A 93,358-nucleotide genomic window follows, 5' to 3' on the forward strand; every position below is an offset into this window, starting at 1 on the left:
AATGCGTATCTTCCGTGAACTGCGTTGTTCCGGCTTCCGGCTTCTCCGGGTTCCAGCTCTCGCTTGCCTGGTTGTATCCGTTGGCTGCCGTTGCCTTTGCTATCTGGGCTTCCGTCAGCGTTCCCACGCCTCCCTCTGCCTTCGTCGCATAATGGTCATCCTTATACAGCGTCACATACTGTGCTTCTGTCAGGTCCACTCTTCCGTTCACCGCACTGTAGGTTACTTTAATCTGGTACTCATCCGGGATCTGGTCTCCGTTGTCGTCCACTCCGAAGTTCGCTACGTATTCGGATGCTACATACACGCCTCCTACCTTCTCAATATCCTCCGGCTTCAGCTCTGCATTCCAGCTTACCACCTCTCCGTCCTTCGTCCAGTTCTTGAACGCATATCCGGCCTTTGCTGTCGCTACGGAGCCTTTCGGCGTTCCTGTTGCAGGATTCACACTATCAGGATTGTTAGTCGTTGTTCCGTGCTCTGCGTCATCCGGCACATATCTTATTTCCACTGCCGCATTTTCGACAAACCGTCCTTTTAATGTAACATCATGAGTAGGCATCATAAATTTACCATTAGATAATGATGCTACATCGTCAGTCTCCCATCCAATAAAGGTATATCCTGGAACGCTAAGTGTAGGTTCAAGTGTTACTGTTTCCTTATATTTATAACTTCCACCAGTAGGAACAATAACTCCTTCAGGCTGCGGCCCATCAATTACATATTTTACATCATAGCTGCTTCTCACATAGAACAACTTCATAGTCAGTATATTTTGGATATTCGTTGTTCCACTTGCTATTGTTCCTGCAATACTTGTATCCAGTGTAAAACCTTCTGGCACAGGTTCTAATGCTTGAGCCGAAACTGGTATACCAGATTCAACACCTGTGGTCGTTGTGATATCATGTAAGCCAAATCGCTCGTTTTCATCAACATAGCTCACTCTTTCAAACCAATGTTGTGTATGGTATATAGCTTTCTTCTCTCGGTAAAAGAATACCGCCTCAGGCCTCTCTTTTGTTACACTGACCACTGGAGCAGATACTAAGGTGTATCCTTCAAAAGATTTAAAGTTAACCGCTAATTCATGATCACTTGTTTCATTCTCAAAAGGACTGCTTCCCGGCACTGCATCTTGTGTTCCCTCCAACAAGTATTTTACAGTGTAAGTCCATTTTTCGACTGGGGTGTATTCAAATACAATTTCTTGATCACGCTCTGTTATTTTAACAGTCAATACTGTAGCCTTAGGATAATAATTATCAATTGACTTTGCTGCTTCACTGACAGTAGAACCTAATTCAGCATTTCGTGTTTCTTCAGGTGCTATAACGCTTCCATCTGCTGATGAGACATACTTCACTGTATAATTTACAGTATCAGAGCTTTCCCATCTTGCATATAAAATTGTATCTTTCACAATCTTAGATTCAGCAATATATTTTTTCGTCATTTGAGGGTCTGTATACCATCCAAGGAAAACATCACCTGTTTTTTTTGGTACTGGAAGGTCAGATAAGACATCTCCCTTTTTTACTGTAATCTTGTCAATGGAATCTCCACCATTTGTTTCAAACATAACATCATATTTAGGAATTTCCCACTTGGCATAGATTGTAACGCCTTCCGCAGGCATCCTTGAATCCCAATCCACCGCTGTAGTAAATCCCGGGTCAAGGTACCAGCCTGCAAATTTATAATCATTATCTATATTGGCCGGCCGTCCGGGCTCTCCATCAGGTTTACCAGTTGATAAAGGTGCTTCAAACTTGATTTTTTCAGGGTTCATTGTTGCGCAATTTTCGAAAAATAACTCATAAGAATTACGCGTATAATATAACCACAAGTCAGATGACCCATCGGATGAATATTGCTTCCAAGAATCAAAAGCAAATCCGGTTATCGGCATCTTATCTTCCTCGGTCAGATGAACATTACTCGATGCATTAAACGCAGCATATGTTAACTTTTCACCTTGCGTTAACCCCTCAACATAATAATAGATTTTTTTACCACTACCAGCGTTTTTTCTATACATATTCAAATTTTCCGCCGGCATATTTGCTATTAATGTGTATTGAACACTATCATTTTTATTTGGTCCCCAGCAGTCTTTAGCACAAGCCTTTTCCCATTCCTTTGATACATCTGCGCCATAACGTGCGGTTATTCTTAAAGATGCATCTTCCTGCCACCATATTAAATCCTTTCTATAAAACTTAATCGTATACTGCTCTCTATCATAATATACATTCTTTACCGCCAGGCCATCCGCAGTAATCTCTACACTACCTGCGGATTTTTGATTGTTTAGAGCAAACCCCTCATAGTTCTTTATCTGAGTAGGAATATTATCCCCCACTGTTCCGTTCCGGCCATAAGTAATTTCCGCTACAGCGTATTCTCCAACAGTAAGTGTCTCTTTCCAATATACCACTTTATAATCCGCCTCAGCAACACTCTGCCACTTTGCCGTAACCACAGTATCCTGAGCGGGCATTGTTGCAGGTACCGTTTCCCAACCCAGGAATTCATACCCCAACCTTGTAGGTTTTTCTACGGGTTCGTCGACTGCTGCGCCATATACAACTTCCGTGGGAGCGATATAACTTCCGCCATCTCCGGTATCCCAAGTCAAAGTATATAGATTACGCTCATAATGTACTTCGACAACAGTTCTGCCATCAGACCCAATCGCAACCTGGGCAATGGGCTTTGGCGTAAAGCCTTCATACTCTTTCGCAGCAGCCTGGGTATTCAACCCAACCTCTCCTGTCAGAGTTTCAGTAATTACCGGTTCAGACGGCTGGCTTCCATCCGGGTTCAGCAGATAGTGTTTAACCTGATATTGGGTCTCTCCGCCTTTATAAGTAACGGTAACTGTTTGATCACCACTATATACACCATTAAAGCCAACCACAGTTTGATCCGCTACAAATCCGGCTATTTCCGGCGATGCAATAGTATAATTACAGTTAACACCTGCCTGAACTTCCGCTACCCATGGTTGGGCTGCCACAGTTCCATCGGAATATATATAGTTTACTGTAAGCCTAATTAAATCAGCCGTCTTAGAATACCGGGCATATATATCGGAATCCCCCGAAATGTTCTGAGGGCTGGGATCCCATCCGACAAAAACATACCCATCAAATTCAGGCGCAGCGGGCAATATTGCGTCATGCCCTTCTTCCACATATTGTGGTCCTGAAATCAGTTTGTTCTGACCATCCTCCGCATACCAGAAATTAACTTCATAATAATATCTTTCCTCAGTCTCAATCTCCGCATATATGGAAAAATGATTTGTAACAAATGCAGCCTCATCACTGCCAGCATCTACGTTTGTAACTGTTTCCGCCGTATATGGATTAGGCTCAGCCGCATCCAGACTCAAAGTACTTATTCCACTGTTCTCGTCGTCCATATGATATACAACAGACTCGCTGCTGTTTATCTCAGTTCCCTCAAAAGCAACCCTAACGCTGCCCTTAGGCTGTATCTCATTTCCATCAGCATCAAAGAGTTTAACGTCCGCTGCGAATATATCTACGGCTGCCAGATTCTGTCTGTTCAGCTTCTCATTAGCAGCTTCCTTCATCAATTCAAGCTCGCTGTCATCAATAATCGCTGTCGCCTCGATATAACTTCCCTGTGGTACCACACCAGGATTTGCTGTCAATGTAACATTGACATTCTCAGCACCATCTACTGTAGCTGAAAGCTCAAGCTGTCCCTTCAAAACCTTAAGGTCTTTTAATTTGGTCACATAAGCCTTCGCTGTGCTGCAATACCCCATGCCAACTATATCATTCTTCTCAGCCTTATTAACATTTTCTTCCGGTTTCATTTCCTCCGGCTTAGTTACTTCAGATGGAGTACCAGCCTGAACCGGCTCTGTCACCTCAGGTGTCTCAACTGCTGTTGCGGTCTCCTCATCCTCTGTCGGAGCTGTTGTGGTCTCCTCAGCAGATGTGCTTTCACTTGGATTTACATCCTCGCCTCCTGCTTCTGTTGTCGCATCCGGAACTGTAGTAGACGTTTCTTTTGTAGCTTCAGTTGAATCCGTAGAATCTGTGACTTCTGTAGGTTCTGTAGCCTTCTCAGTTGTTTCGGGTTCTTTTTCTTCTGTTTCTACTTCTGCCTTAGTTGTTTCCTTTGGTTCCTCTACATGTTCTTCAGCTGCATCCGCCTTAGGCTGTTCTGGCACTCCGCCTTCCTCGTTATCAGCAACAATTGGTGCATAATGACGAGTAATAGAAGCAACGGGTTCGCCGGTTGAGTTCTCCGGCTCAGCTACCTCAGCTTCAGAGGTTTCCGGTTCCTGAGTTTTTTCCTCAGTGGTTTCCGGAGCTTCTGTAGTTTCCGGTTCAGTCTGTTCGGCTTCTGTTGTCGAATCTGTCTCGCTTTCTGAAGGAGCCTCTGAACTGCTCTCCTCTGCTGCGGTCGTAGTTTCTTCCGGCGCTACAGTTGTTCCCTCATCCGGTGCTGCTGTAGTTCCTTCCTCTGGTGCAGCAGTACTTCCTTCTTCCGGTGCAGCAGTACTTCCTTCTTCCGGTGCCGCTGTCTCAGATTCTGTCGGAGCCGTAGACTCCTCCTTTGCCGGTCCATTGTCTTCCGCTGGAGCGGTGGTTTCCGTTGGCTTGGAGATATAATTGATTTCTTCTTCACCAAAAGCAGCCTCAAAACTTTTTACCCTGATAGCTTTTGTTGACTTCAGTTTCCCACCTTCATCATCATAAATCGTGGTAGAGAAACTAACCGTATCTTCCCCATTATTCACATATAAGAAGATAATCTCCTCATCGCCGGTTACCATATACATGTCATCGGCATCTTCCGGCAGACGTACGAATACTCTCAGTTCCGCATCCATACTGCCGCCGTCCGGATCCGGGAATACTTCTAATACTTTCCCCTCTCCGTAGAACAAACTCTCGAATTTAGCAATGTCTCCATTGGTAAAGTCAAGATCGCCCGGTGATATTACATTGCCGTTTTCGATAGCTTCTTCGATAGCTGTCACCAATTGGGAACCAGTCATTTCGAATGTGACAGACTCTGACGACGATGTAGCCGCATAAGCTGCGTTCAGGTCCGCACCCACATTGGTGCAAACCATGGCTGCCGCTAACGCTAAGGCCACCAGACGTTTCCGCATGTTATAGACTGATTTCTTTAACATGCAAGACCTTTTTCGTCCTTCCATACTTACACTCCTCTCATAATTTTTTCTTTCTACATGATTCCTGATAATCCAGCTGTCCGAAACTAGTATAGCAAACCACAGTTACAATCTGGTTACAATTTAATAAAGTTTAAAATTTTTATTAAATTAATTATGTAATTATAGCTTCCCTCGCTATAATCATAGCAAAGAGGGCGTTATGCAAAGCGTTATTTTCCCCTGATTTCTCGTTACTTTTTATTTATATCATTAAAATTTCGCCTGCTTTTTATAACCTTTTCATGTATTTATATCCATATATTTCCATTTATAAAGCTTTAAGAACTCCTCTTGTCAATGAGAAAAAAACTCATTTTAATTGTATTATTGTCAATATTATGGTAAAATGGTTACAGATACAAATGACACATATTTTTGAGTTTTTCTCTCACGTTTTGAGGTGTTATTATGCTAATCCAGTTCAGTTTCAAAAATTTCAAAGCATTCAAAGAGGAAGTTTTGTTGGATTTCCTACCTGCCTCCATCAACGAACATAAAAATACCCTGTTGAAGGACCCGGCTGACGGCGAACGCATCCTTCCCCTTATCGGAATCTATGGCCCTAACGGCTGCGGGAAGTCCACGGTCCTCAACGCCTTATCCTGTCTCTCCTCCCTGGTTACAGCATCTGTAACAGTGCCAACCAGAATCAGGGATGTGCATTGCATGTTTTCATCTGAGTGCAGGGACACCCCCACCCAGTTTGACGTGTTATTCCGCAGCCAGGGATTCCTGTTCCGCTATCAGCTCCAGTTCTCAAAGGGAACCATTGCTGAGGAGAATCTGTTCTACGGTAGTCTGGGCGGGAGTGATACGGGTATTCTTTTTAATAGGAAGGAATCCGTCATTCATCCCGGGCGTGAACTCATCTCCTTCCCCCTCAAGGCCGTGCCCCCATCGGTGACTTTGCTGTCTTGGCTCAATGCCTATACGGATTCCATACATGCCAGGGCCGCCTATTCCTGGTTCAGCAGAATACAGGGAAACAGTCCCAAAGAACTGCCTTCCGATACGGACGCCGGAGACTGTGCGGTATCCTTAAGGATTTGGGACTTGATATAACGGATTACAGTATCATACCGGACTCTGACCAAAAATCCCCTGCTGCATTCCTTGTTCACAGTCCTTATGAAGGCTGTACCTTCGAACTGTCATGGGAAGAGGAATCCATGGGCATTAAAAAACTGCTCTCACTGCTGCCCTCAGTCCTGGCCAGTCTGGATGACGGCAGCCTGATGATGGCAGATGACCTTGACTGTATTCTTCACCCTCACGCACTCCGTTATATGATTGCACTCTATGCCAACCATGAGAAAAATCCTCATAATGCACAATTGCTATTCACTGCCCATAATACTGCCATTCTGCAGCCAACGCAGATGCGCCGGGATGAAATCTGGCTTTGCTGCCGTCAGGATGGGCAGGATACGGAATTATATCCTCTGTCCAGTTACAAAAAAGAAAACGGCCTCATACCGCGTAATGATGAGGCCTATGGAAAGCAGTATCTGGAAGGCCGTTATGGGGCCATGCCTAATATGCATGCCTAGAACGCGTTTAATTATTACATTCCAAAATCCGGATACCATATGCTTTCTATATAATAAACAAAGCCGCCGCAGATTCACTCTTCTGCGACGGCTTATCTAATACCAACCAGTCTATTCTATTACAAATTTTTCTGTCAGCTTCCCCTCATTCTCCCTATATCAGACTCTCCGGCATCACCTGGTAATTGAGTTTCACCTTCCTGGCTCCATCCCAGAGATGCAGGTTACTGTCAATCCGCTCATAAATCAGCAGACAATACTCATTGGACGTGCCGTTGAGCATGACCAGATATTGGCTGGGATTATAGCAGGTAAATAAATCGCCTTTCCTGAGGGACTTGGCGATGGCATCGTGAAGCTTTTCTGACGCGGTCTTTAAAAGCTCCCCGCCTGTATCCAGAGGCTTTCCCTTGGAATCCAGCAAGGTACAGCACAGAAGCACGCCGGAAAAATCCCCCCTCTCCGCCATGCGGGCCAAAAGCCGGTAACAGTCGATAAATGCCGGGTATGCACAGTAATAAGGTCCGTTAATCCGGTCCCTCTCATGAAGGCTGTCCCTTATATCCTTAAGCGTATCGGATGTATAACGAATCTGTCCGCTCATAATGCGGAACCGTTCCAGCATCTTCTCGGATGGAGGAAGTCCCTGTTCCTCAAAATACTGGGAAACTGCGGCGTCATACACCTGCATGGCCTCCTTGAACCGCTTCATGGCAATGAGGCAGTCAATTTTCATAATCTGGCATTCCTCATACGGATACAGCTCGCAGGCATAATTACATATCTCCAGAAGTCCATTATATTCCCGGTTTTTTCGCATTAGACTGCTGGCAGCCCGCAGGCAGCTGAAATACAGCTCCTGATATCGCACTCCCACCGCTGATACCCATTTCTCACCGGCGAGCTGGTCCAGAAATTCTCCCTGATACAGACTGCAGGCACGTTTTAAGAGTGCCTCATCATGGGTGCGCAGGGCCTCCTTTGCCGTATTCTCGAAATCTCTGGCATCGATATACACAGGCAGTTCCCCGCTGTCCCATCTGTAGATTCCTCCGTCTGTGCGGATATACTCGCGGGGCGGCAGTTCACTGCCCTCCAAAAGCTTGCGGAGCCGGAATACCGTGGCCCGTAAACTCCCCGAAGGATTGGAGCATTCACCATTTCCGTAAAGTATGTCCAGAAGCTCCTCCCTGTGTACGCCCTCCTCGCCGGAATACAGCAATATAAGTACCAGCTGCAGTACCTTTCCCGAAGGTCCTCCGGGAATCTGCAGGGGCTTCCTGTTATATTCCAGCATGATACTTCCCATCATAAACACGGTCAGACCCTCCCCATCTCTGGCCGGATAATATGTACCTTCCTCCATTTGTATCCCCCTTGTAGTAAAGCGTTATTTTATATATAACACATTTTACTACAGATTCCTTAGTTTCTCCATTATTTATCTTTCATAAACCAAAAATAGTAAGGAACCTCAGCCAAAAGCATGACACTCCAGCCTATGGCACAGGCATATGCAACCCCCGGAAGTCCGATTCCGGGGGTTAACAGGTACACAAACACTACCCTGAGGCTGGTCTGGACAAAGGTTCCTAACAGAGTAACGCTCATATTTCCCATTCCTCTGAAAAATCCCTGTATCCCATTGGTAAATGCCGGAAACACATAAAATAACGCCATCATTCCCAGATAACTGCTGCCCAATGCCACAATCCCTTCATTTCCTGCCGTAACGAACAGCCCCATAAGCGGCCTTCTGAACAATGTAATGGTTATGCAGATGAACACCCAGTAACATGCTTCCAGCATGAGCCCTCTTCTCAATCCCTTTCGGATGCTTTCCTTCCTGCCCGCCCCTCTGTTCTGCGCCACAAACGTGGTAATTCCATGTGAAATGCTCTGCTCAGGGGTAAACGCATAGTCATCAATTCGATTGACCGCGTTGAATGCCGCAATCATATCCACGCCCAGCGGATTGACGGCGCCCTGAATCAACAGCTTTCCGATGGGCTGGCAGGACTGCTGCAACGCCGTTATGCTGCCGTAACGCAGTGTCTGCCTGAGAAGCTGCCTGTCCATGGTGAACTCCCCCCGCCTTAACTGCAGCATGGGGATTTTTCTGTATACATACGTTATGCAGAGAAAGGCTGAGGCCGCCTCCGCCACTACCGTGGTAACAGCAGAACATACAATGCCAAACCCCAGCCCCCCAATAAAAATCAAATCCAAAACCGCATTTAGTATAGAAGAAAATGCTAAAAACTTGAGTGGCGTTTTGGAATCTCCCACACTCTTAAGGGCAGCCGATACCGCATTATAAAAATAAGTAAACGGCGCACCCAGAAAAATGATGGACAGGTAAGAAGCCGCTTTGCCCAGTATCTCATCCGGCACTCCCAGTGCTCCGAGCAGAGGTTTTGAGAAAAATCCTCCTAATGTGGCTATCATCACCGAAAAACAGCAGCCGAATATGACTGTGGTGGACATTTCCCGTTTTAACTTTTCTTTCTTACCCGCTCCATAGAACTCGCTCATCAGTACAGACGCCCCCATACAGATGCCCGATATTCCGAGTATGACAATATTCATCACCGGGCTTGCCGTACCTTCCGCTGCCAGCGCCTCCTTTCCTATGAATCTGCCGGCTATGATGGAGTCCGCTGCATTGTAGGTGAGCTGGAACATATTGCCCAGAATCAGGGGAATGGAATAGTCCGCCAGATGTTTTGTAATGCCGCCTTCTGTCATGTTAACTGCCGCCATATGGTTCTCCTTCTGTCCCTCATTTTATATGTGAACACTCTTATCGCCGGAAAAGGCCCGGCAAGACCTTCTGAATCTTTTCAACCTTCTGCCGGGCCTGAATCCATATAGAATGGAACGTGAATGGTATTCTGTTAATAACTGCGCAGCTTATCTTCATCATCTTCCGTGGTCTTATCAATGGAGCGAATCTCCACATCATATCCAAAACAATCGTCCACCTTCACATAGACCTTATCCCCTGCCTTGCGGCCCCTTATGGCCTTGCCCAGAGGCGAATCAATACTGATTAATCCCTGAAGGGAATTACCTCTGACAGTAGTTACAAGCTTATAACGTTCCGTCTCATCATCATCGGGAATATAGACCTCCACTGTATCTCCCAGGCCCACTTCGCCTTCCCTGGAGATATCGGATATGATTCTGGCGGTTTTTATCATTTTTTCCAGATAACGAATCCTGCTCTCATTCCTGTTCTTATCCTGCTTGGCCGCCTTATATTCAAAATTCTCACTTAAATCCCCATGGGCCCTGGCTTCCTTCACTGCCTCCAGGGCTTCCTTGCGGACCACTAATTTGCGGTATTCTATTTCTTCCTGCATTTTCTTTATATCATTGGCTGTCAGATTATCATACATTCTATTATTCTCAGTCCTTTCTTTTCCGGAATCTCCGGAATCACTTTTCAGAATTCTTCCGCCGCCATGTTCCACGGCCTAAGCCTCCGCTCTACGGATATTTCCGAAGCTGTCTGCCGTTGCTTAAATCATACACCTGTCCGGGAGCCAGATTTCCATAATCCACATGGGCAATGTATGGATTGGCCTTATTATAATAAGCGGCAAAAATGCGCTCCACTTCCTGGTTTGCCGTGGTCTTAAAACACCGGTCCACCATGGTCTGGGGCATCAGTCCTGTCACGGACAAATCCACCTTATACCAGCTGCCTCCTGCTTCCACGTAAACAAACATGTGGTCCTTATCATTATCGTCCGGCGCGCAGAAGCAGTTAAGGCCCATGGACCTGGCCAGCATCTGATATGCCACGGAAATGCCTTCGCAGACAGCCTTATGATTTACCAGGCAGCCATAGGCTGTGAAGGACGGGTCTCCGGAGGTGTCCTCCCCGTTTACAAACCGGTTATACAATCCTGTATCATACGTGCAGCCCGAGGCAATGTAAAGGGCCGCATGCTTTGCCCGCTCCAGTTCACTGACATCTCTCCACCGGTAGCTGTTCAGATAATCCCGGAGCACCAGGGCCAGGGCATTTCGCCTCTGTTTGTAGGTATCGCTTCCCACATTTTCCTGATACAGGGCCACCTGGCCCAGCATCAGAAGACTGTCGCCGTCCACAGCCATTTCCCCTGTCCCTATCTGGTCGCTTTCCCCGTACAATGCCTTGCACAAATCGTCGGAAAGCCCAAAATAATTATACAGCCCATAATTATTATCCTGGCGCAGGCGCCTCTCCATCACAGGTTCTCCCTTTGCATTCCACCCCATGATAACATCCACATATTGAAGCCCGGCCTGGTCCAGGTAGTCCTTCAGGGGGTAATTGGCATCATAGGCTGCTTCCCATCCTCCAACCGTCCACGCACCATCCGGTCCCACCTGGGACCAGGCTCCTGCATAGACAGTGGTGGATAATAAAAGGGCTGCTGCAGACGCCGCTGCCAGCAGCCTTATCATTGACCGGCCTATGTTTAATTGTTTCATGCCTGATTGTTTGCTGTCTGGCTGTTTCAAATTCCATTGTTTCGTCTGTTTCATATTTGATTGCTTTATATTCGATTGCTTCATGCTCGATTCCTTCATACCCGATTGCTTCATGTCTGCCTCCCCACTGCCGAATCGTCTTACCATAATCTGTCTCCTGCTTTTATAAATTGTTTATTTTCCCTTTAGTTTCTTTATTGATTCTTTAGCGTGTGCTCAAACTTTGGCCACATTTTCCCTGTATAGTAATACCTGTAAGGCGAAAGACCTTTTACTATACAGGAAAACACTTTTTCATACCTATGACCGGCAGCTCCCCTTCTGCCGGTCCCCTCCAAATAAAAGATAAGTTTACCGATTCAGGTAAACTTATTTTTTTATGCGCATATGCTATAAAGAAATCATCTTTACAGGAGACCATTATGGCCAACCAATCCGTCACTCCTGCTGACATCTTTGCTGATTTGCTGCGCTTTCGGGCCCCTGCCGCCATTGCCTGGGTCAGAGGCGGAAGTGCTGCTCCCAACTTAAGCGGCCTGGTAAAATTCTACCAGACTCCTTACGGGGGCGTGCTGGTGGAAGCCGAAATCTTCAATCTGCCGAACAAACAGGTGCCCGGCTCTACAAACTATTATGCCATGCACATCCACCAGAACGGCGATTGCTCTGACGACTTCGCAAAAACAGGAGACCACTACAATCCGTCCGGCGAACCTCATCCGGAACATGCAGGCGACCTGCTTCCTCTTCTTGGAAACGAAGGTTATGCCTGGCTTTCCTTCTATGACAAGCGCTTCTCCACAGATGACATTATCGGCAGAGCCGTAGTCATTCACAGTCATGCCGACGACTTTACATCCCAGCCCTCCGGAAACTCCGGAACCAAAATCGGATGCGGTGTCATTGAAAAAGCGGATTACCTAAAAGTATAGCACAATAGCAGGAAAATATCATCCCTGCAGTTTTCACAAAAATACCCAGGAAATGCGGCAGAACAAATTACAAGCAGAAAGTACCGGATACCGCCATTAATACGTGCGGAATCCGGCACCTTCCATGATATCCAGGTCCCGGAATACAGCAGCTGCCGCTGCCTCATATTCTTCCAGTCTCTGTGATTTCTTTATTCTCTTAATGTATTTCCCATTGTCGGAAAAAATCTGAATCATGCAGGCCCACAGTTCCTTCATCTTAAACAGGACATTTCTGTCCCCGGACATGATTTCGCGATAGCCCTCGTATACCATCTGGTGGAATTGTTTTAATGTTTCCTTGCCGGTTCCCACACCACTGGAATTTGCCCCTGCCGCAATCCTGTCCAGCAGTCCGGGATTGGATATGATTCCACGGCCCAGCATTACTCTATCCAATTCCGGATAATCTCCGCACAGTGTCTCATAGTCAGATATAGTAAATATATCCCCATTATAGCACACCGGGGCCCGGCTGCCGTCAAACCCGCCGCGAAATGCCGGCATATTCGGGGTATTCTTATAGTAATCCGTACGGACCCTGGGATGCAGGATCAATTCCTTCAGCGGATAGCGGTTGTAGATTTCTAAAAGTTCCGTGAATTCATCCGGCGATATCAGCCCCAGTCTCGTCTTCACAGACAATTCCATGCCCATCTCTTCCATCTTCCCGCACACCTCGTCCAGAAACCGGTCCAGACTGTCCGGCAGCCCCAGGAAACCAGCCCCTTTGTGCTTGGACACCACGGTGCCCGATGGACAGCCTAGATTCAGGTTTATCTCAGAATATCCGTACTCCTGTAATTCCTTTGCTGTCCGAATAAAATCCCCTGCCTGGTTTGTGAGTATCTGCGGGACCACGTACATGCCCTGATTATGTTCCGGCAGGATGTCGTTCAACTCCCGGGAGCTTAGGTAGCTGTTGGCCTTTGGGGACAGGAAGGGAGTAAAGTATTTGTCCATGGGATGATAGCAGGCATGGTATGCATTGCGGTATATATAGCCGGTGAGGCCTTCCATGGGCGCCATGTAATGTTTAATTTTCATATCAGATATCACTCTATTCTCAAAAAATCACTGCTTTTTAAATCAATATCATTGGGCACCCTCACCTTACACCTTGATATTGCATCGTGTAAAAGGATGGCTGGCATTGATTATATTCCGGCCTATGCTGTTTTCTTCCGTCAAAATGCGGCTGTCTGCTTCATCTGATTCTGCAAATAACAGGGGAGGAAATACAAGTTCACTTTCCGTGAATCCATTTTCCCTCAACCCTATGGCATACAAGGACATACTGGGTCCGTTACTGCTCCTTTCACACTTCAATCTGCAATTCTTTTGGACCAATGCCCGAACTATATTTTCATCCGGCCTGTCTCCAATTCCAAAACACCGTTACCTCGGAACAATTCCTCAGCTCTAAAACTATATACAACAGTCAGCCTAAGTTATTCCTCTTTAAAAGGAAAAAGAAACCCCAAGGAGTTGCCCCTCCTTGGGGTTTCGCTTTGCGTCCAATGGACACAACCGCTTTTCTCTGCTAATATTATATTTCGACAAGGAAGCGCTCTCCTCGATGGTGGCAGTAACCTTTGATTTTATGGCATTTAAAAGCCGTTTGGGTACTATACAGGTACTACCAGCTGCATTCTATTTTTAAAACAATTCACTTAAAACTTGCCTGCTTTGCTGGCCTCCTCGATGCTAACCGCAATCGCCACCGTCATACCAACCATTGGGTTATTACCAGCGCCGATGAGACCCATCATCTCAACGTGTGCAGGTACGGAAGAAGAACCAGCGAACTGAGCATCTGAATGCATACGTCCCATGGTATCGGTCATACCGTAGGAAGCAGGACCAGCTGCCATGTTGTCCGGATGCAGGGTACGGCCTGTACCGCCGCCGGATGCTACGGAAAAGTACTTCTTGCCCTTCTCTACGCATTCCTTCTTATAGGTTCCTGCAACTGGATGCTGGAATCTGGTTGGGTTGGTGGAGTTACCGGTAATGGAAACATCAACACCTTCCTTCCACATGATGGCAACGCCTTCTGTTACGTCGTTAGCGCCGTAGCAGTTAACCTTTGCGCGAAGTCCCTCGGAGTAAGACTTTCTCCACAGCTCCTTAACCTCGCCTGTATAGTAATCCATCTCTGTCTCTACATAAGTAAATCCATTGATTCTGGAGATAATCTGTGCAGCGTCCTTTCCTAAGCCGTTCAGGATAACGCGCAGTGGTTTCTGACGAACCTTATTTGCCTTCTCAGCGATACCGATAGCGCCCTCAGCTGCGGCAAAGGACTCGTGGCCTGCCAGGAAGCAGAAGCAGTCAGTATCTTCTTCCAGAAGCATCTTGCCCAGGTTGCCATGTCCTAAGCCAACCTTACGCTGGTCAGCAACAGAACCTGGAATACAGAATGACTGAAGGCCCTCGCCGATAGCAGCAGCTGCGTCAGCTGCCCTTCTGCAGTTCTTCTTAATAGCAATAGCAGCACCTACTATGTATGCCCAACAAGCGTTTTCAAAGCAGATTGGCTGGATTTTCTTAACCTGATCATAAACGTCCAGGCCTGCATCTTTCGTAATCTTCTCAGCTTCTTCAATGGAAGCAATGCCATAGCTGTTTAATACAGAATTGATTTTGTCAATTCTTCTCTCATATGATTCAAATAATGCCATCTTCTTATTCCTCCTATTCGGTCTTCATCATTCTTTACGTGGATCGATAATCTTAACAGCGTCAGCAACACGGCCGTACTGGCCCTGTGCCTTCTCCCATGCTGTGTTAGGATCGTCGCCCTTCTTGATGAAATCAGTCATCTTGCCAAGGCTTACGAACTGATAACCAATGATCTGATCGTCTGCATCCAGTGCAATACCAGTCACATAACCTTCAGCCATCTCCAAATAGCGGGGACCTTTCTTCAGGGTTCCGTACATGGTTCCAACCTGGGAACGGAGGCCCTTTCCTAAATCTTCCAGACCAGCTCCTACAGGAAGTCCATCCTCAGAGAATGCACTCTGTGTTCTTCCGTAAACAATCTGAAGGAACAGTTCTCTCATAGCTGTATTGATAGCGTCACATACCAAGTCTGTATTTAAAGCCTCTAACACAGTACGGCCCGGCAGAATCTCTGCTGCCATAGCGGCGGAGTGTGTCATACCTGAGCATCCGATGGTCTCAACCAGAGCTTCCTGGATAATTCCTTCCTTTACATTCAGTGTCAGCTTGCAGGCACCCTGCTGAGGAGCACACCAGCCTACGCCGTGGGTCAGGCCGGAAATGTCTTTGACTTCTTTTGATTTTACCCATTTTGCTTCTTCCGGAATTGGAGCAGCGCCATGATGAACGCCCTGTGCAACTGTGCACATCTCTTCTACTTCATGTGAATAAATCATGTGTTAAAACTCCTTTCAAAAATGAATTTGATCAAGTACAGTGCCCATTCGTTAAATTTATCACATCATACTTGGTTCTATTTTCTCACAAAATCCCAGATTTTACAAGCATATTTTTTTGAATTTTACCCCCCTTAAACTTTGCCTGAATTTTAGATGGATTTTAACTCCGGGCCTTCTTTGCGGTTCGCCCGGTACAGCCAAGCTGCAAAGCTGCAGCATGTCAGCCGCAATACCTATGCCTTCATCCTCTTCATGATATGAAGATAATACACAAAGAAAATGTTTCCTTTTACAATGCTTGAAATAGTCAGGGCCCACCAAATACCGTTCAGGCCCAGGGCCGTTCCCCCCAATATCACGGCAAGCGGAATGCGCGCCGCCGTGAGAATAATGGTTATGACAGATGCCTCCATTGTCTTTCCCATACCGGACAGGGCTCCCACAGTCATCAGTTCCACACACATGAACATTTCTGAAAATCCAATAATCCGAAGATAATCAGCTCCGGCCGGTATGACCTCCGGCTCATGGATGAACAGGCTGAATATGGGCGCTGCCCCAAATATAAGGAGGCATGTGGTAAAGATGCCCCATATAAACATAATGACAGATGCCGTCATGTACCCCTTCTTTACCCGCTTCAGGTTTCCCGCACCATAGTTCTGCCCTACAAATGCATTGATGGCTGTCCCGAAACCATCTGCTGTCATCCACGAAATGGATTCAATCTGCCCTCCTACTCTCTGGACCGCCACCGCCGTATCCCCCCATGCAGTGACGAACCTGGTAAGGACCATGGATATCCCGCAGTAGAGCATACTCTGAATTGCTGCCGGAAATCCAATGCGCACCATGGTTTTAATATTGGATAAAGGTGTAGGAATCCAAATCCGCATCTGAGCTGCCAGCACAGGTTCCTTTCTCATAGAAATCACCAGGACCAGAGACACGATAAACTGGGCTGTCACCGTAGCAACGGCTGCACCGGCTACTCCCATGCCGGGAATAGGCCCCAGGCCAAAGATTAGCAGAGGATCTAACACAATATTGGCTCCCATACCGATGCAGTTGGCCACAAAAGGAGTCCTGCTGTTGCCGGAAGCCGTATACAAGCCCGTCAGTGTCTGTCCAATAAACGCAAAGAGAATAAGGCCGCATGCGATTCTCAGATACACAATTGCATCTTCGACCACCAGAAATGAGTTGAGATGGAAAAAACCTATCAGAGGTCCCGCAAAAAGATTTGTTATGATTCCATACACAGCGGCCAGCACTAGAGCCAGCTGCAGGGCTCCCTTTCCGTACTGTACCGCCTCCCTTCTGTTTCCTTCCCCATAGGCATGGGCAGATTTCACCTGTCCTCCCATCCTGGCCAGGGTGGCAACGCCGGAAGACAGCCAGGTATACATGGCTGCCGCCCCAACCGCTGCCACTGCATCGCTTCCCACCATGCCAATCCAGGCCATATCCGTCAGATTATAAGCAGTCTGTACCAGTGACGTGGCCATGATTGGCAGTGCCAGCTCAGTCAGGGATGCGAGTATATTTCCATTTAGTAAGTCTATATTCTTTTTCACTAATGTCACCTATTGTCATCGTATTTGCATAAAGCTTCTATTACTATACTATTTTTCTGCTTTATATGCAATATGCATGGCAGTCAGGGTTAGCGTTAACTTTTTTACACCCTCAAAAACCAACGCACACATTCTTAACAAAATCTCACCTTCTCTCACCTCCACCCACGAAAAAAATCCGAATAAAAATCCCTGCCATCATCCTCAGAAAATACCAATATGCGGGTATTACATACCGTGCAACAGCGCCTGCACAATCAGATATTGGTCTTTGCCGTAGCAAGTTGAAAGCGTTATAAGTTTCTCATCCCCTCCTGGAATGATTCCCGTTTCATAGAGGGACGCTGCCCTCATCTTCTCAAGATAGGGCAGCCACTCCTCCTCCATAAAGTTAGTGCCGTAGGCCCCGGCGTCGCTCTGATGGCGGAGCTGACAGGAAAAGATGGGACATTCCAGCCACTTTCCCCTGTAAAATATCTGTATGACAGGATTTTCCCGGAAAAAAGCTTCCTCACCATATTTTTTCAAACCGGCAAACATGCTTCCGTCCTTCATGTTATGCCCATACAGCACTGTATTGTCCACAGCCAGGGGAACAGCCGAGGAATCCGCAAAAACACAGCCTGATATATGCTGTTCCTGGTAAAAGTTATGATTCAGATAATATTCATTATCTTCATGCCGCACCACCGGATAATCAATTTCGGTTCCAGGTACAGACAGCCAGAACTGGTATTCCGGATTGATGGAAACCAGGGCCGCTTCATTTAGGTTGGACTCTGCACAGGAAGGTCCATCACTGGAATTTTCCTTCCCACCAGGGTATCCCTCCCCACCAGAATATTCCTCTTCATCAGCATACCGCTCCCCATCAGCATACCGCTCCCCATCAGCATACCGCTCCCCATCAGCATACCGATCCCCATCAGCATATCCTTCCTGCCTCTCATTCACTCCCCATCCATATGCCTCATGCTGTACCGTACCATACATTCGGCGCCCATCAGCATAGTCCATCCCTGTTTTCACCAGAAAATGCAGGCTGAACACAACTCCCATGAAAAACATGAGCATAAGCACCGCCATACCATGCGGTCTGGTCCGCTTTATCATGGTCAGAACCATGGCTGCAATCAATACCACAAAACAAATCCCAACTGCAAACACGGTTATTCCCATGGAAAATAACGGCTGCACGCTGTTTTTGATAACATGCCTCTCATCAATCCCTGAATCTCCAATCTGTCCGCTCTCTTCATCCCATTCGCTGTCATCCAGAAATACGTTCCTGCTGACCTCTCCTCCATAAACCGCAGTGCAGTCCGCAACCATTTTACGTCCAACCGCTGTCAAATTTCGGCACAGTACCCCATCATTTTCATAAATTTCACCATTCCACTGGAATTGGTCAATCCTGTACGCTTCCGAATCCAGGCCTGCCTGGCTTAAAATTTCCGCCTCATGGCCCATCAGGCTCTCCCTAATCTCCTCCTTCTGCGCTTCAATTCTTACCCCGCCGACTTCATAAAAACCTGCATCATAATCCGTCACCGTCAAATCCAGCCGAAACCCGTCCTCCCAATGCTTATCAGAAAAATGATAACTTACAAGGGGCAGCAGGACATTCCGTTCCTTACCTGATATATCGTCCCTGGCTGATACCCAGGCGGTTTGAGGGACAGGCTCTATGTCTTCCATGGAGGGATATACCCTCTTCCCTGAGACAGATACTGTATCCGTTTCCTCTGCCATCACATCAAAAGCCAGATAAATTGTTATGGGTATCAAAATCAGAATAAATACTACCCATTTCCTGCGTTGACTCCATTCCCTCTTTCGTTTCATACATAGACACATAATGAAGCCCGCCATACATAAAACTGCAATTGCTGCCGCCGCTGCCACGGGCAGGTCGTCTCCGGTCCTTACCGTATCCCTGTGACCGGCTCCAAAATGATATGTCCCTTTTCCAAACCGGTTGCCCACTTGATACACAGCTGTAATGCTTCCGATTTTCCTTACCGGCGGCTTTTCCTTCCAATTATATATAATTACGCCGCCCTGTATGGTTGTACCGGCCTGCACCATTGCACCGTCCCGCATTATTTCGCCGCCCTGCGTCATTGCTCCACCCTGTATTCTCCCCTCTGCATCCAGTGTAAACTCATATACCTCATCAGACAGCTCATACCCCTGAGGTGCCTCTGTCTCACGAATAACATACAGGCCGGGTGTTGCTAAATGGTAAGTATATGTACCGTCCGCTCCGGTTAACGCATCGGTTACAGCTCCGGTTACCGCTTCGGATACAGCTTCGGATACACCCTTGCCCGCAGTCTCCGGCCCCTTGCCCCAAACACCGCTTTCTCCCTTTTCGATCCTGAACCTGGCTCCCATAAGAGGCAGACCGCTGTCTCCATCCAGCTTTGTAACAGTAAATTCCAATTCCTTATCCACAACCTCATATGTACCCCTTATAACATCGCTGCCATTGACTGTAAAACTGAATATGCCAGGATTTAATACATATCCGTCCGGCGCCTTTGTTTCCCGGAAGGTATATGTACCATTTTCAGGCCTTCTTATGCGGAATGCTCCTGTACTGTCGCTGACAGAGGTACCGATTACATGGCCCGTCTGGTCATAAAATGTGAATTCTGCCCCCTGGAGTACCTTTCCGGAAACATCTGTTTTCTTAAATGTAATGTACTCCACCTTTGGTCTTGGCCTGTTGCCTCCGCCTCCGCCGGATGAGGATGCTGTCCGGTTCTCAAACCGGAATACCTGAAGCATATTATGCAATACATTCCCATCCTCCTGGTCCATTTCCGGCCCAACTGTCCCTGACCATTCTTTTACCACAATTTCCCTGTCCTCTGTCCTCTCATATCCGGATGGGGCCTGAAGTTCATGGATGATATATGTGCCCGGCTTCAACCCGTAAAACCGCTGTCCGCTTCCTGCCTCGGATGTCCATTCCCGAATCACCTTTCCGTCAGACTTATCAATGAGCTGCAATCTGGCGCCTCCCAGCAGGTTTCCTGTTTCCGCCGACGTCTTTTCCACGTCTACGATGGTTGTATAATTGCGCATGACCAGATGGGGAACTTCGGTCATGCCATCACTGATAGTAAATTCTATGGGAGTTTCATGCAGTTTATATCCCTCCGGCGCCTTCACCTCAACCAGACGGTATTCTCCTGCACTCAGGTTCTTTGTATAATGCCCCTGTCTGCCGGTCAGCCATTCCTCTGCTGTCTCCCAGCCGGATTCTGTCCAGCGCTCGATTCGTAGTACTGCGCCTTCCAGCATTTCTTCTGTATCACCTGACAGCTTGTCCGTGACTACCCGGTTGGAGTCGTTGGTGGGGTTATATTCCCAGACAATGATGTCTGTCAGCTCATTCCTATAATGAAATTGAAACTCATATGGTTCAAGGGTCAGCATGTGCCCCGCGGCTGCCTTTGTCTCACTGCACACATAGGTATAAGGTTTAAAATTCCCATCCCGGTCCATGTATCCGATGGGTTGTGGATCAAACTGCGCCTGCCCCTGCTGGTCCGTGGTTACGGTGCCGCATATGGCGCCGGTTGTCTGGTTCACCAGGGAAAACTCAGCTCCCTGCAATTTATCATCCGGCTGGTCTGAGTCACTTTTTATGATACGGAGAATTCCATCCGGGATTTCATCTGTCATTTCTGTTTTTTGCAGGACCCTGCTGTCCGTAATGGTAAAGGGAATATCTACAGACTGCAGGAATCCGTACGGGGTTGTTATCTCCCTGAGGATATAGTCACCTTCCGGGATATACTCCAGTATATGCGGTTTTAAATCTCCTGGTTGAAAGCCTGGTGGGATAAGCCCCTGGTCTGCATCCTCCTCTGTGTACCTTCCGTCAAATCCCGAAATCCATACCGCCTCAATCTCCTGATATTGTCCATCTTCTGAGGGTTGGTGGAGCATAAGAGGTGTTTCCGATACATTTCCCCTTTCATCCACCGGATAAATGACAAGTTTTGCACCGTTTACCTCCTTACCGCCGGTGATATCCACCTTGGAGACCTCCAGTCCAAGCGGCTTATCCCCCATCTTAAAATATTGTATCTCTTTTAAGTGTCCTGTTTCTTCTATATTAATAAGTATGGGTTCCGCCGTGGCATAGCCCTCAGGATTTTCTGTCTCTGCCAGCACATAATTTCCTACAGGCAGATACTCCAGGCGCACGGTCCCTTGCTCCGTATAATAATACCGTCCCTGATATGTGCCGGGAATCTCCCGGAAGTCATAATCATACTTCATGATCGGATGATTTCCGCCTGCGTCCGGGACCACGCGGCCTGTGGCCGCCACATCCTGACCATCCTTATAAGTAGCGGCCCGGAATGTGAATATCCTTCCTGTTTCATCGTACCTGGGAATTCCATTTTCCAGCACCGGAAATCCCTTTTCATCCAGTATTGGACGGTATAAGGTCAGGTACGCTTCGCTGTCCCCGTAGATTACATCACCATTTCTTGTGTCGTATTTCATAATATCAATGGACGTAAAATCATCCTCCATCTCAAAGCTCTGAACATCCCCTGTTTCCAGTACGTCAATATTCACTGCCTCAGACTGAACATATCCCTGCTCATAGGGACAAATGGTTTCCTCCAGTACATAATATCCAACTGGGATGTGGTCAATCCAGTGGGGTTCTGTTGTCGTTACAGGTTCCCCGTGTTCATCCATTTTCATGTTTCCGCTATCATCGTACTGGTATCCGCTAATCCATGAAGCATAGACCTGGCCTTTTCTGTATATGCCATCCTGTTCCTTATGGGGGCTGCCGTCACTGTCCAGACCGGCCCGGTACAGGGTCATGACCGCTCCCCTTACTTCCTTCTGCGTCCGCACATCCAGCTTCGCAAATGCAGTCTTGGTAAATTCATTCTGCATGAAATATTTCTGTACCTCGTCTGTATCCCTAAGTACAAGCCCCATATACCTGGCCTGGATATATCCCTGGTCATAGGGGACTCCCTGCTCTTCAAGTATATAGGAACCAAAGGGCAGGCGGGCAATCGAATGTCTGGCGCCGGTAGTTTCCGGAGTTCCATAAGAATCCATGCTGCTGTCTGTTGTCCAGGATTCATCCTTTGTCACTACATTTCCGCCTGTATAATAGATGGGCAGTCCATTTTCATCATCCACTGCTGTTTTATTCTCATAGATAGTCTGTCCATTTTCATCTTTCAGTACCTGTATGGATTTGACCAGTATCTTATTTCCCTCATCATCCACCGTGTATGCCAGCATACGGCCATAATCATCATAGACATATGCCATTCCGGTGACGGAATCAGCGAAACACAGCTGGTTTCCTTTTTTATCCAGTACCAGCAGTTCTCCCGTATCCGGGTCTTCCCTGGTATCCACCTGGTTCAAATCATAGAAATACAGATTTACAGGATCATTATCCACAATGACGGTATCCCACACATCCCACGATGCCGGATGTGTTTTCATGGCATTGCCCTGACTGTTTTCCTTACCAACCACACGTATTTCCTTATGGGTACCGGTATTTGTATCCGTAATCCCCGTTACCCTGCCGTCCTTAACAGCAACGCTTACGCCCTTATAGACGTGTTCCCCTGTTTTTTCAATTTCCATGGCTTGGTACAGGGACAATACGGCGCCGGATACAGAAATGTCAAACCGGATTCCCATGCCAGAAAAGGTACCATCCAAACGGTACAGCGGTTTTACGCCGGCCATGGCCTTAAGCTCCTTCTCCGTCCCCTCCACCATATGTTCTGAGTATTCGTCAAATGACTTAGTCACGTATCCATCCCACTGCATGGTTTCCGGATTGTAAGCAATATCCCTCACATCCCCCCGTTCCTCCAGCTTCTCTTTACGGCCGCTTACCTTATAAACCAACCGGTCCCCGGCGTCATTTACCGTGACATCTTTCTCAAAACCTCCGCTTGATTCCACCCTGCCCTGTGCATCGGTCCTCTGAAGGATGTTCTGGTTTCCCACCAGGGAATCCCCGTCCTCCACTTTATGAATTTCCATCCTGGAAGGATAGTCCTCCACCTTTATCCGGCTGGCAGTCTGGGTCCGGACTTTATTGGAACCTCCTTCCACCGGAATGGCATACTGGTATCTCACAGCCGTGTCCTCCTCCCATCCCTCCGTGGTTCCGTCCGCGTTTCTTCTTTCCCTGTAAAACGATACGCTGTCCGCATACACTTCAAATGCCACCGGGCGGCTCTTGACATAACCTTCCGGGGCCTGAATCTCCACCAGCACATAGACGCCTGCCCCCAATGGCTTATAAGTCTCAATATATCCCACCGTTACCTTTTTAACCTGACCGTCTATGACTAATTCCCTGATTGTGGAGTTTGCCCTGAAAATTCCTGTCTCATTTCCCTCCTGGTCTTCCTGCCTAATCAGCTGGCTTTCATCATACTGCGGGATCCCATCCTTATCCAGACGCACAGGCAGGTCGTCCGTGCTCCCATTGTTCTTACCCACTCTCGGATACAGGATCCTTCTTCCGTCTGCATCCGTCACAGGATTTCCCTGCCAGTCCACAGCCTCGCCGTACAGCACATTTCCGGACCCTGTGACCGTGCTCATTCCCTCTTTCTCTACATCCCTCTTAGCCGCATATATCTTAAACAATGCGCCGTCATGGATAATGGAATCGCCTGTCTCGGAATCCAGTTTCTCAATACGAAGTCTGGAATTATAATACTCGTCCTCAAAATCCTCCTGGGCAAATGCCACGAAGTTAAAATCCCGGCCATTTCCGGAGGGAATCAGCGTCTCCACATTTCCCGTGTCCGGGTTGATTCTGTCCACCGCAGGGGGAAGCACGGTCCACGGAACCAGCATGGAGGCAAATTTACCGTCAATGGCAGTCTGCATCCCTTTCATCGCTGCCACCTGGTCCCTGACCTCCAACTGTCCGTCTGCTGTTTCATATCCGTCATAGACCACCCCGTCCAATATCCCTGCGTCCTCGCTCTGGGAGGTATATCCGGCATAATATCCCTTTACGGCATCATTTCTGCCATCCATATATTCTTCTTCATAGGGTGCTTGGGATGTCAGGCTGCGGCCCGGCCGCATATCCTTATCCAGACCGTATTTATATATCTCAAATCTTCCATCCTGTCCATTGGCCTGTATGGTGTGGGTCTCCTCATTAAAACGTATCATATATTTGCGAATCAGGTCTTCCGGCGTATCCGTGCTGTCATACCGGAAATAGGGACTGCCTGTCTGATAGTTGACATCCGTTTCCCCTGTGCCTCCATCCTGGCCGATATCCGGCACAAACGGAAGGGTGACTTCCCTGGGACAGTCTCTGGTAAAATGCCGGTTTGCCAGCTCCCTGTCCACGTCCGCGGGAACCTGTTCCACAATAACGTATGTGCCATACGCAAGCATGATGGAGTTATTGTAATAATCATCCTTCCCATTCCTGGTATTGCATTGCAGTGTGGTCACATCACCATCTGCCCCTCCTCCTGCATCGCTGTCCCAGGCAATGGCCAGCCTGTCATCCAGTCCAGTAAAAATAGACAGATAGCTCCCAGCCGCATCCACGGCCCGAATGAGCGCCTTTTCGTAGGCCGTATCGCTGTTAAGTCCAGGTTCTGCTGCAAGAATTTCCACTTTATAGGCATCTATATCATAGTAATCCACAGCAAACTGCCGTATTATCTCCTGTGGCTTTTTCCCTTTTTCCACCTGCACTGCCGCGTACATGGCGTCAAAGAATTTCGTGTAATCATAGCTTCCATCCTCTTTTGTTTCCAACAGCCGCTGTCCGCTTCCATCCCTGGGAGGAAGAAAGATTTTCTGGACATCTCCTTTGAAATCCGCTGTTCCTATATCTTCTGAAATGATATTGCCTGCGCTGTCCACAAAGATATTTTCCAGATTACTTTTCAGATATGCCTTGAATTTAAACTGATTCAGCAGCTTTGCGCCCTGGGAACTGCTGCCTCTGTTAAACAACCCCAGCATTACGGTCAGCGGGTCGTTGTGGACAGCTCCGTATGTATTTACTCCGTCATAGGATGACTGGGAAATATCTTTTGTGACCTTTACGGACTGCTTTATGACTCTCTGCAATACCTGCAGCGGACTGGAACCAGTCCCGGCTTCCTGTACCGGCTGATTCTGCCCCGGATAATTCAATGCCTGGAATACAACATAGCTTCCTTCATCCAACGGGGGAATCGTAGCAAAGGCGCTTACCCCGGCTCCTGCTATATCTGTCAGATACTGGCTGTAAGGCAATTCCTCCCCTTCCCAATCAATGGATTTCTCTTTTGTCACCACCCGGAATTCCGTATATACCGGCTCTGTCCTGTCATTCCAGTCCACAGAATTCTCCACATGAATCACATAGTTCCCTGTAGCCCAATCATAGACAGCAGAAACCGGCTCAAACCTATCTGTGTCATATGTCTCTGTCCTGTCTTCATACTCATAGACCCGCTCCAGGAGAGGAATGGGATTTCCCTCCCTGTCAAGGACAATATCCCCTTCTTTGTAAGTCTCATACAGCGGCTGATACACGGTTTCGGCCGCAGCTTCTATATCACTTCCAAAAGGAATGACCGTGTTTATTTCCCGTTTTTCCCCTATTGATACAACGGCGCTTTTCAGGCTGTATTCACCCTTTTGATACTCAATCCAGCAGCCAACCTTCCCGGCCGGACCCCCTGACACCTCTGCCGTCTTGCGGACATACAGCTTCCGGTTTACGGAATCATAGACTGCGGGGAAGGCGGCATCGGCCAATGAATAATCATGGCGCAGCAAGGCAAAGAAGCTTCCCTCCTTCTCATATATATCTTCCACAGACCCGCAGTCAAAGAAGTTATGGACCGTGTACCAATCCATGATTTCCTCTGCCGCCTGTGCATTGGTCTGGCCCGAAAGCCGGATTTTTGTCCACTGCGAAGTGGCTGAAACCGGTCTGTATCCAATCTGTCCCAACATGCCGTTAACCTGTTCTGACAGATAATGGGGTTCAATTGCCTGTCCCCATTTACTCATGTCAGCCGGTACAGCCGTACCGCTGGGATATGGGGCTGTCCTGAAACGGTAGGGCAGGGTCTCCCCATAGGGAATCCGCTCTCCCGTGTCACTGTCCGTAGCAGTATCCGTCCGGATAATGGGATTACCGTCAGGCCCAATCTTATACTCCCCTCCTTTTGCCGTCTGATAGACAGGACTGCCCTGCTGATCTACCTTTGGTTTAAGAGAACTTCCCAAAACCACCTTGTATGTCTTTGTCTCTGTTCCGGTCCCTATTTCATAAAATTCCGCTCCCTGGGGATATCCGGTCAGGGTGATATCATATCCATTTTCAGTTTTGTAGCTCTCTACTATAAAATCATTCCAGGAACCGTCTGCATCCATGGAATTATAATCGGACAAACCGCCTGATATGCGGGCCTGCCCGGCCTCATGTATCCTGCTGACTGTATCCTGAGTACGGTTGCTTTCCTTTAAGGAAATGCCGTTGACAGACAATTCATATCCCTCTGACCTGCTAAGCTCCATGACATAATAACTGCCCATAATAAGGGGCCGTCCAATCCACTGGTCTCCATTGGAATACACATAATCGGGATAAACATCTGTGCCGAATCCTTGGTCGGATGAGGTGATGGACGAACCATTATAGAGATTCTCAGGTCCGGTGGCGTTCTCCGGTGAGATTATGTTTCCATCATCATTCAGTCTGGTGCCTGGTTTTTCCGTGTATGCCAGGAAAGAGGCGTTTCCCTGTTTATCCGTGGCAGCTACGGCCGTCAAATCGTTCTGATTATAAACAGTACCTGATTTACCATCCGGGTGAATGATATCCTGAGCCGCAAACAGGCCATAGACAGCGCCCTCCAGTGTGGCATCCCCCTGGGTCAGTCCGTAACTTTTGTCCCCGTCCGCGCGGTACAGCTCTAAATCCCTTTTATTGATGTGCAGCCTTCCCTCTGTCCGATGGTCCCATACCTTAAAGGTGTAGAGGATAGTATCCGGTTCCCCATAGCCCGATACATCCATGGACCCCAGGTCATCGTCCATAAATGACGGCAGGGATACTGTTATGGTGTCGTCGTCATCCTCTTCTCCGGAAAACAGGGATCTGATAAACCGCACTGCACGGTTTCCTTCCCCATCAGGTTCTCCGGTATCTTTCTCAGTGTCTTCCGAAAAATATTCAACCGTGCCGAAGGATGGTGAGATAGGATTTCTGGCATATTCATATTCTTCATAAATATCACCTTGACTGTCATCCTCATCATCCCCATCACTTTGGCCGATACCGCTGTCCTTGTCTGTCCCGCTTTCTGTGTCCTCATCTATGCGTTCCCTTACAATCCCGCTTTTTTGAATTTCCGTATCTTCTGGTTTCTTTTGGGATTGATGTTTAGAATTATCAGTGTGTGCTTCTGATGAAATGCTGGAAAATAGAATGGTTCTTCCATGTCCTGATTTAAATATATTAGGTGGTGTGGACATCGCAGACGATTTGGCCTGAAGTTTCCCGCTTTTCTGTTCTTCCTTGTTTTTGCCCTCGCTGCCTTGGCCTACCGTATATGAAGTTTCTCTTTTCTGATGATTGTCCCCTGATTTTTCTCTTCCTGGACTGTCGTCTTTCCGGCCTCCGCTCCCGGAATCCACATTTCCTGAGTTTTCATTTCCCGAGCCTCTGCTTTCTGAATTCCCATTTTCTGAACCTCCACTATCCGGATTTCCACTCTCTGAGCCTTCACTCCCTGAGTTTCCTGCCCCTGTGCCTTCACTTCCTGAGTTCTCTGCCCCTGAGCCTTCACTCCCTGAGTTCTCTGCCCCTGTGCCTTCACTTCCTGAGTTCTCATCTCCTGCCCCTCCACTTCCTGGTTTCTCAACCCCTTCATTCCCGCCTTCCGGACTTCCATCCGTCAGCTCCCCATTTTTATCCTCCTCACTTTCCTGACTTCCATTGCCAGCCTCACCTTGACCCCCGTTTCCAGGTGCAACGTCATCCTCCCCTTGTGTTCCATCTCCATCCTTCTGTTCTCCCGCACTGCCAGAGGCATTTTCCTGTTCCTGAGAAATACCGCCATCAACTGCTCCGTTCACCGGAGCCTCTGCCTCCTTCTTTTCCTTCTTATCTCCCAATAGGCTGAATATGCTGCGCTGTTCCTCAAGCTCCATCTCCTGACCATCTGGAACCGGATATTTGTAAGACCTTCTTTCCCTTATTGCCACCACGTAAGTGTACACAGGCTCAACCGCCTTCCCCACAAAAGAGCTGGGCCTATATACAGCTGACCGCGCACTTCCTCCCGCCTGGGCGGATGACAGTATAACATTTTCTATCTCCTTGTCATCGTTGTGCAGTCCATGGAGAATGTATCCTGTCCGGGCTGTCTTTTCCTGTAAATGGTAACTGTATTCCAATTCTATGAACCGTTCATATGTCTCATCCCGATCCTCCAGCATGGCTTCCATAGCCGAGGTGTCCTGTTCACGGTTGTCCTCATCATGGTTCGGGGCATGGAAATCGCATGTGGCTGCGCACAATTCCTGTTCTGACCTCCACTGCCCGCGAAGCCGGTCATTTTCCTCATCACAGCTGCAATCCTCATCCTCCTCATGGTCGCACTCAATCCATTCCGGGGCAGGATGGCCCATGCAGTATGTTTTGCTGTAATTATAATATCTGGTATCGCTATGCCTTGCATATCCGTCTGTATCCGTGGTCAGGATATCACAGATATAATCAGTTTCCGGTTCCGGCGACATGCAGTTTAAATAGACCTGTCCGCTGGTCCCATCCGGTTCACCTTCCTCATACCCCTGTTCATTTACCTGGGAAAAATCAAAATCCTCCCACACGTTGAATACAGTTCCCTCTAGCGGCTGATTAGTCTCAGCACAATATTTCTCCAAATCAATGTTATAGTTGCTCTCAAATGTTTCAGAATGGCGGTATAATTCCAAATCACCGCTGCCTGACAGAACCGCATCTGTTCCAACCGAAAAGGAGACAGATGCCATGGGCCGGTTAAAATCCAGCCACCCCAACTGCTTTTGAAGGTTTTCAGATGCGGCCGGGGTAAATATATAAGCGTAAAAACGGTTTTCGATTCCCTGAATTTTTGCAGACACAATTGTTCCCTGGGGTTCCTGGTTTCCATTGTACTGAAATGTCACACTTCTGCCATCCGGTGCCAGTTTATATGACCACTGATTATCCGGAAAGGACCAGGAAGTGCTCTGAAGCTGCGGACAGCTGCTGATATCCAATGTAAGCTCATAATGTCCTTCTTTCAAGACCATTTTTTGGACAGAACCAGCCCACGCAGGCAGGGAAGAGCTGCCCGTCCCGTTATACTCGGCTTCCCCCTCCAGAATGTGGGCCTTCATTTCCTCAAAATAGACCATGACCATGGGATCCCCATTCATTACTGCCTGGAATTTTTCCATGGCCTGCTTCTGCAATGCCCAGTTATGTTCATATCCATTCATGCATCCCCAGTAATAGACCTGGACTACCCCGTAGCGCGCCGGAACATAGTAATTGTCCGAAACCAGCCACTCATAGGCAAGCACCATGGGCAGATAACGCTCAAATGGACCAATGACAGGAACCGGCTTTCCCGGCTCCACATAATATTGCTCGTATTTCGCCGGACTTCCGTCCGGCAGTTTGTGTCCTTCCTGTATGCATAATGCCGGCAGGGCGCCTGCCCCTTCCCCCACCTGGTAGATGTTCATATCCCGGTGTGTCCTTCCAAATGCATTCAGATTTTTCCCCCGGAACACCTGGCGGTATGGGTTCAAATTAATCAAATCCCCGGCTCCGCTGGTGGTCCGTATTGCTGTACATACCAATACTGTTACAAGAAACAATGCCATTACGCGTTTCAGTGTCTTCATTATCCTCATTATTCCTCCTCGGTAAAAAACTTTGCACTACATGCCTTTACACCTGCTCCTGTCTTAGTCCATCTCCTTGGAATCACCCCATCCATTATCCAGGCTCCTTCTTCACTAACCTGCTGTCCATCCGGCGCCGCGGTATCTGAAATCATATATCCGTCCGGGCCAAAATAATAATGTTCCGCCATACTGTCCTGATTGCCGTCCAGCCACTGCCAGCAATTTTCAGGATAACTTCCATTGCCGGATTATCTGGCATTTTCACGGGATACAGCACAAAACTTTTTTCCTGTCCCAAATTAACATTTCATCCCCCTTTTTAATCATCCCGTCTGCAATCCATACCAATATCTCAATAGCAGCAAACTGCTCCGGACAATAAATAAATCCGGCTCCATTCCCCATATTTCGTCAGCAAATAAACGCCATTAAAATAAATTTTCTAGGCGCACAAAATAATATGATTCAATTTTAAGGTACAAACAATCCCTCTGATTTTTCAAGAATATTGATTTACGAACGTGACTGACTGCTGATAAACAGTACTAATCTCAAGAAACTTACAGATATTATCCAAACACACCGCTGCATCCTGAATAACGCAATATAGCACACATCACCACCTTTTTTCAATCATTCCTACGTGAAAAACGGCTGAACCAGCCAAACGACCATGAAACTGCAAATAAGAATCCAGCACAGAGACTTCCGTGCGATTTTATATAGAATACCATATATACCCTTAAAGCGTCAATACCCAACTCATTTTTCTTTCTCTCCTGTTTACGGAAGTTAACTTTTCAATTCCCCCCGCAAAACTCCCCGCCCGCTGCCGCAAAAATCCCCACCCACCGCTTCAAAAAAGCCGGCATCAAGGGTCGTTCTGTCCACTACAGACAGTCCCCGGATACCGGCTCTCTACATCTCAGATTACATATTTATTTATTCCCATTAAGGTACTCATCGATTCCTCTTGCACCTGCACGGCCTGCCTCCATGGCAAGGATTACGGTTGCAGCGCCTGTTACGGCATCGCCGCCTGCGTATACGCCTTCCTTGGTGGTCTTTCCGTTGCTCTCGTCAGCAATGATGCATTTCCACTTGTTGGTCTCCAGGCCTTCTGTGGTGGAAGAAATGAGTGGGTTTGGTGAGGTTCCAAGGGACATGATGACAGCGTCCACGTCGATGGTGTAATCAGAGCCGGCAACCTCTACCGGTCTGCGGCGGCCTGATGCATCCGGCTCGCCTAATTCCATCTTGCGCACTACCATTCCCTTAACCCAGCCGTTGTCGTCGGTCAGAATCTCTACCGGATTGGTCAGCAGGTCGAAGATGATTCCCTCTTCCTTGGCATGATGTACTTCCTCCGCACGGGCAGGCAGCTCGGCTTCGCTTCTTCTGTACACTACATGCACCTCTGCCCCCAGACGGAGAGCTGTCCTGGCAGCATCCATGGCAACGTTTCCGCCGCCTACAACCGCTACCTTCTTGCCCAGGTAGATTGGCGTATCGTAATCATCACGGAAGGCCTTCATCAGGTTGCTTCTGGTCAGATACTCGTTGGCGGAAAATACGCCGTTGGCGTTCTCGCCTGGAATTCCCATGAACTTGGGAAGTCCTGCACCGGAACCGATGAATACGGCCTTAAAGCCTTCCTCATCCATAAGCTCGTCTATGGTCACGGATTTTCCGATGATAACATTGGTCTCAATCTTAACGCCCAGTTTCCTTACGTTGTTGATTTCAGGCTGTACCACGCCGGACTTGGGAAGACGGAATTCAGGAATTCCATATGTAAGCACGCCGCCTGGCTCATGAAGGGCTTCGAAAATGGTAACTTCGTATCCCATCTTTGCAAGGTCGCCTGCGCAGGTAAGTCCTGCAGGGCCGGAACCGATTACAGCCACCTTGATGCCGTTAGTCTTCTCTGGCTTAGCTGGTACGAATCCATTTTCCCTTGACCAGTCTGCCACGAAACGCTCCAGCTTTCCGATGGAGATAGGCTCGCCTTTGATGCCGCGGATACATTTACCTTCGCACTGGCTCTCCTGTGGGCATACACGTCCGCATACTGCAGGCAGGGCGCTGGATTCTGCTATGGTATTTGCTGCATCCTCAAATTTTCCTTCTTTTACTTCTGCAATGAACTTTGGTATGTTGATGGCAACCGGGCATCCCTGAATACATTTGGCATTCTTACAGTTAATGCAGCGGGAAGCTTCTTCCTGAGCCTCTTCCTGGTTATATCCCAGACATACTTCCTTGAAATTCGTTGCCCTTTCCTTTGGGTCCTGTTCCCTTACGGGTATTTTCTTTAATACGTCCATTATTCCTCACCTCCGCAGTTTCCGCATCCCCCGTGATGGGTAGCTCCCTCACGCAGTCTTAAGATGGCCCTGCCCTCTTCTGTCTTGTACATCTGCTGGCGCTTCATGGCCTGGTCGAAATCTACCAGATGGCCGTCAAACTCAGGTCCGTCCACACATGCGAACTTCACTTCCCCGCCAACGCTTACACGGCAGGCACCGCACATTCCTGTGCCGTCCACCATGATTGGGTTCATGCTGACAATGGTTGGGATTCCCAGCTCCTTAGTGAGCTTGCAGACAAATTTCATCATAATCATAGGTCCGATGGCAACGCAGACATCGTACTTCTTGCCCTGGTTCTCCACCAAATCCTTAACAACGTCGGTTACCATGCCCTTGCGCACATAGGAACCGTCATCTGTGGTAATATAGAGGTTTCCTGCAACTGATCTCATTTCCTCTTCCAGAATCAGCATGTCCTTGGTCTTGGCGCCTTCAACCACATCCACGTCAATGCCGCGCTCTTTCAGCCATTTTACCTGTGGGTAAACAGGCGCGCTGCCCACGCCGCCGGCTACAAAGAGATAACGTCTCTTCTTCACTTCCTCCAGGTCATCCTTCACGAATTCGGAAGGCTGTCCCAGCGGACCTACGAAATCTGCAAAGCTGTCCCCGGCCTTCAGTCCGGCCATGCGCTCTGTGGATGCTCCCACAATCTGGAACACTATGGTTACCAGGCCCTTCTCACGGTCGTAGTCACAGATGGTTAACGGGATTCTCTCTCCTACTTCATCCATCTTGACAATTACAAATTCGCCTGGTTGACAGGCCCTGGCTATACGCGGTGCTTCCACGTCCATCAGATATATCTTATCTGCCAGGCATTCTGATTTTACAATCTTATACATGGTTCTCCTCCTAGTAATATATACTCCCGTCCTCAGCTGATTTTCCGCCTCGCATCCGGACATGACATTCATTGTTATTCCACCCGGATCTGGTAGCTCTTCTGCCAGTTTTCCCATCCGGGCAACGATATGATTCCCCTTCTGTCCTTCAATTCCCCCTTATATCCATCTGATGCGCAGATACCGTACCATGGTTCCAGACATACAAAGGGATGGGTGGCCTCCATTGTCCATATTCCCAAATATGGGAAATCGCTGCATTCCAACGTCACATAGGGGCTTCCATCCACAATCAGGCTTACGCTGCTGACCTGTGCTTCATCAAACATATATGTAAGAGCTGTATCGAAAAATCCTTTTGTCAGGGGCACCCGGCCCTCTGACAGCTTTAAATCTCCCTGAAGTTCTTCCTTCTCATAGCCATTTGCATTAGGCGCAAGATAATGGAGACAATCCGTAAACTGTCCCTCCCTGCACCCTCTCCGGTTAAATTCAAAGGTGAAATCGTATATGTTCTTCCCTTCCGGCACCTGAAAAGCAGGATGTCCGCCCATCATGAACAGCATCTCTCCTGAATCCGTATTGGTGACCTTCCACATGACCTCGATGGTCCTGTCTTCCAGCCTGTGTCCAATCTCCACCTCGAAATGGAACGGATACTTCTCATATGTCTCCGGCGTGTCCTTCAAACGGAACCAGCATTCGTCCATATCGCAGAGAAGGGGTTCAAAATCCATATCCCTCGCAAAGCCGTGGGGCGTCATGCTGTATTCTTTCCCATCATGGACATACGTTCCCTCATAACATTTTCCCACAAACGGAAAAAGCACAGGGGCATGTCTGTCCCACACAGACGGTTCAGCGCGCCAAAGCACTTCGCGGTCTGCCTTCTTGTCATAAATCCTGGTAAGTTCCGCACCGTGGCAGGCAACAGTAACTAGAAGCTCATCATTTTCAAGTGTAAATAATGTTCCATCCTGTTTCACTATATATTCCCCCGTTCTCCTGTTTTTTTAGAAGCTTGTGAGAATTTACCCTCGCACAAGCTTTATATTAACATTTTCTGCTTCATGTTACAACCGGTTTTTAAATTTTCCCAAAAATTATTTTCTTTTTTTCAGCGTGTTGAACATTTTTTTTATTACCTCTTCCTCTGGAACCTCCGGAATGTATAACAGAGGTCAAAATAGGTCTGTTCATCTCCCTCTTCCGCCAGATACCAGTCCTCTTCCTCTTCCAAATCAGGAAAATATGCATCCCCGTCATAGGAATAATCGATACTGGTCACATGGGCTGTTGTACAATAGGGAAGGAACTGCCGGTAAATGCTCTCCCCTCCTATGAAATAAATATCACTTTCATTATAATCCTCCAGCGCCTTAAGCGTCTCCTCCAGGCTGTGGCAGACCACTGCGCCCTTTACCTTATACTGCATATCATGGGTCAGGACAATATTTACCCGGTTTCCAAAGGGCTGCCCTCCCGGCAGTCCCTCCAGGGTCCTGCGACCCATGACCACCACCTTGCCGGCCGTCTCCTTAAGGAACATCTGCCGGTCCGCAGGAATGGTCACCAGAGGCCTTCCGTCCTTACCAATGGCCCAATGCCTGTCCGCTGTCACGCAAAGATTCAATGTCGTCACCTTACCCTTCTGTATATTCTGAATTCAAAGGCAATGCCCTCATACTCCTTTACATCGCTGACCGACTCCAGATTCCAGTTTTCATCCTGATCCAGATTTTCAAAATCCGTGTCCACATCAAAGGTGCGGTGGATATAGGTCACATATGCCTTACTGCAATATGGAAGAAATTCCCTGTATATCATGCCTCCGCCGACGATGAACACATCATCCTCATTACAGTCCTTTAATGCCTCCAGCACATCCTCCACCCTATGGTACACCTGGACGCCCTCAGGGGCATACTCCTCATTTCTTGACAAAACCATGTTCACACGGTTCTTGAGGGGCTTTCCCCCCGGAAAACTCTCCAGCGTCCTGCGTCCCATGACCACGGTCCTGCCCCTGGTGGTCTCCCTGAAATACTTCATATCTTCCGGAAGATGCGCAAGGAGCCCGCCGTCCTTGCCAATTCCCCATTTCTCATCCACTGCTACAATCAGATTCATGTGTGAGTACCTCCCATTTTTTTCTAATATCTGTTCATCCCTGCCGCCTGCTTATACGCAAACAGACACAGGGCGTATTATATCATGAAACCCTTTGAAAGAAAAGGTGATAGACAGCCGTAACCCAAACTTACACCATAAACATCTTCCTAAACAGCCACTCCTCTGTTATAATGATTCCATATTAAAAATGGAGGACAATAAACATGAGCTACGCAGACCAGATATTCATACAGAACTGCAACGATATATTAGAACACGGCGTCTGGGATACAGACTATGACGTGCGTCCCGTATGGGAGGACGGCACCCCGGCCCACACCATCAAGCGCTTCGGCATCGTGAACCGCTACGACCTTACCAGGGAATTTCCCGTCATCACACTGAGACGCACTGCCTTTAAGTCGGCGGTGGACGAGCTTCTGTGGATATGGCAGAAAAAGTCCAACAACATCCACGACCTGAACAGCCACATCTGGGATTCATGGGCAGATGAGGACGGCAGCATAGGCAAGGCCTACGGCTACCAGCTGGGTGTAAAGCACCATTATAAGGAAGGGGATTTTGATCAGGTAGACCGCATCCTGTATGACCTGAAGCACAATCCCTTAAGCCGCCGAATCATGTCCAACATCTATAACCACCATGATTTATGCGAGATGAACCTCTATCCCTGCGCCTACAGCATGACCTTCAATGTCTCCGGAAATACCCTGAACGGCATCTTAAACCAGCGCTCCCAGGACATGCTGACAGCCAACAGCTGGAATGTATGCCAGTACGCGGTCCTGCTCCACATGCTGGCACAGGTAAGCGGCCTGAAACCCGGCGAACTGGTCCATGTCATTGCAGACGCCCATATCTATGACCGGCATATACCGATGGTAAAGGAGCTGCTGAAACGGGAGCCTTACCCAGGTCCAACCCTGGCCATGGATACTTCCATCCAGGATTTCTATCAGTTCACCACTGACAGCTTCCGGCTGGAAAATTATCAGTATCACACCTTTAGTGAGAAGATTCCTGTGGCTATATAAGCAATAACATAAGACGGATGGCCATTCCCACGGTCCATCCGTCCTTCCTTATTTATTTCCATCTGCCTCTCCCCAACGCAGCTGACACCGCATTTCTCTTAAAACAGCCCCTCATTCTTCTGCTCCAGCACCTTGATTCCATGGTAGAACATTTCATTATAAGGCGTAGGCACTCCCAGCTCACGGCCCATGCGGATGATGGTGCCTCCCAACATCTCCACCTCCGTCCTGCGGCCTGCCTCAATGTCCTGGAGGGTGGACGGCTTATTTTTAGGAGGCACATCCTTAAGCACGCTGGCCTGTTTTTCCATATCCTTTTCCGAAAGGCCGATTCCTTTCTTTCGGGCAATGGCTATAACCTCCCGCATCAGTTCCTCACGGATGAAATTGGCATCGCCGCTTACACTCCAGGCCCCGAAGGGAATGCCCAGGACAGCGGCGCTCTGGTTCTCACTGACATTGCACATGTATTTATACCAGATGGCCCGCTCCATGTCCTCCGGAACAACGGTACGTATGCCCGCCCGCTCAAACAGCTCCTTCACGGCCTGTACCCTGGGGGACACTGTCTCATTATGCTTTTCCCCCATTTCAATCCGAGCAGCCTTTGGATTAAAGGAGGCGCACCCGTCCTTCATGACCACGCTTACCTTTGCCAGGGAATACAGCAGATTACCCCAGCCAAATACCTCTGCCACCTTATCCTCTGCCTCCACCCCGTTTAGCGGAGCCATAATAAGGGTATCCGGGCCAATCTGGTTTCTCATGTCCTCCAGAGCCTGGGGCAGGTCCGGAAATTTGGTTATGATAACAGATAAATCCGGATAATTCTGACCGCAGGTTTCCTCCGGAGATACGATATTGAAATAGTGGCGGACCCCATTGACCATGACTCCTTCCTGTTCCAGGCGCTCACGGCGGCTGCCTCCTGCAATCACACGCAAATCATCTCCCAGCAGAGGACCCAGATGGCTGGCCAGGAAACAGCCGATGGCTCCCAGTCCAATAAGGGATACAGTCCTTATTTCTCTTTTCTGATTCATCCTGATACCTTCCTTCATACGTTTATACTCATCTGAAGCGCAAGGGAATAGATAATGCGCTCTTTTACATGTTTCTCAGTCAGCTGTGTCAATGCGCGCTCATAATAGTCCAGCTGGACCCTGTAGCGCTCTGCCAGCATCTTTGCTCCCTGTTGCAAATTTCCTTCCGGTATATGGTCTGTCTTGTAATCAATGAGGACCAGTCCGTCCTCTTCCTCCAGATAGGCGTCGATGATTCCCTGTATGAGTACCAGCTCATCGGAATCACCAAGTCCCATTTCCCTGGCAGGCATGCCTATGATGAACTGCTGTTCCTTATGGAGACGTCCCTCTGACTGTGCTTTCGCCATACGCTTTCCAAGGGGACTGGACAGGAAATTCCATATGACATTCGGATTAATGAAGTCATGGGCCTCCTGGTCCAGGAATCCGTCCTCCAGAAGCTTATCCACCACCGGCTTTACCTCCGCCAGGCCGTGTATCTCATGAAAATGGATATGCTCCAGAACCGCGTGGTATGCGGTTCCGCGCAGGGCTCCGCGGTTTGGAGCGGCTGAGGATGTTTTTTTCTGTTCTCCGGCTTCCTGAAGTGCCGGGACGACAAGGGCTATTCCCTCCATATTATCACTGTCCGTGCCAATGGCATCCTCTGTTCGTCCTATCTGGCTCTGTTTTTTGAGTTCGGATACAGACACCATGGCGTACAGTCCGGTATCTGATTCATAAGGGTACTCATATTCCAGGGCTTCCCTGAGACGTGTTCCAAATGCCGCATCGTACACCCTCTCCTCATCCAGGTTCAGAAGGTCTTCCTTTTTCATCTTCCGTATGATTTGCCGGGTGATTTCCCCGCCAATCAGGTCCTTTACCTGAATCTGGCGCATTTCCATATGGGTAGCCGGAATAGCGGGCTGCGCCATAAGGAGCCAGTCCAGGCAGGAATTTGCCGAAGCCAGTATGGTATAGGGCAGCCGGCCCTGGGAAAGCGGGATATCCTTCCACTTTCCCAGCTTATTCTCCAGTGACTTATCCGCGGCTGTCATAATCAGCTTTTCCTTTGCCCTGGTCATGGCCACATAGAGGACCCTGAGCTCCTCTCCCATTGTTTCCAGCTCCATCCGGCGCTTCAATGCCTGCTTTTTAAGAGTTGGCGCCTTGACCCGCAGCTCCAGGTCCAGGAAATCCGCCGCTGCCCCTAAATCCGCATCCAGAAGAATCTGGCCGTATGCATCCTGCTTGTTAAACCGCTTGCCCAGACCTGCCAGAAATACCACAGGGAATTCCAGGCCCTTGCTCTTATGAATACTCATGATACGCACCGTGTTGTCCTGCTCACCGGCCACGCCGGCCTCGCCGAAGTCCGTATCAATCTTTTTCAGTTTTTCAATGTACCTTACAAAATGAAACAGACCCTTGTAGCTGGTGGATTCATAGGCAGCTGCCTTTTCCACCAGCATGTCCAGGTTGGCCCGTCTCGTCTCCCCGGCCGGCATAGCGGATACGTAATCGTAATATCCGCTCTCCTTGTATACCCGGTACAGCAGCTCATGGATGGGCAGATGCCTTGCCTCTCCCCGCAGCCGTTCCATAAGCAGCGACAGCTTAAGGGATTTAAGTGAAATGGAATAGGCTGCCTTTACCGGTATGCTGGATAAGCCCACTGTAATCCAGCCATTTTCCATATCAGAATTTTCTTCCGAACCTGGTCCATTTTTTGGCCCTGGTCCTTCCTCCAGCCAGAGCCTCCACGCCCCGTATACGCCCCGGTCCTGGCCCTTTTTGGAATTCCGCTTGTAGGCAGCCATCATCCAGGCCATCTCCTCATCGTCCATTTCCACAATGGGTGAACGCATGACTGCGGCCAGCGGAATATCCTGCATGGGATTGTCAACGACAGACAGAAGACTAAGAATCGTCTCCACTTCAACCGTGTTGAAATATCCGGTCCTGGTCTGGGCAAAAGCCGGGATTCCTTCATTCATCAGCACATTTACAAACACCTCTGACCATCCGGTCATGCTTCTGAGCAGGATGACCATGTCGCCGTAACGGGCCTTGCGGTAAGCTCCCTTGGATTTGTCCCACACCAAAATCCCCTGGCCTTCGCTTACCAGCTGGCGTATTCTTCCGGCAATCAGCCGGGCTTCCAGCTCCTTTGCCGTATAGTCAAGGGAATCCTCGTCCAGCTGTCTCAATGTATCGGCACCCGTATCCACCAGGAGAAGTTCTGTAGGCGTTCCGGCTTTGAAGCAAATTTGGCCGGCTTCCTGCCTTTCAGACTCCCCCTCATCCAATTCCAGGCCCCAAACCGTTTTCCTGTTCACTTCCTCAAATTTCGCGCCGGGATAAAGGGCTGTCTCAGGCGTATACGTGATTCCTCCCAGATTCTTTGTCATGATTTGATAAAACACATCATTGACACTGGTCAGCACAGACTCCCTGCTCCGGAAGTTCTGCTGCAATTCAATCATCTGGTACGGTCCGCTTTCCCTGGAATATTTTTCGTATTTATCCATGAAAAGCTCCGGCCTGGCCAGACGGAACCTGTATATGCTCTGCTTCACATCCCCCACCATGAACACGTTGGGATGGCCGGACCGCTCCCTGGAAATGCTGGTAATCAATGCTTCCTGGACATAGTTGCTGTCCTGATATTCATCCACCAATACCTCTTCGTACTGCCGGCTCAGCTCGTCTGCTACCTGAGACGGACGGGAAACCTTTTCTTCCCCATTCCCCGTTTCCTCCCGCTCATACAGAACCTCCAGCGCCAGATGCTCCAAATCATTAAAATCCAGCACGTTCCGCTCCCTCTTGGCATCCCTGTATGCCTGGCCGAACATGCCTGTAAGCCTTAAGAGTTCCCGGATGACCATTCTGGTCCCTCTCATGCTTTCCACCACTTCCTCCGGACTCTGCTGGCCGTAGAACTCCCTGCATTTTGCCACGGCCTTCTTGACCCGGTCCCTGCATGCGCTTACAAATGCCTTCTTATCACCGTCAATATCCTTGCTCCGGATGGATGCCAGCCGGTCGAAGCTCATGTTCTGCAGGCTGTTATACAGGGCTTCAAAGCTTCCTGTGGCCGCGGCCCTTCCTATGGCCTCTATTTTACTCCTGTCGCTTATGAGCATTGGCTCGTATGCCAGGGGGCCATTTTCCTCCAGGCACACCTTAAGGGCTTCCCCAAGCTGCCCGGAAAGCTCCTCCATCTGTCTGGCCACATCCTCCATCAGGAAAACCATCCAGGGGCTTCCCTCCATTTCCCGGATGCTTTCCTCCTCCAGCTCCTTCTGACAGGATGCAAGCCATTCCTTTGGCCATGGATGGCTCTGGGAGAACTGCCACGCCTGGAGAATCACATCCTCAATTCCCCGGTCTGATTTTCCGCGCCCGAAATGCTCCACGAACCTGGCAAATTCCGCACCCGCCTCATCGTAACAGTTTTCCAGCATTTCCCTCATACAGTCCCCCCTCAAAAGGGACAGTTCTCCCTCATCCCCGATACGGAAGGCCGGATCTATGTCCAGGCTGTTATAATGGCTGCGGATAATATTCAGGCAGAAGCTGTCAATGGTGGTAATCTGGGCCTGGGGAATCAGGGCTGCCTGGAGCCACAGATGCTCGTCCTCAGGACGTTCCTTCAGCTTCTGCTCCACCGCAGCGCCTATCCGCTCCCGCATCTCTGCCGCGGCCGCATTGGTAAACGTCATTACCAGCAGCTGGTCAATATCCAGAGGATGGTCTCCTTCGCTTATCATCTGGATGATACGTTCCACCAGCACGGCCGTCTTACCGCTGCCCGCAGCCGCGGACACCAGAAGGTTCCTGTTCCTGCTGTCTATTACCTCTTGCTGTTTACTGGTCCAATTCACTGCCATCTGTTTCCTCGTCTCCTTCAGCTTCCAATTCCGCCCAGATTTCCTCAGGCTTAAGTCCCTTGAGCCTGCGGTATCCATAGCCTGCTGTCTTGGTGTCAAATCCGCACACAGCATGGTAGGGACAATAGTCGCAGGCTGTCCTGCTTCCCTGTTTGTAAGGCTTTAAGTCCACATTTCCCATCAGGATATCCTGCCCGGCCTCCCTGAGCTTCCGGTTCACGAACCGGCGCAGGTCCCGGAAGCGTCTGGTGCTGGCCACGGACGAGCGGCTTTCCTGGACATAACCGTCCTTTATTGCTACTGGTATCACATCGGATTCCTTATCTATCTCCCTGTCCAGATGATGGATAATATCCAGATCACTGTTTACCAGCCCGTTCATCCTGAGCTGCTTTAATATCTGTTTCTCGATATCCTTTTCATCCATTCCTTCCTGCTTATCCGCTATCGGGTCACCTATGTGGTAGTAGAAGATACCGGCAGGCACCACCTCCTTGTCCGGGTGCTTCCTCTCCTCCATCTCCACCGCCGCATCCATATAAACCACCAGCTGAAGCTGCAGTCCATAAAACAGGGCAGCCAGGTCAAAGGATGTGGTTCCTGACTTATAGTCAATGATTTTTACATAAACATGGTCCTCATCCCTGCACAGGTCCATGCGGTCAATGCGTCCCCGAAGCTGCAGCTCCTCATCCTCTGACAGGCCGATGCGCATGGCCTTTAGGTTATCAATGGCTGAAAAGGACACCTCGAACCCCACCGGCTCAAAGTCGCCCTTTTTCACCTGCTCTGCCAGGGCCCATATGGTGCGGTCCGTAATCCGCTCCACCCTGCCTGCCAGGTATGCGTTGCGGGCTGAGCTGGACATAATTGTGTTGCCGTATTCCTCCGTCACCCGGGTCACACATTCCTTTACAAGGCTCTTTCTCCCCTCTTCGGTCAGCTCCCTCCAATCCTGCCCTCTGTCCTTCATACAGGCAAAGCACCTGTCGATGGACTGGTGGAACAGGTTGCCCATGTCCACAGCTTCCAGCTCATACTCCTGCCGCTCCATCAGTTCCAGTCCATACCGCAGGAAATGGGCGTAGGCGCAGGAGGCGAACTGTTCCAGCCGGGTCACGCTGCCCTGTAATTCCCTGCCGTAAAGGGCCCTGGCAGCCGCACGGCCGATTCCCCTTTCCTCATAGGAATAGAAAGCAGCGTCCACCAGCTGCCTAACCTTATCCCGGTGCCCCGCCGATGTGTAAAAATGCTGAAAGAGCTGCATAAAGGCTGCTTCCTCCCGCTCCCTGTCATCCTCACTCTGTTCCTGCATTCCACGGAGCCCCTGTATAAGAAGCTCCCTGGCATCCCTCTCGGTCTGCACCGGCCATTCCACGGAATGCTCGTCCAGGGTTTCCATTCCCGGAAACAGCTTTCCCACTTCTCCCATAAGATTGGAGGGTCTCTGGCTCTTGCCGTCCGACGTAAGTCCGGCATAGGTGAGCACCAGCTGTCTGGAGGGCTTTGACATCATAAGATACAGGTAAAATTTCTGAATACAGCCATCCTCTTTCACCGTGGGAGCCAGCTCTATATCCATTTTTCTGAGAGCCGCCCTGTCACGGTCCGTTAAAAGGCTTCCTCCGCTCTTTCTCTGAGGCACCGTACCCTCGTTCACTCCCACAAAGAACAGTACCTTCACTGCCTCCAGACGGCTTCGGGTGATATCCCCCACCATGACCTGGTCAACCGTGGCTGGAATCACTCCCACCTGGATTTCCTGGAAACCAGCGTCCAGAATCTGGATATAATTCTTCATGTCCGCCTTTTCCGCACCCAGCAGCCCTTCCAGCCTCTCAAACAGTTCCAGTACACGGTCATAGACCTGGCCGTATTCCCTGGCCAGGTTCTCGTCCCCGGGCTCTCTTCGCTCCAGAAAGAAATCCCTGTATTTCTCCAGCTTTTCCCTCAGCTTCATATGCTCTAAAAATTGGCGCAGGGCTGCCGTGACAGAGGCAATGGTGGCTCCCTCTGCTTTAAAGGCCTCCCGCAGAGACCGCAGAGGCTCCAGTATCCACATGCGGTATTCGTTCAGCTCCTTCAGGTTCAGCTTTTCACCGCCTCTGTACTGCCGTTCCCAACAGGAATCCCAGCGCTTCCACCCGCGTATGCCCAGGGCCCGCACATAATTTTCCAGCCGGTCCGTCATCTGCTCCACATGCTCCCTGGAACCGTCAAACCCGGTTTCACTATCATGCTTTGGGGAAATCCTGTCTATAGCCCTGTCTGCATCTGCATCCGCCTCCAAATCCATGCCGGACTTCTCATACACCAGCCCTGTCTTCAGATACCGGAACACGCTCTCATAGGAGAAATCCTTCACCATCTCCAGCGCTGCCCGTATCAGCTCCACCATGGGATTTTCCAGAATACTCTTCTTATCATCCAGGAAATAGGGAATCCCGGCCTCATCGAACTGGTGGGCCAGCTCCCGTCCATAGGATTGAAGGTCCCCGGTAATGACGGCGGCATCCCGGTAACGCATCCCTTCCTCCTTTATCATCTGCTCAATCCTGCTGCACACATAGGCTGCCTCCCCTGCCGGGTTGCGTCCCTTGTACACCTGAATGCGCTCCGCATTTCCCTCCCAGGTCCTGCCAGAATACCGGTACAGGTTCTGTTCCAGGAAATCCAGCTCCGGGCTCTCATCATACCGCCAGGCCGGACGCCGGTTACAGATGATGTCCTCCTTCTTCGGTATCCCATGCTGCTTTGCCATGGCGGCCACGCGGCATACCGTATGGCGGCTCATGTAAAACAGATGCTGGATGCTGCTCTCCTTGTAGGCTTCTTCCCTGGAATCAATGGTGACCGTGCACACCACATCCCTGGCGTGCATCAGGAACAGCTCCACCAGCCTGTACTGGACCGGCGTGAAGCCGGTGTAGCCGTCCAGAAGGATAATGCTGTCCTTAAGGGGCTCCCACTTTGGAAGCTCCCTGCACAGAATGTCCAGAATCTCCTCAGCCGTGATGTAGTGGCTCTCTATATACTCCCTGAAACCGCTGTAAATCACCTCCAGATCCTCCAGCTTCTGGACCAGAAGAGGAGCATCCGTCTCCTCCCGCACTTCCCTCAGCATGTCCGGCGTAATACCGTACTGGTACAGCTCCGAAATCTGGGACTTAAGCTGGCTGATGAAACCGGTCTGCTCCAGATGCCCCTTATAGAGGGACAGCTTTCCTCTCTTTAACCCGGCCACCTTGCGCAGCACCATGGATTTTCCCATGTCATCCAGCACAACCGGGATTCTGACTCCCAGGTCCTCGAATACCCGGTAAGCCAGACGCTTAAAGCTGAGGATGTCTATGTTCATAATCCCGTGTCTGGGGTGGAGCCGAATGATTTCCTTCTGTGTCTGCATGGTAAACTGCTCCGGCACCACCACCAGGTACTTTTGTTCCGGATGCTTCATGGACTCCTTTATGACCCGGTCATAGAGCATCCTGGTCTTTCCTGAGCCTGCCCCTCCCAATATGAACTGTAACGCCACGTTTTCTCTCTCCTTCCGGCAGGCGGGACAACGAAAACTTCTCATATTTACCCGCCCTGCAACATAAGCTTTAACAAACTATCTTAGAGGTCCTGACTATGAGCTCTAAAACCAAAATTGTGGTACTAAGGATGAAGGAAATCATCTACACCGCAATCTTCGTAGGCCTTGCCATCCTTTTAATTACCCTCTGTTTCATCATGTTCCGGCCTGGGAAGGACAACGTTTCCGTATCCGCTGAACCTGCCGGCTACCTGCCGGGCGTATACAGCGCGGCACTGACCCTTGGCAGCGAAGATGTGAATGTAAAGGTAACTGTGGATGCCAACCGCATTACCTCCGTTGACCTGGTTCCATTAAGTGAGGCTGTCACCACCATGTACCCGCTTATGCAGCCCACCCTGGATGACCTGGCCAGCCAGATTATAAGCAATCAGTCCACGGAGAACCTTACATATCCCAGCACCTCCCGCTATACCTCCACTGCCCTGCTTAATGCCATCAACACGGCGCTGGACAAAGCAAAAGTGGATTGATAAAAGCGGGTGTATGTATCCCAAAGCACTCCTGCACGTCTTGAAGCTCCTGCCCCATGTCATGAAGGCGGGGGCTTTTCCGACGCACCAAATGTAAAAAACGGCAGATTGCTCTACCGTCTTATCCTACAAAAGAATATATTTTATCGTACCATGTTTCCCGACCCGTGTCAAGTTGGCAAACACACGTTTTGTCCCTACGGCAAACACACGTTTTGTCCCTTTCCCAGCCGTGCAGGGACGTTTAAGCCCCTGGACCCAGATAGATATAGGGGTACATGGTTCCGTCCTTTATACGCACGCCCATAAGCCTGGGAGGTTCTTTGGCAAAAACAGCTTCCTCTTCCTGCCCTATGCCAGGCAGACAGGCTTCCATACATAACCGTCAGTTAAGAAAATCCTCCCGCTGTTTAACGGCGCCTCCATTGCGCAGCGCCTTTCTATGGTCTATACTAACTATATCCGGCCGGACAATTATGTTATACAGAGGAGATTATTATATGGAAATTAAACTAGGCCCGCGCATTGCATCACTGCGCAAATCCAAATCTATGACGCAGGAACAGTTAGCCCTTGCCCTGGGCGTGTCGCCTCCTGCTGTCAGCAAATGGGAGACAGGTGCCTCCTGTCCGGACATTGCTCTTTTATGCCCTCTGGCCCGCGCCCTGGGAACCAATGTGGATACCCTGCTGCAGTTCGAGGAAACCCTTACAGAAGAACAGATTGATGCCCGGCTGAATGAAATCGTTGAGACAGCCCGGAATCATGGGTATGAAGCCGCGGACGGCATGGTACAATCGCTTCTGCATACCTATCCCTCAAGCATCCCCTTAAAATCCAGGGCAGTTACCTTGTTTGACCTGTTCGCGATGCTGTTTCCCGCCCAGCCCCAGCAGATTAAGGATGGCTGGATTAAGCAGAAGAAACAGCTTCTGGAGGACGTGCGTGCAAGCGGTGCCGCGGCCTTCTGGCAGGCAGCGGTATCCCACCTGGCTTCCATCGCCATAGTGGAAGGCGAGCTGGAGAAGGCAGAGAGCCTTTTAAAGGAACTGCCCCAGCACAGCACTGACTCCACCTCTATCTGGGCAATGCTGTACCTGAAAAAAGGAGAAGCTCCCCAGGCCTTGGAGGTCATACAGAAACGCCTGTATGTGCTGACACTCCAGGTACAGAGCTTCCTGACTCAGATGATGAACCCGGAAATGACCCCTGACACCGCAAGGACACTGGAACTGTGCGTCATTTACCGCCAGCTGGAAGAACTGCTGGGCGTGGGAAATGGCATGAGCCCGGGCTTCTTTGCCCAGGCTTACCAGCGGGCCGGAAAAGACCAACAGGCATTGGACAGCATGATTCAGTTTGTGGACGCCATCACCGGCACGGTCCAGAAGCCTAATCCCATCCTGTTCTCTCCTGCGGTAAAGATAGATGGGGAACATCCTGCCGCCACAAAGGAAATGCGTGAACTGCTCCTTAAGGGCCTGCTGGAGGATGAGTATTATAAACAGTTTCTGAATGATGAACGGTTCCAGGCTGCAGTGGATAAGCTCAGGGGTAGCATCCAAGAAGAGACGGCCTGAGCATCCGATATAGCAAAAGGACAGCCGCACGGTAAAAATACCTGGCGGGCCGTCCTTTTTTACATCTTTTACCTATTTGCATTAAAATGAGAAACTTTCTTACTGTGTCAATTCCATCCTGGTGCCCCTCCTGCTGCGTCACAATCCCTCTGAGCAGGATTGTCTTCCAAAGACTCACCATGGATTTAATGAAACAAATCAGCAGCGGATTCCCGTTTGCCTCGGCTATGCAGATAAGGGAGCGGCGGTCCGCGTCATTCCCGACAACTCCCCATCCTCTCACCAAAGATGTCTTATCAGGAATTCCTATTATCTTTCCTTTCGGAATTTCTTACTCTTAAACACATACACATGGGCAGCCATTGAGGCTCCGAACACAACCAGCAGAATGGATTCCACCACATCCGGAAACCGGTTAAATCCCACTCCGAAGCTGCAGGCAGCGTCCACAAGGAATATCCATTTCTCCACCTGGAACACCTTTTTCAGGTCATAGTCCTCCTTTTTGGTGGAGCAATACATCCATCTTCCAGCCCTTATGCCTTTACTGTACTTGTATGATTCTGCTCCACAAACCTGCGGATGTTGGAAGCATTGGCAAACTTCTGTACGATGCCGTCGCTTACAATTACCAGGGTAGGTGCCTGCATGATGCCGAATTTTTCTGCCAGGTCAGGACGCTCCTCCGCATTGATAATCTGGTAATCCTGTCCCTTTAAGAACTCCTTTGCCGATACACAGTTGGGACAGGTCTTGGTGGTAAAGAGATACAGGCGGGCTGAGGCGGCTCCCTTTTCCTTCCCCTGATGGGAAGCCTCTGTCCTGGCACTGTTCGCCCGCTCCCTGGTATCTGCCACGATTCTGGACACGCCATGCTTTAACTGGGATTTGCCTATGTTGTAGTTGGTACGGTTCTTGTACTCCTGGGTCTTGCCCTCGTTCCAGTTCTGGACCGGACGGTAGTAACCGGTAATACGGCTGTAGACCTCTGCCTTCTCCCCGCAGATTGGACAGGTGAAATGCTCCCCAATCAGGTATCCGTGGCACTTGCAGATGGAATATGTAGGCGACAGGGTATAGTAAGGCAGCTTGTAGTTCTCAGCAATCGTGCGCACCAGGTTGGCTGCGGCCTTCCAGTCAGGCATCTTCTCACCCAGGAACGCGTGGAACACGGTTCCTGATGTGTACAGTGTCTGAAGCTCATCCTGGATGTCCAGGGCATCAAATACATCCTCCGTATAATCCACAGGAAGATGGGAGCTATTGGTGTAATACGGCGTATCCCCCTCTGCCCCGGCAGTGATAATGTCGGGATAGCGCTCCTTGTCATGCTTGGCCAGACGGTAGGTGGTGGACTCAGCCGGCGTAGCCTCCAGGTTGTAAAGGTCGCCGTACAGCTCCTGATAATCCGACAGGCGTTCCCTCATATGGTTCAGCACGTTCTTGGTGAACGCCTGGCATTCCCTGTGGGTCAGGTCCTTTCCGACCCATCTGGCATTGAGGCCTGCCTCGTTCATGCCTATGAGGCCGATTGTGGAAAAATGATTCTCAAAGGTGCCCAGATATCTCTTTGTGTAGGGATACAGGCCCTGGTTCAAAAGCTTTGTTATGACCTGGCGCTTGGTCTTTAAGGAGCGGGCAGACACATCCATCATGTGGTCCAGCTTTGCATAGAAGTCAGCCTCGTCCTTGGCCTGGTAAGCGATTCTTGGCATGTTGATGGTCACGACGCCCACGGAACCGGTGCTCTCGCCGGAGCCGAAGAACCCGCCTGTCTTCTTGCGCAGCTCCCTGAGATCCAGACGGAGACGGCAGCACATGCTGCGGACATCGCTGGGCTGCATATCGCTGTTGATATAGTTGGAGAAGTAGGGCGTTCCGTACTTGGATGTCATCTCAAACAGAAGCCGGTTGTTCTCTGTATCTGACCAGTCAAACTCATTGGTAATGGAGTAAGTGGGGATGGGGTACTGGAATCCGCGTCCATTGGCATCACCTTCAATCATGGTCTCGATGAACGCCTTGTTAATCAGGTCCATCTCCCTCTTGCAGTCTTTATACTTGAAGTCCATCTCCCTGCCGCCTACAATAGCATTCATCTCTGCCATATCATCCGGAACAGTCCAGTCCAGGGTGATGTTGGAGAAGGGTGCCTGGGTGCCCCAGCGGCTGGGGGTATTCACTCCGTAGACAAAGGACTCAATGCACTTTTTTACCTCCGGATAACTTAAATTATCTGCTTTCACAAAGGGAGCAAGGTATGTATCAAAGGAAGAAAATGCCTGGGCTCCGGCCCATTCGTTCTGCATGATTCCCAGGAAGTTGACCATCTGGTTACAGAGCACGGACAGGTGCTTTGCCGGCGAGGAGGTAATCTTTCCCGTGATGCCTCCCAGGCCTTCCATAAGGAGCTGCTTTAAGGACCAGCCCGCACAGTATCCTGTGAGCATGGACAAATCGTGGATGTGGATGTCCGCATTGCGGTGTGCCTCTGCTATCTCCTGGTCGTAAATCTCGCTGAGCCAGTAGTTGGCTGTCACGGCACCGGAGTTGCTGAGAATCAGCCCTCCCACGGAATAGGTAACCGTGGAATTCTCCTTCACACGCCAGTCCTCCACCTTCACATAGCTGTTCACCACGTCCTTATAATCCAGAATCGTGCTGTTCATGTTCCGTATCTTTTCCCGCTGCTTTCTATATAAAATGTAAGCCTTTGCCACATCTGTATATCCGGTCTGTTCAAGGACGTGCTCCACGCTGTCCTGGATTTCTTCCACAGAAATCTTTCCATCCTTCATCTTATTCTGAAAATCTGCAGTCACCCTTAAGGATAACAACTCCAGAATCTCATTGTTGTAATCTTTGGATGTTGCCCTGAATGCCTTTTTGATAGCCTCTGTTATCTTATTCAGACTAAACTCGGCAACTTCCCCATCCCTTTTAACTACCTGAATCATACCACTTGCTCCTTTCAACCCACGTACACTTTATTCAACCCTTTTTCCGCGTCTGTTAAACCCGGAATGACACAGCTGTTTCACGGCTGTTAAAACGCAGGGCCCGCTCCGTATGGAGCGAGCTACGCACCCATTATAGCAGATGGAAATACAAAACACAATATCTATGAATAACATTTTATATTATCCCAGATATTGTGTCCTATTAACTGTACTTATAACTCTTTTTCCCAGATCCCCGCAAAGCCGCATACCTGCGTGGTTTTTCGGACAGGGGGCATTTTATTTCATATTCACTTAAATTCAGTCGGAATAAAGCTTTCCAAAAAGCTCTGCCGGCACATATGCCTTTACCGCGATTCCGTCCTCCTGGTATTCCTCCTCCAGAAGCTGACCATACTTGCGGATGGTCTGAATGCGTCCTGCCTGGCTGTATGGAAATACTTTTTCCAGCAGAATCCGCCTGCTGCGTATAATGGCCTGAAGCACCTTCTGAAGTTCTTCCAGCCCCTCTCCGGTCCTGGCCGAAATCCGCACCTGGTAGTCGGATGAGAAATCCCTGGGAATCTGCATGACACTGCTGTCCTCCCTGGCCTCCAGCTCACGGAACCGGTCCACCTTGTTGAACACGGTGACTATGGTCTTATCCACGATCTCCAGTTCCTTCAGGGTTTCCTTCACCACGTGCATCTGCATGTCTATCTGCGGATTGGAACAATCCACCACATGCAGGAGTATATCGCTGTAGCGTGCCTCCTCCAATGTACTCTTGAACGCCTCAATCAGATGATGGGGAAGCTTGCGGATAAATCCTACAGTATCTGTAAGCAGTATCTGCTGGCCATCCTCCAGGGTATAGCTTCTGGTAGTGGGGTCCAGAGTGGCGAAAAGCTTATCCTCCGCCAGGATTCCCGCCCCGGTCAGACGGTTGAGCAGGGTGGACTTTCCCGCATTGGTGTAGCCCACAATAGCTGCGGAAAGGGCAAAATTCTTCTCTCTCTGCTGCCTGGTCACCTCCCGGTGGCGCTTCACATCCGCCAGCTCCTCCTTAAGCTGGCCGATTCGCTGGTGGATAAGCCTGCGGTCTGTTTCCAGCTTTTTCTCGCCGGGCCCTCTGGTGCCTATGCCGCCTCCCAGACGCGACAGGGAATTACGCATGCCTACCAGGCGCACGGCCCTGTATTTTAACTGGGCCAGCTCCACCTGAATCTTGCCCTCCCTTGTGCTGGCACGGGAGGCAAAGATATCCAGTATGACCATGGTCCTGTCCATGACCTTGGTGTCCAGGGCATCCTCCAGGTTCCTGAGCTGGGCCGGTGACAACTCATCGTCGCAGATAACGCCTGTGGCCCGGGTATCCCATAACAGCTCTCTCACCTCGTCTATCTTACCCTTCCCCAGGTAAGTGCCCGGATGGACCTTTTCCCGGTTCTGGATGATTCTGGCCACAGTCACAGCCCCGGCTGTGGAGGCCAGCTCCTCCAGCTCATCCAGGGAATCAGGCGTGTCCTCCTCCTCAGCAGTGCTCACCGCCACCAGTATTACCTTTTCCTGCAGTTCACTCAAATCAATTAATTCCGCCATTCCTACCTCGTCTTCAAAAATGCAATCTCATGCTCCGCGTCTTCATCGGAGCCAAACTCCTTTACAAAGTCCTCAAACAATGCCAGGGCTTTATCGTACTGCTGTAAGTGTTCGCAGGCAACGGCCCGGTTATACGAAAGCTCCTTCAAAAGCTCTCCGGAACCGTCCCCATCCTTCGTTTCTTTTTTGTCCGTCTCTTTGCCTGTTTTCCGGTCTTTCTCCTGTAGAGCCGCAGCCTGGGCAGCCGCGGCTACCTGGTACCCTTTGTCAAATGAATCATAAGCACTCTGATAATCCTCCGCAGCCATCTGGCATAGACCCATTTGATTATAGATTTCACCATGTTCCATCCCATCCTTAAGTGCATCTTCATAAAGCGCCATAGCCTTATCGTATTCCTTCGCATCCACGCAGGCGCTTCCAGCGGCCAGCAGGGCCTCCTGCCTGCCGGGCACCGGCTTGTCCTTCTTATCCAGTGCTTCCGCCTCCTGGTAGCGCTTAATGGCATTATCCGTATCTCCCAGTCGGGCATAGCAGCTGCTCTGCCTGTACATATACTCCGGTGTGTCCGGCTTCATCTCCAGGAGAAGGTCATAGGTGTGAATAGCCGCATTATAATCCTTTAACATAAACTCTGCGTCCGCCCTGTATAAGAGCACATCCCGTTTGAAATCCTCTGCTCCCCTGCCGGACTTTTCAAGGGCCGTATCAAAGGATCCGATGGCCCCTGCATAGTCCCCTGCCTCCAGCTTCTCTATACCCTCTGCACGGAACTGGCGTTTCTTGGAGGTGGTCATGTGCGCCACCAGCCGGAATGTTCCCACTGCAATCAGCCCCACGAGAAAGATGCAGATTGCCCATGCAATGACTGCTCTGATAATCCGGTTCCTCCTGCGGCGCCTGCGCGCTGCATTAGAGACCGGCCTTTTGCCTCCGTATCCAGGGTGCTGCCCCTTTGACTGGGGCCTTCGCCCGCTGCTGTATGACCTCTGTCCACGACTTCCCATATATTCCTACCTACCTTGCATCCGTACTTCCAAAACCGCCGTTGCGCACATCACTGCATTCGTCGTCCACGGTGATGCCGTAGGGAATGAAAATTCCCTGTGCGAATCCCGCGCCCTGTCCCAGTTCCACGGTCTTTCCCTCCCTGGAATCATTGGTTATCTTAATGAACATATGGCCTTCATTGTCTGAATAAAAATAGTCGCTGTCAATGATTCCCACTGTGTTGTTCAGCTGGAGCCTGAATTTAAATCCCAGGCTGCTGCGCGGAAAAATCTGGAGCACCCAGCCTGCGTCAATCTCCGCCCTGACGCCTGTGGGGACCTTCATGCTCTCACCAGGATCCAGGGTAAGGGGAACCGGGGTAAAGAAATCATATCCAGCGGAGCCGGACGTGGCCCTGGCCGGAAGCCGGATTCCTTCATAAATATGTATTATCTTTTCCTCCGGAGTATCCGGGAAGGTATCGGCCCAATCGGCCTTAAACTGTTCAAAACTAACTTTATGAAATTTCGCGATTCTCTGCATAATTTTCTCCTGTCTCTTTCATACTTTTACAAGTCTATCATAATCCCACAGAATTTTCTACTTTATTTTTTATTCCTTCTTTATTAGAAACTTTGATATATTCATATTCATTACAATCATAAAAGAACTTCACTTTTAGAAGTATTACACCGAACAGAGGGACATCTATGAAAATTTCCTACAATTCCCAGCCACAGAAAAATCTGATTGGCAATCAGATTTTCAAGCTGCGCAAGAGCAGAAAACTATCCCAGAAGGAAATGGCTGCCCAGCTCCAGGTGCAGGGCTATTATTTCAGCGAACTGACCATCCTCAGAATTGAGAAAGGCAAACGCCTTGTGACGGACATTGAGCTTAAGATACTTTGCGACTATTTCCATATCACCCCCAATGACCTGCTGGGATACGGGGATGACGGCCGTCTGGTATAGCAATGCATTGTACGTGTATTTATGCATTATATAGTGAATTCCCCCACTACTACATTTCAGCCTAATGTTTTTTTCACCTCTGGGATACAATAATACAAAAGATTTTGTAGATAATAGACAATGGTGGTGAAAAACATGATGAGTTATGAGCTGGAGCGCATAGAAGAACTTTGCAGAGAGAGGGGATGGAGTCATTACCGCCTGGCACTGGAGATGGATACTTCCCCTAACAATATAGGGAACCTGTTCAGACGTACCACGGTTCCCAGTATACCGACCATACGGCGTATCTGCGAAGTCATGGGGATAACCATGGCCCAGTTCTACAGCACCGATGGCATACAGGTTACCCTGAACGAACAGCAGAGGCGGATTATGGACCTGTATGATAAATTGGACCCTCTGGATAAATCAAAGGCAGAAGCTTACATGGAAGGCCTGTCAGCCAAGGCAAAGGATATATAGCGGTAAAACGGCAGTCAAAAGCAGCCCCGGACCGGCGTATGGGAATTCCCGTACGCCGGCTGGGCTGCTTTTTTCGTGTTTTTATGTTCTTTCCGTATAAACTGGCAAAAAATCAGGATGCAGGACACCATGAGGCACGGTCCAAAACCATCCTCAGCCATCCCCCGCGTTCAGCCATCCCCCGCGTCAATGAAGGACCTTCATCAGAGCCAGGACCATCAGCAGGACGCCGCTAATCCAGGACAGGTCGCACCGGAAGCGTGAAGCCACCTTGCGCCCCAGCCACAGGCCGCCGTACATCATACAAACTCCCACGGCAAAGGACAGTGCCAGGGTTGCTGCCACGGGAATATCCAACAGGGCTGCCATGGTTCCGGCCACCAGGCTGTCAATGGACATGGCCATGGCCAGGAATACGGTCTCCTTCCATCCAAGGGACTGGGAGCCGTCCACGTCCGCTGCCATGGGATCCCCGTAAATATTGACTATGACCTTCATTCCTGACAGGGAAAAGCTCAGATTACGGCGGATACAGCAATGGCGGTTGATATAGGCCTTGATGCTGTAATCCAGGAATTTGATGAATCCCAGCAGAAACAGGCTTACAAAGCAGATGAGCCTGGTCACATCCCCCGGAAGGACAGAGCTTATAACGCTGCCCAGCCCCAGGGCCAGGCCCAGACATCCGCTGCATATACCATTTAACAAAGCTACCTTTCCCCAGCCCACGTGGACCCGGTTGGCTCCATATGCAAGGCTGGCCACAAAGGTATCTGTACAGAGGGCAAATACTAAAATCAGACTTCCAAGCATGATATCAACTTTTTCTTTTTATTTTAGTATATTCCTCATGTACTGCTTTGGGAATCTCCTCTGTGTACAAACACGGGGCATCAGGCATCAGGCTTCCGGTTCCCGGACCTCGCCGGCTTCCACAGATTCCTCGGCCGTCACAGCAGCTTCCTCCGCCGCTTCCTCGGCTTCCTCTGCCGCTTCCTCGGCTTCCTCAGACGATCCCTTCAATCCTTCCGCAGCCTCAAGAGTCAGTTCCTCCAGCTTAAGCTGCAGCTCCTCTTCCACCTCTGCCTTGATTTCCGCTTCCTGCTCAGGACCCAGGTCCGGCAGATCCTGGACCGATCCTACGCCGAACCTGCGCAGAAATTCCTCTGTGGTGCCAAAAAGGACCGGACGGCCGGGAGCGTCCAGGCGGCCCACCTCGTAGACCAGGTTATATTCCACCAGACGGTTTACCGCATGGTCGGACTTGACGCCGCGTATCTTCTCAATCTCCATCTTGGTAACAGGCTGCTTATAGGCAATGATGGACAGGGTCTCTAACACTACTTCCGTCAGCACCTGCTTCTTGGGGGCAGACGCCACCCGTATCAGGTTTTCGTAGTAGACTGCCTTGGTGCACATCTGGTAGCTGTCCTCCAGCTGGGTTATCTCCATGCCGCTTCTGGCTGACCTGTACCGCTTCATCAGGCGTTCCACGGCCTTCCTGGCCACTTCTTCCGGCTGGCCGATGGCTGCTGCCAGCTGGCGAAGCTCCACCGACCTTCCCATGGTAAAGAGCACTGCCTCTATGACCGCCTCCTGCTCTTTTTCATCCTCTGTGGGAGGATAGGCAAGCTCCGTCTGCCCTTCCTGCTCCTTTGATTCTCTTTTCTCACTTCCGGCCAGCTTTCCGGTGCGGGTTTCAACCACGCCAGCCCCGGCCTCCAGGGCTTCTATTCTGTCTTGATTGCTCATATGATTCCATCCATCATCCTTCAAAATCACCCAGCTGGGCCAAATCCAGCTCCTCTTCCTCGCCTTCCTGCTCCAGCGTCTCTATGTCCATGTCCCCAAAGGTCTCTTCCTGGCTCAGATGAATCTTTCCTATCTTCATCAGCTCCAGCACTGCCAGGAAGGTGACCACCACCTCCAGCTTGTCCGGCTGTCCCTCCAGGAGTTCCCTGAAGCTGAATCTGCGCTTCCTCCTGGCGTAGAGCAGCACGTTGCCTATCTTCTGTTCCAGGCTTACGGGTTCCCTGTGTATGGTTCCGAAATTGCTTCGGATAGGGTCTATCTTGTCCTCCTTGCGCTTCATTACCTGCTCAAAGATTCTCTGAAGCTTAGCCAGTGTAAACCCGTCCAAAAGCTTGTCCAGGTCCACCGGAGGCTCGTATTTTGCCACCTCCGGCGGCAGGGTGGAGGGCTTGTAGAGATGCTTCAGAGCCCCATCCTCCCGGTCAGCCAGTTCATCGGCCATCAGCCTGTACTTTTTATATTCCAGCAGGCGCATAACCAGCTCTGCTCTGGGATCTATTTCCTCCCCTTCCTCATCCACTTCCTTGGGAAGGAGCATCCTGGCCTTAATGTCAAGCAGCGTGGCCGCCATCACCAGGAACTCGCTGACAATATTTAAGTCCTCCCGCTCCATATGGCGCACATAATCCAGGTACTGGGCCGTGATTTCCACAATGGGAATATCATATATGTTTATCTTGTTTTTCTCAATGAGATGTAGCAGCAGGTCCAGGGGACCTTCAAAATGCTCCAGCTTATAGGATATGGTTTCCATTCTTTCACCTGTCAATGGTATTCATTTTATGGTATTATGTCTGACACGCCCTTCTCAAACGGATTAACACCAGCTGCGGCCTGTTGTTCAGGCGGATGTTGATGGAGTGGGTTCCCAGTCCCCGGCTGACAATCATCCGCTTCCCGTTCCGCTCAAAATCCCCGGCGCACCAGGGCAGGAAGAACTGGTACTGGGGCGTCATGACTCCCCCCAGCCCCGGTATGCGGATGGTGCCTCCGTGAAAATGCCCGGCCAGGGTCAAATCCGCTCCCCAGCGGGCATAGGAATCAAAATACAGGGGGGAATGGGCCAGAAGTATGGTGAACGGCTCCTCCTTACAGGAAGAAGGTCCTTTGCCCAGTTTCCGTTCCATATAGCCTGCGGGCATCAGCGGCACCTTATGGTACAGGGCCTTCCGGTAGAAACAGGGCGATAGATCCAGACCGGCAATCCTCAGGTCCCTTCCCAGGAAGGCACAGCTGTCCTCCAGGTAATGAACGCCCATGGCAGTCATGGCATCCCTGTACTCCTCGTAAAGGTCCCCGTATAAGCTGCGCTCCCACACCATGCGGTTCTCATGGTTTCCGTTGCCGCAGTAAACCGGATAGCTGGCCGCCAGCTGGCGAAACAGCTTTAGCGGGACCTTTATGTCCCGCTTTCCCTTGCAGACCATCATGTCTCCGCCGGATAATACCGCGTCCGGATTCAGACGGTGAATCGCCGCCACCAGTTCCCCGTTGTCCCGGCCGAACTCGTTGTTGTGAAGGTCGGACAGGAATATCAGGTTCCTGTCCTTTTCCAGCTTAGGGGAAATGATTTCTGTCACTTCCACTGAAAAATGCTTTTTTTCGTACTCAGACCGCAGCACACAGGCAGCGCCTGCCGCCGCGACCAGGGAAACAGCTTCTTTCCACATATAATTCATTCCTTTATTAGATGACAGCTTCTTTTATAGGGCTGCTATGGCTGCTTCAATGACAGCCTTCCGGTCTCAAAGAGGCCGATGACATCTGTAAGACTGTCACAGCAGGCAGTGAGCAGCTTCCGGATTTCTTCATCCGGCTGGTCCTGGTCAGGTATCATCACCGGATTAAAACCGCCTGCCGCGGCTGCTTTGATTCCGTTAAAGCTGTCTTCCAGGACAACGCATGCCTCCGGCTCCACCCCCAGCCGCCGGGCTGCCAGCAGGAAGATGGCAGGGTTTGGCTTTGCTTCCTTTACCATGTCCCCGTATATGTAATCGTCGAAATAGTCCTCCACCCCGGCTCCCTTTACATTGCCCTGGGTCCAGCTCTCGCTGCTGGCCGTGGCCACGGCTGTCTTTATGTTGTGGTCTTTCAGGTATATAAGCAGTTCCTTAAGGCCCTTTTTTACCGGGACGCCGTGCTCTGCAATCCAGCGGTAGGAGTATTGGCGCTTCTCTTCCCGGAACCGGTCATAGTCCTTCATGGCCTCCTCACCGAACTGCAGTGTGCAGACCTGTTTTACCTTGTCAGGTTTGCATCCCCGGATTCCCCGCAGGAAGTTGCCGTCCACATGGATTCCGTATTTAGGTCCTACTTCAAACCAGGATGTGGCGGCCAGGCTTTCCGTGTCAAACATAAGTCCGTCCTGGTCGAATATGACTGCTTGAATTGGATTTGGCATATATCTGTTCTCCTTAATAGGTGGTAATCAGTTTTCTGTCTCATTTGCAAAGGCGCGGCCGGCCCTGATTTGGCTGTGTTCCATCAGGGCCCCGGGCTTTGCCTGCGTGGACATTATACCACCCACTCACCCTCTTTGTAAAATCTTATTTTGCCTGTCCCGCTACTTTGCCTGATTATTCTCCTTCAAATACCATGGCGCCAGCTCCCTGCGGGCAAAATAGCCCTGGTCGTGGCGGCATACCGGACAGTACTGAGGGGGTTCTTCTCCTTCATATATATATCCGCAGTTGGTGCAGATCCAGGTCTCCTTCTGCTGGCTGACATACAGGTTCCCGGCTCCCAGCAGGTCTGCCAGATACCGGAAACGCTCTCCGTGGGTCTTCTCAATCTTTGCAATCATACGGAAGGTGGCTGCAATCTGAGAAAAGCCTTCCTTCTCCGCAATGTCTCCAAAGGATTTGTACACCACGTCATGCTCCTCGTATTCGTTGTGGGCTGCCGCATTCAGCTGAGCCAGGGTGTTCTTTTCCAAATCCACCGGATAACCACCGTCTATGAATATGGTTTCCTTATCTAACGGCTTCAGATAGTCATAAAATATTTCTGCATGCTCCTTTTCCTGGTCTGCCGTGTAGCAAAATACCGCCTCCACCATGGGCATCTTCTGCTCCTTTGCCAGCCCCGCCGCAAAGGTATAGCGGTTCCTGGCCTGGCTCTCTCCCGCAAAGGCTCTCATAAGGTTCTTAGCTGTCTCGCTGGTCTTAAAATCAGTCATGGATTCTCCTCCTAATTATATATGAAAACAGTGTGACATATGGTCATTCCTACTATTCCCATTTTCCTCTCTTTTATTCCCATTTCTTCCAATGATCCTTGTATTTATGCATACTTCATGGTATAATCCATTTATTGATAATAGCCATTTAAAAGCCCGGTTTTACGGACTTTAAAAGCCAAAGGAGGATAAGCCATGATACGCTATGACCGGCTGTGGGCAACCATGGAAGCCCAGGGCATGACTCAGTACAGACTGATTAAACATTACAATTTCAGCGCGGGCCAGATAGGACGGCTGAAAAAAAACATGCATGTATCCACCCACACCCTGGATACCCTCTGCACGCTGCTGGGCTGTGATATCGGCGATATCATAGAGTACATCCCAGAGGGACAGCCCGCCCCAGAGAAACCGCCTGTTTCCGAAGCTGTCTCCGGAGAAAAGGAAGCTTCCTCCAAATCCAGGAAATCCGACTCCCCCAAAGGCGAAAAGCCCAAGAAGTCTGAACCCAAGAAATCCGCAAAATCAAAAAAGAGCGATAAAAAGGCTGCAAAGGACGGAAAAGAGGGCAAAAAGGGGAAGGAAGGCAAGAAAAACAAGTAAACTTCAGCTATATCAACAGACGGACTGGAAATTTTCAATCATTTCACTCCGTCTGTTGTTTATTCTCCACCTTTTTGTGAGATTGTCGGATTTACTTTCCCCACCCAAATGCTAAAATTAAGTTATGAAAAATGTGGTGCAGCAAAAAAATATGTTTAAGGGAGGAATGTTCATATGAGAAAATTTCAAAAAGCAACCGCAGTCATCATGGCAGCAGCCCTGGCAGCCACCGGCTGCAGCGCAGGCGGGGCAAAGACCGGCGACCCACAGCAGCCTTCCGGCACAGAGGCAGCCAAGACAGAGGCAGCGGCCGGCGCTGATAAGACAGAGGCAGCTAAGGATGCTGCTTCCGGTGAAGAGGAGCCTGTGCTGGTCGTCTATACGGCCAGAAGCGAGGCCCTGAACAACGCCGTGATTCCTGAGTTTGAGAAGGATACGGGAATCAAGGTAGAGGTGGTGGTGGCAGGTACCGGCGAGCTGTTAAAGAGGGCCCAGTCTGAAAAGGATAACCCACTGGGCGATATATTCTGGGTAGCTGACCAGACCATGCTCTCCTCCTCTAAGGAACTGTTTATGGAGTATGTATCGCCTGAGGATGAAAACATGCTGGATGCGTTCCGCAATACCACCGGCTATTTCACCCCTGCCTTTGCAGACCCAACGGTCATGATTGTCAATAAAGACTTAAAGGGCGACATGAGGATTGACGGCTTTGAGGATTTGTTAAACCCTGAGTTAAAGGGCAAGATTGCATTCGGCGACCCTGTAAACTCCAGTTCCGCGTTCCAGTCCCTGCTGGCCATGCTCTACGGCATGGGCAAGGACGGAGACCCGTTATCCGACGAGGCATGGACTTATGTGGACCAGTTCATCGCAAACCTGGACGGCAAGATGGCCAACAGCTCCAGCCAGGTATACAAGGGCGTTGCGGAAGGCGAGTATGTGGTGGGCCTGACCTGGGAAGACCCTGCTGCCAACTATGTGAAGGAAGGCGCCGCGGTTGAGGTGGTATTCCCCAAAGAGGGAGCCATATTCCCCGGCGAGTCCGTACAGATTTTAAAGGACTGCAAGCATCCTGAGAATGCAAAGAAATTTGTGGACTATATGCTCTCCGAGAAGATTCAGAACGCAGTGGGCTCCAACCTGACTGTAAGGCCCCTCAGAAAGGATGCCAAGCTGGCTGACTACATGACGCCTCAGTCTGAAATCAAGCTGTTTGATAACTACGACGAGGGCTGGGTTGCCGAGCACAAGACAGAAATTACCAACCTCTTTAGCGAGCATATGGAGTCATCCATGGACTAACCACCTGCTCCGCTCATCTGACAGAACACGCAAAACCGGCATAAACATGCCCCCAAAGGACTGCCTCTTACGCTGACCACATCATCCTGTCACCGCACATCACCTCTTGGCGGCTCGAAACGGTCAGATTCGGCAGTCCTTTTTAAACGCCTGATACACAGGCGCTAAATACTCATAACAAGGAGGGTTACAAACCATGAGTGTAGCTATCAGCATAGAAAATGTAATCAAACGGTTCGGAAAGGATACCATTATAAACGGCCTGTCCTTAGACGTGCGGCCCGGTGAATTCTTCACCCTCTTAGGGCCCTCCGGATGTGGGAAAACCACCCTGCTGCGCATGATTATAGGATTCAATTCCATTGAGGGCGGTGAAATCAGGATTGACGGCAAGGTCATCAACAGCATTCCCACCAACAAGAGAAACATGGGCATGGTGTTCCAGAACTACGCCATTTTCCCCCACATGTCAGTCCGGGACAATGTGGCCTTCGGCCTTAAAAACCGCAAGGTGCCCCAGGACCAGTCCGAGTCCCAGGTGGACGAAATCCTGAAGGTGGTAAAGATTGACCACCTGAAAAAGCGGATGCCCTCCAAGCTCTCCGGCGGCCAGCAGCAGCGGGTGGCCCTGGCCAGAGCCATTGTCATTCACCCGGAGGTGCTGCTCATGGACGAACCCCTGTCCAACCTGGACGCCAAGCTGAGGGTGGAGATGAGGAACGCCATCAAGCGCATCCAGCAGCAGGTGGGCATCACCACCATATATGTAACCCATGACCAGGAGGAGGCCCTGGCTGTATCGGACCGCATCGCAGTCATGAACGGCGGCGTCATCCAGCAGATTGACACCCCCAAGAATGTGTACCAGCGGCCCTCCAACATCTTCGTTTCCACCTTCATCGGACTGTCCAACATCATGGACGGGCGCATTGAGGCAAGGGACGGACAGACGCTGCTTCACATCGGGGATTACAGCGTGCCCATGGAGAACCTTTCTGACAGCGCGGGCGACGGCCAGACCGTGAAGGTGTCCATCCGGCCGGAGGAATTCATCATCAACCGGGAGGGCAGCGACGGCATACCTGCCGTTGTGCGAAGCAGCGTATTCCTCGGCATCACCACCCACTACTTTGTGGAGACCGCAGACGGCAGGGAGATGGAGGTTATACAAAACTCCGATATCTGGGATATCATCCCGGACCACACCCCCATCCGTCTGGGCGTACAGCCCCATAAAATCAACGTGTTCACTGAGGACGGAAGTCAGAGCCTTATTGTCAGGAGGGACCATTCATGAGATATGCGGGAGAGAAAAAATTAAATATATGGGTTGCAATGGCACTGGGAATCCTGGCCCTGTTCCTTCTCTTCGTGGTCTATCCCCTGGTGCTGGTGCTCTATAAAAGCGTCCTTTCTGAGGACGGAAACTTAAGCTTTGCCTATTTCACCAAATTCTTCGCAAGAAAATACTACTGGAGCACCCTGGTGAACAGCTTCAAGGTCACCATTGTCTCCACCCTGGTGGCCGCCGTTCTGGGACTGGCCATGGCCTATGTGCTGCGGAGCGTGCAGATTAAGGGAAGCAAATACCTGAACATCCTGATTGTCATTTCCTACCTGTCTCCGCCTTTCATCGGGGCCTATGCCTGGATTCAGCTGTTAGGGCGGAACGGATTCTTCACCAAAATACTCAACAGCCTCTTTCACATAAAGCTGGGCGGCATTTATGGTTTTGCGGGCATCGTGCTGGTATTCTCCCTCCAGTCCTTCCCCCTGGTGTACATGTACATATCCGGCGCCCTGAAGAACCTGGACAATTCACTGAACGAGGCAGCCGAAAGCCTTGGCTGTACCGCATTCCAGAGGGTGATGCGGATCATCGTCCCGCTGGTAATGCCCAACATGCTGGCCAGCTCCCTGCTGGTGTTCATGCGCGTGTTCTCTGACTTTGGTACTCCCATGCTCATCGGAGAGGGCTATAAGACCTTTCCGGTGCTGATTTACAGTCAGTTCATGGGGGAGGTCAGCACGGACGACCATTTTGCCGCCGCACTCTGCGTCATTGTCATCGGCATTACCCTGGTCCTGTTCTTCCTCCAGCGCTATCTGGGCAGCCGCTTCACCTATTCCATGACTGCCTTAAAGCCCATGGTGGCGGAAAAATGCACCGGCACCCGCAACATCCTGTCCCACCTGTTCGTGTATGCGGTGGTGCTCATCGCCATCCTGCCACAGATTACGGTCATCGTCACATCCTTCCTGGCAACAGGCGGCGGAACGGTATACACCGGGGGCTTTTCCCTGGAAAACTACAGAAACACCCTGTTCTCCAAGAACAATAACACAGCTATCTTCAACACGTACCTGTTCGGAATATGCGCCATCGCCATCGTGGTGGTGTTTGGTATCCTCATATCCTATCTGACCGTCAGGAAGAGATCCTTCCTCACGGGCATCCTGGACACGGTGACCATGTTCCCCTACATCATCCCCGGCTCTGTCCTCGGCATCTCCTTCCTGTATGCGTTTAACAGCAGGCCCCTGCTGCTCAGCGGCACTGCCATTATCATCATCATATCCCTGTCCATACGGCGGATGCCCTACACCATACGTTCCAGCACCGCAATCATCGGCCAGATCAGTCCCAGCGTGGAGGAGGCAGCCATAAGCCTGGGATGCACCGAGACCAAATCCTTTGTGAAGGTGACGGTGCCCATGATGATGTCCGGCGTGCTCTCCGGGGCCATCATGAGCTGGATTACCCTGATCAGCGAGCTCAGTTCCTCCATTATCCTGTATACCAGCAGAACCCAGACCCTGACAGTGGCCATCTACGCGGAGGTCATCCGGAGCAACTTCGGCAATGCCGCAGCCTACTCCACCATCCTGACCCTGACCAGTATCCTGTCCCTTCTGGTGTTCTTTAAAGTTACCGGCAGCAACGACATCAGCATTTAGTCTCTATCTATGATATAATTAGAAGGTACAGTGTCCAAATGGCACTGTACTTCACTACTTCCAGGAGGTACCCGCCATGGCAGGCTACCAGTACAGGGATTACATCAAGCGTTCTTTCTTTAAATATGCAATCTCCATCATCTCACTGCTCTTTGTGCTGATGGGGCTGTTCCTGTTCATCAATGTCCAGTGGATCAGTGTGGGAAGCAATCGGAAGAACAACGCCCTTCTGGCATCTATCCTGGACAGCCAGGTGACATCATATAAAGAGGGTTTGGAGCACTTTTCCACGGATTACCGCTTTTTGGATGCCCTGAAACTGGAAAATGCAGATGCAGCCACCCAGGTCAACCGCCTGCTCTACGGCTTTACCACGTCCCAGCCTATACGGAGTACCTTTGCCCTCACGGATACAGAGGGACGCATGGTAAGCTCCAGCCTCTTTGAGGGAAACCGGGACATATTCCTGAACAGCGCTGTCTATAAGAGCCTGGTGGAAAAAATGCAGGAAGAGCCTGCCATGCCCCATACCATGCCCAGCCGCCTGAATTTTGCCCACGGACAGGCAGGTGACCTGCTCCTGGCCCACTCCCTCGCGGACGCGGACGGTATCTGCGGATACCTGTTTTTCGATCTGATGGACGAACAGATTTATGAGGCGGTGCGGGAATACCCCCTGGACGACGTGGTCATCACAGACCGGTACGACAACCTGATTTTTGCAGTGGGAAGGCAGAACGCAGATCCCATGGAGAAATATCCTGCCGGCAAATACAGGATGGACTGGCAGAAGGGCAATATTGTGAAGGTCAACAACAAGCATTACCATATACACAAGGAAGCCCTTCCTGAGAGCTCCCTGATTCTATACACACTGGTATCCATGGAATTCCAGCGCAGCCTTGTGACCTACGGCATTCTGTTTTTGGGGCTGGCCGGAATTCTAATGGTCATCATGATTACGCCCCTGACCCTGCGCATCACAAAAAAGAACCTGCAGGCCATTGACGAACTCCAGTCCTCGGTGGAGGAAATGGGGCGGGGAAATATGGACTACCGCTTAAAGAGCCAGGTGTTTGACGAATTCCGTATGCTCAACGACGCGTTCCGCAACATGGTGATTCAGCGCGAGGAGCTGATGCTTCACAACAGCGAGCTGGCGGAGCGCAAGCGCACCATGGAAATCAAACAGCTGGAGGAACAGTTTAACCCCCATTTTATCTTTAATGTATTGGAAACCCTCCGCTATGAGATTGCCATTGACTCCCAGAAGGCCTCGGAAATGGTCATGGCCTTTGCCAACCTGATGCGCTACAGCATATTTTACGGCAGCACCATCGTGCCCCTGCAGACCGACATCGAATACATCAACGACTATCTCCTGCTCCAGAAGATGCGCTATAACCGCAGGCTGAATTACCATATCGACATCCCTGAGGAGCTGATGGACTTAAGGATTCCAAAGCTGCTCCTGCAGCCGGTGGTGGAGAATTCCCTGGTCCACGGAATGAAGGATGCCCACTGTGTATCCGTCACCATCACGGCCCGTATGGAGGACAGCACCCTGGTGCTGTGCGTGGAGGACAACGGCAGCGGCATCAGCCGGGAAAAACTGACGGAGCTGCGGGAAGCCCTGGAGCAGGAGGATATTTACAGGGAACATATCGGATTATATAATTCCCACCGGGTAGTGCGGCTCCTCTACGGCCCTTCCTACGGCCTGACCATTGAGAGCTCCCCCGGAAACGGAACGCGGGTGAGCGTCACACTTCCCGCGGATATGGAGGAGGATACATATGTATAAAGTCCTGATTGTTGAGGACGAGGACATCATACGCAAAGGCCTGCTGTTCATGGTAAACTGGCAGGACGCGGACTGCGTGGTGGTAGGGGAGGCAGCGGACGGACTGAAGGGACTGGAAAAAATCCGGGATACCAACCCGGATATCGTGGTGGTGGACATCAACATGCCTGTAAAGGACGGCCTTTCCATGCTGGAGGACAGCATAGAAGAATACGGCTATGACGCCATCATCGTGTCCGGCTACAGCGATTTTGAGTACGCCAGGAAAGCTATCCGCCTGGGAGTCACGGAATACCTACTTAAGCCTGTGAATTTTAACGAGCTCTATGACGCTCTTGGAAAGATTAAAGCCAAGCAGCTGGCAGCGGCCAGGCTCAGGCATGAGATGAAGCAGCTGGACATGGAAAAACGGAAGTTAGGCATACTGGACGAGCCGGAAACAGGGGACAGCCCCGAAGGAAACCGCCATGTGGATCACATGATGGACTGCATCCGAAACCACTACAGCTCCCACCTGTCTCTTACGGATATCAGCGAACAGTGCGGCATGTCCTGCACCTATCTGAACTCCAAGTTTAAGAGCTTCACCGGCTACACCTTCAACGACTATCTGAACCGCTACCGGATGCAGAAGGCCGTGGACCTGCTGAAGGAAAACAAATACAAGGTCTACGAAATTGCAGACCTTGTGGGCTTCTCGGATTATAAATATTTCATCAAAGTGTTTAAAAAATATGTGGGATGCTCTCCGGTCAAGTTCATGGAGGGCGGCAGCTCGGGCCCTACCCCTTAAAATCTTCACACAGGTTGGGGCGGTGTATATCCAGCACCACGGTCAGGTCTCCATCGGAAAACCGCTTATCCAGCCTCCCCGTACCAGTACCACGCCTCCCATTCCGGTATCCGGCGCCCTCTGAGAAGCCCTCCTGTAATACTCATCCCTCTGACACCCCATCCTCCACCGGTACCATAACCTTTACTATATACTGTTCGTACTCCTTCACCGTCAGCTCATCCAGCATCAAATCCTCATACCACATCTGCCCCAGCCGGATTCCCCGCTCCCCCGCAAAGGCGCTGATGAGGCGGTAGGGATTTTCCATGTCCCACAGGTGACCCCTGCTGTACAGCTCCACATAAGTTCCCTCCGGCCGTTTCTGAACCCGGTGGGAGGCAGTTTTCTTATCCAGCCTGGTATACACCTTCACGTAGCGGTCATATATGCCCCGGTCCAGGTCCTTCCCCAGATAAATGGAGCCCACTGCGCCCACTGCTCCATGGTACTTTTCCTGCATTCTGACATGCTCCGCAATCTCCACCGCGGCCTTCCGCTCCGATCCCGCGCTGATGTCCGACACCAGCAGATATTCCCTGTCCCTCTCCACCAGCCTTGGCTCGTCCAACGCGGTGTTCATGGCCAGCCTCACCGACTCTTCCTCATGAAGGATAAAGCGCTTCATATTCTTCAGACGCCGTATCTCCTCGTCAATCTGGCGCTTCTTTCCGTCTATCATGGACATGAACCGCTCCGGGGAACGGTTTTCCATATACTCCTTGATTTCCCCCAGGGACATTCCCAATTTCTGCAGGGCGCGAATGACCTCGAACGTGTCCATCTGCCATACAAAATAATACCTGTATCCGTTCTCCTCCTTAATGGCCGGGGAAAAAAGGCCTATTTCGTCGTAGTGAAATAAAGTGTGCTTCCCGACCCCCAGTATTCTGGCGAATTCCCCGGTGGTAAAATATAGTTCCGACTGTTTTTCCATTTTCGCTAATCTCCTCTTGACTATCGGGTTACCCTATAGCATATGATAATACCTGCAGCTGAAATTATCAAGTTCCAACCATACTTAACTTATTGAATTAAAACAGGAGTGTTAACATGAGTCATTCATTATCCAAAAAATTTACATTCGGGTCTCTGCTGCTGTTTGCGCTGCCCACCACTGTCATGATGGTGGTGATGTCCCTGTACACCATTGTGGACGGGGTTTTCGTATCCCGGTTCGTCAGCACCAACGCTCTTTCATCCGTCAATATCGTCTACCCTGTGATTAACATCGTGCTGGGCATCTCCGTCATGCTGTCCATGGGAAGCAATGCCATCGTGGCAAAAAAAATGGGAGAAGGCCGGCCTGACAGCGCCAGGGAAACCTTCACCGCCATTATTCTGCTGAATATCATAATCGGACTGGCCTTTGCAATCATCGGGAACCTGACGGCAGTGCCCCTTTCCCGTATGCTGGGAGCCAGCGACCTGCTCCTAGAGGACTGCGTCACCTACCTGCGCTGGCAGCTGGCTTTTGCTCCCTCCCTCATGCTTCAGATCCAATTTCAGATGTATTTTGTCACGGAGGGGAAGCCAGGCATCGGACTGTTCCTCACCCTTCTGGCAGGCATTGCCAACGCAGCGCTGGATTATGTGCTGATTGTACCCATGGGAATGGGGATTGCCGGGGCAGCCATTGCCACGGTCACCGGCTACACCATACCGGCCCTAATCGGCCTCATCTACTTTGCCGCCGCCAGAAAGAGCCTGTGGTTCGTACGGCCCCGCATTGTAAAAAGGGAGCTGGGAGAAGCCTGTCTCAACGGTTCCTCCGAGATGGTGACAAACCTTTCCTCCGGCGTCATCACCTTCCTGTTCAATCTGCTGATGATGCATTTTGCAGGCGAGGACGGGGTGGCGGCCATCACCATCATCCAGTATTCCCAGTTTCTGCTAAATGCATTGTTTATGGGATTTTCCCAGGGCGTGTCTCCTGTCATCAGCTTTAACTACGGAAGCAGGAACCACCAGCAGCTCAGACAGGTATTTATAACCTCCCTCATTTTCACGGCAGCCTCCTCCCTGGCTGTTTTCCTCATGGCCCGGCTGGGCGGCAGCCTGGTGGTGGAGATTTTCGCCCGCAGGGGAACGCCGGTCTATGAACTGGCAAGGCACGGATTCATGATATTTGCATGCAGCTTCCTCTTTTCCGGCTTCACCATCTTTGCCTCCGCCCTGTTCACGGCCCTGTCCGACGGACGGATATCCGCCATCATCTCCTTCGTGCGCACCTTTGGCCTGATTATCACCAGCCTGCTGGTGCTGCCCCTCATCATCGGGATGGACGGCGTGTGGCTGGCCATTCCCATAGCGGAATTCGGCGGAGTACTGCTGTGCCTTTATTTTCTACGCAGATACAGGACCAAATATCACTATGCCTGATTGTTTAACTGCCCCGTAAAAAGGGGGATGGCCCGGCGCTTTGATACAAAGCAGTCCGGGCCAGCGTCATTTCTGACATATACAGCATAAACCATGGAGCCGCTCTAAGGTCAAGGCAATTTCGTCCTTGGAGATAATTGTAAGGTTTCTTACGAATTCTCACGACACCCCTTTGATAAACTTGGTGGGAGATTTGGAGGTGTACTTTTTGAACACGGAGCAGAAATGCTTGTAGTCCGTAAACCCGGTGGCCTCTGATATCTCACTGATTCTGTACTGTCTGGTGCCCAGCATCACAATGGCCTGCTGGACCCTGTATTTGTTGAGGAAATCCAGGAAGGTCTGTCCCGTGACCTCCTTGAATTTCCGGCTCAGGTAGCTGGCGCTGACCCCCAGGTCATCTGAGATGGACTCAATGCTCAGCTTCCTGGCAAAATCCTCCCGTATGGCCTTTATAGCCCTGGAAACATACTGGTTCTCCGACAGGTCCAGCTGCATGTAGTACTCCAGGTTCAGGTTGCCCCCCTCTATCTCGGCCTGCTCCATCACATGCTCCACCTGGCGGCTGCTTACGATTTCCTCCCCCAGCCGTTCCATGATGCCTGCCAGGGCCTCCTCATCCACAGGCTTTAGTAGGTACTCGCAGACCCTGGCCTCGATGGCGCGCCTGGCATACTCAAAATCCGCGTAGCTGGTCAGGAGGATGCTCTTAAACCTTATCTGCTCCGAGGCTTTCTTTATCATCTCTATGCCGTCCATAAAGGGCATGCAGATATCCGCTATGACCACATCCGGCCTGTACTCCAGAATCTTCTCATATCCGTCCTGACCGTCGGCGGCCTCCGCCACCACCACGCAGTCCATGGACAGCCAGTCCGTGGTATAGACCAGCCCCTTTTTATCATCTCTTCGTCTTCCGCAATCAATACACGCAACATCCGTCTGATTCCTCTCTTTTCACCGGCAGGGTCACCACCAGGGTGGTGCCGTGCCCCTCCGCGCTTCTGATCTCCACCCCGTAGGGGCGTCCGTACAGGATATCGATTCTTCTGTGAATGTTATACAGTCCCGAATGCCTTCTGGGAATTTCCTTCTGTTCCAGCAGAGCTGTCAGCCCGCTTAAGGTTCCCTGTGGGATTCCCACCCCGTCGTCCCGGCATATCATGATTAGTTTCCCCTCATGGATATAGGCTTTCAGCTCCACGGTCAGGTTGAGCTGCTTTCCAAACCCGTATTTCACCGCATTCTCAATCATGGGCTGGAGCACCAGCTTGGGAATCCGCAGGTCCATGGCTTCCGGCTCCACGTCAATCCGGCAGAGGAACCGTTCCCCGAACCTGCGCTTTAATATGGTCAGATAGGATTCCAGGTGCTCTAAGTCCTCCCTTAAGGTCACCTCTGCCTTGCTGCCGTCCAGGCTGTAGCGCAGAAGGTTTGACAGGCTGAACACCATCCGCTCCGCCGTTGCAGGCTCCAGCTTGCACATGTACCGGATGTTTTCCAGGGTATTGTACAGGAAATGGGGGTTAAACTGGGATTCCAGCTGCTTGTTCTGGGCCATGGACACCAGCTCCGCCATCTTCCTGTTGTTCTCCATCTGGATTCTCAGGCTCTGTATGGTCTCGTTATAGGCGTCGGCAATGATTTTGAATTCATTGTTGCTCTGTATCCGTATGACACCTTCCAGGTCGCCGTCCCTGGCATTCTCCATCACATCCAGGATTTTATAGAAATCCTCTGTCTTTTTCTCCGTCACCTTCCTGGAGTTGAGAAGCATCCACAGGGTCATGAGCACCAGGGCCGTGATGACCAGGCCGCTGCCCAGGCCCAGGGAAATGACGATGTTCTGGATATCGGAGATGGAATACACGGTAAACCCTCCCCTGGGAACCCGCTGCCTGGACACCAGGTACATCTGCTTCTCATGGCTTAAATACCTGCCCGACTCTCTGAGGACCTTCATGACCTGGTTGCTGCTGTTTAAGAAGCTGTAATTACTGCTGACATAAGCCCAGCCAAAGGGATCGGCAATAATGGTCTGGATATCCGGCTTGTCCACAAGGGCCTTAAACTGGCTGCTGGGAATGGAACACAGGATATAGCCCAGCTTCCGGTTCCCATCCATCACGCTCCGCCCTATGGCGATCGTACTGCCGCCGTTTTTCCATCCTTCCGCCAGACTGAGGGCCGTCTTATGGGGTTCCCGGTCCATATCGTCAAATATGCCCCAGGACACATCCTCCGGCATATCCAGGAACTGGGGGAGGCCGCTGCGGCTGGAAAGAAGGATGTTCCTGCTGCTGTCCATGACAAACAAATCTCCCTCCAGGCCCAGGCTGTTGGTGATGCCGTAAAATATCCCAAACAGCTCAGCCTTTCCGTTCTGGTCGCGGACTTTGTCAAAGCAGCCTGGCCGCGAAGCCATCTCCTCCACACCCTCCTCATACCGCGCCAGCACATTGTCCAGCAGGCCGGCCACATACCGGTTGTGCTCAATATTGCCGCTCTTTTTCCCGTGGAGCAGCACTGCCATGAAGAGCAGGCCGCACACCAGGGTGAATATGACCGCCGGGACAATGGCGTAGGCGATAAACATGCGCTCCAGTTCATGGCGGAAATACCGTTCCTTCTTCACTGGCTTCCCACCTCCCCGGACATGCCTGCATCCTCCTCAAGCACCCTGTTGTAAATAGAGGCAAAATGCTCCAGCCACGTCCCCTTTCTGGAATTCACCTCGTCCTCCCTGCTGTATATGATGTGGATGTCCTCCTTATCCGGCAGATAGGAAGGTTCCTCCACATCCTTTCTCACGGAACGGCGGTCCAGCCTCATGGAGATAACGGTCTGGGCGTCCTTACCCGTTACAAAGTCCACAAAATCCCTGGCCTCCTCCACATGGCGGCTGCCCTTTACGATACAGACGCTGTCCGGCGTGGAAATAACCCCCTCCTTCATATACACCAGCTTTACCGGTCCTTTGTCCGCCACATAGTGGGCGGCAGCCTCCTCAAAGGTAAGGCCCACGGCGTATTTTCCCTGAGCCACCCCCTGATACACCTCCCCGGATCCGCCTAACAGGATGCCGTCCAGGTTCCGGCAGAAGTCCTCCACGTAATCCCAGCCCTGTTCCGGCTCCCCGTCCCCCATGGCATAGAGCATATTGATGAGATGCTCGTAGGCCGAGGACGACGTGGCAGGGTCGCACATGGCAATTCTGCCTTTCAGCTCCGGCTTTAACAAATCCTCGTAGCCCTCCACCTCCACATCCCCAATCAGGTTTGTATTCACCATGATTACGCTGGGAATATCCGTGAACCGGCTCATATTGCCTTCCCTGTTCTTAAACTCATCCCGCACCATATCCTCATTGCAGCTTATGTAGGGCTCAAACAGCTCCCTCTTGGGACTGGTGGTGGAAAAGGAACCGCCCCAGAATATGTCGCAGGGAGGAGCGCTCCCCTCCTCCGCCATCTTAAGGAGCTCCCCCGTGCCCCCGGTCTGGACATAGACCCGTATTCCGGTCCGTCCCTCAAATTCCGACACAATGGGGTTGATGAACTCAAGGGGATGAGGGCAGTAAATCACCAGCTCCTCATCCCCTGCATGGTCCGCACCTGCCACATGATCCGCACCTGCCACATGGTCCGCGCCTGCCACATGATCCGCGCCTGCCACATGATCCGCGCCTGCCACATCTGCCACATGGCCCGCAGCCGCAGAAGTCCCGCTGCCTGCGCAGCCGGCCAGGCAGAGGGACATCCCTATCACTGCAATATATATGTTCCAACTCTTCTTCATACCCATCCGATTCCTCATACTGCCTGCCAAACCACGTCCTCCGGCCTGCCCCTGCGGGGTATGCACACGGTCCGGCCGGTGGCCTTTCTCCGGCCAGGCCGGAACCGAACCGGCCCGGGCATCATATCTTTCGACATTATACCAATGCGTCTACAGGATGTAAACCCCCTTGGGATCGAAATCCAGGTACGCCTTTTCCCCCACCTCGTATATCCTGCGGTTCACGGGATTGTAATCCGTAATCTGAATCTCCATGTTCCCCACCATAACCTGATAGTACTGATAGGATCCCATGAAGGTGGACAGGGTCACAGTGCCTTCCAAAAGCCCCTGCTCCGCCAGGGTTGCCCCCTCAGGCCGGATGACCAGCACGGCTGCGTCCCCTGGCCCTGCCTTTGCAAAATTGTTGACCGTAAGCTCCTGTCCCACCACGTCGATGACCGCCTTTTCACCGCTTGCGGACCTGACCTTGGCCTCCAGGAAATTGGCCTCCCCGATGAAGTCTGCCACGAACCTGGAATTGGGATGGTAGTAAATCTCCCTGGGCGTCCCAATCTGCTCCACCTTCCCCTTGCTCATGATAATGATTTTATCGGAAATGCTCATGGCCTCGGACTGGTCATGGGTCACATAGATGGCCGTAATGCCCACCTTCTGCTGGATTTTACGAATTTCCGTCCTCATGGTGACCCTCAGCTTGGCGTCCAGGTTGCTTAAGGGCTCGTCAAAGAGCAGTACGCTGGGCTCGATGACAAGGGCCCTGGCCAGGGCCACACGCTGCTGCTGGCCGCCGGAGAGCTGGTTGGTCATGCGGGACTCCATGCCCTCCATCTCCACCAGCTTAAGGATGTTCATGACCCTCTCATGAATCTCCTCCTTGGGGAGCTTGCGTATCCTAAGGCCATAGGCCACATTGTCAAATACATTGTAATGGGGCAGAAGGGCGTAGCTCTGGAACACCATGGCCGTATCCCTCTTATTGGGTGTCAGTGCATTGATGGCCTCATCCCCCAGGTAGATATCCCCCTCATCCGGGCTCTCAAATCCCGCAATCATGCGCAGGGTGGTGGTCTTGCCGCATCCCGAAGGCCCCAGGAGCGTCACGAAGGTGCCGGGCTCGATATCCAGGGTGGTATCCTGCACTGCATAGAATTCCTTTCCTGTCTTTGGATCTGTATATATTTTGGAAATGTGTTCCAGACGAACACCTTTTTTCTGTTTATCCATATAAACTTTCCTCCTCGCTATGAGCACTTAGCGTCTGTCCTTTAGACGCTTACGTGCGATGCATGCCACTGGCGCTTAGCGGGCGTCCTTTGACCGCTTAGCGCAGCGGCCCGCTGTGAGCGCTTAGTTCTCCTGCTTTATCTTCCTGCTGACTCCGAAGAACTTCATCAGGGTATTCATGATAAGTACCGCGCCGTAGGTTATGATGATCAGAACGGTTGCATAGGCGCATGCCACGCCGTAATTGCCCTTCTCAGCCTGCTCATTGATCTGGCAGGTGATGAGTAAGAAGTCGGGCGTCACCAGAAGAATGATGGCCGAAATTGCCGTGATGCTCCGCACAAAGGCTGTCACCAGGCCGCTGAAAAAGGAATCCTTAATCAGTGGAAGTGTTACGGTCATAAACACCTTGGCGGAGTTAGCGCCCATATCGCAGGCTGATTCCTCGATGGACTTGTCAATCTGGCGCAGGGCTGAGATGCCGCTTCTGGTGCCGGTGGGAAGGCTGCGCACAATGAATACGATAATCAGGATAAGGCCGGTGCCGTAAAGTCCGCTCATGACGCCGGTCCTGAACAGGCCGTTGGCATAGCCCCTGATATATCCGATACCCAGCACGGTGCCGGGCACTGCCATGGCCAGCATGGATACAAATTCAATAAATCCCTTGGCCTTAAACCGTTTCTTTACCACCAGATAGGAGATAACCATGGACAGGAAGGCTGTCAGGGGAGCCGCAATCAGGGACAGGACAAAGGAGTCCTTAAATGCCTTAAGTCCGCTGGTCTTGAACATGTACTGGAACCATTTAAGACTCAGGCTGTAATCCCTGCCCCAGAGGGTGAACAGGGCGCCAAAGGGCACCATAATGTACATCAGCATGACAAAGGCTGACACTGCGCCGCAGAAAATGGTCAGCGGAACCGTAACGCTCTTATCCTCTATGAGCATTCTCATGCGGGAGGCCTTTCCCGTAAGGGTGGCTGCTGTCTTCTTCTCCAGATAATACTTCTGAATCAGGAACAGCACCACGGTCAGGGACAGGAGCACCACGGACATGGCCGCTGCGCCGGTGGAGTCATAGGCCCCTGTTACCTGAAGGTAGATGGTGGTGGCCAGTGTGTCGTAGGAGCCTCCAATCAGCATAGGGTTGGCGAAATCCGCCACGGACTCAATGAAGGTTACCAGGAATGCATTGCCCAGTCCGGGAAGGAGAAGGGGAAATGTGACGCTGGTGAACACCTTCCAACGGGTAGCTCCCATGTCCCTTGTGGCCTCCTCCAGGGAGGGGTCGATATTTTTCAATAGTCCCTTCAGCATCAGATAGCATACAGGGAAAAAGGTCAGTGTCTGTACAATGGCGATTCCCTTCAGCCCGTATACATTGGAATCATAGATTCCCAAAAGGGAACGGGTGATGATGCCGCTTCGTCCGAACAGCATAATCATGGACAGTGACAGTACAAAAGGCGGAGAAACCACGGGAAGCATGGAAACCATGGCAAACAGCTTCTCCAGCACCCTTGTCTTAAGCTTTACATACACCCCCACATAGGCGAACAGCAGACCGATGGCAGTGGACGCGATTCCCGTAATCATGCCTAACACCAGGGTGTTTTTGAAAGCCTTCTGGAACCGCTCCAGACTCAGCACCCTCCCGAATACCTCCAGGGTAATCTTACCTTCCGAATAAAAGCTGTCTACCAGCAGCATCAGAAGGGGGTACAGGATAAACAATGCCAGGAATACCAGCAGTACCACAATCATACTCACCAGTATGGGGTCTGAAAAAAATTTCCTGCGCTCCAGCTCAGCGCTCTGTTTTCCGGCCACAATAAGGCCCCCTTTCCCGAGGAATTTTTTCCTCTTGATTTCTTACGGTCCCTTTTGCCAAACCAGGACCATAATGTAACAAATGCTGCGTAATGAATGATGACAACCATTACGCAGCACCCGTCTGCAAGCTTACACTACATTACGTTTTCAAGTGCCGGACACCGGCTGGAGCCCTGCCTATTCTGTCAAGAAACGGCTGGAGTCCGCGCTGTCGGAGGAGCTTCCAAGAGCTGCGAAGAAGTCCTCTACATACTTGGCACTGTTTTCCTTTGCATCCTCAAAATCATAGTCAATGGTATTGTTCATATCCAGACCAAATTTCGTAGCTTCCTCAGGCTGGGTGGCATTGCTTAATACCAGGAACTGATAGGAGCCATTCTCCTTGGCGTGGTCCACACAGTCAGGAGACAGGGCATATTCAATCCACAGCTTGGCTGCGTTTGGATGTGCGCATCCGTTGAAGATGGCGGTAGCGCCTACCTCAAAGGAGGTTCCGTCCTCAGGAACGATTAACTGGATATTATCATAGCCCTGAAGAATCTGGTAAATGCCGTCATGAAGGAATCCGATACCGATTACGCACTCGCCCGGGCCTACCATCTTGGATGGGCCGGAACCGGACTTGGTGTACTGGGAAATGTTCTTGTCCAGGGCCTTGAAATACTCCATGGCCTCGTCATGTCCCTTCATCTGAACCATGGTGTTAATGAGCAGTTTTGCCGTGCCGGCCGTGTTGGGATTGGACAGCATAATGAGTCCTTTGTACTCTTCCTTGGTCAGGTCATCCCATGTCTTGGGAGCTTCCAGACCCAGACGGTCCAGTTCTTCCGTATTGACCATGAAGCCCAGGATGCCCTTATAGATGCCGTACCAGCAGTTGGTCGGATCCTTGTACTGGTCGCCAATCAGGTTCTTGGCATTGATGGCGTCATACTCCATCAGAAGGCCGTCGGCCACTGCCTCGTTATAGGGGTCTGTGGTTCCGCCGAACCATACGTCGGCAGATGGCTTGCCTGCTTCCTCGGATATCTTGGTGTAAACCTCTGATGTGGAAAGTCTCTGGTATTTTGTCTTGATTCCGTACAGCTTCTCAAAATTCTGGCAGGCAGCAGACAGATATTCCTCCTCGCAGGAGCCGTATACAGTCAGTTCGCCTTCAGCCTTGGCTGCCTCGATGAGGGCATCCATGTCCCCGCCCGCAGCCTCAGCCGCCGTGGTTTCCGCTGCCTCAGCCTTGCTCTCCTCCTTTGCAGCCTCTGCAGCGGCTGCCGTGGCAGTCTCAGATGCAGCCGTGGTTTCTGCCGCCTTGTTGCCGCCTCCGCAGGCAGTAAGGCTTAAAGCCATGGAGCATGCCAGCAAAAGTGCCAGTTTTTTCTTCATAATAATACCCTCCTTCTCATTTCTGATGGTTTCATCATAGCAGAAAAGAAGGAGGGTAAAAACCGCTTTTTAAGTAATTTTGTCGTGATTTCTGAACCTGGTTTCCACTTTTTTATCTAATATCCACAACTGTATCCAGTTACAGACATGCATCCAGCTTCCGCAGCAGCTCCTCCATGGGGATGGGCTTGGACAGGTGGCCGTTCATGCCGATGTCCAGGGCTTCCGCCGCAATGCCGATGCCTGTGCCCTTCACGGAAAATAATAAAAAGGACGTTTCCTTTTCACGGTCACGTAAAAACAGTTCATACCGTCCCTGTACTCCACCCCGATTCCTGCCCTGTGGCTCCTGGCTGTCTCTGCTGCTATGGCCAGCCCCAGGCCATAACCGTTTGTGCTGCTCCTGGCGCTGTCATCCCTGTAAAACCTTCTGAAAATCAGCCTGCGTCTGTCCTCAGGTATGGGTTCTCCCTGGCTGCACACCCACAGCCTTGCCTTGCTGCGGCCGGCCGGCTCCAATCTTACCTCTGTCCGTCCCCTTGGCACGGAATATTTTACCGCGTTGTCCATGAGGGCCTTGATTAACTGCCCCATCCGGGAGGGGTTCCCCATCATCATCACATCATCCTCTATTTTATATTCCAGCACCTTCTCCTCCTGGTAAAATACAGGTTCAAAGATCAGTATCTTCTCCATAACCAAATCACTTAAGCTGAACCGGGTAAATTCCCCCTTCCTCGGTACATAGGAATCGTTCCTGGCCAGAAGCAGGAGACTTTCCACCAGGGATCGCATTTCCCTGCACTCCTGGTTCACATGCTCCATCCACTTGTCCGCCTCCGCCGATATGCCTGCATACCGTTCCTGCAAAAGCTCTGCATTGGCCGTAATCACGGTCAGCGGGGTCTTTAACTCATGGGAGGCATCTGCCACAAACTGCTTCTGCATGCGGACAGATTCCTCCACCGGCTTCACGGCCCACCGGGAAAAGAAATAGGACAGCGCAAAGAATCCCAGCCAGATAGCCACGCAGGCCATTCCCCCGTATTTCATAACCCCGTTCCTCAGTGAATCCTCATAGGTGGTATCTGCAAATGCAATCATATGCCCTGCCGGCTGGCTGATTCTTAAATATCTCAGATGATACGCGTCCAGTATTCCCATATCCTCCTCCCCGGTCATGCCCAGGACAGCCATCTGTTCCAGGAATCCCGGTTCCCAGGAGGCGTCATATCCTTCCCCCAGCGTCACCACGCCGTCCGCTCCCACCAGAACAGTAAAATACGGAATCTGAACCGGGGACATGGCTGCAAATATCAGGGGATGTTCCTTCCGGGATACCACCCTGGACAGAGCCAGGCTCCCCTGGTCATTCACCCTCCGTTTTACCACGGAGGTCACTGCGCAGAAGGTTATGCCTATGACCGCTGTCACCACCAGCATGTTATAAATAATGAACTTAAGCCGAAGCCTGCCTATTTCCTTCATCAAAGCACCTCCCTGCTGTTCTTTTCCACAATCCTGTATCCCAGCTTGCGGATAGTGACAATCATCACATCCGCCTTGAGGAAATCCAGCTTCTTTCTCAGAAAAGATATGTAAATCTCCACATTGTTTTCCACTGCCTCCGCATCATTTCCCCACACCCTCGACAAAAGGGTTTCCTTGGAAACCACCATATCCCGGTTCACCATCAGAATCCGCATGATGTCGTACTCTTTCTTGCCCAGCTGTATGCTTTTGCCCGGCCCCCTTAAGGTATAGTCTGCCTGGCTCAGTGAGATGTTGCCCAGGTTCAGGCTTTCGGGAATCACCTCCCCCCTGCGCCTCAGGATGGTCTTCATCACAGCCAGTAGCTCCTGCATGTCGAAGGGCTTTGTCAGATAGTAATCAGCGCCGCTTTCCAGCCCCGTCACCCTGTCCTCCAGCTCGCTTTTGGCTGATAGTATCAGCACGGGAACAGGACATCCCATTTTCCTGGCCTCCCTTAACAGGGTGATTCCGTCCATTCCGGGCAGCATCAGGTCCAGAATGGCTGCATCGTAGCCGCCGTCCTTTAAGAGCCAGCAGCCGGTACTGCCGTCTCCGCAGATATCGCAGTCATACCAGTGCTTCAATATGTCACGGATGGACTCTGCCAGCCGCCTGTTATCCTCCACAATCAAGACCCTCATCTATATCCTCTCCCTGTGTTGAGTCATGTCTGAAAAATCCACCTGTATTCTCTCTCAATTCTGTACGAACCGCAAGAGAAAAGAGGTGGATTTCACAGATAATTCACAAACCCGTATAATTGATGCCGTCATGCAGCCTGTACAGCTCTTTTACCTGCTGTATGGCGCTTTTACCTGCTGCGTATCTCCCTTCTCATGAAGCTGATGTAGGAAGCGGCGAACACCACGGCTGTCAGTGCCAGCAGACCCGTCAGATGGGGCCATACCAGCAGGCAGCTCTGTCCCAATGACAGATACCCGGTGATAGCGCCCGACATCTGCTGGGGCAGGATGATGTTGGTGGAGCGCACCATGGGATTCATAATGGTGGACACTGCCTCGCTGTACAGGTAATAGGGAGACAGACGGTTCAGGCTCATCTGGCAGCTGTAATTGTCCAGAATCCGGCCTGCCGATGCGGTCTGCCCCATGGGATACAGGGCATTTGCCACAATGCTCACCACCAGCGTCATGAACAGCGCATAGAAAATCCACAGCGCAATCACAATCATGGCCGAGGTGGCTGCATGGCGGCACAGCACGGAGCAGAGAATGGACAGCGCCAGCCAGAAGCAGATATAGACAGAGGTAAAGAACAGCAGCACCAGCACCCGTCCAGTTTCCTCGGCAGCAGGCGGCACCCCTGTGGCCAAAAGCCCCACGGCGCCTGCAATGAGTCCCATGGAAAAGACCATGAGGAAAATAATTGTGGCGCCTGCCAGGAACTTACCGTTTATGACCGCATCCCGGTAAATGGGCTGCGCCACCAGGCGGTTTAAGGTGCCTTCGGAGCGCTCGCTGTTGATTGCGTCAAACCCAAGGCTCAGCCCCACAAACGGTCCTAACAGCGCAATGAAGGAGGTAAAGGAAGGAATGGAGCTTCCGCTTAAGGTGAAAAGCTTCAGGAATATATAGCCGGAATCAGATGCAACCGCATCCGAAAGGCTGGTCAGGGCCCCGTATATGCTGGCGCAGCTGGTCAGCAGAATCAGCCCCAGCACAATCAGGAACCGTTTGCTCCGTATATGGTCCGACATCTCCTTGCGGTACAGGGCAGCCATGCCGCCCATGCCCTTACCCGGTCCCGTCTTTGCGCCTCCGCCAGATATATTCTTACCGCTTCTGCCTGCTGAAAGAAAGGAATCCTTTATTTTTCTTTTGATTGAGACCACCATTTTTCTGCTCTCCTTTCTCAAAATATCTGCGGTAAATTTCATCCAGGTCATTTCCCCGCTGTCTTAAGTGGCGCAGGGTATACCCCTTTTCCAGGGCCCTGCGGTTTAACTCCCTGCACAGGTCCGACCTGGAATGGACCACGTAAAAATCACCGGTCCGCTCCACCTGTTCCACGTTTCCAAGGTTCCTTAACAGTTCCTCAAATCCGCTGTCATCGGGAAAGGCAGATGCCTCCAGGGCATAATGCCCTTCACGGCGAATCTGGCCTGCCAATTCGTCAATCCGCCCGCAGGCAATGAGCCTTCCATCCACAAAAAGCCCCACCCGGTCGCAAATCTGCTGAATCTGATAAAGCTGGTGGGAGGATATGAGGATGGTCCTTTTATCATCCTCCGCCAGGCTGCGTATCAGTGTCATCAGCTCCCGCATTCCTTCCGGGTCGATTCCCAGGGTGGGTTCATCCATGATAACCACCTTGGGGTCCTTCATCAGGACATCGGCGATTCCCAGACGCTGTCTCATGCCCCGTGAATAGGTTCCCGCCTTCTGGTCGGCAGCCTCTGTCATCCCCACCTTTTCCAGCAGTTCCTCCATCCGCCTGTCTATCACGTCACCGGACAGTCCGTTAAGCTGTCCTGTAAATCGAAGGTTCTCCCGCCCCGTCATGTCGGAATAAAACCCCACATTATCCGGCAGATACCCCACCATCCGCTTGACTTCGATGGCCTGCCTGGCGCAGTCCTTCCCGTCTATGTACGCACTGCCGCCGGTGGGCTCCGTCAGCCCTAACAGCATAAGGGTGGTGGTGGTCTTTCCTGCTCCGTTTGGTCCCAGCAGCCCGAATATCTCTCCCCGCCGGATTTCCAGTGTCAAATCACAGACCGCTTCCTTTTCCCCATAGGATTTGGACAAATGTTCGGTCCGTATCATCATTTCTTCCTCATTATCCATAACAATGACCCCTTTCCAGCGTACTATCCATAGGGGCTACCTTCTGCCGTATTTGCGGAACACATAGCCCAGGCCCCCTGCCGTACACAGTATGATGACAACAGCAACCACGCCCCAGACCGTCTTTGTCTTAACCGATACCCGGAAGTCGGCGCTGGACTGGGTCTGCTCGCAGGCTGCGGTGAATGTGTTCACATAATCCCCTGTGACGGCTTCCGAAGAAGGCTTTACATGGGCAATGACCTCTGTGGTGCTTCCTGCCGGTATGGAGGGGATAATGTTGTTCTCCGTGTTGTAGGTCACGGTCCAGCCTGTTGGCAGGGATGAATTCAGAGAAACATTTTCCAGGTCCACGTTGCCAGTATTGGTGATGTTAAGCGTCACATCCGAGGACCGCCCCGCATAGGCGTCAAAGCTCAGGCGGCCGTCCGGGGTGGAAACCTTAAGGCCATAGCTGCCTGTAATGACCACCTTCAGGCTGGTGTCCAATGTCTCCTCAGCCGACACAGCGCTGCAGGATATGTCATATTCCCCTGCCGCAACCCCCTCCGGCGGCGTCACCGACACAGTCATGCCCTTGCTGGCGCCGGACTCCACCTCGAGGGCAGCCACCTTGGCTGTCTCGCCGGTGGGGGTAAAGCTTACACCCCAGCCGGACGGCGCATTGGATGATAAGCTGTAGGACTGTGTCTTAAGCCCGTTGTTAATCAGTGTGGTACTGAAAGAGAAATTAGTGCCTGTGGTTCCCTCCTGCTGGGGGTACTCCGAAGTAAAGCTTCCCTTTCCCGCATTCATCTCATTTACCATGAACGAGATGGGCAGACTGGCTGTGAGGCCCTCGCCCGCAGACGCCTTCACCTCCACCGTATAGGTTCCCTCTGTCAGCTCCTTTGGAACCGTTACATGAAGGGTCACCTGGGATCCGTCGCCTCCGTTCTTTACATGGATGCGGCTCACCTGATAGCTGCCGCCCTGGAGATAACCCTCCCATCCCTCAGGCATGGCAGTGACCTCCAAATCCGCATCCAGGCTGGCCCCTGTGTAGTTCTCCAGCGTGATGGGGATATTCAGGTTGTCTCCCGGCTTCACGGATATGCCCGGATAGTCCGTATTCAGGTCCAGGCCGCCGGCCCCGTAAACCGTATGAGCACCCATAAATACCAGGAACACAGCCGCCATGAGGACTGCCAGAAATCCAAACCGCTTACCTGTCCCGTCCTTTCTGATTACCATTGCTTCCTCCATAATTTCCTCCTTTTGCCCAGTACGGGCATCTGTATTTTCTACCAGCTATCATAGCGGAGAAACCTTTAGCCAACCTTTAATAAGTTTGAAAATACTGTGAATAAAAATGATATATTCCTTTACCACCAGATTGACTTTTACCACGGTCCGCTCCTCATCCATGCGGACCAGCCTTCCCTCCTTTACAACCTGCCGGCTCCACCGGAGCCGGTGAAGCAGATAGGCCACCCGCATCTCCTCCAGAAGGTTGGATCCGTCGTTGCTGGCAGAGCCGTCCACAGCCTGCCCCAGAGGCACTCCCAGCTCCATGGGCTGCCCTGTATTCCGGCATGCTCAACAGGCTAAAGCCCATAATACAAAAAGCCCTGCACGGCCTGCCCTTTTAAGGCAGCCCATGCAGGACTTATAAAATAATGGATTACATACCCGCACCATAAATCATATTTGGCAGGAACAGCACCAGATCCGGGAAGAATACGCAGATAGCCAGCGTTGCCAGGATAGCTATGAACAACGGCAGCGAATACTTCGTGGTCTCCTGCACCGAACAGTCCATGATATTGGAACAGGTGTACAGTGCAACTCCAACCGGAGGCGTGGAACAGCCCATGGTAACAATGGTCATCATGATGATGCCGAAGTGAACCGGGTCAATGCCGTACTGTGTGATAATTGGAATCAGTATCGGGGTAACGATCAGGGTGATGACCGTAGTCTCCATAAACATACCGAACACAGTCAGCATAATTAAAATCAGCAGCAGAAGCACGTATTTATTGCTGGTCAGACCTACCAGCAGAGTGGTCAAAGTCTTTGGCAGCTGGTCAAATACAACGCCGTAGCTGAATATGCCGGAGAAAGCCAGAATCATGGTAATCACGGATAAATCCTTTACGCTGTCCACGATACACTTCTTAAACTTCTCAAGGTTCAGTTCCTTATAAATGAAGATACCTACAAACAGTGCATAGAACACGGCAAAGGCACCGGATTCCGACGGGGTCATGACGCCGAAACGAATCAGCACAATCAGCAGGATTGGGAACATAAGCGCCCATATACTCTCAAAACAGGACTTGATGATAACCCCTGGAGGTGATGGCTTATCATGGTCCGGCTGATATCCGTAGTGGCGCGCGGACCAGGAGGTGGCAATCATCATGAAGATACACATAATGATACCTGGAAGGAATCCGGCTACGAACAGGCGTCCAATGGAAACCTCGCCCACAGTGCCGTACAGAATCAGGCCCATGGACGGCGGAATTGTGGCTACAATCAGTCCTGACAGACAGTTGATTGCAGCGGCCCAGCCCGGTGCATAGCCTCTCTTTGTCATCTCAGGCCCAAGGATACGGCATTCCATGGCTGCATCCGCAACTGCGGAACCGGATACGCCGCCCATCAGGGTTGAGAGAACCACGGAAACCTGTCCAATGGAACCGTACATATGGCCGGTCAGCACGTTTGCCAGCTTTACCAGACGGGATGTGATGCCAGTGTTGTTCATCAGGTTACCGGCAAAAATGAACAGCGGAATCGCAAGCATGGTAAAGGACTGGGTGGTGGACAGGGATTTCTGCACCAGAATGGTCCACGGAATCTCCGGCCTCATCAGGAAGAAGGAAAATCCGGACACCGCAATCGCAAAGGCCACCGGCATTCCAAGGAACAGGAGAATTAAGAAAAATCCAACCGCACTTAACACTAATTAACCCCCCATTCTTTCATTGGTTTCCTGATATCACCGAGCACCTTGCCTATCATGCTGAAAAACATCAGCAGGGAGCCCACCGGTACCGCCAGGGTACACCAGGCATAGCTCATCTTCAGGGTATTAAAGGTACGGTTCCAGCTCTGGGACACCAGCAGGAATCCGTAAACAATCAGAATCAATAAAAACAGCAGCATGAAAAAGTCAAACACCAGCATCAGAGTCTTCTGGACCGCCTTGGGGAACCGGTTGGACAGCATGTCGATTCGAATCAGGCCGCCGCTCTTAATGATGATATCAGAGCCGATAAAGGTCAGCCATCCAAATGCCAGCAGCGAAACATCCTGAGCCCAGTTCACCGGCATTCCTATGGTTCTGGCCACTGCGGACCAGAACACCAGAACGGCAATCATGCATAACATTGCACCGGCCAGAAGCTCCTCTGTCTTTAAAATAACAGCAGAAATTTTTTTCATTTAAAGCTTCCTTTCTGTATTGCGGAAAGTACCTGGGGATTAATTGGTCTTACCAATCTCCTTGTACAGTTTATCTCTCAGTTCAGCATAGCCAAGTTTCTCATATACAGGATCAACGGCTGCCTTAAATGGCGCTAGGTCCGGCTCTACGATGGTCATTCCTGCCTCAACCATTGCCTTCTCAGCCTCGTCAGCCTCTGTCATTACGTCAGCAGCTGTTTCCTGGCCAACCTCGATGGAGGTCTCAACCAGCAGTGTCTGTAAATCTTCCGGCAGGCTCTCAAACCAGCTCTGGCCGCAGATTAATCCCTGCATCAGCTGGAAATGTCCTGTCTTGGACTGATACTTACACACTTCATACAGTCTGGATGGATATGTAGATGTGTTCTGTGCCTCGCAGCCCTCCAATGCCTTGGACTGGATTCCGTTGTAAACCTCGCCCCATGACATGGAAATCGGAGTGGCGCCCATGGCCTGGATCGTCTCGGTACATACTTCCTGTCCGATGGTACGGATTCTCATGCCCTTCAGGTCATCCGGCGTGTTGATTGGCTTGTTGGTCATAAAATGACGTGGGCCGTCGTAGAATGTAAAGGACAGGATTTTAATTCCGTGGTCCTTGGACAGGGAATCTGTCCAGCCCTTAAATGTATCAGTCTGTGTTATCTTATAGCACTCATCGTAGTTATCTGCGAAGTAGCCCATCATCAGAATGGAGAAATCCTTCACATACTGTCCCATACGGGAAGCATCCGTGTTAACCGCCACATTGGCGCCCTGGATGGCCTGCTCCAGCACATCCTCGTCACTGCCAAGCTGGCCGGACGGGAACACGCTTACCTTCAGCCTGCCGCCTGATTTCTCATTTAACACATCAGCCAGCTTCTGGTAGTTCCTGGTAATCAGGGCCTGCTCTGTCTGGGAAGTTGAAATCTTTAACTCATATACCTTGTCATCGCCTGCGGCAGCCTCACTGCTGTCCCCTCCCTGGGCCTGTGTTGCTGCTGGCTGGGCATTCCCCATACCCGGCATGCCGTTGCATGCAGTCATTGCCATCATTGCCGCTGTAAGAACACCTGCTAATAAAACTCTCTTTTTCATAGTTATCCCCTTTCCTTAAGTTGTCCAGCGTAACAACATTCGCTAAACGTTTACATATTTTACTCATTTAGTATAAACGTTTACATATTTTCCATCAAGCACTTTCCGCAAAAAAGTTTAACAGAATTTTAACGTTATTTTTATGCAATCCTCACAATTCAAACTATTTTAAAAAGTTCCTGCTTTTTTTCTGCTTTCATTTTGACATTATTTCAAGAAACCTTTACAATAGCTGTGTATACATTTTCAGAGAATCACAGGGAGGTGGACCGGAATATGGTAACAATCAAAGACGTGGCAAAAAAATGCGGCTATTCCGTCTGCACGGTATCCCGCGCCCTTTCCGGCAAAGGATACCTGAAAGAAGAGACAAAACAGAAAATACTGGAAACAGTTGCAGAACTGGGATACCGCCCCAACACCCTGGCCGTCAACCTGAAGACCGGACGCCGCCAGGCCCTGGCCCTGGTCCTGCCTTCCCTGACCAATATCTACTATACCAAGCTGGAACAGTACCTGGAGTCCTGCGCGGCAGAAAAGGGCTATATCATTTACCTGAACAACACGGAATACAGTTTGGAAAAAGAAAAACAGATTTTAGAAAATTTAATCGGCATGGACATAGCGGGGGTCATCATTACCCCGGTCACCAGCCAGCACGACCATATCATGAACCTGGCAAAGTACGACATCCCTTATGTGTATTTAAACCGTTCTTTCGAGGATGACATGGAACACTGTCTCCGCCTGGACAACAAAAAAGCCGCCTACGAGGCGGTTTCCTACATGATTAAGCTGGGGCACAAAAATATCGGCGGCATCTTCCAGAGCTTTGACAACCTCACCTACCGGGACCGCTATGACGGCATGGCCCAGGCCCTTAAGGAGCATGGGCTGGACTGCCGCCCCAGCCACATGCTCTTTGACATCAACCCGGAGGATATGGGGACCACTCCGGGCCGGATCCTGCAGCTGCTCCAAAAGCCCGGCCGCCCTGAGGCGATCTTTGCCTGCAACGACATGACCGCCTTCAATATTTACCGGGCCTGTTATATTCTTGGGTTGCGGATTCCGGACCACCTGTCTGTATTTGGCTACGATGACTGTATCATGGCCAATTTCGTGACTCCGCCCCTGTCAACGGTCAGCGTCCCTGTCCGCAGGCTGGCCGAGACCGCCATTGACTTCATCCATGGTTATCTGGAATCCGGTGTTCCGGCAGAGCTTCCGGTGCTAAAAGCCTCCCTGGTCATCCGGAATTCCGTGCGCAACCTGAATCTGGATTAGGCCATGTTTGAAACATAACCTAGAGCGTATCCATATCCTTTCCCGGATACACCATCACCAGCTGGGCGCTGCCTTTTGGCAGGATTTGGTACTTCTCTGTCCCGGCTGCTATCAGGAAGCTGTCCCCTGCCTTCAGGCTGAGCACCTGGCCGTCCTGTTCCATGGTGCAGCTTCCGGCACACACCACGCCCAGGTTAAATTTCCGGTTATGCCTTACTAAAGCCGGTCCGGTCACCTCCAGTTTTTCCACAAAGAAGCAGGAGGTCAGCGTTTCATCCACCAGCCGCACCCTCCGGAAGGCGTCTGTTTCCTCCAATACCCGGGGCTCTATCCTGCATTTTTCCATGATTTCTTCTTTGGAATACTCTGTATAATCAAAAATATCCAGACAGAAGTCCAGTCCCCGTCCCATGAACCGGCCGTCCTCCGGCACAACGATTCCCTCACGCTCAAATTCGCACCGCACCACCAAATCAGACGGCTCCATGATTTCCAGCATAGTGATTCCCTCGCCTATGGCATGGGGCATTCCGCCAGGAATATACCAGACCTCCCCCACCTGTACCGGAATCTTCTCAAAGCAGCCGTCCATCCGGGCCTTGTCCTGTTTCTCCACGATTTCCCTCCAGCCATCCCTTCCGGGCGTATGCTGGAATCCCAGCCGGATGTATGGACTGACGCCGTCCCTCACATGTAGAATATAGTAGCATTCAAGCTTTCCATAGGGCATTCCCATCACTTCATTGGCAAACCGGGTGGTGGGATGGGCCTGTACGTGAAGCCGCATGGCTGAATCCAGAATCTTAAGCAGGAAGCTGAGACGCCAGCTGCCGTCCTTACCAACGCCGGAGCCCAGGTAATACTCCCGGTCATCGTCTATCAGGTCCCGTAAGAACCTGGGACCATCTTCAGTTTCCACCACAGCCAGCCCCTCATGTGCAATGGGCTCCATTCCCGGATTGGAGGCTTCCACCATGGAACCCACCCATTCCTCGGGCATATTGTTGTCCGACCACTGTTCCTTTCCGTGGAGCCGGTCAATTCCCGCTCCCCCTGTGTAATTTCTCCGCACCCGGTTTTCGGGCAGTTTCATAAGTCCTGTTGCCATTGCGGCCTTCCTCCTGTCATGGTGTATATGTCTTGATTTACTTGTCTTACTGTATCTGTCTTGCCGTATCTGTCTAATTGTATCTGTCTTACTGCATCTGCCGGATTTTTTCAATCAGGTCCAGATATTCTCCGCCATATTTCCGATATACCGGCTCCATTGCCTGGCTCCAGGCGTCCGGGTCCTGGGGCTCCAGAATCGTAACGCCCTCCTTCTCCAGAGCCTCGTATGCCTTCCTGTCCGCTTCCTCTATGGCTGTCCGGTTATATTCCTGGGTCTCCTTCGCCGCCTGCACCAGGGCGTCCTGATATTCCCTCTTCAGGTTTTTCCAGGTAATTTTGCTCATCAGAATTACCCCTGGCGTATAGGTATGGCTGTCCTTTACATAATAGGGGGCAACCTTATAAAATTTATTATAATAATAGCTCACCGCCGGGTTCTCGGCTCCGTCAATGGTCCCTGACTCCAGGGCCGTATAAAGCTCTGCATAGGCAATGGGCACGGCCACGGCACCCAGTGCTTCCACGGTATCGCCCATCATGGACGCCACCTGTACCCGGATTTTCAGTCCCTTCATATCCTCCAGCCTCCGCACCGGCCGGTCTGTGGTAAAGAAGTTTCTGGCCCCTTCGTCCAGGTAGGCCAGTCCAATCATTCCGGTACAGTCCTGGATATTATCCAGTATTTCCCTTCCCAACTCACTGCTGCACACATTCCAGAAATGCTCCCTGTCCCGGAAAACATAGGGCAGCACCAGGGCAGACATCATGGGATTTCCGCAATCCGCCAGGGACATGCTGTTTCCCCGGTACAAATCCAATGCCCCCATTTCCATGGACTGGTAACAGCGCGCATCATCCCCCAGCTGGCCGGAAGGATAGATTTCAACCATCACCTTGCCGCCTGTCAGTTCACTGACCCTATCAGCAAAAAACTGGGCTGAATCTGTCAGCACATGGCCTTCCGGGTTTACCTCACCGTAGCAGAGCACAATCTCCGGTTCATTGTCCGCTCCCACGGCCCCCTTGTTTCTTAAAACTCCATAGCCGCCCGCCAGACCTGCAATCAGCACTGCGGCCGCAGCCCCTATTATCAACTGTTTTTTCAACGCATTCCTCCTGACCTGGACACATTGTTTCCTCAGAACCAATCCCCTGGTCTCCCTGAGAATCACCCTCCTAAGAATCATCTCCCTGAGAACCATCTCCCTGAGAATCATCTCCCTGAGAATCATATTTCTGAGAACCATCTCCCTGAAACCACTTCCTCAAAGTCATTCCTTCTGAATCTTCATCTCGGAGAAGTACTCCACATGATATTTTAAATTATCACCGTTAAAATTGAGCTGTCCCAGCTTCTCAAAACGCATGGCTGCCTCTGAAGTCTTAACACGTATTCCCGGTATCTGGTTGATTCCCCGGATGATTGTCATCAGGCTGCGGCCGAAATTCAGCTTCACCGAAACATCCTGATATCCTAAAAGTGTCTCCAGTTCCTCTATCATCTCCGTAAGAAGGACACTGCTCTGGTCCTGGTCCTCCCTGGACAGGGACTGGATAATCCGGTCCTCCAGCCCGCAGATTCGTTTCATGCCGTCCGTCATGCCGTCAAAGGCAAGCCTAGCCTCTTCCGCAGAATATTCCCTGATAAAAGATGCAGCCTCCCCATATGCCTCGGTCAGCCGATCCATTCCTTCATAAGCTCCGCTGACACCACAGGCAACCGGAATCTTCCGCTCCTCTGCCAGATAATCCCTGGCTCGGGTAATGCAGCCGGTCAGCTCCGTAAATGCGTCCTGCTGCGGTGAATAAAGGCAGATAATCATCTGGTCCATCCAGATACTGTTAAGCACTGTCACCCCCGCCATGTGGAAATAGTTTTTAAGCACTTCCTGGGAAAATCCTCCCATGCTAACCAGGGCCGGGCTGGAAATCAGCACCACCTTAAACCACCCCGGTCCAACTCCCCACATGGCAAATTCCTTTTCCAGTTTTTCCCTGTCCCTGCGGCCAAAGAACAAATCCCACAGCAAATCCTTCTCCAAATCCCTGTAAAAATCAAAGGCAGCCTTTCCATCATCCACCAGATAATTGGAATAAGACAGCATGGACAGGGTATCCTCCCGTTCCCTTACCCGGGCAATGACCTTATCCAGCGTCTCCCGCAGCTCCGAGTCCAGATAGGGCTTAAGGAGATAATCCGTCACTCCCAGCTTGATTGCCTGTTTGGCAAAGGAGAAATCACTGTAAGCGGAAATCAGCACAATCTGGATATCCGGATGCCTTTTACGTACCTCCTCCGCTGTCTTAAGCCCGTTCATTCTGGGCATCTTAATGTCCAGGAGCACAATCTGCGGCTTGCACTCCTCCAGTTTCTCCATTAAATCCATGCCGTCCACTGCCTTGTAGACAATCTCCAGCAGACCGGGATAGCTCTCCTTTATGACCTTCTCCAGATAATTTCGCTCGTACTGCTCGTCATCTGCCAATATTACACGCAACATAACTGTTTCCTCCTAATGCCTGTCTGATTTATAAAGCTTCAGCGTAATCCTCGTAACGCCCTCTGACCGCTCAATGTGCAGCACGTCCTCTTTCCGATAAAACAATTTTAACCGTTCCCTCACGTTTTTCAGACCAATGGAGGTTTTGGGCATGGGCGTTTCCCGGCCGGCGGGATGGTCCTTGTCCTCCGGCCGTCCTCCGGTTTCCGGCTGGCTCAGGTCCATAAACGGTCCGCTGATTTCCGGCGGTCCGCTGATTTCCGGCGGTTCCCGGTCCTCCGGAAAACCCACGCCGTTGTCCGCCACCACCGCCTCGATATAATCCGGCTTCTCAGTAATCAGTATATCCACCTTGCCCCCGCTGACCCTGTCCTTCAGCCCGTGCTGGATACTGTTCTCCACCAGAGGCTGGATTGTCAGCGGCGGAATCATCACATCCTCGCCCATAAATGATTTGCGCACATCCAGGCAGAAGGTCACACGCCCCTTTAAATGCAGCTTCTGTATATACAGGTATGACTGAAGCAGTTCAATCTCAGCATCCAGCGGAATGGAAACCGTATTGATTTCAATGCTGCTTCGCAGGATTTTGGAAATGGCTTTGACCAGCTGGATGGAGGTGTCCCGCTCTCCCAGCTGGATACTGCGGATTACCAGGCTCAGTGTATTAAACAGGAAATGGGGATTCATCTGCATCTGCAGTTCCCGGATTTTTGCCTCAGCCAGCCGCTCTTTCATCTGGTGAGTCTCCTGTAATTCCGTAATCATGGTCCTGATTTGCCGCTTCATCTGGTCAAATGTGGTAGATACCTGGTTCAGCTCCATAAAAGGCGTTTCCTCAATATCCGCTGTCTCCAGGTTGTTGTTCATAATTTCCCTTGCAGCGTCCGTCAGCCGTTTGATGGAATTCAGGATACTGGTACTCATCTGATGGTTCAGCACCATGCCAAAGAGACTGGCTGCCATGAAAAACACAATCAGGATACTGTTTGTAATCCCCAGCGTCCTGCTGTGGCTGGCAAATGCAGTATTTAAATACTCCAGGTACTGGCTCATCAACTGGTTGAGACACCGCTCAATCTCCAAATCCACTTCGTCCAAATCAGCCATCAGACTGGGATAGTAATCCCTGTCAGGCCGGATGTAGGACTCTGCCATCTCCCGCCTGTACTCAGCCACCTGCCCCACAATCCGGTACATCATCTTGCACTTCCGGTCATTCTTCATCTTTTCATCCAGGCCCCGCAGCTGGCTGTCAAACAGCTGGCATTCGTCATAATACTGCTTCAGCGTTCCCTCGTCATGGCTCTTGCTGTACAGCTTAAAATATGTCTGCCTCCGGTTATTGATTGCCAGCAGCCCGTTCACCTGCTGGTAATCCTGTAAAAGCCCATTGTACCGGCGGGATGACCCCACGTTCACAAGGGCATTGGATGCTATGAAGATAAAGGCCACCAGCAGCAGAATCAGGTGGTTTCTTGTCATTTCTTTTCGTATGGATTTCACGAATCTCTTCTCACTTTTCTGTGCGGGATTTTTTCTTGGGGGATTTTTCTTCTGAGGTTATTCTACAACGGCATTGAAAGAAAAACAAGTCAGACTGAGTCTGTCTTGCCCCGGATATGGATATCTGAACATGGCATCTTCCATATTTCATCCCCTTTTCTCTCCTGCAATCCGGACAGACCAGGCTTTTTCATACCTTGCTTCAAGACAAAGTTCCTGCTAAAACAATCGTGGAAAAGCTTACAGGCCGGAAAAATACCCTGGTGTACGATGATGCCGGCCTTCCATCCCTGATGGTAAGGATTCCTTGTTTTGTCCGGAACATGTGATTCCACATGCTGGAAATGCCGTTCATCCCATGTTCCAGACATCCCGGGGCCAAGTACAATATTCTCCGTCCTATACAGCCAGCCGCATCGGCTTTCGCTGCGCCTGGATTCCTGATGAGGATTGCGCTATCTGTAACGTTCTGCGTCCATTACAAACGTATCCCCGGCCGTTCAGCCTCCGTTGTCAACCATATCAACTATGAACCATATTCAGGGATGCATACAAATTCAAGCTTTTCGTCATCTATGATTTCAGCATTACAACCACGACCAGGTGCAATCGGATAGGGGAGATTTTAACCTCCCCTTCCACACCACGTAGCGTACCGTTCGGTACTACGCGGTTCAATAGTTTACTCGGACTTTCAAATAGTGGGCAGTCATATCGGGATAACCAAGTCTGTCCACTATGATTCTTTTGGTGAGTGCCGAGTTGAGCATTCCCGCCGCTCTCCACACTCCCTTTCGGCAGTTCGCCATCTCATGCACCTTCCACTCTGGTAAATGTAACGCCCGCAACATTTTATA

Annotated in this window: 62 protein-coding genes and 5 pseudogenes; 15 read left to right on the forward strand and 52 right to left on the reverse strand. The window is 50.9% G+C overall.

The window, feature by feature from the left end; all coding sequences use genetic code 11:
• Positions 1-5,032: InlB B-repeat-containing protein (locus tag G614_RS27165; protein WP_207637841.1), on the reverse strand; the 5,032-nt coding region annotated here is incomplete at its 3' end.
• 609 nt (positions 5,033-5,641) lie between these two features.
• Between G614_RS27165 and G614_RS34330 the strand changes: the two are divergent.
• Positions 5,642-6,783, forward strand: a pseudogene (locus G614_RS34330) (AAA family ATPase).
• A 154-nt stretch (positions 6,784-6,937) separates the two neighbouring features.
• On the opposite strand, the gene G614_RS0109125 reads toward G614_RS34330, so the two are convergent.
• The 4 genes from G614_RS0109125 to G614_RS0109140 form a co-directional block, all read right to left on the reverse strand.
• Positions 6,938-8,149, reverse strand: coding sequence for an AfsR/SARP family transcriptional regulator (locus G614_RS0109125; protein ID WP_027641725.1), 1,212 nt, complete (start codon positions 8,147-8,149; stop codon positions 6,938-6,940).
• A gap of 71 nt (positions 8,150-8,220) precedes the next feature.
• Positions 8,221-9,546 (reverse strand): MATE family efflux transporter, encoded by a 1,326-nt coding sequence (locus tag G614_RS0109130; protein WP_027641726.1) that lies wholly within the window; start codon positions 9,544-9,546, stop codon positions 8,221-8,223.
• Positions 9,547-9,680: 134 nt separating this feature from the next.
• Positions 9,681-10,184 (reverse strand): GreA/GreB family elongation factor, encoded by a 504-nt coding sequence (locus G614_RS0109135; RefSeq protein WP_027641727.1) that lies wholly within the window; start codon positions 10,182-10,184, stop codon positions 9,681-9,683.
• Positions 10,185-10,275: 91 nt separating this feature from the next.
• Positions 10,276-11,415, reverse strand: a complete 1,140-nt coding sequence (locus G614_RS0109140) for a transglutaminase domain-containing protein (protein ID WP_027641728.1) — start codon at positions 11,413-11,415, stop codon at positions 10,276-10,278.
• A 275-nt stretch (positions 11,416-11,690) separates the two neighbouring features.
• Between G614_RS0109140 and G614_RS0109145 the strand changes: the two genes are divergently transcribed.
• On the forward strand, positions 11,691-12,200 hold the full coding sequence (locus G614_RS0109145) for a superoxide dismutase family protein (RefSeq protein ID WP_027641729.1): 510 nt from the start codon (positions 11,691-11,693) through the stop codon (positions 12,198-12,200).
• A 96-nt stretch (positions 12,201-12,296) separates the two neighbouring features.
• Here G614_RS0109145 and G614_RS0109150 read toward each other — a convergent pair whose 3' ends face one another.
• The 11 genes from G614_RS0109150 to G614_RS0109210 form a co-directional block, all read right to left on the reverse strand.
• On the reverse strand, positions 12,297-13,286 hold the full coding sequence (locus G614_RS0109150) for a tRNA dihydrouridine synthase (protein ID WP_027641730.1): 990 nt from the start codon (positions 13,284-13,286) through the stop codon (positions 12,297-12,299).
• A gap of 626 nt (positions 13,287-13,912) precedes the next feature.
• The gene (locus G614_RS0109160; protein ID WP_027641732.1) at positions 13,913-14,923 is read right to left on the reverse strand and encodes a GGGtGRT protein; all 1,011 of its coding nucleotides are present in this window, start codon (positions 14,921-14,923) and stop codon (positions 13,913-13,915) included.
• A gap of 27 nt (positions 14,924-14,950) precedes the next feature.
• Positions 14,951-15,643: an iron-sulfur cluster assembly scaffold protein gene (locus G614_RS0109165; protein WP_002569846.1), complete on the reverse strand. Its 693-nt coding sequence runs from the start codon at positions 15,641-15,643 to the stop codon at positions 14,951-14,953.
• A 236-nt stretch (positions 15,644-15,879) separates the two neighbouring features.
• The gene (locus G614_RS0109170) at positions 15,880-17,232 is read right to left on the reverse strand and encodes an MATE family efflux transporter (RefSeq protein WP_027641733.1); all 1,353 of its coding nucleotides are present in this window, start codon (positions 17,230-17,232) and stop codon (positions 15,880-15,882) included.
• Between the two features lie 219 nt (positions 17,233-17,451).
• Positions 17,452-30,180, reverse strand: a complete 12,729-nt coding sequence (locus G614_RS0109175; RefSeq protein ID WP_027641734.1) for a SpaA isopeptide-forming pilin-related protein — start codon at positions 30,178-30,180, stop codon at positions 17,452-17,454.
• Positions 30,180-30,362 carry a hypothetical protein gene (locus tag G614_RS29845; RefSeq protein WP_080664495.1) on the reverse strand — a complete coding sequence of 61 codons (183 nt, stop codon included), beginning with the start codon at positions 30,360-30,362 and terminating at the stop codon, positions 30,180-30,182. Before G614_RS29845 ends, G614_RS0109175 begins: the two co-directional genes overlap by 1 nt.
• A gap of 750 nt (positions 30,363-31,112) precedes the next feature.
• On the reverse strand, positions 31,113-32,501 hold the full coding sequence (gene gltA, locus G614_RS0109190; protein WP_027641735.1) for an NADPH-dependent glutamate synthase: 1,389 nt from the start codon (positions 32,499-32,501) through the stop codon (positions 31,113-31,115).
• The gene (locus G614_RS0109195) at positions 32,501-33,391 is read right to left on the reverse strand and encodes a sulfide/dihydroorotate dehydrogenase-like FAD/NAD-binding protein (protein ID WP_002569852.1); all 891 of its coding nucleotides are present in this window, start codon (positions 33,389-33,391) and stop codon (positions 32,501-32,503) included. Before G614_RS0109195 ends, gltA begins: the two co-directional genes overlap by 1 nt.
• Before the next feature lie 74 nt (positions 33,392-33,465).
• Positions 33,466-34,377 carry an aldose 1-epimerase family protein gene (locus tag G614_RS0109200; protein WP_027641736.1) on the reverse strand — a complete coding sequence of 304 codons (912 nt, stop codon included), beginning with the start codon at positions 34,375-34,377 and terminating at the stop codon, positions 33,466-33,468.
• Between the two features lie 155 nt (positions 34,378-34,532).
• Positions 34,533-35,024: a dihydrofolate reductase gene (locus tag G614_RS0109205; protein ID WP_027641737.1), complete on the reverse strand. Its 492-nt coding sequence runs from the start codon at positions 35,022-35,024 to the stop codon at positions 34,533-34,535.
• Between the two features lie 5 nt (positions 35,025-35,029).
• Complete coding sequence (locus tag G614_RS0109210) at positions 35,030-35,521, reverse strand: dihydrofolate reductase (protein WP_027641738.1); 492 nt, start codon at positions 35,519-35,521, stop codon at positions 35,030-35,032.
• A 206-nt stretch (positions 35,522-35,727) separates the two neighbouring features.
• On the opposite strand from G614_RS0109210, the gene thyA reads away from it, so the two are divergent.
• Entirely contained in the window at positions 35,728-36,558 is an 831-nt protein-coding gene (thyA, locus tag G614_RS0109215) for a thymidylate synthase (protein ID WP_027641739.1), read from the forward strand.
• A 98-nt stretch (positions 36,559-36,656) separates the two neighbouring features.
• Here thyA and G614_RS0109220 read toward each other — a convergent pair whose 3' ends face one another.
• The 3 genes from G614_RS0109220 to G614_RS0109230 are packed head-to-tail and all read right to left on the reverse strand — an operon-like array spanning position 36,657 to position 45,062.
• Entirely contained in the window at positions 36,657-37,601 is a 945-nt protein-coding gene (locus G614_RS0109220; RefSeq protein WP_027641740.1) for a ketopantoate reductase family protein, read from the reverse strand.
• A 14-nt stretch (positions 37,602-37,615) separates the two neighbouring features.
• Positions 37,616-41,482, reverse strand: a complete 3,867-nt coding sequence (addA, locus tag G614_RS0109225; RefSeq protein WP_027641741.1) for a helicase-exonuclease AddAB subunit AddA — start codon at positions 41,480-41,482, stop codon at positions 37,616-37,618.
• Positions 41,460-45,062, reverse strand: a complete 3,603-nt coding sequence (locus G614_RS0109230) for a PD-(D/E)XK nuclease family protein (RefSeq protein WP_027641742.1) — start codon at positions 45,060-45,062, stop codon at positions 41,460-41,462. Before G614_RS0109230 ends, addA begins: the two co-directional genes overlap by 23 nt.
• Before the next feature lie 53 nt (positions 45,063-45,115).
• Between G614_RS0109230 and G614_RS0109235 the strand changes: the two genes are divergently transcribed.
• Positions 45,116-45,553 carry a hypothetical protein gene (locus tag G614_RS0109235; RefSeq protein ID WP_027641743.1) on the forward strand — a complete coding sequence of 146 codons (438 nt, stop codon included), beginning with the start codon at positions 45,116-45,118 and terminating at the stop codon, positions 45,551-45,553.
• 500 nt (positions 45,554-46,053) lie between these two features.
• Positions 46,054-47,133, forward strand: coding sequence for a helix-turn-helix domain-containing protein (locus tag G614_RS0109245; protein ID WP_027641744.1), 1,080 nt, complete (start codon positions 46,054-46,056; stop codon positions 47,131-47,133).
• 309 nt (positions 47,134-47,442) lie between these two features.
• Here G614_RS0109245 and G614_RS27175 read toward each other — a convergent pair.
• The 5 genes and pseudogenes from G614_RS27175 to G614_RS0109270 all read right to left on the reverse strand — a co-directional run.
• Positions 47,443-47,646 (reverse strand): annotated as a pseudogene (locus tag G614_RS27175) (hypothetical protein); the annotation flags it as partial.
• 23 nt (positions 47,647-47,669) lie between these two features.
• A complete protein-coding gene (locus G614_RS0109255) occupies positions 47,670-50,090 on the reverse strand; it encodes a ribonucleoside triphosphate reductase (protein ID WP_027641745.1) in 2,421 nt (806 codons plus the stop codon).
• A gap of 303 nt (positions 50,091-50,393) precedes the next feature.
• Entirely contained in the window at positions 50,394-51,674 is a 1,281-nt protein-coding gene (hflX, locus tag G614_RS0109260; protein ID WP_027641746.1) for a GTPase HflX, read from the reverse strand.
• A gap of 2 nt (positions 51,675-51,676) precedes the next feature.
• Positions 51,677-52,681, reverse strand: a complete 1,005-nt coding sequence (locus tag G614_RS0109265; RefSeq protein WP_027641747.1) for a tetratricopeptide repeat protein — start codon at positions 52,679-52,681, stop codon at positions 51,677-51,679.
• Positions 52,682-52,691: 10 nt separating this feature from the next.
• Positions 52,692-53,207: a dUTP diphosphatase gene (locus G614_RS0109270; RefSeq protein WP_027641748.1), complete on the reverse strand. Its 516-nt coding sequence runs from the start codon at positions 53,205-53,207 to the stop codon at positions 52,692-52,694.
• A 167-nt stretch (positions 53,208-53,374) separates the two neighbouring features.
• On the opposite strand from G614_RS0109270, the gene G614_RS0109275 reads away from it, so the two are divergent.
• Together G614_RS0109275 and G614_RS0109280 are read left to right on the forward strand one after the other, a co-directional pair.
• Positions 53,375-53,638, forward strand: coding sequence for a helix-turn-helix transcriptional regulator (locus tag G614_RS0109275; protein WP_027641749.1), 264 nt, complete (start codon positions 53,375-53,377; stop codon positions 53,636-53,638).
• A 135-nt stretch (positions 53,639-53,773) separates the two neighbouring features.
• Positions 53,774-54,103: a helix-turn-helix domain-containing protein gene (locus G614_RS0109280; RefSeq protein ID WP_002569878.1), complete on the forward strand. Its 330-nt coding sequence runs from the start codon at positions 53,774-53,776 to the stop codon at positions 54,101-54,103.
• A gap of 186 nt (positions 54,104-54,289) precedes the next feature.
• Here the strand turns inward: G614_RS0109280 and G614_RS0109290 are convergent, their stop codons facing one another.
• From G614_RS0109290 to rbr, 6 genes are all read right to left on the reverse strand, one after another.
• Positions 54,290-54,916: a manganese efflux pump gene (locus G614_RS0109290; RefSeq protein WP_027641750.1), complete on the reverse strand. Its 627-nt coding sequence runs from the start codon at positions 54,914-54,916 to the stop codon at positions 54,290-54,292.
• A gap of 87 nt (positions 54,917-55,003) precedes the next feature.
• Positions 55,004-55,855, reverse strand: a complete 852-nt coding sequence (scpB, locus tag G614_RS0109295) for an SMC-Scp complex subunit ScpB (RefSeq protein WP_027641751.1) — start codon at positions 55,853-55,855, stop codon at positions 55,004-55,006.
• Positions 55,856-55,868: 13 nt separating this feature from the next.
• On the reverse strand, positions 55,869-56,669 hold the full coding sequence (locus G614_RS0109300) for a segregation and condensation protein A (protein ID WP_027641752.1): 801 nt from the start codon (positions 56,667-56,669) through the stop codon (positions 55,869-55,871).
• Between the two features lie 34 nt (positions 56,670-56,703).
• Positions 56,704-57,585, reverse strand: a complete 882-nt coding sequence (locus G614_RS0109305; protein ID WP_027641753.1) for a metallophosphoesterase — start codon at positions 57,583-57,585, stop codon at positions 56,704-56,706.
• A gap of 44 nt (positions 57,586-57,629) precedes the next feature.
• Positions 57,630-58,316, reverse strand: a complete 687-nt coding sequence (locus G614_RS0109310) for an HAD family hydrolase (RefSeq protein ID WP_027641754.1) — start codon at positions 58,314-58,316, stop codon at positions 57,630-57,632.
• Between the two features lie 162 nt (positions 58,317-58,478).
• Entirely contained in the window at positions 58,479-59,093 is a 615-nt protein-coding gene (gene rbr, locus G614_RS0109320) for a rubrerythrin (protein WP_027641755.1), read from the reverse strand.
• 195 nt (positions 59,094-59,288) lie between these two features.
• Here rbr and G614_RS0109325 point away from each other — a divergent pair, with 195 nt between their 5' ends.
• The 6 genes from G614_RS0109325 to G614_RS0109350 all read left to right on the forward strand — a co-directional run bounded on the left by G614_RS0109325 (position 59,289) and on the right by G614_RS0109350 (position 66,559).
• Positions 59,289-59,699 carry a helix-turn-helix domain-containing protein gene (locus tag G614_RS0109325; RefSeq protein ID WP_027641756.1) on the forward strand — a complete coding sequence of 137 codons (411 nt, stop codon included), beginning with the start codon at positions 59,289-59,291 and terminating at the stop codon, positions 59,697-59,699.
• Positions 59,700-59,873: 174 nt separating this feature from the next.
• Positions 59,874-61,004, forward strand: a complete 1,131-nt coding sequence (locus G614_RS0109330; RefSeq protein ID WP_027641757.1) for an extracellular solute-binding protein — start codon at positions 59,874-59,876, stop codon at positions 61,002-61,004.
• A 196-nt stretch (positions 61,005-61,200) separates the two neighbouring features.
• A complete protein-coding gene (locus G614_RS0109335; RefSeq protein WP_027641758.1) occupies positions 61,201-62,301 on the forward strand; it encodes an ABC transporter ATP-binding protein in 1,101 nt (366 codons plus the stop codon).
• Positions 62,298-63,962, forward strand: coding sequence for an ABC transporter permease (locus G614_RS0109340; RefSeq protein ID WP_027641759.1), 1,665 nt, complete (start codon positions 62,298-62,300; stop codon positions 63,960-63,962). Before G614_RS0109335 ends, G614_RS0109340 begins: the two co-directional genes overlap by 4 nt.
• 76 nt (positions 63,963-64,038) lie before the next feature.
• Entirely contained in the window at positions 64,039-65,766 is a 1,728-nt protein-coding gene (locus G614_RS0109345) for a sensor histidine kinase (protein ID WP_027641760.1), read from the forward strand.
• Positions 65,759-66,559, forward strand: coding sequence for a response regulator transcription factor (locus tag G614_RS0109350; protein WP_027641761.1), 801 nt, complete (start codon positions 65,759-65,761; stop codon positions 66,557-66,559). The genes G614_RS0109345 and G614_RS0109350 overlap by 8 nt, the downstream gene beginning before the upstream one ends.
• Positions 66,560-66,701: 142 nt before the next feature.
• On the opposite strand, the gene G614_RS0109360 is transcribed toward G614_RS0109350, so the two are convergent.
• Positions 66,702-67,535 (reverse strand): MerR family transcriptional regulator, encoded by an 834-nt coding sequence (locus G614_RS0109360; protein WP_027641762.1) that lies wholly within the window; start codon positions 67,533-67,535, stop codon positions 66,702-66,704.
• Positions 67,536-67,651: 116 nt separating this feature from the next.
• Between G614_RS0109360 and G614_RS0109365 the strand changes: the two genes are divergently transcribed.
• On the forward strand, positions 67,652-68,980 hold the full coding sequence (locus G614_RS0109365; RefSeq protein ID WP_027641763.1) for an MATE family efflux transporter: 1,329 nt from the start codon (positions 67,652-67,654) through the stop codon (positions 68,978-68,980).
• Positions 68,981-69,139: 159 nt separating this feature from the next.
• On the opposite strand, the pseudogene G614_RS27180 reads toward G614_RS0109365, so the two are convergent.
• The 16 genes and pseudogenes from G614_RS27180 to G614_RS0109450 all read right to left on the reverse strand — a co-directional run bounded on the left by G614_RS27180 (position 69,140) and on the right by G614_RS0109450 (position 86,097).
• Positions 69,140-69,918 (reverse strand): annotated as a pseudogene (locus tag G614_RS27180) (response regulator transcription factor).
• Positions 69,903-71,615 (reverse strand): sensor histidine kinase, encoded by a 1,713-nt coding sequence (locus tag G614_RS0109380; RefSeq protein WP_027641764.1) that lies wholly within the window; start codon positions 71,613-71,615, stop codon positions 69,903-69,905. The pseudogene G614_RS27180 and the gene G614_RS0109380 overlap by 16 nt, the downstream one beginning before the upstream one ends.
• Positions 71,612-72,784, reverse strand: coding sequence for an extracellular solute-binding protein (locus G614_RS0109385; protein WP_027641765.1), 1,173 nt, complete (start codon positions 72,782-72,784; stop codon positions 71,612-71,614). Before G614_RS0109385 ends, G614_RS0109380 begins: the two co-directional genes overlap by 4 nt.
• 144 nt (positions 72,785-72,928) lie before the next feature.
• Positions 72,929-74,005, reverse strand: a complete 1,077-nt coding sequence (locus tag G614_RS0109390; RefSeq protein WP_027641766.1) for an ABC transporter ATP-binding protein — start codon at positions 74,003-74,005, stop codon at positions 72,929-72,931.
• 123 nt (positions 74,006-74,128) lie between these two features.
• Positions 74,129-75,838 carry an ABC transporter permease gene (locus G614_RS0109395; RefSeq protein WP_027641767.1) on the reverse strand — a complete coding sequence of 570 codons (1,710 nt, stop codon included), beginning with the start codon at positions 75,836-75,838 and terminating at the stop codon, positions 74,129-74,131.
• Between the two features lie 180 nt (positions 75,839-76,018).
• A complete protein-coding gene (locus G614_RS0109400) occupies positions 76,019-77,221 on the reverse strand; it encodes an ABC transporter substrate-binding protein (protein ID WP_027641768.1) in 1,203 nt (400 codons plus the stop codon).
• A gap of 139 nt (positions 77,222-77,360) precedes the next feature.
• The gene (locus G614_RS32650; protein WP_242828049.1) at positions 77,361-77,477 is read right to left on the reverse strand and encodes a response regulator; all 117 of its coding nucleotides are present in this window, start codon (positions 77,475-77,477) and stop codon (positions 77,361-77,363) included.
• A complete protein-coding gene (locus G614_RS0109410) occupies positions 77,474-78,709 on the reverse strand; it encodes a sensor histidine kinase (RefSeq protein WP_027641769.1) in 1,236 nt (411 codons plus the stop codon). Before G614_RS0109410 ends, G614_RS32650 begins: the two co-directional genes overlap by 4 nt.
• Positions 78,709-79,395 (reverse strand): response regulator transcription factor, encoded by a 687-nt coding sequence (locus tag G614_RS0109415; RefSeq protein ID WP_027641770.1) that lies wholly within the window; start codon positions 79,393-79,395, stop codon positions 78,709-78,711. The genes G614_RS0109410 and G614_RS0109415 overlap by 1 nt, the downstream gene beginning before the upstream one ends.
• A gap of 170 nt (positions 79,396-79,565) precedes the next feature.
• The gene (locus tag G614_RS0109420; protein WP_027641771.1) at positions 79,566-80,609 is read right to left on the reverse strand and encodes an ABC transporter permease; all 1,044 of its coding nucleotides are present in this window, start codon (positions 80,607-80,609) and stop codon (positions 79,566-79,568) included.
• Positions 80,548-81,561, reverse strand: coding sequence for an ABC transporter ATP-binding protein (locus G614_RS0109425; protein ID WP_027641772.1), 1,014 nt, complete (start codon positions 81,559-81,561; stop codon positions 80,548-80,550). Before G614_RS0109425 ends, G614_RS0109420 begins: the two co-directional genes overlap by 62 nt.
• Before the next feature lie 36 nt (positions 81,562-81,597).
• Positions 81,598-82,806 carry an NEW3 domain-containing protein gene (locus G614_RS0109430; protein ID WP_027641773.1) on the reverse strand — a complete coding sequence of 403 codons (1,209 nt, stop codon included), beginning with the start codon at positions 82,804-82,806 and terminating at the stop codon, positions 81,598-81,600.
• 48 nt (positions 82,807-82,854) lie between these two features.
• A pseudogene (locus G614_RS0109435) lies at positions 82,855-83,115 on the reverse strand (hypothetical protein); the annotation flags it as partial.
• A gap of 109 nt (positions 83,116-83,224) precedes the next feature.
• Positions 83,225-84,514, reverse strand: a complete 1,290-nt coding sequence (locus G614_RS0109440; protein WP_027641775.1) for a TRAP transporter large permease — start codon at positions 84,512-84,514, stop codon at positions 83,225-83,227.
• Entirely contained in the window at positions 84,514-84,996 is a 483-nt protein-coding gene (locus G614_RS0109445; protein WP_022201417.1) for a TRAP transporter small permease, read from the reverse strand. The genes G614_RS0109440 and G614_RS0109445 overlap by 1 nt, the downstream gene beginning before the upstream one ends.
• A gap of 39 nt (positions 84,997-85,035) precedes the next feature.
• Positions 85,036-86,097 (reverse strand): C4-dicarboxylate TRAP transporter substrate-binding protein, encoded by a 1,062-nt coding sequence (locus tag G614_RS0109450; RefSeq protein WP_027641776.1) that lies wholly within the window; start codon positions 86,095-86,097, stop codon positions 85,036-85,038.
• A gap of 276 nt (positions 86,098-86,373) precedes the next feature.
• Between G614_RS0109450 and G614_RS0109455 the strand changes: the two genes are divergently transcribed.
• Positions 86,374-87,384 (forward strand): LacI family DNA-binding transcriptional regulator, encoded by a 1,011-nt coding sequence (locus G614_RS0109455; RefSeq protein ID WP_027641777.1) that lies wholly within the window; start codon positions 86,374-86,376, stop codon positions 87,382-87,384.
• Positions 87,385-87,403: 19 nt separating this feature from the next.
• Here the strand turns inward: G614_RS0109455 and G614_RS0109460 are convergent, their stop codons facing one another.
• The 5 genes and pseudogenes from G614_RS0109460 to G614_RS32150 all read right to left on the reverse strand — a co-directional run.
• Positions 87,404-88,492, reverse strand: coding sequence for a type I phosphomannose isomerase catalytic subunit (locus G614_RS0109460; protein WP_027641778.1), 1,089 nt, complete (start codon positions 88,490-88,492; stop codon positions 87,404-87,406).
• A gap of 88 nt (positions 88,493-88,580) precedes the next feature.
• Positions 88,581-89,600: a TRAP transporter substrate-binding protein gene (locus tag G614_RS0109465; RefSeq protein WP_027641779.1), complete on the reverse strand. Its 1,020-nt coding sequence runs from the start codon at positions 89,598-89,600 to the stop codon at positions 88,581-88,583.
• Between the two features lie 165 nt (positions 89,601-89,765).
• Positions 89,766-90,995, reverse strand: a complete 1,230-nt coding sequence (locus tag G614_RS0109470) for a response regulator (protein WP_027641780.1) — start codon at positions 90,993-90,995, stop codon at positions 89,766-89,768.
• Between the two features lie 12 nt (positions 90,996-91,007).
• Complete coding sequence (locus G614_RS0109475) at positions 91,008-92,501, reverse strand: sensor histidine kinase (protein ID WP_027641781.1); 1,494 nt, start codon at positions 92,499-92,501, stop codon at positions 91,008-91,010.
• Between the two features lie 674 nt (positions 92,502-93,175).
• Positions 93,176-93,358, reverse strand: a pseudogene (locus G614_RS32150) (maturase); the annotation flags it as partial.

The organism is [Clostridium] clostridioforme AGR2157, assembly GCF_000424325.1.
GTDB classification, from domain to species: domain Bacteria; phylum Bacillota; class Clostridia; order Lachnospirales; family Lachnospiraceae; genus Enterocloster; species Enterocloster clostridioformis_A.

What these genes read in the sequence shown, in the direction of transcription:
- G614_RS0109270 (WP_027641748.1), bottom strand. Translation starts at nt 53,207, where the DNA reads ATGCAGAGAATCGCGAAATTTCATAAAGTTAGTTTTGAACAGTTTAAG.
- thyA (WP_027641739.1), top strand. Translation starts at nt 35,728, where the DNA reads ATGAGCTACGCAGACCAGATATTCATACAGAACTGCAACGATATATTA.
- G614_RS0109415 (WP_027641770.1), bottom strand. Translation starts at nt 79,395, where the DNA reads ATGAGGGTCTTGATTGTGGAGGATAACAGGCGGCTGGCAGAGTCCATC.
- G614_RS0109235 (WP_027641743.1), top strand. Translation starts at nt 45,116, where the DNA reads ATGAGCTCTAAAACCAAAATTGTGGTACTAAGGATGAAGGAAATCATC.
- G614_RS0109160 (WP_027641732.1), bottom strand. Translation starts at nt 14,923, where the DNA reads ATGGCATTATTTGAATCATATGAGAGAAGAATTGACAAAATCAATTCT.
- G614_RS0109305 (WP_027641753.1), bottom strand. Translation starts at nt 57,585, where the DNA reads ATGTGGAAAGAAGCTGTTTCCCTGGTCGCGGCGGCAGGCGCTGCCTGT.
- G614_RS0109265 (WP_027641747.1), bottom strand. Translation starts at nt 52,681, where the DNA reads ATGGGAAGTCGTGGACAGAGGTCATACAGCAGCGGGCGAAGGCCCCAG.
- G614_RS0109445 (WP_022201417.1), bottom strand. Translation starts at nt 84,996, where the DNA reads ATGAAAAAAATTTCTGCTGTTATTTTAAAGACAGAGGAGCTTCTGGCC.
- G614_RS0109220 (WP_027641740.1), bottom strand. Translation starts at nt 37,601, where the DNA reads ATGAATCAGAAAAGAGAAATAAGGACTGTATCCCTTATTGGACTGGGA.
- G614_RS0109230 (WP_027641742.1), bottom strand. Translation starts at nt 45,062, where the DNA reads ATGAGAAGTTTTCGTTGTCCCGCCTGCCGGAAGGAGAGAGAAAACGTG.
- G614_RS0109400 (WP_027641768.1), bottom strand. Translation starts at nt 77,221, where the DNA reads ATGAAGAAAAAACTGGCACTTTTGCTGGCATGCTCCATGGCTTTAAGC.
- G614_RS0109385 (WP_027641765.1), bottom strand. Translation starts at nt 72,784, where the DNA reads ATGGGTATGAAGAAGAGTTGGAACATATATATTGCAGTGATAGGGATG.
- G614_RS0109450 (WP_027641776.1), bottom strand. Translation starts at nt 86,097, where the DNA reads ATGAAAAAGAGAGTTTTATTAGCAGGTGTTCTTACAGCGGCAATGATG.
- scpB (WP_027641751.1), bottom strand. Translation starts at nt 55,855, where the DNA reads ATGAGCAATCAAGACAGAATAGAAGCCCTGGAGGCCGGGGCTGGCGTG.
- G614_RS0109150 (WP_027641730.1), bottom strand. Translation starts at nt 13,286, where the DNA reads ATGAAAATTAAACATTACATGGCGCCCATGGAAGGCCTCACCGGCTAT.
- G614_RS0109310 (WP_027641754.1), bottom strand. Translation starts at nt 58,316, where the DNA reads ATGCCAAATCCAATTCAAGCAGTCATATTCGACCAGGACGGACTTATG.
- G614_RS0109470 (WP_027641780.1), bottom strand. Translation starts at nt 90,995, where the DNA reads ATGTTGCGTGTAATATTGGCAGATGACGAGCAGTACGAGCGAAATTAT.
- G614_RS0109390 (WP_027641766.1), bottom strand. Translation starts at nt 74,005, where the DNA reads ATGGATAAACAGAAAAAAGGTGTTCGTCTGGAACACATTTCCAAAATA.
- G614_RS0109350 (WP_027641761.1), top strand. Translation starts at nt 65,759, where the DNA reads ATGTATAAAGTCCTGATTGTTGAGGACGAGGACATCATACGCAAAGGC.
- G614_RS0109300 (WP_027641752.1), bottom strand. Translation starts at nt 56,669, where the DNA reads ATGGAAACCATATCCTATAAGCTGGAGCATTTTGAAGGTCCCCTGGAC.
- G614_RS0109420 (WP_027641771.1), bottom strand. Translation starts at nt 80,609, where the DNA reads ATGGTGGTCTCAATCAAAAGAAAAATAAAGGATTCCTTTCTTTCAGCA.
- G614_RS0109165 (WP_002569846.1), bottom strand. Translation starts at nt 15,643, where the DNA reads ATGATTTATTCACATGAAGTAGAAGAGATGTGCACAGTTGCACAGGGC.
- G614_RS0109210 (WP_027641738.1), bottom strand. Translation starts at nt 35,521, where the DNA reads ATGAATCTGATTGTAGCAGTGGATGAGAAATGGGGAATTGGCAAGGAC.
- G614_RS0109345 (WP_027641760.1), top strand. Translation starts at nt 64,039, where the DNA reads ATGGCAGGCTACCAGTACAGGGATTACATCAAGCGTTCTTTCTTTAAA.
- rbr (WP_027641755.1), bottom strand. Translation starts at nt 59,093, where the DNA reads ATGACTGATTTTAAGACCAGCGAGACAGCTAAGAACCTTATGAGAGCC.
- G614_RS0109360 (WP_027641762.1), bottom strand. Translation starts at nt 67,535, where the DNA reads ATGGAAAAACAGTCGGAACTATATTTTACCACCGGGGAATTCGCCAGA.
- G614_RS0109275 (WP_027641749.1), top strand. Translation starts at nt 53,375, where the DNA reads ATGAAAATTTCCTACAATTCCCAGCCACAGAAAAATCTGATTGGCAAT.
- G614_RS0109135 (WP_027641727.1), bottom strand. Translation starts at nt 10,184, where the DNA reads ATGTATGATAATCTGACAGCCAATGATATAAAGAAAATGCAGGAAGAA.
- G614_RS0109365 (WP_027641763.1), top strand. Translation starts at nt 67,652, where the DNA reads ATGAGTCATTCATTATCCAAAAAATTTACATTCGGGTCTCTGCTGCTG.
- G614_RS0109340 (WP_027641759.1), top strand. Translation starts at nt 62,298, where the DNA reads ATGAGATATGCGGGAGAGAAAAAATTAAATATATGGGTTGCAATGGCA.
- G614_RS0109125 (WP_027641725.1), bottom strand. Translation starts at nt 8,149, where the DNA reads ATGGAGGAAGGTACATATTATCCGGCCAGAGATGGGGAGGGTCTGACC.
- G614_RS0109455 (WP_027641777.1), top strand. Translation starts at nt 86,374, where the DNA reads ATGGTAACAATCAAAGACGTGGCAAAAAAATGCGGCTATTCCGTCTGC.
- hflX (WP_027641746.1), bottom strand. Translation starts at nt 51,674, where the DNA reads ATGGCGGAATTAATTGATTTGAGTGAACTGCAGGAAAAGGTAATACTG.
- G614_RS0109145 (WP_027641729.1), top strand. Translation starts at nt 11,691, where the DNA reads ATGGCCAACCAATCCGTCACTCCTGCTGACATCTTTGCTGATTTGCTG.
- gltA (WP_027641735.1), bottom strand. Translation starts at nt 32,501, where the DNA reads ATGGACGTATTAAAGAAAATACCCGTAAGGGAACAGGACCCAAAGGAA.
- G614_RS29845 (WP_080664495.1), bottom strand. Translation starts at nt 30,362, where the DNA reads ATGGCGGAACATTATTATTTTGGCCCGGACGGATATATGATTTCAGAT.
- G614_RS0109195 (WP_002569852.1), bottom strand. Translation starts at nt 33,391, where the DNA reads ATGTATAAGATTGTAAAATCAGAATGCCTGGCAGATAAGATATATCTG.
- G614_RS0109460 (WP_027641778.1), bottom strand. Translation starts at nt 88,492, where the DNA reads ATGGCAACAGGACTTATGAAACTGCCCGAAAACCGGGTGCGGAGAAAT.
- G614_RS0109410 (WP_027641769.1), bottom strand. Translation starts at nt 78,709, where the DNA reads ATGAAGGAAATAGGCAGGCTTCGGCTTAAGTTCATTATTTATAACATG.
- G614_RS0109280 (WP_002569878.1), top strand. Translation starts at nt 53,774, where the DNA reads ATGATGAGTTATGAGCTGGAGCGCATAGAAGAACTTTGCAGAGAGAGG.
- G614_RS0109290 (WP_027641750.1), bottom strand. Translation starts at nt 54,916, where the DNA reads ATGCTTGGAAGTCTGATTTTAGTATTTGCCCTCTGTACAGATACCTTT.
- G614_RS0109325 (WP_027641756.1), top strand. Translation starts at nt 59,289, where the DNA reads ATGATACGCTATGACCGGCTGTGGGCAACCATGGAAGCCCAGGGCATG.
- G614_RS0109140 (WP_027641728.1), bottom strand. Translation starts at nt 11,415, where the DNA reads ATGGTAAGACGATTCGGCAGTGGGGAGGCAGACATGAAGCAATCGGGT.
- G614_RS0109255 (WP_027641745.1), bottom strand. Translation starts at nt 50,090, where the DNA reads ATGATTCAGGTAGTTAAAAGGGATGGGGAAGTTGCCGAGTTTAGTCTG.
- G614_RS0109130 (WP_027641726.1), bottom strand. Translation starts at nt 9,546, where the DNA reads ATGGCGGCAGTTAACATGACAGAAGGCGGCATTACAAAACATCTGGCG.
- G614_RS0109335 (WP_027641758.1), top strand. Translation starts at nt 61,201, where the DNA reads ATGAGTGTAGCTATCAGCATAGAAAATGTAATCAAACGGTTCGGAAAG.
- addA (WP_027641741.1), bottom strand. Translation starts at nt 41,482, where the DNA reads ATGGCAGTGAATTGGACCAGTAAACAGCAAGAGGTAATAGACAGCAGG.
- G614_RS0109425 (WP_027641772.1), bottom strand. Translation starts at nt 81,561, where the DNA reads ATGGATAATGAGGAAGAAATGATGATACGGACCGAACATTTGTCCAAA.
- G614_RS0109175 (WP_027641734.1), bottom strand. Translation starts at nt 30,180, where the DNA reads ATGAGGATAATGAAGACACTGAAACGCGTAATGGCATTGTTTCTTGTA.
- G614_RS0109245 (WP_027641744.1), top strand. Translation starts at nt 46,054, where the DNA reads ATGGAAATTAAACTAGGCCCGCGCATTGCATCACTGCGCAAATCCAAA.
- G614_RS0109430 (WP_027641773.1), bottom strand. Translation starts at nt 82,806, where the DNA reads ATGGAGGAAGCAATGGTAATCAGAAAGGACGGGACAGGTAAGCGGTTT.
- G614_RS0109330 (WP_027641757.1), top strand. Translation starts at nt 59,874, where the DNA reads ATGAGAAAATTTCAAAAAGCAACCGCAGTCATCATGGCAGCAGCCCTG.